Origin of the sequence: Clostridium muellerianum, assembly GCF_012926525.1 — a bacterium.
Lineage (GTDB): Bacteria > Bacillota > Clostridia > Clostridiales > Clostridiaceae > Clostridium_AM > Clostridium_AM muellerianum.
Map to the genome: position 1 here is coordinate 1 of NZ_JABBNI010000004.1, position 115,343 is coordinate 115,343.

Genomic DNA, 115,343 nt, shown 5'->3' on the forward strand with positions numbered 1-115,343 from the left:
TACATATAGTTTACTATAATTACTATAAAACATACAACAATATATTTAGTAATCACTGTTTTATTCTTATATAAAAGCAATACATAAAATACTATAAATACTATTTAGTTATCTACACTATATTTCTTTTCAAATAGCATTTATTATATATTTTGTCCTACAAAATAAAAAAAATCCTCAGAATAAAATTTAGTCTTACTGAGAATTTGTGTTACTTTTCACAAGTAAAGTTTATGGCAATTTATTAAGCTTTTATTTTTAATATCCATGAAAACTTATATCGTAATTATAAACACTATTATTTCTATAACCATAGGAACAATTGCACATGTAAGAATTAGTTTTATTAATTTTTTATCATCTTCTATTATAGAATAATCCAATATTTTGATAGATTCTTTTTTAGTAAATCCTTCATCACTTTTTGATTGTCTTGTAAAACTTAAATTTGCCATTAATCCCACCTCCACATCATAACTTCATACTTAAATCAAAATCACTACATTAACTTTTGTATAGAAGTATGCTTACAGGATATTTGTTACTTTGATAAGTAACACTTACTGGCAATCTACTATTTACTTTCATTATATGTTTTTTGTAAACGTTTTGATATAGATTATGTATACCTAAAAAAATAAAATTAATACTTTTATTAAAACTACCTTTTAAAGATATAACAAAAGGGAGAGTTTAAATAAAATTCCACAGCAAATGTTATATGTGTTCATTGTTTGCTGTTCTCTTTATTCAAACTCCCTAAAATTTTATTTTAAAATTTTATTCCAATCTTTTTCTCTTATTACCCCATCCGCTCCTTGAGAACTCCATATGCCAGCCTTAACTTGCCATGCCTTAACACTTTCAACAGTATTAGCATCCCATAATTCATTTTTAGGTGTTATACCTATATACCATTTTGTAAACTTAGTAGCTAAAGGATTAGAAGGCCACCCTGCCCCTATAGTTGGCTTCTTTATTATTGTATTTAATGCATTAACAAGAGCATCATCTATATTATTACCACCTGGTAAATCAACTACATATTTAAATTGACTTATAGCTTGTTTAGTTTTATCATCTAGCTTTCCTGTAGCATTATTCTCTCCTGATTCAAGACAGCTGACTCTCTGCAGGTCATGCTGAACAGATTTAATAAAATCAGAACTCATGTTGTTATTTGGATCTTCTCGGCCTGTAAGTCCTTGAACTATTGCACCTGCTATAGTGTCTGATCCTAACTGATTATATAAATTTGCATCACTTTGTGTATCTACAAAACATACTTCTATCAATATAGCAACTGGCTTACTGTGTTTTATTACATATAATCCACTACCATCTTTTACACCTCTGTTTATAAAACCTAAAGATACTAATGAACTTAAAACTTTACTTGCTAAGGTGTTTCCTGCTGAGCTCATAGCAAATACTTCACTGCCTCTACCTCCACCCGCATTTAAATGTATTGAAATTAAATAATCTGCACTAGCAGCACTATCACATCTCCTCTGTAAGCTATCTATAACACTTGCAGCACTAGAAGGTCTTACATTCCACGCTTCATATCCTAATGACTTCAATTTAGATATAACCTTATTCGCTATATCTAAAGCACAATTCTGTTCAACTAAATAATAAGCTGCTCCACCATCTCCACCTAAACTTCCATTTACATCTCCATGACCAGGATCTATTGCAAATTTACTCATAAAAATTCACCCCTACTTAATATATGTTTTGAAATTTAAAGTGTTATTTTTTATCAAAGCACTTAAGCAATTTATTAAGTGATTCTTAGACTTAGGTGAATCTTAAATGCCTAAGTGATACTTAATGTGCATATTTACTGATACCAATCAATAACTTGCCCATTAAGTGTTCTTATATAAACTTCATCTGAATCTTCGAAGAACTTATACAGGGGCGTATTAGCCATTATACATCATTACTATATAATAAACCTCACTAATTTAAATAAAAAAGTTTTAAACATAATTATAAAGAGAGGCACATACCTCTCTTTATAATTATGTTTAACTTAGAAAAAATTCTAATTTTATAATTCCAAAATACCGTTACTTTAATTTTGACACCTATCTCTGAGATAGGTGGGTGCTTTCACAAATGTTTTTTTAAATCTGCCAACTTCTGTTGGACTTATAGCTCAAATACGCATTTAAATATTAAGCTCCCGTTTAAATGCTGTAGGTTCAAAATTAAAGCTTGCAAATATTTCAGAAAATTTTTCTTAGTTAATTTTTATTCTGTAAACCTTTTAATATTTTATTTACTATCATTATATCAAATAATAATAGAAATGCAACACTCCTTTTACATAAAAATAAATAAATATTTCATACCAATTATAGTAAAGCACACTTTACATTTCCAACATTTATGTATATAATAAATGTAAAGTATACTTAACATTTAAACATATTTTTAATAATATGTAGTAAAGCTATGATTTATAGTTTATGTAAAGTCAACTTTACATGGAGGTGATAATTTTTGAAAAACAAAATAAAACAGCTAAGAGAAAACTTTAACCTAACACAACAAGATCTAGCTGAAAAAGTCGATGTATCCAGACAAACAATTATTTCTTTAGAAAACGGTAAGTATAATCCTTCCATTTTACTTGCTCATAAAATAGCTAAGACTTTTAATCTATCAATTGAAGAAATATTTATATTTGAAGAGGAGGAATTTTAAAATGAACATTAATAAACAAATAAAAAAGGGTATATTTTACTATGGCTTTATGGCTACTATTGGCTTTATAGCTCTATTTGTAGGATATGTTTTAAATTTTGAAAAACATGCTATGTCTGGTTTAGCAATTGGCTTTACTCCTGTAGGCATAATTGGCATGTTGATTTACATCTTTGGAAAGGATAAAACTCAATTGATTAAAAGTGTAAAAGCAGAAAATGAAGAAAGAAACATTTTTATACGCAACAAAACTGGCTATAGAGCCTTCTGGATAACCTATTGGTATGTTTTTGCTGCTACAATAGGAACCAATTTTTTAAATATATCAGCAAATAATTTATCTATAACTACCTTAATTTTTATGCCTATTGTATACTTTATTACCATGATTATATATCATTACAAATACTAAATTACTATAATTTCATGTATAAATGCAATTAAAACAAATTGTAATTATATATGAATAAGTTTAAAATTTATACTTCGCAATACACCATGAAAATATCACAAAAATCCTGTACTCCCAAATAGGAATACAGGATTTCTTTTATCTTATACTATAGACTTTTTTCATAAGCTTCCACCATTTTTTTAACCATGTTTCCACCTATTGATCCAGCCTCTCTTGCAGTTATATCTCCATTATATCCATCTTTTAATGTTACACCAACTTCTGCAGCTGACTCCATTTTGAACTTATTTAATGCCTCTTTAGCTTCTGGTACTAACACTTTGTTTCTACTCATAGTATATTCCTCCTCTTTAATAAGATTTGTACTACACTTTATGGCCTTATTTTGTTCTTTTTTAAGTTTATTACTCTATTAAATCAAAGGCAAATTTGAATATATATTTCTTAAATTGAATTTTTGTACAAAATAAAAATAATGCGAAGCTTTGCTTCACATTATGCTCACTTTGTAAAACTTAACTTATCTTCACTTTCTGTTTCTGCAGAATACTCTAAAATATCCCCTGGTTGACAGTTTAATTCCTTACATATTGCCTCCAAAGTAGAAAATCTAATAGCCTTTGCTTTATTATTTTTTAATATAGATAAATTTGCATTTGTAATTCCAACTCTTTCAGCTAGTTCTGACAAAGATATCTTTCTTTTAGCCATCATTACGTCTAAGTTAACTATAATAGGCATATATTTCCTCCTATACTGTTAAGTCATTTTCTTTTTTTATACGTACAGCTTCTTTAAATATTTCTGCAAAAATTAATATTATAACTCCTATAAAAATCCACAAAACTGTATCTATTCTTGTTACAATACCATTATCATCTAAGTTCAAAATTATAAAAGCACTAAGACCATACTTAATAGTTCTATATGAAAACACGAATACACCAACTATAATTGTTGAAAATCCTATTTTTCTAAGACGCATCACATTTTTTAATATAAAAATTTCTTTATTAATAAAAGCTTTAATTACTTCCCTTAAGTGAAAAGTAATACTCATTACACAAATAAATACTACAATAAAAAATCCAATTACTAAATTATTTTTAATATTATATTTCATATAAATAGAACATACTAATCCTATAATCAACATAGGCAACCCCATTATTTCTATAATTAAAAATACACTTAACAATGTTTTTACAAATCTTAAACTTGGATTAAGAAGTCTCATGCTCCATAATCTAGTGTTAAGTGATTCATTTACTGACTTCACTGAATTATTAAACTTCCCCATTAATTGCTTAATTAAAGCTAATTTATTATTTCTAATAATTTTCATTTGTATCTCGCCTCCTCTCAATCTTTATATAGTTAAATCATTATCTTCTTTTATCTTAATAGACTGACTAAATATCTCTGATAAAATAATCATAAAAATTCCCATAATAATAAATATTAAAAAATTCATATCACAATAAGGTCCATATTGATTAAAACGTACGCAGAAAATTCCTTTATACCCAAATACCATTCTGTCTTTTATGAAAATGTATATGCCTATTATAAAAATATTAAAAGCCATACTTCTCATACTTTTTACATTATTAAATGTAAATGGATTTTTTTCAATTAGTGTTTTATTTATTTTTATAAGCTCATTAGTAATTACAATACAACTTATAAATGATATGAAAAACAAAATAGTCATAAATATATTTGGTGGTATAAATTTAAAATGATCTGCTAAAGCGCACAAGCCTATTGGTAATAAAATGCATAGCACAACTTCAATATAAAATAACACTTTTAAAAATGTATTAAAGAACTCAAATTTCTTTACATCTTCCATAGAACTTTTAATCATACTAATCCTCCTAATCTTTTATACAGTAGCTACATCACCGTATAACTCATGTAAACTTAATGAGATAAACAAATCTTTAAATAAAAAGCGATCACTTTAAGTCAAAAATTTAAACTCTTTACTTTTTCCACTAATTAAGATTCATTGATCTTATGAAAATTATACCATTGCATTTATTTAAAATCAATATTATTTTATTGATAAACGATAAATAATTATTGTTTAATGTTATAATTGCTAAAATTTTATCGTCTATATACAATAAAAATTTAAAAACTATCAACTAAATTAAATTTATACTAAATCTATAAAATAAAGTGACCGATTATCATTAATGATACATTGGTCATTTTATTTTTTTATAAATTTTTGAACCTTTTTTATATTTCATGTCTCTTATATAATAGGTGCACCTAAAAAGGAGGAAATGACATGGATGAATTTAATATAATACAGCGCTGTAAGGAAGGCGATATGGATGCCTTTAATAATTTATATAAAAGATATAGCAGTAAGGCTCTTAAGACAGTTTACCTTATATGTGGCCGGAATAATATAGCGGAAGATATAGTTCAGGAGGCTTTTATAAAATGCTATAAAGAAATTAAAAATTTAAAAAATCCTGAAACCTTTCAAGCTTGGTTTTATCGTTTACTTACAAGAATAACATGGCGTTATTGTTCAAAAGAAAAAAATCATTTACACATAGAAAGTATAAATGATAATAAGGATATAATTGCAGATAGCTTAGCAGTATCTGATATTGCTGAAAAAAGCGAAATTAGAGAATTAGTAAATATTGCTGTTAACAAGCTAAGCATACCTTTAAAAACAACTGTTATTCTTTATTATTATAATGAATTATCTATTAAAGAAATATCAAAAGTTTTAGGTTGTTTTCAAGGTACAGTTAAATCAAGGCTTCATAATGCTAGAAAGCTGCTTGAAAAAGAATTAAGCAGTAAAGAATTTGCAGATTATTTTTTAACTGATAAAACTATTAGGAGGGATTCAGATGAAAAGGCAAGACCATCAACAATTTGAAAATGTAATAAAAGCAGCTTTAAAAGATAAGGCTGAAAAAATATCCATACCAGATACTATGTTTCAAAATATAAAGCATGAAATTGAATTGAATAGGAGTGAAAAAAAGTTTATGTTAAAAGAAAAATTATTATCTTTAAATTTCAAAAAATCTATGGTTGCTGCATCTTGTGGTATATTTATAGTTGCAGGATTATTCTTAACATTTTCTCCAGGTATCAGAGTTTCAGCTCTTCAGAGTATAGATAAATATGTTAATGGTTATTCAGAAATGAAAAGGTATGATAGGGCTCCATCTAAAGATGAATTGAAAAAGAACTTAGGATATGAAGTCAAAATACCTGCTTTACTTGAAGGAGGATACAAGTTAGCTAGCAGTCATATATTAGGACATGTTGATGGTTTAATACCAGACAAACAATATGATAAAAAAGGCGCAACTAGTATATATTTAAAGGACAACAATAAAGAAGAATATGTGTCATTAGCTGCTGGTAAAGTTGGGGCAGAAGATAATTTACCAATATTTAAAAATGCTAAAACTGTAACTATTGGAAATACTACTGCACATTGGGTAGAATATAAAATGCACTCAGTACCTAAAGATATAATGGATAAAAAAACTCAAAAACAAAAGAACGAAATTGATGAGGCTTCTAAAAATGGAAAGGAAATTTTAACTATAGTTTCTAATAAGGATGGATCAAAGCTTAATGAAGAATTTAAAACTGCATATTCCTTAAAGTGGGTAGATAATAACGTAGAATATCAACTTACCTCTGAAAATAGTAGCTTAACTTTTGAAGAACTTTCAAAAATAGCTCAAGATATAATTAATTCAAAATAAAACTGAAATTAGAAATTATAAAGTTTCTATCCGAAATATTGTTTTATACGCTGTGATATATCAATAATATTTCGGACAGAAACTTTAAATATTATTAAATAGTCAATTATAATACATATTGACAAATGCTCTAAGTTCAAATTGTATTCTTGAATTAAAAAGTCACTTAATTTATAAATGAAAATGCATATTATAGGTAGATAAGTACAAAGTAACCTTACTTACTCATTTGTAATATGTTTAATCTGATAAAGGCAACTCCAAATCAAAAGTTATGACATTGTTTTTATAATGTGCTGTTAAATTTCCATTATGAAGCTGTACTATAGTTTTGCTAATAGCAAGTCCCAATCCAGAACTATTTTCATTTTCAGAACGAGCTTTATCTACCATATAAAATCTTTCAAATAAACTATTAATATTTTCTCCTTCTAAGCTATCACACTTATTGCTTATAGATATTAAAACTCTTTCGCTATTTTTTAAGAGCTTTAAATTCACATCAGAAGGCTTTACACTATATTTTATGGCATTTGTAAAGAGATTATCAAACAATCTAGCAAGCTTGTCCGGATCTCCATCAATTATAATTTCCTCATTAGCTAAGTTATCTTTAAATTTAAGATTATTATTTTCAAACAAATCTATATATTCATCTATAAGCTGCTTTACCAATTCATTTATGCTAAACTTACTAATATTCAACTTTACACTTCCTGATGACAATTTTGTATACATAAAAAGATCATTAGTTAATCTTCTTAATCCTTCAGCTTTCTTAGATAATATGTCTATATATTTTAAAAGCTGTTCTTCATCTTTATAATTTCCTTCTTTTATAATTTCTATATATCCAATAATATTAGTTAAAGGAGTCCTTAAATCATGTGCTGCATTAGTTATTAAATCTTGTTTAGATTTTTCTATTCTCCTTTCATTTTCTATCTTTTCTTCTAACTCTCCTGCCATACTATTGACATTAGCTGATATTAACTGAAGTTCATCCCTTCCCTTCTCCTTTATCCTATACTTCAGGTTTCCTCCAGCCATTTCATTTAAACCACTGCAAATTTTCTTTATATATTTTAATTTTGGTCTGGTAAGAAAACTTACCATAAATATAAAAATAATAATCATTAATAAAAATCCTATGTCTCCCCTGCTGCCGCGAATATTATCATGTGAATTCATTGGATTTGTATTTCCTTTTACAAGTACATTAAGTATTTCATTATTAACTTTTACTGCTGAAATTTTTGAATAGTCAACTCCCCCTTTATTTCCATCATATCTTATTTCATCCTGCAGCGTAATTTGTTTATCTATAAATGCCTGTAAATCTATAAACTTTTCACTGCTATTTGCTCCATGATATAAAACATTCCCCTTATTATTTATTATATATATTTTAATATTATTTTTCTTATACTTTTCTTCATACTTTTCTATAACTTTATTTATTTCATCACTTTTATTTGTTACCTTTTCTAAGTCTTTAATAAATTTAACATTAGCATAACTAATGTCACGTGTGTAATTTTCAGAGTCTTGTATAAGTAAGTCCATTATAACGTTAGAGGCACACATTGATACAAATGCGCATACCAAAAACATAATTATCATTTTAGATCTTAGTCCAAATCTAACTTTCAATTTTATATCCAACTCCCCATACAGTTTTTATATAATTATTCTCTTTTCCAATCTTTTCTCTTATTCTCCTTATATGAACTGTAACAGTCCTATCTGAAGCAACATACTCTTCTTCCCATACATTTTCATATATGGAGCCTATACTAAAAACCTTTCCTCTATTTTGAGCAAGCAGTACTAATATTTTAAATTCATAAGGTGTTAATTTGATCTGCTTGTCCTTTAAAAATACTTCATGAGTTGATATATTTATAGAAAGTTCATCAACTTGTATTACTTCCTCTTGTACAGCCTTGAAATTATTATTTAATTGTCTATATCTTCTAATTTGAGATTTGATCCTTGCTAAAAGCTCTAATGGATTAAAAGGCTTACCCACATAATCATCTGCCCCAATAGTAAGCCCTAATATTTTATCAGCATCATCAATTTTAGCAGACAAAATTATTATAGGAACATTAAGCTTTTCCCTTATCTTCATACATGCCTTAATTCCATCCATTTTGGGCATCATAACATCTAATATAATTAAATCAACCTTAGTATTTTTCAATATATCTAAAGCTGCTATACCATTAGCTGCTGTATGCACATTCATATCTTGATTAACCAAATATATATTAATCATATCTCTTATATCTTTATCATCATCTACAACTAAAATAGTGCTTTTTTCCACATACATCCCTCCCTATATCCATTAATTATATACTTAACTTTCGTATATATAAAACTTTAGCTTAATAAAATCAGAATGCGACGCAAAGCTTCGCAAGTTAATAATTAAGAATTAATAATTAATAGTGAAGGTTTACTTTTTGTAGTGCATTGAAAAAAAATCCACATTAAAAATTAATTCTTCATCATTAATTTTTAAACTGTAAAAGTTGAATTATCTTTGTATTACATATTTATATTAATATATCTTTTTTATTAAAAACAATTTTACTTATTATAATACTTGCTATAATCCAAATAATTAATATCAATGCTGCCTTATAAATATCCATATAACAAGCACCTGTCTTCATAATAAACTGTCTATCTATAATTTCAGATACATCCCCATAAGAGAAAAATATAGGAATAATAGCACTTCCTGCATTTCTTAGATTAGTAAATATTACAAATGTAATTTGTAATATTGTACATGTACCTACTGCAGCAGAATTACTTTTTAATATGGTTGAAATCATTAAACAAACACATACTGATGCAGCTATAAATATAATTTGAAACATTATTACTTCAAGTATAAATTTGTACTGAGGCATAATATATCCTGTATTTAAAATAGGACTTATATGTTTATCTATGCTGGGCAAAATAACATCGCTGTAATTAAATTTAGGATATATAGGTACGGGTTCCTTATATCCTGAAAAGCCATATACAAATCCTAAAACTGTAAAAATTACAATTTCTATAATACTAATAACTAAAAAGCTAGAAATTGCAGCTGCTAATCCTTTTGACAATATTATATTAAATTTGCTTACAGGTCTACTTAGTATTGATTTAATATAAGCTGGTGAAAATTCACTAGATACTATATCTGCTGTAAATATAGTTGATACTAAAAATATAACAAATATTCCAAACACATCTAAATAAACAGTAAACAATTCTCCTGATCCTGGCTTGATAGCTGATGAAGGTCTAATATTGTTATCAAGTAAATATTGCTTACTTAATATATCTAACTTCATTTTTTCTTTTTCTAAACTTTGTATACTTGTATCATTAGACTTTAAACTTTGTTTATCTTTATAAATGTCTTCTTTTGCTTTTTGTTTCCAATAAGTATTAGGATTTTTTAAATCTTCATTGTAATAATCTATGTGTGACTGTGAATCTTCTATTCTTTTTTGAAGATCTTTTTTTTCATTTGAAGAAGCTGATTTTTCTCGTTTTTGTAACTCCACAATATCCGATCGTATTTTTTTTATCTTCTTATCACCACTATCATTAATAATTAATATGAACATTCCTATAGTTACTATAAGTAATGCCATAATTGCTATTAAAAACTTTTTTCTATACCATACCTTTATTATTTCATTTTTCACTAATCCAACCATAATTTTTTTTCTCCTTTACTATTGATTCTGTAATTCTTCCTATGAATATATCTTACCTTCATTTACCACTTCCATATACATTTCTTCAACTGTTTCATATTTTTTATAAATTTGACTTATCTCTACACTTTCAGCACAAAGCTTACTAATTATCTTTGGTGTTGAATTTTCATCTGTTAACATTACTAACTTTCCATCTTTATAAGAAATGTTATGAATACATTCCATAGTTTTAAGTACTTTTTCACATCTTTCTTTATCATTACTAACAATGATAACTCTATCTTCTTTTTTATCATTATCACTATTTAGTGTGCGCATTAACTTTGTTTGTCCATCTTCCATAAATACAACTCTATGACATATAAGCTGAACTTCGCTTAAAATATGTGAGGATATCAATATAGATATCTTTCTTGCCCTTGCTAACTTTTTAAGTATATTTCTAAGTTCTATAATTCCTGTAGGATCTAATCCATTAGTAGGTTCATCTAATATTATAAGTTTAGGATTTGACATTATAGCTTGTGCTAATCCTAACCTTTGTTTCATGCCTAAGGAATAAGTTTTCACCTTATCATTTATTCTTTTAGTAAGACCAACCATATTTACTGCTTCTTCTATGTCATTCTTCTTTATTCTTTTATCCATCCTAGCTATTTGTTTTAAGTTTTCCATACCACTTAAGTATGGATACATTTCTGGATTTTCCACAATAGCTGTTAAATTTTTAAGTGCTTCTACTCTATCTTTTTCAATATCTTTTCCCATTATCAAAATACTGCCTTCATCAGCATTTAAAAATCCTACTATCATTTTTATAACAGTAGTCTTTCCAATACCATTAGGACCTAAAAGACCAAATATCTCACCTTCTTCTATAAAAAAATCTACTCCTTTTATGATTTCTTTTTTTCCAAATTTCTTATGTAAATTTGACACTTCTAATACCTTCATCATTACATCCTCCATCACTAACTATTTAAGACATATGAAAGAAAATAATAAATCAAGGATGAAACGTATATTTTGTACTAAACGCAATATATACATCATATTGATCAATTGATTTTTTCATATATCTAATGATTACTGCTTCTTTTCCAATACTTTATCTAACCTTTTACCACGTTTCTTATTATAGTAAAAAAATATTACAAACTAGACAGTAATACTGCTAAGTTTTTATTACAAATTATTAAGATTTTATTAAGGCAATTATAGACGAAATATATGTAAAAATAATCGCAAAAACTTATAGACAATTGAGAAAACAAGTGTTAATCATGTTTAATAGAAGTACATGCACAAGATATGAAAGAATAAAAAATACGTTACTTAAGAAAATATACCATTCCTAAATAACGTATTTTTTAATAATCTTAGCTTAATTAACATACCACCTGCCTAATATTACGACAGTTGTTTCAACTTAAATATTTTATAATTATAATGCAGCTTTAAATATGTTTAATACATCTTTTTCATCTAAAGCTTTAATTGCACCAATTTTACCTTCGCTTACAGCTTTTTTTGCCATTTCTTCTAATCTATCCTCTCCTATACCAACTTCTCTTAAAGTGATAGGTAATCCTAAAGAAACAAAATATTCCTTAGTTTTTTCAATAGCTTCATTTGCTATGGTCAGCTTATCTTCATTTTTATCAATTCCCCAAACATTTACTCCATATTCAACAAAGTTATCTACTGTATTTTCATCTAAAACATACTTCATCCAATAAGGCGTTAAAATGGCAAGCCCTACCCCATGAGTAATATCATATAATGCGCTTAATTCGTGTTCCATAGGATGTACCGCCCATTTACGAGGTTTACCATATGATATTAATCCATTTATAGCTAAGCTGGAAGCCCACATTAAATTTGCTCTTGCTTCATAGTTTTCAGGCTCATTAACTGCTTTTATTCCATATTCTATACAAGTTTTGAGAATAGCTTCTGATATTCTATTTTGCAAATATGTTTCTTTTGTATTAGTAAAATAAGATTCAAAAGTATGGCTCATTATATCCGCTGTACCTGCTGCTGTTTGACTTTTAGGAACTGAGAAAGTATACTCAGGATCTAAAATCGAAAACTTAGGTGCCATATTAGGATGAGCTGTACCTATTTTTTGATTAGTCTCTGTATTTGAAATTACAGCAAATTTATCCATTTCTGAACCAGTTGCAGCTAATGTTAATACAGCTCCAATTGGAAGAACTTTTTCTATATTTCTAGGATTAACCACCACATCCCATGGCTTTCCTTCATAATAATAACCTGCCGCTATTACCTTGGCACAATCAATTGAGCTTCCACCACCTACTGCAAGTACAAAATCTATGTTTTTATGTCTGCATAATTTTATACCTTTTTCTACTGTTGTTATTCTTGGATTTGGTTCTACACCTGAAAGTTCCCAAAAATCAATATCTCTATCTTTTAAAATACTAACTATTTTATCATATATACCATTTCTTTTTATACTTCCCCCACCATAAACAATCAAAACCTTTGATCCATATTTTTTTATACTACGGCCAAGTTCTTCTATTTGACCTTTACCAAAAAACACCTTTGTTGGAATTGAATAGTTGAAGTTTTTCATAACTTAATACCTCTTTCCATTTAATCTATATTCTTAATTTATTTACTATTAATTAAACTTTTTTAGGTACTTAACTAATTTAATAAATAGTCTTTCCCTTAAATAAAACAATATCATTCTTCTTTATTTTCTGCTATATTCTACTTTATATTGATCTTACTGGGTTATGGATTTTCATATATGTTACCTACAATTACTACATTTTCATTTAACATTTGAATATATAAGTATTCATTTTCAACATAAAAACCATATATTTCAGTTGAATCACTAAGTTCTCCACATTCTCCTATATATTTTGAAAAACCGTATTTTCCAAATTTAACTGGCAGCTTTAAAGAAACTTTTTCATTATTTATAGCAATTATATCCCCTTCATAAATCTCTCTACCACACTTATCTTTAAGTCCTGTATACTGAAGTATGTTAATATTTTCATTTATATTTTGATTAACCACATCATTTATAAAAAAAGGTTTACTAATTACTAAACCATTCCAAAACTTAAATTTAAATTCTCTCATGCTCCCACCACCTATCTTTACTTCTTTATCTAACGATATTATAGCATTTATTTTTTCTTTGTTAAATGAAAATAACCACTAGTTATTAAACTAATGGTCTTTTCTAACGCTGTACATATAATAAAGGGGGACTTTATTATTTTCACTTTATCTAAGCTTTAGTAACTTAGTACAATTCTTATTATAAATGCCAATTGTTACAATACTGTGTCATAGTAGTTAAACAATTATTTATAATTTAAAAACATTTTGTAAACAAAATCTAATAATTAGTTTTTACTTGAATTAATTACTATTTTAAATATAAAATTATATAGTAAGACTTCTATTTATATCTACTTCACTATTACATTAAAAAGGACAGTGATATTTATGAAAACTTATTTAAGACTTGAGATAACATCCCAGGATAGAATAGGTATGGTTTTAGATATTTTGAAAAAACTCTATGAGAATAATATAAGCATTCATTCTCTTGAAGTTTTTCCAAACAAAGTATCTATAAAAGTTGAAAACTTACAAAAGAATGAAAATAAATTAAATATCATTAATAATCTACTTACTATAAAAGGTGTTTTAAAAGTTAATGAAGTTGATTTACTTTCTTATGAAAAAAATGAAAGAAGACTTCGTGCTATTATAGATGCTGTACAAGATGGCATCTTAGCCATAAATTATAATGAAGAAGTAGAACTCTTTAACAATTACTGTGAAAAAATATTTCATTTAAAAAAGGAAAATATAGTTGGAAAAAACATAAAAGAACTTTTAGGCTTTGATGGTCCCATTATAAATCTTTTAAAAACGGGTAAAAATTATGATAATATTGAAGTACTTACTAAGAACGACAAAAATAATTTTCACTATATTACTTCAGGACGTTCTGTAAAAGATGATAAAGGACAAACTATAGCTGCTGTTGCATCTCTTAAGGATATTAACGAAGCTATAGAGATGTCAAACGTAATTGCTTCAAAAGAAGATTTCGTGTTTAAAGATATTATAGGAAACAGTTCTTCCATTATAAAAACGAAAAAAATATGCTCATCTGTAGCAAAAAGTAATTCGACCATACTTCTTCGTGGTGAAAGTGGTACAGGCAAAGAATTATTTGCAAAAGCCATACATAGGTTAAGTTCAAGATCAGATAAAAATTTTCTAGCTTTAAATTGTGCTGCTCTGCCCGATAATCTTATAGAAAGTGAACTTTTTGGATATGCAAAAGGGAGCTTTACTGGTGCAATAGCAAATGGAAAAGAGGGTTTATTTAAAGCAGCACACAACGGCACTTTATTTTTGGATGAAATAGGTGAATTATCTCTTCCTCTTCAAGCAAAGCTTTTAAGAGTTTTGCAAGAGGGTACTATAAGGAAAATAGGAAGTACTGTAGAAGAAAAAATAGATGTAAGAATAATTGCAGCAACTAATAGAAATTTAGAAAATATGATAGGGAAATGTCTCTTTAGAGAAGATTTATATTATAGGCTAAATGTAATACCTATATATATTCCTAGTCTTAGAGATAGAATTGAAGACATTCCCATGCTAGTTAACTTTTTTATAAAGAAACTAAATAAACAAATGGGCAAAAACATAAAAGGAGCAGAAATAGAATTCATAGAAAGTCTAGTAAAATTCCACTGGCCAGGTAATATACGTGAATTAAAAAACGTTGTAGAAAGATCTATGAATCTATGTCATGGAAACCTTCTCAAAGAAGAAAATTTAATTATGGATTTTGAAAAAATTCCAATCTGTAAAATTGATTCACAAAATTATAATTTTGACTTCAAGTTAAAAGAAATAGTAGAAGCTGCTGAAAAAAAGGCAATTACTTCTGCCATGGAAAATTATAAGAGCTGCAGAAAAGCTGCTAAAGCTCTTGGAGTATCTCATACTACTATAATAAATAAATTAAACAAATATGGACTAAATTTCCACTAATGTATGATAAATTTTTATATAAATTGTAAAAGTGTAAAGATTTATTTACATATGTAAATAAATCTTTACACTTTTTTAGAAAAACGGTTTAAAATATTTACACTTACCCAATAAACTCTCCATTTCATAATTGGTAAGAAATTTGCTTTATAGTTAATTATAACTATAAATATTTGGGGAGGAGAATTTTTATGGAAAATATAAAAAAAATGGGATTTAATACTTTAGCAATACATGGAGGTCATGTTGGAGATACTCAATATGGTTCCTTAGCTACTCCAATATATCAAACATCAACTTTTATATTTGATTCAGCTGAGCAAGGTGGAAAAAGATTTGCTGGTGATGAAGGTGGCTACATATATTCCAGACTTGGAAATCCAACCTGTACAGAAGTTGAAGATAAACTAGCCTTATTAGAAGGCGGGGAAGCTGCTGTATCTACTGCATCTGGCATGGGTGCAATTTCTGCTGCACTTTGGACTGCACTAAAAGCTGGTGATCATGTAGTTGCATCAGATACTTTATATGGATGTACTTTTGCTCTTTTAAATCATGGTCTTACAAGATTTGGTGTTGATGTAACATTTGTTGATGCAACAAATGTTGAAAATATAAAAAATGCTTTAAAGCCAAATACAAAAGTTGTTTATCTTGAAACTCCAGCAAATCCAACTTTAAAAATTAATGATATAAAGAAAATATCTAACATAGCTCATGAAAATAACAAAGACTGTCTTGTATTTGTAGATAACACATTCTGTACTCCTTATATTCAGAGACCTCTAGAATTAGGAGCTGACGTAGTTGTTCATTCTGCAACGAAATACTTAAATGGACACGGAGATGTTATAGCCGGCTTCGCAGTTGGTAAAAGAGATTTTATAGATCAGGTTAAGCTTTTTGGATTAAAAGATATGACTGGTGCAGTGCTTAGTCCTTTTAACGCATACCTTATTATAAGGGGTATGAAAACTTTACCTATAAGAATGGAAAGACATTGTGAAAATGCTATGAAAGTTGCTAACTTTTTAGAATCACATCCTGCTGTTTCTAAAGTATACTATCCTGGACTTGAAAGTTTCGAATATTATGATCTTGCTAAAGCTCAAATGAAACTTCCAGGTGCCATGATTTCTTTCGAACTAAACGGTGGAGTAGAAGAAGGCGCACTAGTTATGAATAATTTAAAATTAGCAGCTCTTGCAGTAAGTTTAGGTGATGCTGAAACTCTTATTGAGCATCCTGCTTCTATGACTCATTCACCATATTCAGCAGAAGAAAGACATGCTGCTGGTATAAGTGATGGTCTTGTTAGGTTATCTGTTGGTCTAGAAGATGTAGAAGATATAATAAATGACTTAAAACAAGCTCTTGATATGATAGTTAAATAAATTTCAAAATAACCATTTAAAAATTTAAACTATGGATTTTTAATATTATAATAAAAGGGTTTATAAATAAAATTTAATTTTATTCATAAACCCTTTATTTTCAAAGCAATTAAAATTAATTTATATAACAAATTAACAATTTCCATATTTTATTGCATGTTAGATATTACCTCATCCATATCATAAACAGCTTTTTCTATTGCTGCTTCTCGACCAATTGATGGTATATCAACACCTTCAACCATAATTTTATCAAACTTACTTATTCCTAAAAACTTAAATATATCGTGAACGTAATTTACTCCATGATTAACTTTTCCAGAAAATATTTTAGGATAAACTCCACCTGAAGATTGTATATATACCATTTCTCTTTCCTTATCTCCCAGTAACCCTTTTACTTCATCAGGAGTTACCTTAATAACTTTATCATTAAGTATTATGCAATCAATATACATTTTAAGTCTAGCTGGAAACATTACACTCCACATAGGCGCTGCAATTACATAAACATCTGCACTTAAAAATTGATCACATAACTCATTTATCCTATCTACAGCTAATTTATCATCCTGAGATAATGCTTCATATTCTTGTCCTGAAACAAGCTCTGCTCTTGATTTAAAATATTTATAATTTAATTCAGGAATATACTCACTTGAAACATCTATTTCCATAAGTTCATAATCAGAATATTGCTCCATAACACGATTAATAAATTCTCTTCCTACAGTCTTGCTAGTAGACATTTCTTCAGGTTTTGTACTTACAGTAATATATAACAACTTTTGCAATTAAATCATCTCCTTAAGTTTATATTTATTTTTTAACTTAAGATAATAATTTATACACATTCTTTATAACTTTACATGAATTCAGAATATATATCTGAAAATTCAATATTAATCCTCTCTATATTAGTCTCATAGGTGGAACTTTCTTCATTATGTTTTTCTTCTGTAATCACATCAGGAAGCTTAATAATAAATTCACTTCCCTCCCCTACTTTACTTTTAACCTGTATACTACCTCCATGCATTTCCACAAAAGATTTAACAAGGCATAAGCCTATACCCGTTCCCTCGCTATTTCTCCTTAAAGTTTTATCAACTTGTCCAAATCTTTCAAATATCATTTGTAATTTATCATCAGGTATACCTACACCTGTATCTTTTATAGAAATGCTAATACTATCATCCATATCCATCATATTTACATATATGCTTCCTTCTGGATTAGTAAATTTAATAGAATTAGATAATAAATTAAGAATAATTCTTTCAATTTTATCTGCATCAAAATTCATTATTTTTTCTTCCACATCAGTATCAAATATAAGGTTTATTCCTTTACTTTCTACATATGATACAACAGACAAAGTAATATCTTCAACAACGCTGACTATGTTGTATCTTTTTGCATGAAGTTTAAGAAAACCTGAATCTGCCCTAGTTATATCTAATAAATTATTAATTAACTTTAAAAGCCTATAACAATTTTGTTTTACTACTTTAAGATATTTATGTTGTTTTCTACATTTTGTTCTTCATTTTTGTTAATATATATATTAAGTACCTGCACTGCAGAAAATATAACATTTAAAGGTGTTTTCAATTCATGAGATATATTTGAAAAAAACTCCGTTATCATTTTATTAAATTCACGAGTTTCATTTAGCAATTTTATGTTTTTCTCTACATCCTTTTCAAGCTTTTCTACTTGTTTTTCTGAAGTTATATCACTTAAAATACTTAATACTGTTTGTTTTCCTTCATATATGAAATATGTGGAAGTATTTTTCACAATAACTATATCTCCATTACTTCTCATTATTTTTTCTTCAAAAACTAATCTTGTTATTTTTTTATCATATATTTGTTTAAACTTTTCCTTCACATTATCTTTTTCATTACTAGTAGTAAAATCTAAAATTGATTTTTCATTTAAATCCTCTGTTTTTGTAAATCCAACTAGCTTTGCAGCGCTTTCATTTGTAAATATCACTTTATCATCACGATGAACAAAAATTGCATCTCTTGAGTTTTCAATAAGTAAATTGTAACAATCTTCATTATTGAAAAGCATTTCTTCTATGTATTTACGATGATTTTCCTGTTTACTTAATTTACTGTTCAATGTTTTAAGTTGCAAATTTTTCTGTTTTAAATTTTCCTTTTCAATTTTAACATAATGTCCCAAAGGCCAAGCTGTTAAAACAAAAACTCCAACTAAAATCAAATCATTTTCAAAATATAAATTAACTCCATTGGAAGAACCATAAACCAAATCTATTATCAATATTATTGCAGACGAAACTAAAGCTATACCCATTCCATATTTCATACCAGATTGTAAAGTTGATGTTATAATTAAAAATAAAAACAAAAATTTATATTGACTTGTATAACTATTAGATAAGAAAATAGAAAATGAGAATATTATGATAAATACCATATTTTCTATAATTTGCATATTTTTTATATTTTTAGATTTAAATATCCTTATAGAAAAAAATGACCAACTCCAATAAATTAAGAACATTAAACAAATTAACACTCCTAATTCAATTATATAAAAATAACTATCATTTTCATTAGCAACATTATTATTATTCAAAAAAAATCCATTATAAATTACGATTCCACAGAAACATAATGAAACTAATTTAACGATAGACACTATATTATATATATTTTCTTTTCTCTTCTTATCAATATTATCCATACTTTTCACACCCATATAATTATTTATTATAACTCTCTAAAAATATAAGGATCAAAAATTTGATCCTTATATTTTAAATGTTATTTTTCCCTAAGGCATTTTGGCTCCTTAGGTTGATAGAACCCTGTGTAACATGCTGATGCTGATGTTGAACGCGCAAGGGATTTAAGTACTTTTGCACTTAAATTTGCAACAACCTTTTCTAAACCTTTTTTCATATGCTCACTTCCTCGCAAAATTTTTTAAAATATTATCTATTTTAGTTAATATTTTATGCCCTTCATTGGTAAGTGTAAATGACTGCCAAACAGCACCTACACATATACACATAATGCTGTTTAATAAAAATACATTACTATATTTAAAATAAAAAATTAATATTACAAATATAATTATAGACAAAATATTAAGTATTAATATAGATTTCCTTTTAAAACGTTTTTTAGTTTCCATTTTAACAATAGGTTTAGCAATACTATCCACAGGAGCAAGTTTATAAACTATATAATATGAAAATATTAAACTTATTACACTAAAAAAAACTATATAATATAAATTGAACATCCAGTATATCTTATGAATAATTAAACTAAATCCTACACACACAGTTATTCCAACAATAGTACATCTACCTGGAGAACTAGCATGAACTCCTCCAGAGTATTTTCTTAATATGCAAATAACAAAGAAGATAATAAACACTTCTATCAACATATTAAATACAATTCCAAATAACATAATCCATAAAATTGACCAGAAAATCTGTAGCAAACAAAATGCTCCATACGCCATAATTTCTTCTGAATCCTTGTCCAATTTTAAAGTTCTAGCAATCTTATATCCTATTTTATTTGATAAACTTTCAGTTAAAAACATTTTTACAATCCTCTTCCTTATTTTTATACACAAATATGTAAAGTAAGTAAATAAAACATATAAACAGTACTAAAGAAGGCATCATATACAAACTTTTCATTAATGGATGATTTATCATAATTTGTATATTTATTTTTAGATAATCATTTAATATAAATAAATTTATCCATTCACAAATTAATAATACTATCGTCCCACTCAATATAGAAGATATAGATTTATCAATAGGTATTTTATTTATTAAAATGTTTATTATAATATAAAATATAATAATTACAATAGTGTGAACTCCAAAATGAATAGGAAGCTTTCTTACTAAATAAACTGTTATTGCAAAAAGAATACTTGATACAAAATACGATTTTTTATTTATTTTTTTCCTGGCAAATAAATAGCTTATAAAAATATATAAAAGAGACTCAGGAATACCTCTTAAAAAAACTTCCAATAGAGATACTTGTATCATAATTTTATTAATCCTTCCTCATATAGAATTTATAATAATTATAACATTATTTGTACATAAAAGGAATAATATAGCGATATTATAATTAAAAAATCACTTCTATATAATTTTTTAAATTAAATTTTAGTAATCAAATATGATAACGCCTATTTTAATTCCATCATTATCATAATTAATGCCATACATTCTGCAAAAAACGGATATTATGTAGGTAATTTTTTCAATTTTACATATTGCTACATAAAGTAATGCTACTAAGCTATTAAATAATATTAAGGAGGGTGCAAGATATAAAACTTTCTTTACTGGATTTCTCAGAACTGCGTATACATCAATACTTAACCAATGTAATACAGAAAAATTTATCACTTTACAAATTGATAGTATTATAAATTCTATTAATATACAAAATATTGATTTATTAATGGATATTTTGTTTATTAAAATAGATACTACAATATAAACTGTAATAAGAATAGTAGTATATACACGGAAATGAATAGGAAGAAATCGCCCCACATAAGTAGCTATTACACAAATCATACTTGATATAAAATATGCTTTTTTATCAATACTTTTTTTGTAAATAACAAGCTTGTAAAAATAATTATAAATGATTCAGGAACAGTTCTAAAAAAAAATTCTAAAACAGATATTTTTAACATACGAACACATTCTCCTTTTTGATACAACTTATTGTAATTAATATATATTTTATACATTAAAGTAATATTTATCCTATTGCATACTACTATTATACATAATAATTTTTTTATATGCAAATAAAGCTATGAAATTAAGATATTAATCTACATTTCATAGCTTTATTCACTTCAAGATACCCTACAAACCTTTCAAATCACTATTTACTTAAATATTCATGAATAGCCTTAGCAGCTTTTTTTCCAGCTCCCATAGCAAGTATAACTGTTGCAGCTCCTGTTACAGCATCTCCACCAGCATATACTGCTTCTCTTGAAGTTAAACCAGTTTCTTCTTGTGCTACTATACATTTTCTCTTATTAATTTCTAATCCTTCAGTAGTTGAAGATATTAATGGATTTGGTGATGTTCCAAGAGACATTATTACAGTATCTACTTCCATTACAAACTCTGAATTTGCAATTTCTACTGGTCTTCTTCTTCCTGATGCATCTGGTTCTCCAAGTTCCATCTTCACACATTTCATTCCTTTAACCCAGCCATTTTCATCTCCTACTATTTCTACTGGATTCGTAAGAAGATCGAAAATTATGCCTTCTTCTTTTGCATGATGTACTTCTTCTACTCTAGCTGGAAGTTCTGATTCTGATCTTCTATAAACTATGTGTACTTCTGCTCCTAATCTTAATGCTGTTCTTGCAGCATCCATAGCAACATTTCCTCCACCTACTACAGCAACTTTTTTACCTGCTTTTATAGGTGTATCATAATCTTCTTTAAATGCTTTCATTAAGTTATTTCTTGTTAAAAATTCATTTGCTGAGAATACTCCATTTAAATTTTCTCCTGGGATTCCCATGAATTTTGGTAGTCCTGCACCTGAACCTATGAATACAGCATCAAATCCTTCTTCATTTACAAGTTCATCTATAGTTACAGTTCTTCCTACAATTACGTTAGTTTCTATTCTAACGCCTAACTTTTTAACATTTTCTACTTCATGTTTAACTACAGTTTCTTTTGGAAGTCTGAATTCTGGAATTCCATAAACTAAAACTCCACCTGCCTCATGTAAAGCTTCAAATATAGTTACATCATGACCTAATTTAGCTAAATCACCTGCACAAGTAAGTCCTGCTGGACCACTTCCTATAACTGCAACTTTTTTACCAGTACTAGATTGCTTTTCTGATAAATCTACATTGTTTTCTCTTGAGAAGTCTGCTACAAATCTTTCAAGTTTTCCTATAGATACAGCTTCTCCCTTTATTCCAAGCACACATTTTCCTTCGCATTGGCTTTCTTGAGGACATACTCTTCCACAGACCGCAGGAAGTGCACTGGATTTAGCTATAACTTTAGCAGCCTCCTCAAGTTCTCCTTTTTTAACATGTTCTATAAAACCAGGTATATCTATTGATACTGGACACTGTGACACACACATAGGTTTTTTACAATTTAAACATCTCTCAGCTTCTTTTACAGCTTCTTCTTTATTATATCCTAAACAAACTTCTTCGAAATTTGCAGCTCTTACTTTTGGTTCTTGTTCTCTTACTGGTACTTTTTTCATTCTATCATTACTCATTATTTGTTGCCTCCTTTACAGCTGCAAGTGTGTCCTTCTTCTTTTTCTTTTGCAATAAGCTTTCTACCTTCTTCACTCTTATAAAGAGTTTGTCTTCTCATAGCTTCATCAAAATTAACTAAATGGCCATCAAATTCTGGACCATCTACACAAGTAAATTTGACTTCATCTCCTACACTAACTCTGCAAGCTCCACACATTCCTGTACCGTCTACCATTAACATATTTAGACTTACTATAGTTTTAATACCATATTCAGCTGTAAGTTTGCATACGAATTTCATCATAATCATTGGTCCTATAGCAACAACCTCATCAAACTTATTTCCACCATCTATAAGTTCTTTTAAAAGATTTGTTACAAGACCCTTATAGCCTGCTGATCCATCATCTGTACAAATATGTACATTAGCTCCAATGGATTCCATTTCTTTTACATATAATAAATGATCCTTTGTTTTTCCACCAATAATTACATCTACTTCTACACCTTTAGCTCTTAACCATTTAACTTGTGGATATACTGGTGCTGAACCTACTCCACCCGCTACAAACATAATTCTTTTTTTCTTTAAAGTTTCTAAATCTTCATGTACGAATTCTGATGGCTGACCTAGTGGGCCTACGAAATCTGCTAAGTATTCTCCAGAACGCATGTCATACAACTTATTAGTTGAACTTCCTACTGCTTGAATTACTATAGTTACTGTCCCTTTCTCTTCATCATAATCCGCAATTGTTAAAGGTATTCTTTCTCCCTTTTCATCAATTCTAATTATAATAAATTGTCCTGGTTTAGCTGATTTTGCAACTCTTGGTGCTTCTATTTCCATTAGAAAAATATTTGGTGCCAGTTCTTTTCTTTCTACGATTTTATACATTTTTTACCCCCATATTTAAATTTTGCATTAGTAAAGCCAAAAATATTGTCCTTAAATAAATTCTATTAAAAAAATCCCAAAAATGCAATGAAATTATTCCACTTTTGAGATTTAATTTATTACTCATTCTAGATATCTTTAATTTTGCTACACTCGTAATTAAAAGTTAACTTTATCTCCAGTAAATGTGCACTGGAATAACTTCTTCATTTCTTCTTCAGTTATAGATCTTGGATTTGATCCAGTACATGCATCTAATATTGCATTATGCGCTATAAAATCTAAGTTTGCATTAAAGTCTTCTTCTGTTACACCATATTCTTTTAATGTTAGTGGTATATCCATTTTCTTGTTCATTTCTTGTATCATAGAAGTTAATGAATCTACTAATTCATCATCAGTATTTCCTGCTAAACCTAAAGTTTTAGCTATAGTTGCATATCTATCTTTGCATGCTTTCTTATTAAAATCTATTACATAAGGAAGGAATATTGCATTTGCACATCCATGAGGAATATGGAATACTGCACCTGTTTTATGTGCCATACTATGAGTAATTCCAAGTAATGCATTTGAGAATGCCATTCCTGCTAAACATTGAGCTATATGCATTTCGTCTCTTGCTTCTTTATCTCCATCATATGATTTTAATAAACTATCCTTTACCATAACTATAGCTTGCATTGCAAGAGGATCTGAGAAATATGATCTTAATCCTGCTACATAAGCTTCTATTGCATGAGTTAAAGCATCCATACCTGTATGAGCAGTTAATTTTGCAGGCATTGTTTGTGCAAGAGCTGGATCTATTATAGCTACATCTGGTGTTAAATTAAAATCAGCCAAAGGATATTTTATTTTAGCTTTATAATCAGTTATAACTGAGAAAGCAGTAACTTCTGTAGCTGTTCCACTTGTAGATGGTATAGCAACAAATTTAGCTTTTTGTCTTAAATCTGGTATTCCAAAAGGAACAACTGCTTGCTCAAAAGTAAATTCTGGGTATTCATAGAATATCCACATAGCTTTAGCAGCATCTATTGGTGATCCTCCACCTATGGATACTATCCAATCAGGCTCAAAATCTCTCATAATTTCTGCACCCTTCATAACAGTTTCAACTGATGGATCTGGCTCAACACCTTCTATTAATTTTATTTCCATTCCTGCTTCTTTTAAATATTCTTCAACCTTATCTAGGAAACCAAATTTTTTCATTGATCCCCCACCAACAACAATTATAGCTTTCTTACCTTTTAAAGTTTTTAAAGTTTCTAAAGTATTTTCTCCGAAATAAATATCTCTTGGTAATGTAAATCTTGACATTTTTATTCCTCCTAAACTATAGTCTACTTAAAAATTTTAATACCTATGAATTTGTTTACATTAATATTATTAGCAAAACTTATGCCAATTATCAAATCGCCATTTTATAATATTTTAACAAAGTTTAATCTCAAAAGCGAGATTTTTTTATCTCACTTTTGAGATTATGGTTATATTTTTCACAATTTGAGAGGAATAATCTTACATTTTACTTTATAGAATATTTTTTTACCTTTCTATATATGGTAGCTCTACTTATATTAAGCATATGTGCTGCTTTTATTAAATCGCCATTTGCCTGATTTACAGCATTTCTTATATTTTCTGCTTCCATTTTTTCCATAGACATAATTTCTTTTTGACTGTCTGTGATTATAGTTTTTGTTTTAACAATGTGACCATATAAAAATTCCTCAGTTATGTTATCAACTTCACACAAATAATAGGAACGTTCTACAACATTTCTAAGTTCTCTAACATTTCCTGGCCATTCATACCTTTTTATACACTCTAAATATTTTTCACTTAGAGTTTTGTGATCATTTGAACTTTTTAAATTTAATCTATAAACAAAATATTCTGCCAAGGTTTGTATATCTTCAATTCTCTCCTTTAAAGCTATAGTTTTGACATTCATTACATTTAGTCTATAATATAAATCTTCTCTAAAATTCTTATTTTCTATTTCCTGTCGTAAGTTTCTATTAGTAGCTGCTATAACCCTTACATTTAATATTTTCTCATAGGTTCCACCTAATCTTGTAATTTTATTATTATCAAGTACTCTTAAAAGCTTAGATTGCATATCTAAAGGTAATTCCCCAATTTCGTCCAAGAATATAGTTCCTCTATTGGCTAACTCAAATTTTCCTGGATGACCTTCTTTTGTTGCCCCTGTAAACGCACCCTTTTCATATCCAAAAAGTTCACTCTCCATAAGTTCCTTTGGCAGTGAAGCACAATTAACCGCCACAAATGGACCACTGCTTCTGTTACTATAGTTATGCATTGATTGTGCAAAAAGTTCCTTTCCAGTTCCACTAGGGCCTTCAATTAAAACATTACAACTAGTTAAAGCAGCTCTTTTAGCAAATTCTATAGTCTTTTTCATCTCTTCATTTTTAGTTATTATATCCTCAAATTTATAAGATGCATTAAATCCTGCTATAGTATTTGCTACCTTATGCATATAACCTTCACTATTAAATGTTATTACAGTCCCTTTAATTTTTTCACCTATAACAACAGGAAATGCATTTACGCTACACTTTATTCTTCTATTTTTTACATAGAAGTTACAATCTAAATTATGATACTTTTTATCTACTTTTAATGTATTTTTAATAAAATCTATATTTTTTAATAAAGATTTTATATTTGTATTAAGTATTTCATCTGTAGAAACACCTAATATTTTTGAAGCCATTCTATTAGTACTTTTTATTTTTAAATCTTCATCTAAAACTAACATACCTTCAGACATTGACTCAAAAATTACATTTAAAACTTTATTTGATTTTATTAATGTAAGTTGCTTTTCTATGGAGTGAGCTCCTGATACCACAATAGCTGTAGTATGCGAATGTGCTTTCGAATAATTTCCTGACATATTTATACTGCCTATTATATTTCCATCTTCATTATGTATAGGAGCTGCAGAACATGTAAATGAATGATTTTTTTCATAATAATGTTCTGCACCTATTATTTGCACAGGTTTATCGAGATAAATGGCTGTTCCTATAGCATTTGTCCCCATAGCTTCTTCTGACCATGAAGTTCCAATTACAAAATTTGAATTTTCAATTTTAATAAGTTCCTCATCGCCTATTATATCAATAATATATCCTTCTTTATCTGTTAATATTATTACAAACCCAGATCCTTCAACTATATTATATAGGTTTTCCATTATAGGACGAGATACATCTATAAGTTCTTTATTTTCTTTTAATTTTAAATTCAGCTGACTTTTTGAGGCTATTTTAATATTTCCATTTATATAATCTATTCCATTTTTTCTACATCTCATCCAAGACTCTCTAACTATAGAATTTAAATTTTTATTACACTTTTCAACTTTTATAAATTCATTCCAGTACCCTTTTACATATTCTATACTATGTTTCACCAAATCACCCCAAAACACTAATGTTCTTTTACCTCTCTTTTCCTATAAAGCAAAGGGCTAACATTCCTCTTCCGCAGTGAGAAGCCATCCCAAGACCTAACTCACTTAAAATAACATTTTTAGTCTTAAACTGATTCTCTATAACTTTTTTCAAAGCTCGAGCATCTTCTAAACAGTCTCCATGTGCTATACCTATTAATTGTTCAGACGGATTTTCACACTGCTCTTTTAATTTTTCTATTAAATATTTAATAGCTCTTTTTCTTCCCCTTATACTATCAACATTTTTTAAAGTTCCATCTTCTGTTATGCAAATTATCGGTTTTATATCAAGTAAAGTTCCTATTGCAGCCTTTGATACAGATATTCTTCCTCCTCTTTTTAAATGTTTTAGATCTTCTACAACAAACCAATGATTAACTTTTGTTTTAGTATTTTCAATCCAATTTATAATATCTTCTTTCAAAAAATTTTCCTTTATCATCTTATAAGCATTATATACTAAAATCCCCTGACCTATAGAAGAACATCTGGTATCTATTAATGTTATATCAGCATCCTTATATTCTTCCATAATAATTTCTCTTGCTAATTTTGCACTATTAAATGTTCCACTTAATCCAGATGACATACCTATATATATTATAGGCACTTTTTGCTTTAGTAATTCCTTAAACTTCTCCACAAATCTGAATTCATTTATTTGAGATGTGGAAGGCATTTCTCCCTCTTTTAAACCTTTATAAAATTCTTCTCTACCTAACGATTTTCCAAAATCATCTTCATATTCTTTCCCTTTAAAACAACATGTAAGTCCAAGAAAGGGAACTTCATTTTCATCGATAAAATCTGGTGGTAGATCACAGCTAGCATCTGTCATTATTATAAGTTTCATTGTTATCCCCCATCCTAAATTAATAATAAATTTGTTATTAATTTATATGATACTTACAATTATGATATCAATAAATTTTCTAAATATCAATGCAGTAAAAAAGTATGAAAAATTAAAATACTCTTCATACTTTTAAAATTATTTTTAAGTTTTAACTATAAGTTTTTAAAACACTATCTAAAATTTCTACAGTCTTATCTATATCTTCATTTTCTACATTAAGGGGGGGAAGTAATCTTATAACATCTTTTCCTGCAGTAACAACTAAAAGCTTATTTTTAAAACAGCTTTTACTAAATTCTTTTACATCTACTTTCAGTTTTATTCCAATTAAAAGACCCATTCCCTTTATTTCTTCTATTATAGAGTATTTCTTCTTAAGGACTTCTAATTTAGATATTATATAACTGCTTTTCTCATCTACTTTATTTACTACCCCCTCATCTACTAATTCCTCTAAAATTTTCAAGCTAACTGCTGAAGCTAAAGGATTTCCACCAAATGTACTACCATGATCTCCCCTTTCAAATACAGATGCTTTTTTATTAACCATTGCAGCTCCTATAGGAAATCCACCGCCAAGAGCTTTTGCCATACATACAACATCAGGTACAACCTCGAATTTTTCATATGCAAACAAAGTCCCAAGTCTTCCTATTCCACATTGCACTTCATCAAATATAAGTAATGCATCATTTTCTTCGCATAGTTTTTTTACACCCTTAAGATATTCTACTGAAGCTACATTTATTCCGCCCTCACCTTGAATTGGCTCAATTATAACAGCACATACATTTTTATCTATTTTGTCTTCTAAATCTTTTATATTATTAAATTTTACACTTTTGGTGCCGCCAATTAGTGGTTTAAAATCCTCCTGATACTTTTTCTGTCCTGTTATGGATAATGCCCCCATAGTTCTTCCATGAAAAGAATCTTCCATATATATAATTACATTTTTACTTTCTCCACCATGAACTTTACCATATTTTCTAGCAATTTTTACTCCTACTTCTATAGCTTCAGTACCACTATTGCAAAAGAAAACTGAATCATGTTCACTTAAAGAGCATAGTTTTTCTGCAAGTTCTATAGACTTTCTATTCCAGTAATAATTAGATATATGCATTACTTTCTTACTTTGTTCCTCAATGGCTTTTATTATACTAGGATGGCTGTGTCCAAGACAATTTACAGCTACTCCTGAAACAAAATCTATATATTCTATTCCATCGTTATCATATAACTTACATCCTATTCCTTTTTCAAAACTTACATCAAACCTACCATAAGTGTTCATTATATTACTTTCTGACATTGATTTATTCCTCCATTTAATGTGATTTTAGTTCCTTTACCTGATATTATATCTAAAATTAGGCCATGATTTTTTCTACCATCCACAAGATGAATGCTTTTCGTACCTTTTTCAATTGCTTCTATGCAGCATTCCATTTTAGGAATCATACCGCCATTTATGACGCCTTCATCTATATACTTTTTTATTTCTCCAGATGATATGTGTTTCAAAATATTATCTTTATCATTTATATCTGTATAAACGCCTTCTACATCTGTAAGTATTATAAGCTTTTCTGCTTTAAGTGCAGAACTTATAAATGAAGCTGCATAATCTGCATTTATATTATATTTATTCCCATAAGAATCACATCCAATAGGAGCTACAACAGCCACTCTTCCCTTTTCGATTATATTGCTTAGAAAGTTTTTATTTATACCTACAACTTTTCCTACAAATCCTATATCTATTTTTTCGCCATTATTATATAGGTACTTTTTCTTTGCTTTTATTAAATTACTATCCCTTCCACTTAATCCTATAGCACTAATTCCATACTTACTTAAATTAGCTGATATATCTTTATTTATATGACCAGATAGTACCATTTCTACTACATCCATAACTTTTTCATCAGTAACTCTAAGACCATTTACAAATTTGGTATCCATTCCTGTCATATGTATCCACTTTGATATCTCTGGTCCACCACCATGAACAATAACTACATTTATACCAAGGAGTTTCATATAAACTATATCTTCTATAAATGCTTTTGCAGCATTTTTATTTTTCATAATACTTCCACCATATTTTATTACAAAAGTCTTACCCACAAACTTTTTCATGTATGGTAAAGGATCTATATCTAGTGAAATAATTTCTTCTACATTTATCATGTACTCCACCAACCTTCAAATTTTATATGAATAATTATACTATGATTTTTATTAATATTCAATATTTTATTTTATTTTTATTGAATAAATATTTTATTTTGTGTATAATTACTTTATTCAAAATTTGTTACACAAGGAGTGGTTAAAATGATTAAAGTAGGTATAATAGGATCTACAGGTTATGCTGGGCAACAGCTTGTATGGCTATTACAGAATCATCCTTCCATTGAAATAGTTTTTTTATGTTCTCATAGTTATGAAAATACACTATATAAAGATATTTATAAAAACTTTAATGGTTTTATAGATGATTTATGTATAAATATTCACGAGGCTGAATATAAATTAAATTGTATAAATATGCTATTTTTAGCTCTCCCTCATGGCAAATCCTTTAATATAACAAAAAAAGCTTTAGAAAAAGGTGTAAAAGTAATTGATTTAGGAGCAGATTTTAGAATTAATTCAGAGAATATTTATGAACAGTGGTATAAAGTTAAACATACCTCCCCTGAACTTTTAAAAGAATCCGTTTATGGGCTTACTGAATTAAATAGAAACCATATAAAAAAAGCTTCCTTGATTGCAAACCCTGGATGTTATCCAACAGCTAGCATATTAGCTCTAGCTCCTCTTTTAAAATTAAATTTAGTAGATAAGAGTTCTATAATTATAGATGCTAAATCAGGAATATCTGGAGCTGGTAGAAATGCTTCAATAGGAAATATTTTTGCAGAATGTAATGAATCAATTAAAGCCTATTCTGTAGGTGAACATAGGCACACACCTGAAATAGAACAGGAACTAGGACTCATATGTAATGATAATATAACCCTAACATTTACTCCTCATTTAGTTCCTATGAATAGAGGAATTTTATCAGTATGCTACAGCAAATTAATTTGTAAAAAATCGCAAGAAGAAATATATAAAATATATAAAGATTTTTATAAAAATGAATTCTTTATAAAAATTACAGATACTATGCCAGAAACTAGATGGGTTAAGGGATCTAACTTGTGTCATATAGGTATAAGATTGGACGAACGAACTGGAAGGGTCATTATAGCTTCCTGCATAGATAATCTCATAAAAGGTGCTGCAGGTCAGGCTGTTCAAAATATGAATTTAATGTTTAATTTAGATGAAAAAACAGGCCTTGATTTTCCTGCAATGATGCCATAAAATTTAATCTACAATAATAAGCATATTGTAGCACAATATGCTTATTATTAATCTTTATCCATAAATTATTTTTTTATTTTCATCACAAATAACTTTAACATTTTTTCCATCTAAATTAGTATTTAGCACTACCTTATGTTTCCATAAGTCTACAATATATTTAACTGTTTCTATTGCATACTTAAGCTGCAGTTCTCTTCCATCAAAAACATGTTCAAGGGTTAGTGCCTTATCTAGCTTTGACATATCAGTAACTCTTATATATGGAATTGATCCCATTCCACAAGAATCACTTAATACATTTCTTATATTTTTCCATCCATCTTCATCAGATATTTCATCAATAATATATTTTTTTTCTTTTTTAATGTATTTGAATAAATTTAATTTTGTACAAAGTTCTTTAGTTAAATATCTTCTAATAAAAGATTCATCCCTTTCAATAGATCTTACTTCAAAAATTTTACTAATATCATACTTTTCTACTAAATCATTATAAATTTGAAATCCAAGAAAATAAGGATTTATACTTCCTTCAAGAGGAACTACTACATCATTATGCCTTTTTATAAATTCCATATATAGATTTTGAGGCAAATCAAGTTTCTTCAAAATATTATAGTGCCAAAAACTAGCCCAACCTTCATTCATAATTTTTGTTTCCATTTGAGGTATAAAATATTGGGTTTCATTTCTTACTATTTCTATAATATTTCTTTGCCACTCTACAAGATCTCCATATTTTGATATAAATCCTAGTATATCTTCTGTAGGTTCTTGAGGTATTTTTTCTATATCAGGAGGATCTGGTTTCACCCTAGGTACTATAATACTTTCATTTACCTCCATATTTTTATAGTCTTCTATTTTTCTTCTCCTTATTTCTTCGTCATCTAAACATTTAACTCCTGTAGACCTATTTGTTTGAAATTTTAATGCATGAGCTGCATTAAGCATCTTTTCTACTTCTATATATCCTATACTAGGATCATTTATATATGCCCTAATAATATCCGCATGATTTTTAAACATTTCTACTGTATATTCTGCATTAGTAGCCTCTTTAAATAATCTATTATTCTTAAAAAAATCGTTATGTCCATATACATGAGCTATTGTTAGTATTTGAAGTAGCAGCGTATTATCCTTCATTAAATATGCAATACATGGATTGGAGTTTATAACCATCTCATAAGGCAACCCTGTAAGATTATAATTATATAAAGTCCTTAATCTTTCATAAGCTTTGCCAAAACTCCAGTGAGGATACATAGATGGCATACCAACATACACTTCATATGCAAGCATATCGTTATAATTTATAATTTCAAATTCCTGGGGATAATAATCAAGACCTAATTCTTGAACCTTTTTTTCTATAATATCATCCCATTTTTCTAGATCTGTAACCGTATATTCCAAAGTTTCACCCCCTTATTGATATTCATTTTTAATATCTGCACTAAGCATTTCCCTAAGGGCATCCCACATATCTTCTTTTCTTTTCATGGCTACAGATACAAAATTATTTTTATTAACTTCAACTGTATATCTCTTTTTAATAGCACTTGTATATCCATATGCCATAATTTCTGCATATCCAAACAGATTACATACATCACACAATTCATTTGCAGCTTTTACAGCCCTGTCATTATCTTCACTCCAGTTGTCTCCATCGCTTACATGAAATGAATATATATTCCAAAAATCAGGATTATACTTTTCCTTTATAATTTCCAAAGCTTTATTATAACCGCTAGATATATATGTGCCTCCAGATTCTACCTTATGAAAAAATTCATCTTCTGTAACTACTTTTGCAGATGTAGAATGTGCTATAAAAACCACCTCTACACTGGAATATTTCATTTTAACAAACTGGTACAGCATAAAAAAAAAGGAACGGGCCAAATACTTTTTATTCTGATCCATAGAAGCAGAGGTATCCATTATGCACATAACTACCGCATTATATTCCTTTTTCTTAGTAGGCTTAACCTTATAATATCTTAAATCATCTTCTTTAAATGGAAATCTTCCTTTAATTTCACCATCTTCCAACTTAAACTCATTTTCTGCTTCAACGTTTTTGTATCTTTCTGATAAAGCCTTTTTCATACCTTGTTTTCTTTTTAGCTTTTCAATTACAGTTTTTTTCTTAGCCAGTCTTGGTGGGATTCCACTTTTTTGATATCCACACTTTTTTCTTGATCCTTCTGATATTATTTCAGAAAATCTTCTTTTATTTAAATTAGGTAAGTTTAAATCTTGAAATACATATTCCATTATCTCCTCAATGGTTATCTCTGTTTCATATATATCTTCGCCTTCACTATTACCTGCCCCTTTGTTTCCACCACCTTTGGCATCCTTTTCTTTTCCTATAACATCTCCTCTTTTTTCAGTACCATCACCACTTCCAACTCCTGGCACATTTTTACCGTATATAAACTGATATTCTTTAAGTCCTTTTATAGGTATTTTAATTTTTTTATTCTTAGTCTGACCAATAATACTTTCTTCTGATAATATGTCTACTAAATTTTTCTTTATAGAATCTTCTACAAGTTCTCTATGCCTTCTTTTGTCTTCAGCAACTCTATCATGTCCTATAGGATTAAATTCTCTAAATATGCCCATAGTGCCATCAATCCTTCCATAGATTATTAGCTGCATATTTGAGTATTACGTCACAGCAGTGGTCACAATATCCATTCTTCTTCATTTCTTCTACCATTGAATTATATTTCTTATCTTGTTCCTTATTTCTAACCTTTGACTTAGTAACAATACGAGACATCTCTCTTACAGAAGAAGTTATTTTCTTTTCTACAGCTTCTTTTAAAGGCTCATAAGAAGTATAATCTATTTTTTCTCCTTTTCTTATCATATAGAACATATATGATGTTACATCAGATCTAAATCCTTTAGCAGAACCTTCTGATATTCCTATTTGTTCCTCAATAGACCTCATGAATTTTTCATCAGCTTCTAATTGTTCTCCTGTAGACTTATCTTTAATTTTAGTCTTATTTACATATGCTTCTGCATGATCTAAATAGTTATTAAATAAGCTTTCTGCTTGCTCTCTAAAGCTTTGAATAAATGCCTTAGTTATTTCTTTTTCAAGGATCTTATTATATTCTTTTCTCATAGTATCTTGAACAAATGCTAAATATTTTCTCTTTATATCATCAGCTATATCTAAATCCTTTACTGATTTTATTATATTTTCCATAACACTTAGAGGATTTATGCAGTCATATTCAGAATCAGAAAGAGCATTATCTATAGCTTTAATTATAAATCTTGTAGATATACCCTCCATACCTTCTCCAAGCCCTGCTTCTTCTCTAAGTTCAGTGATATCTATCTTTTTGGTAGTACCTTTTTCAACTATTTCTTCACCATTATATATTTTTAACTTTGTAAGAGTATCTACTTTATTAGATGGCATAAGCCTTGTAAGTATCGCAAACATAGCAGCCATTTCAATAGTATGAGGTGCTATATGAGCTTTAAAATTACTTTTCTTTAATATTTTTTCATATATTTTAGTTTCTTCATTTAACTCTAAGCAATATGGAACTTCCACTTTTACAATTCTATCTAATATAGCTTCATTTGTATGATCTGATTTAAATTTATTCCATTCTGCTTCATTGGAATGGGCAATAATTACTCCATCAAAATAGATCATTGATCCTTTTCCTGGAGATGGTATTGATTTTTCCTGAGTGGCTGTTATTATAGTATGCAAATACTCTACATCATTTTTAAATACCTCTATAAATTCAACCATTCCTCTATTTCCTACGTCAAAAGCTCCATTTAGTGAAAATATACGAGGATCATCTTCTGGATACAAATCCATCTTAGATATATCTACGGACCCCACCAGTACAGATGTATCTTGGTTATTAGGATCAACAGGAGGTACTACCCCCACTCCTTTTCTAGACCTTATAGAAAATTCAGTTTTAACTACTGGGAACTTCTCATATTCGCCTTTAAATTCTTCTTTTAATCTATACCTGCATACAGGACATAAATCTCCTTCTATTTTAACCCCCAACATCTCTTCAAAATCTTTTCTTAAATGCTTAGGAATAAGATGAAGAGGTTCTTCCCTCATAGGACATCCTTTCAATGCATATATAGGTTCACTTGCTTCTATAGCTTTTTTAAATGCATCTACTATAGAAGACTTTCCTGATCCTACTGGACCAACTAAATAAAGTACTTGCCTTGATTCTTCACCTTCCATAGCTGCTGAATAAAAGTAACTAGCTATTTTCATCAAGGTTTTATCTATGCCGAAAAACTCATTTTTAAAAAAGCCGTAGCTTTTAATAGTTTCATTACCATATATTTTTCTTATTCTTAAGTTTTCCTCTGGTTTCAAAACTTCTACACCAAACTTGTTTATAATATCGTATATTCTTTTATGAGCAAGTTTAGCTGCATCAGGATTTTTCTTTAAAATTTCAAGATAATCTAAAAAATTCCCCTGAAACTCTTCTTTTTTTCTTTTTTCTCTATCATTTTCTATTAATTCTTTAAAATTCATTATATAACCTCCATAAAAAGTAATAACAAATACATATTGTATATCTTCTAAGGAAATATCTTTGTAGTATTTATATTAGTTTTTTAAAGATTTTAGAACAAAGCTATACACTCTTACTAGTAACTATAAGCAAAGAACATAAAATACATAGTAGTATTTGAGCTAAAAGTAAAAAAATACGAAAAATCAGAGATGCATGTCCAAAAAAATATAAAAAAAGAACCAGTATTAAGTACAAATACTAGTTCAGTCTATTATATGAGTAAAAAAAGTTTACTTTCATAGTATTAACTAGAAATAAAAAAGTATACATTTTTATTTTACAATTTAAAAATAATGTGACACAAGTAACCGAAGAAACGTTAAGCTGTATTACGGCTGATATATTTTAAGTTATTTAGTTTAATCATAACTTAAGGCGCAGCCTGAAGTAATAGATTCATTTTCAGTTTTGAATCTATGTGTTATATGGTGCCTTATTTTGATTATTTTCAGCACTCGCAATTCTATTATACCAAGAGAAATACTTTTGCTTTATGTGTTTATTCTGAAGGCTTCCGCCTAAGGTTTTAAGAGCTAAATTATAAAGTTATCAATACTAATATATACAACTGAAGTTACTAGTTTTGATTTTAACTTTTACGTAGGGATATAGAATAAGCGTTTACTCACATTAGCTAAATTGTTTTCTATTAGTCTTAGCGAGAAGTTAAAGAAAGCCTTAGAACTTTAGCCTTGTTTGAGGGAACCGAGTTTGGCAAAGTTCTTAGGGTTTCTTTAACTTTGAGCTTAGACTAATTGAAAACATTTAGCAATGAGTAAACGCTTATCCTATATCTCGTAGTAAAAGTTAAAATCAAAACTTTCACTACACTTTACGTCGCATTATGCTTTTATTAACTATCCACTATCAGTTACTTGAAGTACTGTACTCCTGCTTCAAATAATTTTTGATCTTTGCTGCCTGGTATATTTTTAAATACATTGTCACCCTTTCTTTCTGAGTGACCCATTTTGCCAAGTACTCTTCCATCAGGGCTTGTTATACCTTCTATAGCATATACTGAACCATTTTGATTAAATCTTATATCATAAGTAGCATTTCCTTCATAATCTACATATTGAGTTGCTACTTGACCATTTTCTATAAGTCTCTTTAATGTTGTTTCATCAGCAACAAATCTACCTTCACCATGTGAAACTGCAATTGAATGTACATCTCCTACATTAACATTACTAAACCATGGTGATAAATTTGATGTTATTTTAGTATTTACTATATGAGATACGTGACGTCCTATTTTATTATAGGTAAGTGTTGGATAGCTTCTATCTATATCTCTTATTTCACCAAAAGGTACTAAGCCTAATTTTATCAAAGCCTGGAATCCATTGCATATACCTAACATCAATCCATCTCTATTATTTAAAAGTTCCATAACAGCTTCTTTTATTTTAGGATTTCTAAATACTGTTGCTATAAATTTACCAGAACCATCTGGTTCATCACCTGCACTAAATCCTCCTGGAAGCATTACTATTTGAGAAGCTTTTATTGCTTTTTCCATATAATCTATAGATTTTTCTATATCTTTTCCACTTAAATTTTTAAGCACCATAACTTCTACATCAGCACCAGCTTTTTTAAATGCTCTAGCTGAATCATATTCACAGTTTGTTCCTGGAAATACTGGTATAAATACCTTTGGTTTTGCCACCTTTATTGATGGTGTTTTTACATTTTTAGTTTTGAATTCTATATTCTTTATATCAGCATTTATTTCTTTTGTCTTTGTTGGGAATATACTTTCTAAAGAACCTTCCCAAGCTTTATAAATCTCTTCTATGTCTAATTTCAAATCAGCTGCATATATTGAAGGTTCTTCTATTGTTTCTCCAATTACCTTATATTCAATTCCTGCTAATTCTTTATTTAGATCTAAGTCTTTAGAAACTTCTATTACAATAGAACCATACATTGGTGCAAATAATTCTTTTTCTGTAACATTAATTAATTTAACACCTATTCTATTTCCAAAACTCATTTTACTTACAACTTCACATATACCACCATTTTTAACTGTCATAGCCGAGAATACTTCTTGTTTTTCTGTCATAGAAGTTACAGCTTTTAAATTTTTCTTTAATACATCAAAGTTTGGAAGATCATATTCATCTCTAGTCATAGGAACTATAACTATATTGCTTCCTGACTTTTTAAACTCTGATGAGATTACCTTATCCGTATTTACTACATTAACTGCAAATGATACAAGTGTTGGTGGTACATCCATGTCCTTAAAGCTTCCTGACATACTGTCCTTTCCACCTATAGCTGCAATGCCTAATTGTCTTTGTGCATACAAAGCACCCATTAATGCTGCAAATGGCTTACCCCATCTTGAAGCATCTTTTCCTAGTCTTTCAAAATACTCTTGGAAAGTAAGTCTTATCTTAGATGCATCTCCACCACAAGCAACTATCTTTGCTGCAGATTCTACTACTGCATATACTGCACCATGGAACGGACTCCATGTAGAAATTTCAGGATTATATCCAAAGGTCATAATTGTTCCTGTTTTAGTTTCTTTATTTAATACTGGAAGTTTTGCTGCCATACCTTCAGCTGGAGTATCTTGATATTTTCCTCCAAAAGGCATAAGCACTGTACCAGCACCAATAGTACTATCAAATCTTTCTATTAAACCTTTTTGACTACATACATTTAAGTCTTTTAATGTATCAATCCACTGCTCTCTTAAATCAGTTATATTTCTATCTATATTAAAGTAATTCTTATCTTCCTTAGGAGCTTTCACAGAAACTTCTATCTTCTGTCTTACACCATTAGTATCTAAAAATTCCCTACTCATATCTACTATAGGTGTTCCCTTCCAGTACATCTTCAATCTTTTATCTGAAGTTACATCTGCCACTTTTACAGCTTCTAAGTTCTCATCTTCTGCATACTTTATAAATTTCTCTGCATCTTCCTTGGAAACTACCACAGCCATACGTTCTTGAGATTCTGATATAGAAAGTTCTGTTCCATCAAGTCCTTCATATTTTTTAGGAACTAAATCTAGATTTATATTTAATCCATCTGTAAGCTCTCCTATAGCAACAGATACTCCACCTGCACCAAAGTCATTACATCTTTTTATCATAGTGCTTACTTCTTCTTTTCTAAACAATCTTTGAATTTTTCTTTCAGTTGGAGCATTACCTTTTTGAACTTCTGAACCACAAGTTAAAATAGAGCTTTCTGTATGCTTTTTAGAAGAACCTGTAGCACCACCACAGCCATCTCTTCCTGTTCTTCCTCCAACTAGGATAACTACGTCGGAAGGTATTGGAGCTTCTCTCCTAACATTTTTCATTGGAGCTGCACCAATAACTGCTCCTATTTCCATTCTCTTTGCTACATAGCCTTCATTATATATTTCAGCTACTTGACCTGTAGCAAGACCTATTTGATTTCCATAAGAACTATATCCATGCGCTGCTGATCTTGTTATTTTCTTTTGAGGAAGCTTTCCAGCTAAAGTATCTTTTATTGGAGTTCTTGGATCTGCACTTCCTGTAACTCTCATAGCTTGATATACATATGATCTACCTGAAAGTGGATCTCTTATAGCGCCACCAAGACAAGTTGCTGCTCCTCCAAAAGGTTCAATTTCTGTAGGATGGTTATGAGTTTCATTTTTGAACATAACAAGCCATTTTTCTTTTTTTCCATCTATATCAGCATCTACTACTATGCTGCAAGCATTTATTTCTTCTGATTGATCTAAATCATCTAAAAGTCCATTTTTTCTAAGCTCTTTCATACCTATAATAGCTATGTCCATAAGACAAACTGGTTTATCTTTATCACCATATAAATCTTTTCTAACAGATAAATAGTCTTTGTATACATCCTTTATAGGCTTAGTTAAATGAGCTTCTTCTATGTCTACTTTGGTAAGCTCTGTCATAAAAGTAGTATGTCTGCAGTGATCTGACCAATATGTGTCTATAACCTTTATTTCAGTAATAGTTGGATTTCTCTTTTCTGTATCTCTAAAATATTTTTGACAGAATTTTAAATCTTCAACGCTCATTGCAAGACCTTTTTCTTCTACAAAAGTCTTAACTTTTTCATCATCCATTTCTATAAAGCCATCTAGTACCTCAACAGAATCTGGAACTTCAACTTCCATTTCTAAAGTTTCTGGTTTTTCTAAAGAAGCCTCTCTTGAATCCACGTTATTTATGCAATAATTTTTTATTTTTCCAAACTCTTCATCAGATATATTTCCACTTACTATATATACCTTTGCAGATAAAATAGTTGGTTTTTCACTTTGAGTAAGTATTTGAACACATTGAGAAGCTGAATCAGCTCTTTGATCATATTGTCCTGGTAAATATTCAACAGCAAAAACCTTGTCTCTTTCATCAACTTCTATTTTATCTTCATAAACTATATCAACAGTTCTCTCCGAAAAAATAGTATGCTTTGATTTTTCAAATTCTTCTTCAGATATTCCTTCTATATCATAACGATTAATTAATCTAATTCCTTCTAACCCATTAATATTTAAACTTTCTCTTAAATCTTCTAATGTTTTTTGGGCTTCTACATCAAATCCTGCTCTTTTTTCCACAAATATCCTCTTAACACAATTTGCCATCTTTATCCCCCTTGTCTTATATAAAAAAATTTACGAACATTTTATATTAATTTTAATTTATCATTCGCTTAAATTATATCACAAATATATAAAAATACAAATATTAAATAAAAATTTATATTAAAAATCTTCACATATCCGAACTTTGTGTTTGATTTTACAAAGTATAATTCGTATTTTTCTTCTTAAAAGTATAATTCTCATACTAAATATAATTAAATTTCTAATTACTGTACTGGTTAATTTATACTTGTAAGCTATCCTAATGATATTAAATTAAAAAACTTAGTGCCGTTATAATATAAACAGCAAGAAGCTGTATTCCTTCTAACCAATTTGATTCTCCATCACTAGCTACCCTGTTAACTATAAGTACAGAAACTATAATTGACACTAATTCAAACTTATTAAATACTATACTCATAGGTTTAAATAATAAACTTAAAAACACAAGAACTGGAGCTACAAATAATATTATTTGCAAACTGGAACCTACAGCTATTTCAATGGCAACATCCATTTTATTTTTTACTGCCATAATTATAGCAGTACTATGTTCAGCTGCATTTCCTATTATAGGAATTATAATTATACCTACAAATATTTTGCTAAGCGAAAGACTTTCCGTCATTGGTTCTACAGAACCAACTAAAAATTCACTTTCTAATGCAATAATTAGGGTACATATTACCAAAACCAGTATAGATTTTTTTAATCCCCATATTGCCTCTGTACTTTCTTCATGATCTGATCCATACAAATCTTTATGAGTATAAAAGGAAAAATACAATCCCAATAAGTATATTATAAACATGGATAGAGCTATGGAAATACTTAACCACTGATATTTATTAGCAATTAATTCTGTATCCATTGTATATGTAAATATAGCTGGTATACTTAGTCCTATAACTGCAAACAACAACATACTTGAAGAAACTTCTATTACTTTCCTATTAAACTTCTGTATTTTATACTTTAATCCACCAAAAAACATGCTTGCCCCAAGTACTAGCAGAATATTTCCTATAACAGATCCTGCAATAGACGCTTTAACTACATCAAAGAGCCCTTCCTTCAACGCAAAAAATGATATGATAAGCTCTGTGGCATTTCCAAATGTAGCATTTAAAAAACCACCTACCCTTGGTCCTGAATATACAGATATTTCTTCTGTAGCTTTTCCCATAAACCATGCTAATGGTATTATAGAAATAGAAGAAAGTATAAAAATCCATACAGAATCTAATTTCATAAATTCAGCTACTATACTAATAGGAATAAATACTAAAAAAAATCTTAAAAAACCCATTACCATGCTCCTTTAAGTATTCAATATAAACATTCTCAAATTATGTTTTACTATATTATTAAATTTTATGTATTAGTCACATGAAAGAAAATAACCAAACAAAGATGCTAGTCTATTTTGTGTCAGATAAGGAAGCAGGTTCTTCTGACGCAGTATGACGCAAAATAAACCAACATACTGACTAGTTATTTTCTTTCATGCGTCTTACCATAATTCTCTCAAATTAACTTAAATAAAGAGATTTCTTATTTTTACCCTTAGCATTGTAAACGAGTTTATATTATAGTAAAATTTGATAGTAATAACTATAAAAAATAAATTAAAATATATATATTGTAACTTAGGAGGTTTATATGCAAGAAGAACATACAAAAATAAATGAACTTGCCTGGAATCAAATGGCTTATGATGCTTGGGTTTATCGTTTTGGAACTCCTTCAGAAGCTTCGAAAAAAATATTGGCAGACCCCATTTCACGATTAGGTCTACTAAGCGAGTATTTTATAAATGTTAAAGATAAAAAAATAGCAAATTTATTAGGCTCACATGGTACTAAAGCCATATCCTTATCCTTAATGGGGGCAGCTGTTACCGTTGTAGATTTTTCTTATGAAAATTCAAGATATGCTTTAGATTTAGCTAGAGCTTGTAATACAAATATAAAGTATATAGTTTCAGATGTATTAAATATTCCTGATGAGGAGTTTACCGAAGATTATGATATAGTTTTTTGTGAGCTTGGAATACTTCATTATTTCACAGACCTGAACCCATTTTTCCATGTTGCTTCAAAACTTCTAAAAAAAGGTGGGCTTTTTATGATTGAAGATTTTCATCCTATATCTACAAAGCTTATTACAAGCAGAGGAAAAAAGCATAAGGTTACTGGTGACTACTTTAGTACATCTATAGAAGAAACTGATGTAGCTTACATGAAATTTGTACCTGGAACAGAAACCCTTACAGCAGAAGAAAAAAGTGGTTTTCAAAAAGCTCACTTAAGGAAATGGACTATAGGCGAAATTATAACATCTATTGCTAATAATAATTTGTATATAAAAACATTTCAAGAAAGTGAAGGACCTAAACCAGAAGATAAAGGTATTCCAAAATTATTTACCATAGTTGCTGAAAAAATGTAAAAGGAGATAATGTATGAAAAAAGGAGATAAAATAGCTGCTATATTAATAGTAACTTTAATTATAATAAGTGTTATTTCTGTTTTTTTATATAAGCAGCATATAAAAGGCTCTCATCGCATAGCTACCATAAAACAAAACGGTAAAATAATTAAAACTATAGATTTAAATGCTATAAAAGAAAATCAAGAAATAAAGATAACTTATGATGGTAACCACTATAATATTGTAGAAATAGTTTCTGATAAAATACGAATTAAAGATGCAGATTGTCCTGATAAAATTTGTGTTAAAAATGGATGGATATCTGAGCCAGGTCAAAGCTCTGTATGTCTTCCTCATAAATTGATCATTAGCATACAAGGTAAAAACTCTAAATTTGACCAAATAACAAGTTAATGAAGGTGTAATAATGAACAAAACACGGAAAATGGTATTCTTAAGTTTTTTAGCAAGTATTGCCTTGGTAATATATATAGTAGAAGCTCAAATACCAGTTCTTTTTCCTGGAATAAAATTAGGCCTTGCTAACATCGTATCCCTTGCTGCCTTAATACTGATGGGTTGGAAAGAAGCTCTACTTATAATGTTTTTAAGAACTCTTTTAGGTTCAATGTTTGGTGGTTCTATGTCAGCATTTATGTTCAGCATAGCTGGTGGAATATTAAGCAATGTTGTAATGATACTTCTTTATAAATATTTTAAGGATTCTATAAGTTTATGGACTATAAGTATATGTGGTGCTATATTTCATAATATCGGTCAGCTATTTGTAGCTTCCATAGTTGTAAAAGATTTTAGAATATACTTATATCTTCCAATTCTTTTAGTATCTGCAGTAATAACGGGATACTTTATAGGAATTTGCGCGAAACTTTTAACCAAACACATAAACAAAATTCCTATGTTTAAAAACATTTAGATTTAATAAACACTTTAAAAATAATGCTGCACAACTAACCGAAGAAATGTTAATCTCTTCATTAAATTAGAACATATTTTATAAATCATTTATTTTTTAAGTAGCAGATTATTTACTACATCAAAATTTACTATTGTTCATTTGATTATAGTTTTAAATAGTACTTATTATAACATAATCCACAAAATATAACATTCAATATATATTAACTCCCCATTTTTGAAATCTTTTAGAATCAAGAATTTATATATTTTGAAATTAACTTTATTATATTAGAATTACAACAGTTACTACACAACTTTTTAGGTGGAGGTAGCTTTGAATATATGGTGTATAAAAGCTTTTGAGAGAATTTAGGAGCTGTTAAGCAGTGAACCAAAATCTATGATTTTGTGTGAATCGCTTACTCCTCTGACATAAGGAAGAGGCGTTTCCTTTTAAAAAATCTCGTAATTTGAATCAAGACGAGACATTTGAGCGGGTAGGGGTTTTTTGAATTTTAGGCATTAGAGCTCCTTAATAAACGGTCAGCTTTTTTACACCATATATTCAATGCGGACTCCACCTAAAAAGTTGTGTCGCAATATGCTTAAATTGTAACTTTGCACTTTTCTAAATTATTATCTCTGTACCTGTTTTAATATACTGAATTTTATCACCTAAGACTTCCTTTAACTTTTTATATGCTTTTTCCCCTGTACAGTGTCCTGTATATACTTTTTCTACATTTGAAGCAATAATTTCATTTACAAGTGTATCAATTTGACTCCTAGATGCAGTTAATGATTTTATTATAGGAATTTTAACTAAATGAAAACCACCTATAACAGCTTTGATATTTGAATCTTTAAAATTATCTTTGGCAGTTTTTATCATATTAGCAGTACCATTATGAGAACAACCTGTGAATATACATATACCGTCCCGTTCTTTAATAACCATAATTAGCTCATGGTGAAATTCATCTCTGATTAACTTAGTTTCTTTTTTAACAAACAGATATTTATTTCCTTCGGGAATTTCATAATGCTTATGTATATCTGTAATAATGTATATATCCTTCATTACTTCCGTAAAATTTTTCATATACTGAATTCTATAAGAATACTCTTCAAATAGCTTACTACTAACACTAACATTTTTATTAAACAACTTATAATGAAAATAGAACTCCCTAGAAGCTTCTATTTTCATATATACTTTCGCTTTACTATTGATTTTAAAAAACGGTATTAATCCACCTCCATGATCTCCATGGCCATGTGAAAGCACTACAGCATCTATATTCTCTAGATTAATCCCTAACTTTTTTGCATTATAAATAAAATTGCCTGTCCTTCCCGTGTCAAAAAGTATATGCTTATTATCTTTTTCTATATAAAGGCACAGCCCCTTTTCATTAATTAAATTATTTGAATCATCTTTAATATTTTCTATAAGCGTAATTATTCTCATGAAATTACTCCTTCTAAAAATTTATATAGTGTAACCACCCTTAATAGGTTTTAATTTTAACTTTATTGTATATTAATGCTATTAAATTATAACATTTAAGTAATTACAGAAATAGCAACTAAATACAACTTATTACTATTACTCTATCACAATTTATCCTCATATGTTTATAAAAATAGTCATTTTTAATTACCTTTATATTTAAATTAATTTTATGAACACCATAAAAAAAGGTGAAAAACTCAATAAAGAGTTTTCCACCTTAAAAACAAATATTGTCTTGGAATAAAGTTATAAATACATTCTCACTAAATTAATCAATATGCTTATCGAATCTAGTTTGTTTACTTATCCTTATTCTCAACATTTGTTTTATTTTCAGTATTTGCTGCAATCTCCTGCTTAGCTGCCTCAACTACAGGCTTTACATCTCCAACTAGAGATTGAATAGCCTTTGTTGGACACTTAGCTATACAAGTAGGATTATCACATTTTTCAGCACAAATACTATGATTTACTACAGCTAAATTGTTTTCTATTACAATAGCTTCATGTGGACAATTTCTCTTACAAAGTCCACAGCCAAGACATCCTACAGTACATGCCTTACGTACTACTGCACCTTTATCTTTTGAATTACAATTAACAGTTACATGACTATTAATTGGACGCATTTCTATAACATGTTTAGGACAAACTGTTTCGCATTTTCCACAGCCTGTACATTTATTTTCATCTATAATTGGTAATCCATTTTCTCCTAAAATCATAGCATCAAATGGACAGTTTTTAACACATGTTCCGAATCCAAGACATCCATGTGAACAAACTTTAGGTCCTCCTTGTAGCAAGCTAGCTGCTACACAATCCTGTATTCCCTCATAATTATAACTTCTAGTAGCCTTATCAGAGCAACCTTTACATTTTACATGTGATACTCTTGGTTCTGTTTCTTCTGCAGCTTTACCAGTTAATTCTGCTACTTGTTTAGCTACTATATCTTTACCTGGAATACAAAGATTAGGTGGTACATCTGGATTACTAACAACTGCTTCAGCATAAGCCTTACAACCAGCATATCCACAAGAACCACATTGACCTTTTGGTAAAACATCTTCAACTATTTCAATAAGAGGATTTACTTCCATAGCAAACTTTTTATTAGCAAAAGCTAATACAAAACCAAATACTAAACCAACACAAGTCATTACAATTAAAACTATAATTGGAGTTTCCATAATTAATCCTCAGCTCCTTTCTATAAAGCAATCATGCCGGAAAAACCAAGGAACGACAATGCTAACATACCAGCTAAAATAAATGCTATGCCAAGTCCTTCCAAAGGCTTAGGTACATCTGCTAAAGCTAATTTTTCTCTTAAACTAGCCATTAAAATTATTGCTAGTGCAAAACCTACACCTGATCCCAAAGCATTTACTACGCTTTTTAAGAATCCAAAATTTGATTCTACATTTGTAACTGGAACACCAAGTACTATACAGTTCGTAGCAATAAGTAATAAATAAATTCCCCACATATTATATAATGCAGGTGCATGTTTTTTTATAATCATTTCCAAAAGCTGAACAAAACTTGCAATTAAAAGTACAAATACAATTGTTCTTAAGAAAGTTAACCCAAATGGTGCTAATACAAAATGATAAACTATCCATGCAAGTGCCGAACTCAACGTCAAAATAGAAGTAACCGCCATACCCATTCCTATAGAAGCATCAAGACTTTTAGAAACCCCAAAGAAAATACACAATCCTAAAAACCTTGTTAAAACATAGTTATTTACAAGGACAGCACTTACAAAAAGAGTTAAATATTCCATTATGCATTACCTCCTTCAGCTTGACGTTTAGCCATTTTTTCATTATGAATTTTAAATAGTGCAACTAAATATCCGATTAACATAAATGCACCAGGAGGTAAAATCATCATCAATATAGGCTTATACCAAGTACCTAAAATTTGAATTCCCATTATAGAGCCCATTCCAAAGAACTCACGAATTACTCCAATAATAAGCATTGCAATAGTAAAACCTACTCCCATTCCTAATCCATCAAGCATTGATGGAATCACCTTATTTTTAGAAGCAAAAACTTCTGCACGAGCTAAAATGATTGCAAAAACAACTACTAGGTCTAGATAGATACCTAATGCTTTAAACAACATTGGTGCATAAGCTTGTAATAATAATTCTACCACTGTAACAATAGTAGCTATAGAAGTAATATATACTGGTACACGCACCTTAGGGTTAACCCATTTTCTAGTGAAGGATACTGATATATTATTAGCAGTTATAACAAACATAACAGTAAGTCCCATAGTTAAAGCATTTTTTACTGTACTAGTTACTGCTAGTGAAGGACATAAACTAAGTGCAAGAACAAATATAGGGTTTTCCATAACTACGCCCTTTTTAAATATTTTCCACAAATCACCCATTGCTATTTACCTCCTTTCAAGCTTTTAGCATTCTCAACAGCTTCTTTAACACCCTTTGTAACTGCTCTTGAAGAAATTGTTGCACCTGTCATAGCTTGTATATTCTTAGTATTTGAAGGATCTTTTACTACTTCTAGATCCTCTGATTTCTTACCTTTGAATTCTTTTCTAAACGGTTCTTTAGCTGCATTATCTCCAAGTCCTGGTGTTTCATTAGCTGACTGTATATTATAATCAATTACCTTATCATCTTCTGTTACAGCTACAAGCATTTTAATTGCTCCGCCATAACCTTTTGTTTCAACTGGAATAATATAACCTACAGTTTTGCCACCACTCTTCGCAGTATACCATCCTTCTTTTCCTTGAATTTTTTCAAACTTATCTGCATCAGAAATTAACTTCTGCATTGATTTAACTTCAAGTGCCTTACTGTTCTTTACAGCTATAGGATGAGTTACAAAATATACCATAGCTATAATTATTCCTGATATAAAACAGGCTGCTGTTAAATTCATAGCTATTTGAAATGTACTATAATGTTTTTCTACATGCTGTTCTGCCATTTTTAATTACCTCCTTGCTCCGAATTTTTTTGGAGGGCATAGACGATCAATTAAAGGACTTACACAGTTCATAAGTAATAATGAATAACAAACGCCTTCTGGATATCCACCCTTTAATCTAATCAACGTAGTAATTAATCCTGCTCCAAAAGCAAATATGATTTGTCCTTTACGTGTAATTGGAGTAGTAACCATATCTGTAGCCATAAAGAAAGCTCCTATTACTAATCCACCAGCCATCATATGAAATACTGGATCTCCTGTAAACATGCCGGCTGGTCCAAATACCCAAGTTAAAATGCCAACTGTCGCTATCATAACAACAGGTACTTCCCAGTTAACATATTTTTTATAAATTAAGTATAATCCTCCAAGAACTAATAAAACTGTTGAAGTTTCACCAATACAACCATTACGAGTACCTATAAATAATGCCTTATAAAGATTTGCTTGTCCTCCAAAAGTTTCAATAAGTTTTGAATAACCTTGTAATTTTAAAATTCCTAAAGGTGTAGCACTTGTTACAGCATCAACACCAGGAGCATGAAGAACTGTCCAACTTGTCATAAATACTGGCCATGAAGCCATCATAGCTGCTCTACCTATATGTGCTGGGTTAAATATATTGTAACCTAATCCACCCATAGAATGTTTTGCTATAACTATGGCAATAAATGAACCAAATATAACCATATAAAATGGAACCTTTGGTGAAACACACATTGCTATAAGTAATCCTGTCAAAACAGCACTACCATCACTTATGGTTATAGGTTTATTTCTTATTTTTTGTACAGCATATTCAAAAACTACTGCAGATACAATACCTGCTATAATTGAAATTAATGCATTAATTCCAAAATTCCAAACACCAAAAATAGCCGCTGGTACTAAAGTTGCATTAACAGTCCACATAATCTTAGAAACAGATTCTTCTGAACGAATATGTGGTGATGCAGAAACGGTAAATAGCTTGTCTTTTAATTCTACTTCAGCCATTAATATTCTCCCCCTTACTTCTTCTTCGCATTTTCAGCTGCATTTTGTGCCTTACAATATTTTATATATTGAACAATATTACGTTTAGCAGGGCATACATAAACACAGCTTCCACATTCCACACAATCTAAAAGATTTGCTTCTTCTTTGGCTTCCTGATATAAACCTTTTTGACCAAGAATGCTAAGTTTACTTGGAACTAAGTGCATAGGACATACCTCTACACAGCGTCCACAATGAATGCATGCTGATTCTCTTCCCGAATTAACATCTTTTTTGCTTAAAGCTAATATTCCAGATACACCTTTAATTATAGGTAAATCTATATTAGATTGAGCCATTCCCATCATAGGACCGCCTGAAAGTAATTTTTCTGGAGTTTCTGAAAAACCTCCACAGAATTCTATTGCATCTGAAAATAAAGTACCAACTCTCACTAAAAGATTTTTAGGTTCTTTTATAGCTCCACCACTAACAGTTGTAACTCTTTCTATTAATGGAATTCCTTTAAGTACTGCATCACTTATAGCTGCAACAGTACCAACATTTTGAACCACAACACCTACATCTGCTGGTAATCCACCAGATGGCACTTCCTTATCCACTAAAACTCTGATTAACATTTTTTCAGCACCTTGAGGATACTTTGTTGGAAGTCCAACGACTTGTATACTTGTTCCTTCAAATGCTTTCGTCATAACGTTTATAGCATCTGGTTTATTTTGTTCTATACCAACATAACCCTTATCAATACCAAGAACCTTCATTGTTATTTTTACACCATTAACTATACGTTTACTTTGTTCAAGCATCATTCTGTGATCAGCTGTTAAATAAGGTTCGCATTCAGCCGCATTTAAAATAAATGTATCAACTTTTTTATCTGGTGGTGGAGAAAGCTTAACATGTGTAGGGAAAGTCGCTCCTCCCATTCCAACAATACCAGCTTCCTTAATAATATTTAGCAATTGTTTTTTGTCTAATTTTTCCCAATCATTTCTTTCTACAGGTATTCCTTCTACCCATTCATCTTTCCCATCATTTTCAATAACAATTGCCTGGCACTTACCAAATACAGGATGGTTATAATCACCAATATCCACTACTGTACCTGATATTGAAGCATGAATATTAGCAGAAACAAAAGCATCTGTTTTTGCAATAATCTGTCCTTTTTTTACTTCATCACCTTTTTTTACTATTGGTGAACAAGGCGCGCCAATGTGTTGTCTAACAGGAATTGTAACCTTATTGGGTACTGGTAATACTTCTATAGCTTTACCTGAAGTATAACTTTTTCTGTCATTAGGATGTACCCCACCTCGGAAACTTTTAAACATCTTTAAACACCTCTTTTACATAATTTTAATGGTATGATCTTTTATAAAGAAAATTTATATAAATTTAACTTTAAGCAAACTTTAAGAAATGAATTGAAATTTAAGATAAAATACGTGTAATTATAGGTTTCATATTTTCATCTTTATTAGCAGCTTTATCAAAAAACTTTATATATATAATAGATACAATGAAAGCTAATATTCCACCAACTACTTGAAATGGTACACTTCCATGTCCACTCTTCTCAGCTATAAATCCTCCAATTACTGCACCTATAAAAACTGATACAAGAGGTAAAATATAAACAACAAAAGCTGCCTTCAACATATTTACTTCCTTAATTTCAAAGCTAACATGTTGTCCTGGTTTTGCACCAATAGTATTTATTGCATCTACTACCATAGCCTTGTCTCCTGGACAAGCTCCACAATTTTTACAATCTCCATGCCTATTAGCTTTGACTTTAGCTATATTACCTATTGTTTGAATTACAACTCCTTCTGTCTCCTTTTTCATATTTCTCACCCCTATAAAAGCTTATTTATTAATTAAAACTTAAAAGATTACATCATCATTACTATTAATACTTTAATTATTCATGTATATGCATAATTTTAAGCCTAAAATTACTTATTTTATATCTTTATTTAGTACTGTACTAATCATATCTTTAGTTCTGTACTAATATATAAAAATACCTGTTATAGTCATACATACTTTTTTAATTTTTATTTTACATAAATACATTCAAATATGATATTTGCAATTTTAAAGTTATATTTTTATATTTCAATCATATCAAATCAACCTTTTTAATTTTAACATTACAAAATTCAACCTTATATCTTTAATTATACCTGTTAAAAATTTAATTACAATATGCTTTTGCAAACGCTTACCAAAAAAATATAAAGAAATTTAAATTTCTTTATATAATGATGACTCCCTTCCCATTTTACAATATTTTTTTCTATTTTTTTGAAATATATTGTAATTTCTATTAAATTTGAATAATTTTAGCATACTTTTATTCCTATTTTACATTTTTTACAATGTTTAAAATTGCATTTTTGTAAATTTATGATCGTAATTGTATTTTCTAGAACTGTTAATTCTTAGTCAATTTCGTTTTTTTTATCTATAAACTTAAAATTTATTATTTTAATATATGCATATTAATAAAATTCATCAAAATTTGCTATTTTGAAATTTTAGTCGCTCCATCTTTCACTTTTTTGTTATGTGAATTTGTAAACCACATAAATTTATTCGTTACATTTTTATTGTTACACTTTATACACTACCCTCTATATCATTTAAATAAAGTATAAATTTTATCGTATTATACATTATATTCTTTCATTGTTATAGTTTTTTATATAAGTTTATTTATTTTATTATATTGTCATTTTTATTATTAAAAGTTCACTATTAATATTAAACAACTTTCTTACCCTATAACTACCGTAGTATTCCAACTTCTATCAAATTAATAGATATTAAAACTTTTAATTTTTAGCGATTTAGAAGTTCTTATTTTGTACTTAACAATATCTCCCCCCCCTTATATAATTCATATAAATTTAGTGAAAAAAACAAAACTCTAAAAGGAAAGTGATTCATTTTAAATCAAAGGTTTAAAGCTCTCTGTTTTTTCTACTAAATAAGATTCGCTGATAATAACTAATTAATTTGCAACTAAAAAAGCCCTAATATAATATGTTAACATTTCATTAAAGATAATCAAATGATTAATGAGGATAACATATATATTAAAGCTTTGTTAAAATAATATTAATATAAATATTGAAAATTTAAAAGGCTTTATTACTGTAAGTTTTGTCATTATTAATGATGTTTATGAAAAAATTTCTTATTATCATACATCACTATATTTTAAAGTCAATATTTAAACCTAAAAAGTTATCTATTAAATTTATTATACCTTGTAAAAAAACGTAATATTTTATTTTCACTGTAACTATTTGATGCAATAAGATTTGATTTATAAATCATGTTTCCATCTGCATATATACAAACATTTCCTACCTTATCACCTTTTCTTACAGATCCTTGTAATTTTTCAGGTTTCATAACTTTAACACTGTAGTTAATATTATTTCTAACAGGAATAATAGCATCTTCTCCATATTCCAAATTTAAAACATCTTTGTATAAATCTATTTTTCCAGCATTATCTCCTTTTAATAATATCTTTTTATATTGATAATTTTTATTGACATAATCATAAATTTTTTTTGTTTCCTTCCACCTTTCCCTACAATTTAATACTACAACAATAACATCATTTCCTTGTACTTTATTTGAGGTTACCAAACATTTTCCAGCCTTTCCTGTATATCCCGTTTTTACACCATTAGCCTCAGGTAATTGCCATAATATTTTATTTATGTTGTGATAACTTCTTGTGAAATTATATGTTTTTCCATCTATATCTTTAGAACTTACAATATCATTGAATAACTTAATTTCTTTAGCCTTAGCAGTAATAAGTGCTAAGTCATAAGCTGTTGTATAATGATCATCATAATCTAATCCATGTGGAGTATGAAAGTGGGTATTCAAAACCCCTATTTCACTAGCATATTCATTCATAAGTTCTACAAATTCCTCTACACTTCCACTTACACCTTCTGCAATAGCTATAGCTGCATCATTACCTGATCTAAGCATTAATCCATATAAAAGTTCTTTTAATGATACTTTTTCTCCTTTTTTAAAACCTACAGTAGATCCTCTTATACCGGCTGCTCTTCCGGATATCTCCACATTTCTTTCTAAGTTACCATATTTTATAGCTACTAATGTAGTCATTATTTTAGTTGTACTTGCCATAGGCACTAAATCATATGCTTTTTTTTCATAGAGAACTATTTTTGATTTACTATCCAATGCTATTGCATACCTAGCATCCACAAATATGTCCTTAGTAATGTTCTCTTTACTTACTTTATTATCATTTTCCAAAGCTCGTGCCTCTATTGGTATAAATAAAACTAATATGAATATTATTAAAATCACAGTATTAATGCATTTAAATTTATTTCTCACAACTACATTTACCTCCTTTTAAAGGTATTTCATTTTTTATTAGGTATATAATTATTTTCTCATTTAACTTTTAAATTAACCCATAAACTTTTTCTATATTGTTATATAAAATCCTTTAATGGATATAATTATTAATGAACAAGTTTACTGGACAGCTGTGAAAATATTTATAAGCTTATTATTATCTAAATTAATAGTTATAACATAGAGTTGGAGGAAAATTTAGTGATTCTCACTTTTATCATTATTATCTTAATATTATTAGTACCAATTCCAATTAAATTTAAAGTTAGATATATAGATAATAAATTAGATATTCACATATATAACATAGATTTAACATCAAAAATCAAGTACTCTTCTAAAAAGGTTAGTATTAAAAATAAAGATAAGCAACCTTTTACTCTAAGAAGTTTGAAATTACTTTTATCATTGTTAAATAGAAATAGTTTTAAACCTACACTTAGATTTAAATTAAATTTTGAATATGGACTAGATGACGCTGCTTATACAGCTGTATTCTATGGTTTAATTTCATCATTATATCCTTTAATTATAATGATGTTAAAATATCCTTTTAATATAAAAAAACATTCCATCTGTATAACACCTAACTTAAATAAATTAATTTTAAAATTGGAACTAAACAGTATAATTTTTGTTAATTTTGCTAAAGTTATTTATATACTCTATATAATATATAGAGTTTGGAGAACGAATCAAAAATTAACTCTTACTAAAACTTAAATAAAATGGAGGAATTTATTATGGATAATCATCCTATAGAAAATTTAATGAAAAGTACTATGGAAAATATCAAAGACATGATAGATGTTAATACCATAGTTGGTGATGCTGTAGAAGCTAAAGATGGTACTTTAATCATTCCAATATCTAAAGTTTCCTTTGGTTTTGCATCTGGTGGAAGCGAATTTGATAATAAAAATTCAGGAGGTTCAGGATCTTCTTATCCTTTTGGTGGTGGATCTGGTGCTGGTGTTACTGTAAAACCAGTAGCTTTTTTAGTTACAAAACAAGATTCTGTAAGGCTTTTATCATTAAATCAACAAAATACATATGATAAAATAATAGACTCTGTTCCGCAGGTGATGGACTTTATTAAGAACTTGGTTAAAGAAAAAAATACAACACCACATGAAAAACACGCACACAAAACAGTTGAAAAAAACGAAACTTCCAAAAGTAATGTTGAAGAAAATGAGACTTCCAAAAGTAATAATGAATAATATTAAAGATTAACTGGCTTAACCAATAAACCAGTTAATCTTTAAATAATTTAATCTTCAATTTCTTCTGTCTCTATATTATTACCAATTAGATCATCTAAATATGGTATATCATCAAGATTTTCTAATCCAAAATATTTTAAGAACTCTTCAGTAGTGCCATATAATATGGGTCTTCCTGGTACATCTAACCTTCCTGAATCTTTAATTAATCCTTTTTCTACAAGAGTAGTTAATGCTCGGTCACTTTTTACTCCTCTGATTTCATCTATATCTATTCTCGTTATTGGTTGTTTATACGCAATAATTGCTAAAGTTTCTAATGCTGCTTGAGATAATGATTGTCTAGAATTTGTTCCTAAAAGTTTTTCTATATATTCACTGTTTTTAGACTTAGTAACTAATCCATAACTTTCATTTGCTTTTATCATTGTTATTCCACGATTTTCTTCTTCATAATGCTTGGTCATTTCTAAAAGTAAATCCTTAGTAAACTTTATACTACACTCTATTATTGAAGCTATTTGCTTTATATCTAAAGGTTCTCCTGATACAAATAATAAAGATTCAATTATAGAAAAGTATACGTTTTTAGATGATACTTCTTCAATTTCTACCTGATTAATATTAACATCCTTCATTATCATTTATCCTTTCTATATAAATCTCTTTAAAATTATTTTCTTGAATTACTTTTACAACTCTTAGTTTCATAAGTTCTAGTAATGCAAGAAATGTAACTACCACTTCCATTTTAAAATGACTGTGTTTTACTATGTTAGAAAAAACAATTTTTTTATTATCTACTATAATTCCCTTCAAGTAATCAATTTTATCCTCTATTTTAAATCTATCTAAAGGAATTTCTTTATTAATTGCATTACCTGTATTTATTTTATTTTTATAAATGTTCATAAGCTTATTATAAATATCAAATAAATGCAGCATAGTTATTCCTTTAAGAAAACTTTGAGGTTCAAAAGATTTATTTTTTTCTTCTATTATTTCCGGCTTCTTGCTAAACATTCTTCCTACGCCTTGTTCTCTCTGTTTGAAAAATTTAGCACTTTCTTTAAACTTTTTATATTCAATAAGTTTATTTATTAATTCCTTTCTAGGATCTTTTTCATCACTATCCGCTGCATTTTCATCAACCTTAGTTTTTGGTAAAAGCATTTTTGATTTTATTTCAATTAATGTAGCTGAAATAACTATAAACTCAGAAGTTATTTCAAGATCCATTTCTTCCATAGCTTTTATATATTCCAAATACTGATTAGTGATATCATGTATCTTTATATCATATATGTCCATTTTATTTTTTTTTATTAAATGGAGCAGTAAGTCAAAAGGTCCTTCAAAATTTTCTATTTTAATGTTTAAAGACATCCTATAATCTCTCCTAATTTCAAATATCAACAAACTAATCACATTGCGACGTATTATTTCAAAACACGAAAGTTCATCATTTAAGTATCTCTAATTAATTATCTACAGTATTTAATTATAAGTCAACATCTTTATTTTTGCACATTCCTACCTATAAGCAAAAAATAAATTTTCAATGGTTATAAAACCATTGAAAATTTACTTTTTATACTCCACTATCTAATATTTTTACAAAGTTATCCTTCAAGTTTCCGATAACACCTGGTTTTTTTACATCTCTATCACAATAAATCTTAACTTTTCCTACCAATTTTTCATTTACATATACTTCGCAATATCCTATGATTTCATTAGCTTTGTATTCCTTTTTGTTTTTATCTATTGAGAGTTTTTTAGTTATATTAGAATCTTTTCCTCTTTCCACAACTACAGTTAAATCTTCTTGAGCTTTTGCTATGAAAAATCTATCTCCCTTTTTGTTTAAATTTACTCTTTCAATATCCTTTTCTTTAGTTATGATCTTTCTGCTTTCATACTGTGAAAATCCATAATTCATAAGCATACTTGCATCTTTATTTCTCACCTTATATGTAGGGGAGCCCATTATTACAGCTAACATTCTAACTCCATCCCTTGTGGCAGTTGCAGATATACAATATTTTGCTTCGTCTGTGAATCCTGTTTTTAGTCCATCACATCCCTTGAAAAACCTTACAAGTTTATTATGATTCACTAGTCCTATAGGACTTTTTCTTCCTTCAGATATAGTTTCCATATATGTGCCCGTATATTTTAATATCTTTGGATGTTTTAACAATTCTCTAGACATAATAGATATATCATAAGCTGTAGTCACATGTCCAGGTAAACTTAATCCAGTACAATTCTTAAAACTAGTATCTTTCATTCCAAGCTTATGTGCTCTCTCATTCATAAGCTTAACAAATCCTTCCTCACTACCACCTAAATATTCCGCCATAGCAACAGCTGCATCATTACCTGATGCTATTCCTATTCCTTTTATTAATTCTTCTACAGTTCTTACTTCTCCTGTATCAAGAAGCATAGAACTTCCTCCCATTTTCTTTGCATTTTCACTTATAGTAACTTTATCAGATAATTTTATTTTACCTGAATCTACACCTTCCATAGTTAAAAGCATAGTCATAATCTTTGTAACTGATGCAGGTGCTAGCTTTTCATGAGAATTTTTTTCATAAATTACTTTACCGCTTGTAGGTTCCATTAGTAATGCAGAACTTGCATCTACATTTAATGACTTATCTTCTACCTTAGCATTTGCCGCTGGTTCAGCATTAACTATTGTTGTAAAATTTCCTAAAATCAAAGATAAAATTAATACTATGCTTATTAAAGTTTTTCTTTTCATTTTTACTTCCTCCTCTCTTTAAAATGTATTTTTTCCCGAAACTAATAATATTATGAGGAAATAAAAAATATTACTTAACAAACTTATAGATTCAAAAAACAAAATCTCTGACAATACAATGTTACTTATGCTCTTGGATGTGCTTTTTTATATACTTCTGCAATTTTACTCTTTCTAGAAATAGCCGAATATATTTGGGTTGCTGCTAAATCTTTATGACCTAAAAGCTCCTGTACAGATTTTATATCCGCTCCATTTTCAAGTAAATGAACTGCAAAAGAGTGTCTTAGCGTAAATGCATTTATATGTTTATCTATTCCTGCTATCCTTGTGTAATATTTCACTATCTTCCAAAATCCCTGCCTAGTCATTTGAATTCCTCTTAAGTTTAGAAAAAGTAAATCTAAATTATATATATTAATTTCCGATCTTATTTTTAAATAACTTTCTAAATACTTTACTGCTACAGAACCTATAGGTATAATTCTTTCTTTATTTTTTGACCCTTTACATTTTAAATAAAAAAGCTTTAGATTTATATCATATATAGTAATGTTTAAAAGTTCTGTAACTTTCATGCCAGTAGCATAAAGTATTTCTAGCATAGCCCTATCTCTTATACCCTTATTTGTACTTAAATCTGGTGCTGAAAGCAACTTGTCTACTTCCTCTACAGTTAAAATCTTAGGAATATTATGCTTAATCTTTGGCATTTCATAATTAACTACGGGGTTTTCATTTATAAACCCTTTAATGATAAGATATTTATAAAAGTTTCTAAGAGAAACTATATTTCTTACAATAGACGAAACAGCTCTCCCTTCTTTTTGAAGATGCTGAATATATGCCATTACAGAAACTTTTTCTATTTCTAATACATTTTCATTTCTTTCCTTTATAAAATTATAAAATCTACTTATATCTCTAACATAAGCATCCATTGTATTCTTACTTACTTTTTTCTTTTCCAAATTTTCAATGTATTTCAACAAAACTTTATCCATATATTTTACCTACCCTTTGGACTAATTTACCAAAGCCCTAAAAATTTATTAAATACTATAATATAGTTATGAAGAATATAAATATTTCCATGAACTAAATTGTTTACAAGGATACTATTATCATATACATTAGGCTTATTTATGAAATTATAAAAAATATAATCTAATAACCTGGGCAAAAATAATCCTAAGAACATTAATATAAAAAAGCATTTTAATAATGTCACTATAAAGTCATACACTTCTTTATTTGCATTCATATTATAATGCTCCCGATACTTGCTGCAATAAGTTTAACCATATTCGGACTTAAATATGTTTCAGTAAAGAAACCTATAAACATAACTACAGATACTAATAAAAAAGACAAGGAATATGAAGTAACCCTAATCCAAATATTAGATGTCCACTGTCTATTAGTTTTATCTTTTAGTATTGCCATAGAAAAATCCATAGCAATTACCGATGCTAATATAAAACATGGAATATAAATTATATTTTGTGGTAATACTCCTAAAAGAGAAAATAATATTCCCTTCGTTCCCATTCCATTTACCATAAAACTTATAGTAAATCCTATGGTAAATCCCTTTATAATATCTATTATTAATATAATAGGAATTCCTATCATAGTAAGACCAAGGAACCACATTGCGAGTAAAATAGGAATATTGCTTTTCAAAGTTTCTAAAAATATAGATTTATAGCTTATATTTCCTGAATTAATAGCAGTATTGAAATTCTTAATATAACTTAATAGATCCGTTTTTTCAAAACTCCCCATATACCTTACACTGTACATTCCTAATACTATTCCTGTGCAAATACATAAAAGGCTTACAATGTACAACCAAAAATTGTTTTGTACATGCTTGTTTAGAACTACTAATATCTTGTTTTCTGACATAATTTCATCCCCCTTTTGTTAATCACCTTTTTTAATATTTATGAAAAACAAAAGAGTTATATGCATATATTACTCCATCATAAATGCACTTATAGTTTTTGCATCTATTATTTCACCCTTTTTAATCATCTCTTTAACCTTATCTATTTTAAATTCCTTTACATTTATAAATTCATCTTCATCTTCTAATCCCATATTACCCTTATATAAATCTTCTGCTTTATATATGTATATATATTCGTCACAAAATCCAGGACTTGTAACTATTTTGCCTAAATAATTAAATTTCTTTGCCTTATATCCTGTTTCCTCTTCAAGTTCTCTTATACCACACACCTTTGGATCTTCACCTTTTTCAATCTTTCCTGCTGGAAATTCTAACAAATTCTGTTCTAAAGGTTTTCTAAACTGCTCTACTATAAGTATAGTATCTTTGTCTTTATATGCAATTACGGCAACACCACCTGGATGATTTACAATCTCTCTCTTTGCCTTTTTTCCATTAGGGAGTTCAACAGTTTTTAAATTTAGTTCAATAATTTTACCTTTATATATGTTTTTATTTTCTATTGTTTTCTCTGATAAATCCATTTTTTTATTACCTCCAACAATAATATATAAACTTTTCTTTTATTTTCTTTAATTAAGTTAATTTTATACTTACCATTTGTAATTGTCAATTAAAGGAATATCATTGTTTTTTATTGTTAATGCACGCAACCCCCTAGATATTATTAAAACATTATTATCTAGGGGGTTGTGTTTAATTCAATTTTCATATTTGACTTTCAATTTTCTTTACAAGCCTTTTATAATTTCTTATAACTTCTTTTAATTCTTCTTCTTTATCCTCTTCATCTACTATTTTATCCCTAAGATCATTAATTCGGCTTATAAGTAATGCTTGTATGCTTTTAATTTCTTCCATATTTAAATCCAGTTTCATACTATCACCTTCCTCTTGTTAAAATATTATGTCTTTAATTTATTTTTTAGAAGCTTATACCTTTTTAATTTTTAATACAAATTTATATTGTTTATTACAAAAAGATCTTTTTACTCTACTTTCGAATAAAGAGATCTTTTTTATATACATATCATTAAACTTAAATATAATTTTAATTTATATAGTTACATGTTACACCTATTTATCAACTTATTCAATATAGAAATCGTATAATTTTATGAATCTCTACTTATTACAATCAAATTTTATATATTTACTTTCAATTTTGTCAATTATACCTTCTCTAGCTAACTCTTTAAATCCCTCATTAAATATTTGAGTTAACTTTTCTGTATTTTTCTTCTTTGATAATCCTAATCTTGCATCAAAATTTTCATTAGCTTTTAAAATATAATCAGAAACACAAACCTTATCTTGAAGGTTATTGGAATTTATATAATATTTTCCTATGTAATCATTTAATAGAACCACATCAATTTGATTCTTTAAAAGTTTATAAAATAAAGTATCAAGTTTATAATTTTCATCTTTAATAATATTTCTATCATTTAAGAAATTAGATGGATAAGTATACATACTAATAATACCTATTTTGCATTCTTTCATATCATCATAACAATTAAATGCTTTTTTATTATTCTTATTTGTAATAAGTATAAATTTACTTTCATCCCTATATGGATTTGTAAAGTTTATAATTTTATTTCGATCTTCAGTGTAAGATAGTGTTGGAATCATGTGAACTGCACCATCTTTAACTAACTCAAGAGACAAATCAAAAGGTGCAAAGAACATCTTAAAATTAATATTATTTCTATTACAAATTTCTCTTATTATATCGATATCTATACCTTGATTATTAATATCCTTATTCTCTATGACAAATGGAGGATATTCTTCAGTCACTGCTACCAATGTATTTTCATCCTTTTCTAAAAGCTTAAATAAATTTTTACTTAAATATTTAAAATCACTAGTGCTGCTAACTAATTCTTCAACACATTTATTTTCATTTTTAAGAGAATCATCTATTTGCTTAATTGTAGTCATATCATTTCCAACAGATTCCAAAACTACAGATGCTGTAGAATTAACATTTGTACACGTATCATTTGACTGAATATTTTTATTTGTTAAGGTTTCAACATTAGATAAGGTTTTCACAACCATTTGAACTATTTCATCTATTGAATTTACTGTTTCCTGTAACATAGTAGATTGTGAATCTAATATATTTATGGTTTTTGTAACGTCGCTTTGGGTTGTTAATGCACTTTGATTAATATTTCTTAAAACTTTAAATATGTCATTAGTCGCTTCATCAGTTTCATTAGAAAGTTTCTTAACTTCATCTGCTACAACTGAAAAACCTTTTCCATATTCTCCTGCTCTAGAAGCTTCAATAGATGCATTAAGTGCTAGCATGCTTATTTGTTTAGAAATTTCACTTATATTATTTATAGTTCCTTGAACCTTCATAGTATAATTAACTAAATCATCTATCGATTTTTTAGACACTTTCATGTTCTCTTGAACAACTTTATACTCATTTATCCCCTTTATAATGCGCTGCTGTCTTTCTTTTATACTACTATTCACTACTTCAAATGTATCTTTAATTTCTTCAGATATTTTTAAATTGTTACTCAATTTATCATGCATATCCTCAAGCTGATTTTTAGTTTTCTCTAAATCAATAATATGCAACTGAGAATTATCGGTTAATATAGTACTTTGTCCACTTATATCTTTCATACTTAATGATAAATATTCACTGTATTTTATTATATCGTTTATTAGTTTGAGAAATAATATAATAAAATCATCAATTTCCTGTACAGATGTATCCGAATTGTTTTTTTCAATAATATTTGAAGTTTCTAATTTATTATTCTTTGAAGCTCCATAAACCTTATATGCTAATACTATATTGCTTATAAGTAATATCAATGTAAATATACATATTACTTTTAACATAATTATATCCCCTCTCCTATAAAAACTTAGTAAAATTTTATAAAATTTTTTAAAACTACCAATGTTGTCCACAAAACAATTTGATTATATCTACAAAGTTATCCTTTGTCAAACGATTAATTACCTAAATTTCTCAATTTTTACTCCAAATTCATTTAATCAATTAAAATACTACAAAAAACATAAAAATTCTATATCATTAAACAAAACTTATTTTCATAGACTAAATTAAAATTTTTTTCTGTATATTTTTTGTATATTTATAGAGATGTAATTGCGCTCTAAAAATCGCCAATATAGCAATTTTGAAAATTCTAAAATTGTTAAAATTTATATTATATCAATGGGTTGAATATTTATTCTATTTACGCAAAAATGTTCAAAAATAAGTAATTGACAAAGTATATTTATCTAGCTATAATCAAAATATCGGTAGTAACCACCTAGGTGGTTATTAATTATAAAAGTGTAAGGGAGAAATGAATAAATGGCATTTAATCTAAGAAACAGAAACTTTTTAACATTAATGGATTTTACACCAAAAGAAATTCAATACATGATAGATTTAGCAAAAGACTTAAAAAGAGCTAAATATACAGGAACAGAAGAACAAACACTTAAAGGAAAAAATATAGTTCTATTATTTGAAAAGGATTCTACTAGAACAAGATGTTCATTTGAAGTAGGAGCACTTGATCAAGGAGCTCATGTTACATACCTAGGACCAACAGGAAGTCAGATGGGTAAAAAAGAATCTATAGCTGATACAGCAAGAGTACTTGGAAGAATGTATGATGGTATCGAATACAGAGGATTTGATCAATCAGTAGTAGAAACATTAGCAGAGTATACTGGAGTACCAGTATGGAATGGTTTAACAACACAGGACCATCCAACACAAATACTAGCAGATTTCTTAACAATAGAAGAACATATCGATAAGCCATTAAACAAAATAGTATTTGCATATGCAGGCGATGGAAGAAACAACATGGCAAATGCTTTAATGATAGGTGCAGCAAAAATGGGAATGGACTTTAGAATAGTAGCACCAAAGGAATTATTTCCAGAAGAAGATCTAGTTAAGAAATGCCAGGAAGTTGCAAAAGAAACTGGAGCAAAAATAACTCTTACAGATAATGTAGCAGAAGGAGTTAAGAATGCAGATGTTCTTTATACTGATGTTTGGGTATCCATGGGAGAAGCAGCAGAAGTATGGGAAAAGAGAATTAACTTATTAAAACCATATCAAGTAAACATGGAAATGGTTAAATTAACAGGAAATGATAAAGTAATATTTGAACATTGTCTTCCTGCATTCCATGATTTAAATACTAAAGTTGGAAGAGAAGTTTATGAAAAATTCGGATTAAAAGAATTAGAAGTTTCCAATGAAGTATTCGAAGGAAAACATTCAGTAGTATTTGATGAAGCTGAAAACAGAATGCACACTATAAAAGCTGTTATGGTTGCAACACTAGGAAAATAATACAAATTATTCAATATTTTGGGGGTAAAAATAATGAGAATAGTAGTAGCATTAGGCGGAAATGCCTTACAAGCTGAAGGAAAACCAGCAACTGCAGAATCACAATTAGAAGTTGTTAAGGAAACTGTTATATATTTAGCAGATATGATAGAAAAAGGTCATGAACTTATTATAGCTCACGGTAATGGTCCTCAAGTTGGTAGACTTGTTATCCAAAATGAATATGCTAGCAAAGTAACACCAGCTATGCCTTTTGATGTTTGTGGTGCTATGAGCCAAGGAATGATCGGATACCACATTCAACAAGCTTTAAAAGATGAACTAAAGAGAAGAGACATAAACAAAGAAGTATCTTCAATAGTTACACAAGTTGTTGTTGATAAAAATGATAAAGGTTTCCAAAACCCAACTAAACCAATCGGACCTTTCTATACTGAAGAAGAATCTAAAGCTTTAGAAAAAGAAAAAGGTTATATAATGGTAGAAGATGCAGGTAGAGGATATAGAAGAGTTGTTGCATCTCCTGCACCTGAAAGAATAGTTGAACTTAATACTGTTAAAGCATTAGTAAATGAAGGACAAGTAGTTATAACTGTTGGTGGCGGTGGTATTCCTGTAGTAGAAGACCAACAAGGTTTCCTACATGGAGTAGCAGCTGTTATAGATAAAGATTTTGCTTCTGAAAAGCTTGCTGAAGATTTAGATGCTGATATGTTATTAATTTTAACAGCAGTAGACAGAGTAGCTATAAACTTTGGTAAACCAAATCAAGAAAATCTTCCAGTTATGAACATAAAAGATGCTGAAAAGTATATAAGTGAAGGACAATTTGCTCCAGGAAGTATGCTTCCAAAAGTAAGAGCTGCCGTAAAATTTGCTTCATCTAAAAAAGGAAGAAAAACTTTAATTGCATCCCTTGATAAAGCAAAAGATGCATTAGTAGGAAAGAGCGGAACAATAGTAGAACAATAATAGAAATTCATAGTCTCTTAATATAATACAAATAAAAAATTTCTAAAATGGGTACTTATTATATTTACAGCTAAATATAATAAGTGCTCATTTTTTTATACAAATTTTCTAAGTTAGGCATCTAAAAGAAAATAACAAGGCCAGTATGCAACGGATATTTTTTGTAAGACAAGGATACAGGTTCCGCAGAAGCTTAAGCTATCTAAGGGTTCTGTGGACGCAGTATTACAAAAAACAGACTAACATTTGGCCTTGTTATTTTTTTTAAGATGCCTTATATAAAGTTTTAGAGTACTTTAATAAATTTGTATAAAGCAAGAGCATATGTAAGCTCTATAATATTACTTATAGCATCTATACTCATTCTCTTATACACTCTATTAGACGATTTTCAATACATGTATGTTTACTATTAAAATACCAATTCTTTTATATTATCCTATTTTGTTTTTCTTTTAGCTTTAATATAAATATTAATAAAATATAAAAATCTGTGCAACTCTTCAGAGTTTACACAGAGATACCTTTTTTAATATTTACAGTTAAAATTAACTTTATCCTATAGGCAATTTTTTTCTAATTTTTTCTAAGTTATATCCAAATTCATCATCCAACAGATTCCTATACTTTGAATATATTTCAGATATAAATATATCATGGGTTATAAAACACTCAGTAGAAAGCATAAATGACTTATTCTGTGTCCATACAGCACTACTGTCTTCATCTTTAAATATTGAAAATAAACTTTCAGAATAATCCGTTACTAAGCATAACCATCTTCCATTTATATCAGCATCTTCTTCCATACCATACATTTCATGATAGTATACTTTTCCTATTTCATTTTCTATATTCCCGTAAACAACACAAACTATTTCTACTCCCCTATCATGTGCTTTTAGCAGGTCATCATATAATAATTTATAATTTCCTGCCCAAACATCTAAATAAATGCTCTTTTTAGCATTTTTAATCATATACCTTATCTTATCATTACATTGATTTTCCCCTTGAAAATGCCACATATAATCAACATGTTTAGTATTACTTATGTTATTTATATTTTCCTTTAAATATTTTATAGTGTACTCAGTTTCTTTTTTATATCTATTTAAAAATTCATCCAATGGAACTGCCACATATCTAACTGGATCAGATCCATTTAGTATTAGCATGCACTTGTTGGCAAGTTCCTTAACTGTATCATATATTTTTGATTGTGGAACTCCTGATCTTTTTCCTATTTCGTAAGCAGTAATTTCAGGGTTTTCTAACAACGCTACATAAACTTTAGCTTCATATTTATTTAATCCTAATTTAGTAAGTTCATTAATTACATTAGACCCTTTATCTTTCATTAACAATTGTCCTCCAATTTATAAGTAAAAATATTTTGTAAGTTAATTAATCGAAATAGCAATATACATACATTACCCTGAATATATATTCATGTTATCATAAAAATAAAAACTGTGCAAAACTTAATTATGGATTATTCACCATATATTAAAATTTACACAGTTCATGTTATTAAAAGTAAAATATGTACTACTTTAGCCCAATCTTCCAGTTAGTACCATATATAAAGCAATGATACCTGCAACTAAGATTATTGCTGCTATTACTTTTTCATATGATAAGAATACATTTTCTCCCTTTTCTTTCTTAGCCTTAATAAAGAATGGTATTCCTACTGCATATACTATTATAATCATTATACTTTGTGTTCCTGCAGCGTATACAAGCCAAGCAGCATAAATACTTGATACTACAGCTATTGCAATATCCTTAGTTCTTCCATCTGGATTTTCATCATAAGTTTCACCTGAAGCTGATAATTTCCATCCGTATAATCCACTAAATAAATATGGAATTAATATGGCTGCACTTGCAATAGAATATAACATTTGATATGTACCATTAGAGAATAAAGTAAGTATCAATGAAAATTGAACTACTACATTAGTAAGAGTTAAAGAATTCATTGGTGCAGCATTTTTATTTTGTTTAGAAAATATCTTTGGGAAAACACCATCTTTAGCAGCTACAAATGGAATTTCTGCTGCTAAAAGAGACCATCCTAATATAGCTCCAAGTAATGAAATTACTAGTCCTAAGTTTATTATAATTGCTCCCCATTTTCCAACAATGCTTTCAAGAAGATATGCCATTGAAGGAGTATCTAATTTAGATAATCCTGCTTGATTCATTACTCCTAAAGATAACACTGAAATTAAAATGTATATCATAAGAGTTCCAACCAATGCCATTACTGTAGCTTTTCCTACATCGCTTTTCTTTTTAGCTCTTCCTGAAACAACAACTGCTCCTTCTATACCAATAAATACCCACAAAGTTACAAGCATTGTGCTTTTCACTTGTTGTACGACACTACCTAAACTTGGGTTTGCTTTGCCCCAAAAATCTAGAGTAAATATATTAACTTTAAAAGATATGATAATTACGATTAAGAATAAGAATATAGGTATCAACTTACCTATAGTAGTTACTACATTTATAAGAGCTGCTCCTTGCACGCCTTTTGATATTAATCCTTGAACAGCCCATACAAGAATTGATGCGCAAACTATAGAAAGTATATTATTTCCTTGTCCAAAAGCAGGTATAAAATATCCTAAAGCTCCAAATAACATTACTAAATAGGATACGTTTCCAATTAAAGCACTTAGCCAATAACCCCATGCAGAGTTAAATCCCATGTACTCTCCAAATCCAGCTTTAGCATAACTATAAACTCCACCATTTAAGTCAGGTTTTCTAGTAGCAAGGTTTTGGTACACAAATGCAAGAGCTATCATTCCAACTCCAGTAATAACCCAACCTATAATAATAGCTCCAGCACTAGCTCCTTTTGACATATCAGCTGGTAAACTAAAAGCTCCTCCACCGATCATTGAGCCAATAACTAAAGCAATAAGTGAAAATAATCCTAGTTTGTTTTCCTTTTCCAAATTTAAACTCCCCTTTTTGTTATTAAACTATGTTACCAGTTTTACCTGATAACATAGTTTAAAATTCATATTATTTTCCTAATGTTGCAACCATAACAGCTTTTATAGTGTGCATTCTGTTTTCAGCTTCATCAAATACTACTGAATGTTTTCCTTCGAATACTTCATTGGAAACTTCTAATTCTTTTAATCCGAATTTTTCATAAACTTCTCTTCCAACTTTAGTATTTAAATCATGGAATGCAGGAAGACAATGTTCAAATATTACTTTATCATTTCCTGTTAATTTAACCATTTCCATGTTTACTTGATATGGTTTTAATAAGTTAATTCTCTTTTCCCATACTTCTGCTGCTTCTCCCATGGATACCCAAACATCAGTATAAAGAACATCTGCATTCTTAACTCCTTCTGCTACATTATCTGTAAGAGTTATTTTTGCTCCAGTTTCTTTTGCAACTTCCTGGCATTTCTTAACTAGATCTTCTTCTGGGAATAATTCCTTTGGTGCTACTATTCTGAAGTCCATTCCCATTTTTGCTGCACCTATCATTAAAGCATTTGCCATGTTGTTTCTTCCATCACCTGCGTATGCAAATACTATTTTGTTTAATGGCTTATCAATATGTTCTTCTATTGTTAAGAAATCTGCTAGTATTTGTGTTGGATGGTCCTGTGTTGTTAAACCATTCCATACTGGTACTCCAGCATACTCTGCTAATGTTTCTACTACTGATTGATCAAATCCTCTGTATTCAATACCATCATACATTCTTCCAAGTACTCTTGCTGTATCAGCTATAGATTCTTTTTTACCCATCTGACTTCCTGTTGGTCCTAGGTATGTAACATGAGCTCCTTGATCAAGTGCTCCTACTTCAAATGAACATCTTGTTCTAGTAGAATCTTTTTCAAATAATAGAACTATATTTTTTCCTTTAAGTGTTTGTTCTTCTGTTCCTGTATATTTAGCTCTTTTTAAGTCTTTTGCTAAATCTATCATGTATTGAATTTCTTTTGGTGTGAAATCCATTAATGTTAAAAAGTTTCTATTTCTTAGATTAAATGCCATTTATTCATTTCTCCCTTACATTACATATTTATTAAAGGTTTTCTCTGTAAAGAGGCATGCTCATACATCTTGGGCCTCCTCTTCCTCTTGATAATTCTGAGGAAGGAATAACGTGAAGCTTAATTCCATAGCTTTCTAAGATTTTGTTTGTTACATGGTTTCTTGAGTATACAACAACTTCGCCTGGAGCGATAGCTAAAGTATTTGAACCATCATTCCATTGTTCTCTTGCAGCATGGATTTTGTCTCCACCACCACATCTTATAAGTGTAACTTTTCTTCCTAAATGTTTTCCTAATATAGCTTCTAATTCCATAGTCTGTTTTTCAACTTTTAAACCACTTGCTGATTTTGCATCTTTAGTTATTTCATATACTGTTAATGGTCCTTCTATTTCAGGATGTATAGTAAATTTGTCATAATCAACCATTGTAAATACAGTATCTAAATGCATGAATGCTCTAGAAGCTGGAATATGGAAAGCTAATACTGTTTCAAATTTTGTATTCATTTTGAATAATCTTTTGCAAACTTTTTCTATTGAAGCTGAATCAGTTCTTTGTGAAATACCTATAGCTAAAACTTTTTCACTTAAGATTAATTCGTCTCCACCTTCGATTGATGTTGTTTCATCCCTATTAAACCATAGTGGAAGATTTGCACCCTTAAATCTTGGATGATTTTCAAATATATATTTTGCAAATATAGTTTCTCTATTTCTTGTTTCAGTTCTCATATGATTTAAAGTAATTCCATTAGCAATTGTTGCAAATGGATCTCTTGTGAAGTATAAGTTTGGCATTGGATCACATATGAAAGGATAAAAATCGTTTACCTGATCATAAAGTGAATTTCTAGTATAAGAATCTAATTCTTCTTTTCTTATTCCTGCCATCATCTTGTCCACCATTTCTTTATTAGAAAAAGTATTCAAGTAATCTGTTAATGCAGCTTTTAATCCTTCACTTTCAACTCCAGCTTCATCTATGAACTGGCTTATGAATTTAGCTTTAACTGCTTTATCTTCAACAGCTTCTGCAGCAAGTTCTTCAAGATAAAGAACTTCTACTCCACAATCTCTTAAAGTTTTAGCAAAAGCATCATGCTCTTCCTGTGCAACTTTTAAATATGGGATATCATCAAATAATAATCTTTCAAGAAGCTCAAGAGTTAAATTTTCTACTTCTTGTCCTGGTCTATGTAGTAGAACTGTTTTTAATCTACCTATTTCTGATGTAACATTTAAAACGTTATTTTTAGTAATAGTTTCCAAAACTATCCCTCCTCATTTAATATAAAATGTAAATTTAATATTTAACAATTAATAATTGAAATTAATATTAATATTTAATTATTAGTAACCACTTAGGTGTTTATTAATCTTTATGAGCTTATTATAAATAAAAAAAAAAACGTTGTCAATGGCTGATTTTAGGATAATTTTCGGAAAAAAGAATAAATATTCAACATGTTATGTTATTATGCTAAGGAAAAAAATCATGTTCCCTAATTTACATAATCAATCCAATATTAATGATACATATTCTTATAAATATACAAAAAAAAAAATTAATTTTTGTCAAAAAAATAACTTTTAAATTAAATTTTATTTCTAAAGCATCAATAATTATTAACATTTTTTCCAAATAATTCACAAAAATAAAGCACCTTCCTATTACTTTTTATACCCATTAAGAAAGTGCTTCTTGATTCCAATATGAAAGTCTTAATCATTTAATATTTTTCTAAGTTCTGCTTCTGATAATCCAACAGTACATTTCCCAACCATTACTTTATTCTTCTTTATGCTGTTTTTACTGTTTCTTATGTTTCTTTTATTTTTGTGGACCATATCACTATTTTCCAACATTTCATATCTTTTTATTTCTTCTTTTAATTTTTCTATATATGCAGTTAGTTCTTCTATTTTCTTTTTTGTATTTATATTGCTATTCATGATAATTTCACCTTTCTTATTATTTAAACTATAATATATTATAAAAAACGTTTGTTACATATCTATTACATATTTGTAACAGTAAAATCACAAAAGTATATATTATAGAATGCCTTCCAAATAGTCATTATAAACAAATTTACTTAAATTAAATCTCTATGTTTATCTTATGTTTTTAAATATTTTCATGTTACTATATTTTTATAAAATCAAAGACCTTCAATATCCATTCTTTAATGAATACTGAAGGTCTTTGATTATTACATAAAAACACTCATAAGTGTAATTCAATAGCTATTGTTTTAATTAATCTTTGTTACTAGCTTATTATCAACTCATTTCGCTTGTTAACTAACTTTATTTTTTAATCTTAACTTATCAGCCACCATAGCAATAAACTCTGAATTTGTTGGCTTACCTTTATCATTATGTATTGTATAGCCAAATATCTTATTTATAGTTTCTACTTGTCCTCTAGACCATGCAACTTCTATAGCATGCCTTATAGCTCTTTCTACTCTACTTGCAGTAGTATTATATTTTTTTGCTATAGAAGGATATAGTTCTTTTGTTACTGCAGATAAAAGTTCCATATTATTCACAACCATAGTTATAGCTTCTCTTAAATACATATATCCTTTAATATGTGCTGGTACACCTATTTCATGTATTATGTTTGTTATTTCCTGTTCAAGATTAGTTGGTTCACTTTTAGCAAACTTAATTCCTGTAGTATCAATTAAAGAAATTGTTTTTTTAGGTTCATCGCCATTACTTATTGTATTATTGAACATTTGTCTTATTCTCTTAGTAAAAACATCCATATCAAACGGTTTTACTACATAATAATCTGCACCTAATGTTATAGCTCTTTGTGTTATCTTATCTTGCCCTACTGCTGAAAGAACAATTATTCTTGGCATAGGATCTATATCCATACTATTTAGTCTTTCTAACACTCCAAGGCCATCAAGATGAGGCATAATTATATCTAGTACCACCAAATCTGGATGCTTTTCTTCTATAAGAGCTAATGCTTCTAATCCATCCTTTGCAATACCAGTTACCACAATGTCTCTTTGATTTAAAAGATAATCATTGAGAATATTACAAAACTCTTTATTATCATCTGCTATAATCACGCTTATTTTTGATTCTTCCATATTCGTTACTCCCCTTTTTTTATTTAATTCCCATATCTTAACAAATTAATTAATTCGACAAAACTATTTTAAATCCTTCTTAGAAATAAAAGTTTTTATTGAAATTTAAAAGATAGCATAATTTATGCTATCTAATATTATTTTATCACACTTTTTACCATTATTTTAATTTTATTGATATTTTTATTTTTTATTTTAATAAAATATTTGCATCTTTAAGCATCCACTCTATATATATACCATATCCAGTATCAGGTTTATTTATAAGCACATGAGTTACTGCACCTATTATTTTATTATCCTGGATAATGGGACTTCCACTCATTCCCTGTACAATACCACCTGTTTTTTCTAAAAGAATAGGGTCTGTTATCTTTATTACCATACTTTTAGGCCCTGGAGAATCTTGAGACAATAACTTTTCTATCTGTATATCATAAAATTTTGGTTTTTCTCCATCTATAGTTGTTAAAATCTTAGCTGGACCTTCTTTTATTTCGTTTCTTAATGCAATTTTCATTGGTTTAATTTCCTTGTTAATTAGTTTACTACTGGCTTTACCAAAAATACCACACCTTGTATTTTTATATATTTTGCCTAATATTGTTTCTTCATTTACAAATATCCCTTTTAGTTCTCCAGGATTGCCTTTTAATCCTCTTTTAACTGACACAATAGAAGATGGAACTATTTCTCCTGAACCTATATTCAAAATAGTACCAGTATCTATGTCTGTAATAGGATGCCCTAATGCTGCAAACATTCCTGTTTTCTCATCATAAAAAGTTAGTGTTCCCACACCAGCAGTACAATCTCTTACCCACAGTCCTATTTTAAAATTATTATCTTCTGGATTTTTAACAGGTTTTACTGTTTTTTCAAGTTCCTCACCTTTTCTTTCTATTACTATTTTTAACTCATTACCGTTTGAATTATATATTTGTTTTTGAACATCTTCTGAATCTTTAATAACAACGTTATTTATTTTTGTAATATTATCTCCTATTTGTATGCCAGCTAAAGCTGCAGGACTAGTTATCTTGTCTCTTCCTGTTTTTATATCAGATAAAGCTACTACTAAAACTCCTTTTGTATTTAGCTTTACACCTATTGGCTGCCCTCCTGGATACAAAACTATTGAATTACTTACCGATTTTAATGAAACTAACTTTACAGGCAATATTCCTAATAAATTTACACTCATTTTCTTATCTTCTATATCAACATTCTTTATTTTATTTTGCTCTCTCAGTTTTACAAAGCTGTCGGTTTTTAAAGTTTCACCTTCTCTTATAAATATAGTAGTCGGTATATTTTGTGCCTTATAATAAGAAACTATCATTAATAACAGGATAGGAATTAAAATACAGCATAACATCTTTTTAATTTTTTTATCCATGCTTTTGCCTCCTGTCTTTAATTTATCTAATTTTAAGTTTCCCTTTAAGATATTTTATTATGCTATTATATACTTTCATTTAAAGTTAGCTTTTTATTTTTGAACTAAATTTTTCACTAATAATTTATAATTCACATGTATAGAATTTAAATCACAAAATAAAAAAGACTGCAAATACTTGCAGTCTTTGATCAGCTAATTTCCGTTTTTCTAAAATTAGCCATTTTTATAAGTTCTTTAGCATGTTCTACAGTTAGCTTTGTAACTTCAGAACCACCTATCATTCTAGCTATTTCATATTCTTTTTCTTCATTATCCATTTTTTTAATTTTAGTATATGTTTTTTCATCCTTAACTTCTTTAGATACCCAATAATGTATATCAGATATGCATGCAATCTGTGGAAGATGTGTTACACAAAAAACTTGATGATTTTTAGATATAGCATACATTTTTTCTGCTACGCACTGAGCTATCCTTCCACTTATTCCAGTATCTATTTCATCAAATATTACAGAAGGTATATGATCTTTATCTACAAATACAGTTTTTAACGCCAGCATTATTCTAGAAAGTTCTCCTCCTGATACTATTTTTTCTAAAGGTTTTAAAGGTTCACCAGGATTTGTAGAAATATAAAATTGAACTCTATCCATACCATTTGATTGAAACTTTTCATTAAGCTCTACATTTACCTTAAATGTACTCTTCTCAAGTCCAACAAAATTCAATTCGTTCTTTATCTTTAATTGTAAATCCTGAGCTATTTTACATCTTTCTAAATGAAGTTTTTCTCCATATATTTTTAACTCTTTTGCTAAGTTATTTTTTTCATTTTTTAATTTTTGTATTATTTCGTTACTATTTATCATTTCATTATATTGAAGCTTTATTTTGTCTCTATAATTTAAAATCTCCTGTATACTACTGCCATATTTCTTTTTTAATCCAGTTATTTGATATATTCTGCTATTTATATATTCCAATTCTCTTTCGTCATAGGAAACACTATCCTTTATGCTTCTTATTTGTTCTATACTTCCCTCTATATTATAATAAGCATCTTTTAAAACATCACTTATTTCTTTTATCTTAGGCAAATTTTGCTGCACTGAACAAAGCTCTTTTATAATCATTCCCAGATTATCATAAATGGATCCAGTCTCTTCACTTCCAGTATAAAGATAATTATAAGAGTTATTTAATACATTATTTATTTTTTCTGAATTTGAAAGTATTTTAAACTTTTCTTCAAGCTCTACATCCTCATTTTCTTTTAAGCTAGAATCATTTATTTCATTTATTTGATATTTTAAAAAATCTATAAGTTTATCTTTTTCTCCATCCTTGCCTATAAGTTCATTAATTTTATTCTCTATTTCACAAAGCTTATTGTACTTTTGTTTATAATTTAACAAAAGCTCTTTTAAGTTTTCTTCTCCATAAGAATCTACATATTCAATATGATTTTCCCACAATAGCAAATTTTGATTCTCATGCTGTCCATGAATATCTAGTAATGTACTGCTTATTAATTTCAAAGTAGTAACTAAGATTGATTTACCATTAACTTTTGTAATACTTTTTCCTGATTGAAATGTTTCTCTACTTATTATAACTAAATCATTAATATCTATGTCTATATCATTTTGTTTTAATATTTCTAATGTTTTAGGATTTGTTGAAGTAAAGATCGCTTCTACAAAAGTCTTATTTTCTCCAGTCCTTATTAGATCCTTATTAAACTTACTGCCTAATACATAGTTTATTGCATCTATAAGTATTGATTTACCTGCTCCAGTTTCACCTGAAAGTACATTAAATCCATTATCAAAAGATATACTTAAGTTTTCTATTAATGCGAAATTTTTTATATTTAATTGAAGGAGCATAGCTCTCAATGCCTCCTACTTTAAGAAATCATTTTTTTCATTTTTTGCGCTATAATTTCTGCTTTTTCCTTATCTCTAGCCAATACAAAAATTGTGTTATCTCCTGCAATATTGCCTGCTATACCATCAAAATTTAATGTATCAATAGCTTCTGCTGCTGCTGCTGCTGATCCTGTCATAGTTTTTACTATGACGAATTTATCTATATTCTCAACACTTATCACAGTTTGTGAAAATATATTTATTAGCTTGTTTGATAAACAACTTTCTGTATGAACTATAGTTGCATACTTATAATTACCATCATCAGCTAAAACTTTAATTAACTTTAATTCTTTTATATCCCTTGAAACAGTAGCTTGTGTAACATCCATTCCATTTTTCTTAAGTTCTTCAGCTAACTCTTCTTGTGTTTCAATATTTCTTGAATTTATAATCTCTAATATTTTAGCATGTCTCGTTATCTTCATAACTTCACCTTCATATTCCTTTACCAAAATGTAATTTTATTATGTTTATCCGATGTCTACCATCCATAACACTTTCTTCTATCCCCTTTAAGTGAAAGCTAATGGCTGATATTCTCCCTTGACAAGTTCTTCTAAGCCTCAAATAAGTTAAATACCTAAATGGTATTTAACAAGCTTTTGCTCCAAGAAAAAGTAATTCTCATAAGAAAGCTTCACCAAATCCTAAGTCTGAGCATTACCTTTAACCATCTTTTTCATGTCTGCTACTATTATTTTTGCCTTATCAGTATCTCTAGCTAAAACAAAAATAGTATTATTGCCTGCAACAGTTCCTGCTATACCGTAAAAATTTAGTGAATCTAATGATTCAGCTGCAGCATTAGCAGAACCTGCTATAGTTTTTATTATTATAAAATTGTCCACATTTTCAACACTTACTACAGTTTCTGAAAAAATCTTTATAAGCTTGTTAGATAAAAAACTTTCTGTATGAACTATAGTTGCATATTTATAATTACCATCATCAGCTAAAACTTTAATTAACTTTAATTCTTTTATATCCCTTGAAACAGTAGCTTGCGTAACATCCATTCCGCTTTTTCTTAGCTCTTCCGCTAATTCTTCCTGCGTTTCAATATCTTTTGAATTTATAATCTCTAATATTTTAGCATGTCTCGTTATCTTCATATTGTTCACCATAATATTCCTTTGCTCTAAATGTAACCTTTTTTCTTAAAGTATCAAAATAATCATTACTATTTAATTTAACTAACTTACATTTATTTTCTGCAGCACAAATATCTATTGTTTCAGTTTTATCTAATTTTATAAATTCTTGACCATCTATAGATAAAAATATGTCTTCATCATTTTTAGAAAAGTTTATTGATATATTACTTTTTCCATCTAAAACTATAGTTCTTGTTCCAAGAGTTTGTGAATACATTGGTGTTAAAATAAAATTATTTAATGTAGGATAAATTATAGGTCCCCCTGCTGACAATGAATATGCTGTAGATCCCGTAGGTGTACTCATTATTATTCCATCTGCTGCAAAAGTATTATAATATCTGCCATCAATATGGATTTTATACTTTACTATTCTAGCTATAACTCCCTTTGATAATACCACATCATTAAGGCCAATGCTAGTTTTTATCATTCCATCTTGTCTATAACTACACTTAAGCATTAATCTCTCTTCAATAGTATATTCACCTTCTAAAATACTCTTAATAGCAGATTCTATATCTGAACTTTCAACTTGAGCCAAAAATCCTAAATGTCCTATGTTAATTCCAAAAATAGGCACATTATATTTGGCTACCTGCCTCGCAGTATTTAGTATTGTTCCATCCCCTCCTAAAACTATAATCATATCCAGCTCATGACTTTTTTCCGTATTTAATCCTATACAATCATTATATACACTTACATTAATGTCTTTACATTCATTATAAATAGTTTTTATTATAAAATCCAACACTTCTCTTTTATCATCTTTTGTTGTATTTACATTAATACCTATGTTTTTCATATTGCCTCCCCATTAAGATTTTCATGAGCTGAATTTACTATATTAATCGTATCTTGTTCATTATAAGTTTCAATATAACTTTTTTCCTTAGTAAAATAAATTAGGTATTCTATATTTCCTTCTGGTCCCTTAATGGGCGAGTAATCTAGTGCAATTATTTTTGCATCTTGCTGCTTAACAAATTCTACAATTTCCTTAACAACCTCTTCATGGGTTGATCTTTCTCTTACTACTCCCTTTTTTCCAACCTTTTCTCTTCCTGCTTCAAATTGCGGCTTTATTAGAGCCATTATTTTACCATCGTCATTAAGTAGATTTAAAACTGCTGGTATTACCTTTTTTAAAGATATAAAGGACACGTCTATACTAGCAAAATCAGATGATTCACCTATATCTTCTGGTTTTAAATATCTTACATTAGTTCTTTCCATACATACAACTCTTGGATCTATTCTAAGTTTCCAAGCAAACTGTCCATACCCTACATCCACAGAAAAAACCTTTTTAGCCCCACTTTGAAGCATACAATCTGTAAAACCTCCAGTAGAAGCACCTATATCTAAACATGTCTTATCTTTTAATTCTATATTAAAATTCTTTACAGCTTTTTGAAGTTTTAATCCTCCTCTACTCACAAAAGGAAGTTTTTCACCTTTAAATTCAATATTTGAAGACTCTTTTACCTTTTCTCCACACTTATCTACCCTTTTATCATCTACAAATATTTCTCCAGCCATTATACTAGCTCTAGCCCTTTCTCTAGAAGAGAAAATTCCCTTTTTTACTAATAATATATCAAGTCTTTCTTTTGCTTCTGCCATAATAAACTCCTTTACTTCTATACTATTTTCAGCACGCTTTTTACAATTCCCTCAACATCTAATCCATACAATTTATATAACAAATCTGGTTTTCCATGAGGTATAAATTCATCTCTAAATCCAAGGTTTATAACTTTCACGTTTTTATTAAGGGTGTTTATATATTCAAGTATATAAGATCCTAGACCTCCTCTTACCACATTATCTTCTATAGTTACAATATTAAATCCTTCCTGTACCAAAACTTTAATAAGCTCTTCATCTATTGGCTTTATAAAGCAAGCATTTATTACAGTTACATTAATACCTAATTCTTTTAATTTCTGGCCTGCTAAAAGAGCATGCTGAACCATTTTCCCTTGAGCTATTAATGCTATATTTCCTTCTTTATGTAGTATTTCCCATTTTCCTAAAGTAAAGTCATTAAGAGCTTCCATGGTAACTTTCATATTATCGCCGCCTCTAGGATATCTTATTGCTATAGGATATTTTTGTTCTACAGACCACCTGAGCATATTTTTAAGCTCTGCAGTGGATTTTGGTGATACCACTACTATATTTGGCATATGAGTTAAAAATGATAAATCGAATACCCCCTGATGTGTTTCACCATCCTGTCCTACAATTCCTGCTCTATCAACAGCCAATATAACAGGTAACTTTTGCAAACAAACATCATGTAATATCTGATCATATGCTCTTTGAAGAAATGTAGAATATACGGCAAAAACAGGTTTAAGTCCAGACTTAGCCATTCCTGCTGCCATAGTTACAGCATGCTGCTCCGCAATACCTACATCAAAAAATCTATTTGGAAAAACTTTTGAGAATTCATTAAGTCCAGTTCCATCTCTCATAGCTGCAGTTATAGCTACTAAGTTATTGTAATGCTTTCCAAGCTGGACCATTTCATCACCAAAAGCTTTTGAATATGTAACACATGAATTGGAATATACTTCTCCACTACCACAATCGAAGGGTCCTACTCCATGAAATTTTCCAGGATTTTTTTCTGCAAATTCATATCCTTTTCCTTTTTTTGTTATGACATGAATAATAACAGGTCCTTCAATATTTTTAGCTTTTGATAATACCTCTGTAAGTTCTTTTAAATTATGACCATCAATAAGTCCTAGATATTTAATCCCAATATCTTCAAAAAACATGCCTGGAACTACCATTTGTTTTATTCCATTTTTTACTTTTTCAAGATATTTAGCCATTCCTTTGCCTATGTTAGGTATTCTTTTTAATGTGTTCTCTACTTCTAACTTAAACTTATTATACTTAGGATCAATTCTTATTTTATTAAGATATTTTGATACTCCACCTACATTTTTTCCTATAGACATTTGATTATCATTCAATACTATTATTAACTTTGTCTTTCTATATCCTGCATCATTTAATGCTTCTAATGCCATACCACCTGTAAGGGCTCCATCACCTATTACAGCTGCTACTTCATACTTTTCTTTTTTCAAATCTCTTGCTATTGCCATTCCAAGAGCTGCTGATAAAGAAGTACTGCTATGTCCCGTTTCAAAGAAGTCATAAATGCTTTCTGAACTTTTAGGGAAGCCACTCATCCCGCCAAATTGTCTGAGAGTATCAAATTTTTCTTTTCTCCCTGTAAGCAATTTGTGTACATAAGCTTGATGACCTACATCCCATATGAGTTTATCCTTATCTAAATCTAATACATTAAATAAACTCAATGTTAACTCTACTACACCTAAACTAGAAGCAAGATGTCCTCCTGTTTTTGAAACCTTTTCTATTAAAAATTCTCTTATTTCCCCTGCTAATTGCTTTTGTTGTTTTAATGACATGTGCTTTATTTCATGTATACCTTTGTAATTTTCTAGTATGTTTAACATTTTTACCTATCCTTTTTTAAAAAATATATTATTTTAGAAACTTTAAATAATATTTCATTACTTCTATTAATGGCCAAGTTTTTCCCTAGGGATTTTCCCCCTATAGTAAAAGCTCCTATAATCACTCCTATAAGCGTATTTATAATATATGTACTTAAGTTTGGAAAAAGTAAATGTACTTTGCTACTTATATATACTCCTATAGAACCACTCACTATTCCACATACATCACCTACTACATCATTACATATACTAGAAGTTTTATCTGCATTTTTTATAAGTTTTACAGCTATTTTCGCTCCTTTAACCTTTTTAGATGCCATAGCATGAAATGGTGTTTCACTAGCTGCAGTAACAGCCACACCTATAATATCAAAAGCTATTCCCGTTAATATAATAAAAATTAATATAATAAAAGCTACTAATATATTTACTTGTTTTAGTAGCACATCAGATAAAAGAGAAATACTTCCGCAAATTACCATGGACCAACAAATAATTTTAAAAATCCATTTTGTATTGCTCTTTTTATTATTAGGTTTAGATTTACTTTTCAAAAACTTACTCCTCCAAAAAAGTCATATATAATTATGTTTTAAAATTTAAAACTTTTATTTACTCTAAAATACATAATGGTGGTAGTATACTAAGTAAACTTTGCGGCTTAGGTCCAGTAGGATTTCCCATAGGATAATCAAAATGTCGCCATTTTGACGGTTTCCCTTTAATATCCTATCTATATTGTCACCATAAATAGAACTAGATCGCCACTTAGTCCGCACTGCAATCCCTAATATACTTTTATAAAAAACAGTCTAGGAGATTTCCTCAGCAGAGCTAGATACTTTTCTAGCCTCTTTTGCAGAATAGGTTTCTTTAAGCAATAGCCTGAAGTTTTTGGCCAAAACCTCAGATTTAAACTTACCTCCACCTAAATCCACTCAAGGCAGGCTACACTGCACATAGCTTTTACACCACATTACAGGTTTAATCCATTGACGTACACTAGGCATCTCACCTTGTACACAAACAATGGTCTCCACGGTGGTAGGGTCAGTTGCGCATGCCGTTGCGGCCGCCCCATCCTCCTTACTCCCAGCACAAGCCCATGACTGGGCGTCATAAGCCAGCACAAGGAACTTCATCGATGTGCCCTTTGACGGATTTTTAGCCCCGTCCTCAAAAAGTACTTCCCTGACTAGAATACTGCACCACCCTTTTTATACTTCACAATAAGACATTATATCATAGCTTTTTTTATATTCAAAGTATGTTTAAATCCAAATTTTCCACGATGCTGCAATTATAATATTATTTTTCTCTATTTAATAAAAATAATGTTAAATCCTTTAATTTAGATGTATCTCCAGAAACATTGTCTAATACTTCTATACATTCTCCTGTAATAGAATTACACATTTCAATGCATTTGTTCAATCCATAAGTTGTAATAAAGTTAGTTTTATTGTTATCTAAATCACTTTTAGCCTTTTTACCTAAAGTTTCAGTATCTCCTACAATATCTAAAATATCATCCTTTATTTGAAAAGCAAGACCTAACTTCATTCCATAATAATCTAAATTTTCTATATCTGATTTTGAAGCCCCACCTAATACAGCTCCTGCTATTATAGATGATTTTATAAGAGCTCCTGTTTTCTTACTATGCATATAATATAATTGATCGATTGGTATCTTGGTATTTTCGCTTAATATATCCACAATTTGACCACCTACCATGCCTTCAGCCCCTGCACTCTCAGCTATAATATTGCATGCCTTTATAAAATTTGGTTCCCTATTTATACAACTTTTAAGCATTAGATTCATACCTTCATTTAAAAGTCCATCTCCAGCAAGAACTGCTACTGCTTCTCCAAATACTTTATGATTTGTAGGCCTTCCTCTTCTTAAATCATCATTATCCATACATGGCAAATCATCATGAATTAGTGAATATGTATGAATCATTTCTACGGCTGAGGCTATAGGCAAAATTTCCTGAAAATCATCTTTATACAACATATAAGTAAGCAATAGTAATAAAGGTCTTATTCTTTTTCCTCCAGCACTTAAACTATAATCCATAGCTTCATAAACTTTTTTGTTATAGCTTCCTTTGTTTTTGAAATAATTTCCAAGCCAACTTTCAACAGTATCCTTTAAATGTTCTATTGATGTTTCTTTATCCATATCACATTCCCCATTCTTATTAAACTTTAATTTTCTACTTTAAATTCCTTTTCTCCTGATTCTGTAAAAAGCTTTATTTTTCCTTCCGCTTCATTTAAAATTTTATAAAGTTTATTAGTAAGCTTTATGCCTTCTTCATATTTTTTCATACTTTCTTCTAAAGGCAAATCCCCTGTATCCATCCCTCTAACTATTTCTTCTAACTTCTCCATCATAGTTTCATAAGATTCACTTTTTCTAGGCATAAGATCACCTTCACTCTCAAATTTCCATAATCAATTTTTAATATTTAAATTAAATTCTTCGCTTCCATCTTTTAACGTTATTTTAACTTTACCTAAGCTTTTAAGGTCTTGCATTGTATTTATAATATTTTTATCTTTATCTTGGATAATGGCATAGCCTTTACTTAATATATTCATTGGATTATGTGCTGTAAGTAAAGAATTAGCCTTAATTAATTTTTCTTTTTCTCTTTCTATCTTTGCTTTTATTCTTATGTGCATTAATTCCATTAATCTATCAATATTATTATATTCATTTACTATATATGAATAAGGACTATTAACATTTAGTTTTCCTTTAAGTAATTCTAAATAATTTTTTCTTTCTGCTAGCTCAAAATTCATTAAATTATTTAACGTATTTTTGTATGAAATAATTTTATCCTGTAAACCTTGTAAATCAAATACCGCTAATTCAGCAGCTGCCGAAGGGGTTGGTGCTCTCCTATCACTAACAAAGTCTGCTATAGTATAATCAATTTCATGACCCACTCCCGTTATTATAGGCTTCTTTGAATTATAAATAGAGTATGCTAAATTTTCATCATTAAAGCACCATAATTCCTCTATAGAACCACCGCCTCTTGCTAGTATAATAACATCTATATCATTAATTGTATTTAAATATTCTATAGCTTTTATCATACTTTCACTAGCATTTATTCCTTGAACTAAGGCAGGATATATTAAAAGTTCTATTGTACTATTTCTTCTTTTTGAAACATTTATTATATCTCTTACAGCTGCACCTGTAGGTGAAGTTATTACTCCAATTTTCCTAGCATAAGAAGGTATATCCTTTTTATGTTCAACTTTAAATAGTCCTTGACTTTCAAGCTTACTTTTCATTTTTTCAAAGGCTATGTAAAGTTCTCCCATACCAGCTGGTTCTATGTCATCACAATATATTTGATATGCTCCATCCTTTTCATAAACAGAAACTCTTCCTTTAACTACAACCTTCATTCCATTTTCAGGCATCAACTTTAAGTTTCTTGCCGAACTTCTAAACATAACACAATTTATTTTACTATACTCATCCTTTATAGAAAAATATATGTGCCCACTGCTGTGAAATTTTAAATTAGATATTTCTCCCTTTACATGTGAATTTCCTAATATAAAATCACTATCCACCAACCTTTTTATATAGCCATTCAATTCAGATACAGTTAAAGTTTTAATATACATTTTTTCACCTTTGCAATTTTAGACACTTAAAACCATTGCCATGTCTAAATATAATTATTTTTTCTTGATCATACTGCCTAAAACTCCATTTATAAAAGATGCAGACTTATCTGCTGAGTATCTTTTTGCTAATTCAATAGCTTCATTTATAGATACATTATTAGGAATTTCCTCTTCATATAAAAATTCATAAGTACATACCCTTAATATAGCTATATCTATTTTAGATAATCTGCTAAATTTCCAATTTATAAGGTGATTTTTTATTTCATTATCTATAGCTTCCTTATTTTGTTGTACTCCTTTAAGAACTCTTATTACATATTCCATATCTATATCTTTTAAGTCAATACTTTCAGAATCTAATTGATTATTATCATCAGCATCTGCAATTTGCAATTGATCCTTGTCTAACTCTATATTTTCCTTTAAATTTGCTATAACATCCTTAAAATCTTCCTTATTTATAGTCATTTGAAACAATAGTTTCATAACTAACTCTCTCGATTTTCTTCTGTTCATATTTTCCTCCTAATTTGGCCAAATATTCTTCTACAATTAATTATTCTCAGTTTAGATATAATTATACTTAAAGTATTTATGTAGTTCAAGTATACTACAAAAAATACTTACTAAGACATGGAAACACCCTCTGAACTCAGAGGGTGAAAATACTATTCTTCCATATCTTCCACAGAATCTTCTATCTTTGGTATCATAACATTTTGAACATGTATATTCACCGCTGAAACATTAAGTCCCGTCATAGATTCAACAGCTTTTTTTACATTGTCCTGTACTTCTAATGCAACATCAGGAATTCTCACGCCATATTCTACTACTACATATAAATCAATAGCCGCACTGCTTTCTCCAACACTTACTTTAACACCCTTTGAAAGGTTTTTCTTTCCACTTAAGATTTGAGTAATTCCACCTACAAGGCTAGCACTCATTCCTACTATTCCCTTTGCTTCTGTAGCTGCTAAGCCTGCAATTACTCCTACTACTTCATCAGATATTTTTACAATACCTAAATCAATTTCATTTTTAATATTTTCTTCCATTGGCAATACCCCCTGGTTTTTCACATAAATCAAATACTTTATTTACATTATATCAAATAGATTTACCTTTTACAAACACAGAAATTTTACATAATAAAAAAATAGAGAATTAAGAAATTTTCATTCTATATTCTCTACAATTTTTTTTATTTTATTTAGTTTCAATTTCTACTTCCTTTATTTGAGCTATTTCCATAACTACATTTTTCATATCTCTTGTGTCTTTATCTGTTAGCTTGTCTTTAGCTTTTACTACTAATCTAGCTTTACCACCTTCTATAGAACAAATTACATCTTCATATCCTTTACTCTTAAGAGTAGTTTCTATTTTAGATTCATAGTTAGTGCTCATAGCTAAATCTGTATATTTTTTAGAAGCCTCATCTTTTTTGTCTTTGCTTACATTTTTATCGTCAATAAAAGTTTTTAAAGTTTGTAGTGTTTGAGCATTTTTATTGTCACGAGTTAATTTTGCTTCTTCAAAGAATTGATTTTTATTATCCTTGCTGTCATCCTTATTTAGTGCTATTGTACTTTTTCCATTACTACTATCTCCTCCATTTACATACAGTGGATTATTAAGTTTTGTAGCAAGAACTCCCGCACATACAATAAGAGCTAAAAGAGCAACAATAATTACAGCTTGTTTCTTATTCATCATTAATTCCCCCCATCAACCTTTCTAAAAAATTATATGCTTAAAAAAAATTATATATACTACTTTTTCATAGGATAAACGTTAACTTTATTTTCAGATATATTAAATAAGTTAATTACAGCTTTTGTTATTCGAAGTTCAGTAACTTTGTTTTCAGCTCCTTCTGCCACAACACAAACTCCCGAAACCTTTGGCTTATACTTTTTAACTATAAGAGGTTTAGATTTACTACCATCATTAGTAATAACTACAGTGCTTCCATTATTTTTTTGTGTTGAATTTCTTACTCCACCTTCAGTATCCTTTTCCTCTGTATTATTTGTAGAATCACTTACATTGACTGCTGGAACTTGTTCCTCACCACTCTCAAAGTTAACCATGACATCTACTTTACCCACACCTTCAATTTTTTCTAAAGTACTTTTAAGTTTATCCTGAACTGTACTTTCATACTTTTCCGAATCACCATCTTGATCCTCTGATTTTTGCTGTTCTTTATCCTCATTTTTAACGTTTGTGCCTTGTGCACTTATTTGTGTATTTGAAGTCTTAAAAAAACTAATGGTTATAAGAATTAATACCCCTACTAAAAAAACTATAAATAAATTAACTCTATTCTTCTTGTCATTAAGAAAACTATTGTTTTCTTCACCTATATGTTTTTTAAATAGTTTTTTAAATAGTTTTTTTAAATCTTTTAAGTTCATAGTTTACCTCCTTATTTTATAGTTTATATACTTTAATTACATCTTTAGAAACACTTAGTTCACTGCTCAAGTATGTTGTAATATTCACAGTTTTTTCATCATTTATGCTGTCTTGATTATTAACAACCTTACTATTTGAATCTATCTTAACTTTTTTAACCTTTTCTACATTTCCTTCTTTTATACCTACATTAACATTCTTTATTTCTATTTTTCCATTATCTTTATCATAGCTTGCATCCACTTTAACCTTATAATTATTATTGGGATACTTTTCTTTTAATTTTTTTTCGCAGCTTTGTTGTAAATTTAATTTAAAAGCTTCCAAAGTACTATTAATACTTTTTTCCTTGTACTTATCAAAATCACTATTAAATTTTTGATTATCAAGACATTGAACTGCATTATTTGTATACGTAGTTATATCAAAATTTTTATCAAATAATTTTACTATTGGGTTAATAAAAACTGTAATTAAAATTAATCCCAACACAAATTTTGCATACTTTTTTAAACTATTGTCTGGTAAAATCATCTCTACTGCTGTAATAAAAAACACTGCTGTACAAATGGTTATAATCCATGTTTTTAACTGTTCGAGCAACTTTTATCACCTTCTTCTAAAGTTTTTAAATATGTCTTATGTTCCTATCATTGCTTTACCTGCCGATGCAACAATAGCTACCATAATAAAAAACATAACCGAAACACTTATAAGACAAGAAGCTATAAGTATTAAAGAATCTCCTGCTGAAGTTATACAATTTACAAGCCTGCTGTCACTAATAGGCTCTATCAAAGCCCCTGTAAGCTTATACATAAGTGCCATAATTAAAAGTTTTACCACTGGAAAAAGCATTATTATAATAATTATAATTAACCCTAAACTACTTAATGCATTTTTTAAAAGTATAGAATATCCAGCTACCGTTGATATAGCATCAGATAAGCTTTTCCCAACAATGGGTACAAAGTTATCTACTGCAAACTTTGCTGTTCTAGCTGTAACTTCATCAATAGTTTTAGATGTAATTCCCCTTATAGTAATTATTCCTATAAAAACGGTCATTATAATTCCTTGAGACCATAATGATATTTGATTTAATAATTTAGTAAGTTTATCTATTTTATATTCATCAGACATATTGTTAACAAATTGAAGTACAAATGTCATGCATATTATAGGAATTATTATATCCATAAATAACTTTGCACTTATTGTTATTGTACCTATAATTATTGGATCCATTACTGCTGCTTCTACAAAACCTCCAACACTTGCTATTAGCATTATTAATATTGGAACAAGTGCTGTCATAAAATCTGTCATTTCTTTTATAGTTCCTCTTGCAATATCTACTCCCATATAAAAGCTTTTTGCCATTATTATTATTAGAAGAGAATAGCATGCAAAATAAGCTATATTAGATAAATCTTCACTACTAAATGCCTTTTGAAGATTTGTAAGTAATGAACAAATCAACGCTATTGCTATAAGCATAGCAAGTAATTTTAATGAAGCTATTACTTCTCTAAACAAGTAACTAGTGAGTGCATTTACAATCTTTGGAGTAGATATTTTTCCATCTCCTGTCTTTATGAAGTTTTTTATATATTCCTTTACGTCTACATCTTTTAATACTTCGTATTTAGTTTTCATATTAGATATATAATTGTATAATTGTTCTACTTCTTCACTTTGACTTTGATTTTTTAAATTTTCTGCATAACCACCTTTTTCAGCTGCTTGTACATTAAAACACACAGTAAAAATTATAAATAAAATACATATGATTTTTTTCATACTAACACCTACATAATCTTTAATATTGACTGTAATACAGCCATAAGTATAGGGATTGCTAACACTAAAATCAAAATTTTACCGGCAAATTCAACCTTTGTACCTATATTGCCTTGACCTGCATCTTTACATATTTCACTACAAAAAGAAGCAATATACGCAATTCCCAGTATTTTAAATACAGTAATTAAATATACAAAATCTATATTAGCCTTGGCTGATAACTCCTGAATAAACTGAAGTATAGACGTAATTTTAGTTATCATAAATAGGAAAATCAGCACGCCTACAGCCATACTTACATACATGGCTAAATCGTTTCTTCTATTTTCAAAAATCATTACTATAAAAAGAGATATAAAGGCAAAGGTAACTACTTTTATTATTTCCATAGCTTCCTCCTTTCAGTCTGAACACTGGGTGATTTTGCTCATTCCTACTTGCAAAATTACCCGTTAAAGTCCATTAGGACTTTAACATCCTAAAGTTGAAACATTGTTCTCACTGTAGTAAATAATTTATTAACTAAATTTATTACCATCATAAGCACTATTAAAATACCTGCTAAATTTGCTACTACAGCGTAATCACCCTTACCACTTGATTCTAGAACTTTATCTATGATTATTACAACTATGCCTACCCCTGCAATTTTAAATATTAAGCTTATATCTAGCATTTTAATAACCTCCCTCTTTAAGCAAAGAATATTATCTAACCTAAATTAACATTATAACCACCATAGCACCTAATGAAAATCCAAGATATCTACACATCTTCACATTGTTATTCATTGAAATTTCCGAATGCTTAATTTGTTTTTTTAAACCATCTAATGTTAATGAAAACATTCTTTTTTCACCATCTATGTCACATTCTCCAAGAGTTTTAGCTAAATCAAGTAATACATCTAAATCTTCATTTTTTAAATTTAAAACTTCTTCTTTATTATTTAAAACCTTGTAAAATGCCTCATATGCACTATCAACAGCATTAGAAAATAACAAATTTGAAATTTCCTTAAATATAGTTTTCATAGGTTCCATGCTTTTCTGCGATACATTGAAGATAGCCTCTGGTAGCGGTGTAAATGTATATATCATATCATTTTGAAGTTGATTTACACATCTTACAATCTCATTAAGTTGTCTTGTCCTTTTTTTAAATCCTTCTCCATAATTAAATCCTATAGCTGTAGATGTGATTATTATCATAGTACATGCTAAAATCTTTAACATTTTAACTCTCCCATATTATAGATTTACTTTTAAAATCATATACATATTCAACAGTACCTGCTCCATTATTACTGCTTAATACTATTGCTCTTTCAAATACTTTATTTTCTACAATTTCTTTAAAAACTGGCCTATTATATAAATCCTCCACTCCAAATCCGTGTATTGTAGTGATCAGATTTACCCCTGAATTTAATGCAAACAATATGCTATCCATGTCTTTATAGGTTCCAATTTCATCACATACAATAACATCAGGAGACATACTTCTAATTGACATCATTATTCCTTCACTTTTGGGACAACTATCCAAAATATCAGTTCTTATTCCTATCCTTAACTGAGGCACGCCATTGTAACAAGCTGCTATCTCACTTCTTTCATCAATTACACAAACCTTTTTACCTATAAAACTTTTTTTTTGCATTCCATCAGAAATATTTCTTATCATGTCTCTAATTAAAGTGGTTTTTCCACACTTAGGCGGAGAAATTATTATTGTGTTTATTACGCTATTATTTTTAACAACAAAATCCATTAATGAATCTGAGCACCCTATAACTTCCCTGCATATTCTTATGTTAAGAGATGCTATATTTTTTATTGTCTTTACCTCATCTTTTTCTATAATGCACCTTCCACATATTCCTATTCTGTGACCTCCTCTAATAGTTATATACCCCTTCTTTATTTCTTCTTCAAAGGCATATATAGAATAATTACTTATCCTTTGTACAATAGCCCTTAAATCTTCCCTACTTGGTACATATTTATATATCATCTCTTCTTTTCCTATTTCTGCTATTAAGGGCTTGTCTGCTCTTATTCGTATCTCTTGAAGATCTTTTCTTAAAAAAACATCTTCTAAAAACTTTTTTATATCTTCTGGTAAAATGTTTAAAATTTCTTTCGTATCTATTTTTCTCATCTCCTTTCTTTATACTTATTTCTATTTTCATTTGTTTAAATTTATTCCTCATTAATATAAAATAATAAAAAAACCATATGAATGTTTAATACATTCATATGGTTTCTTTTCTCATTTTATTCATTGAATTGTGAAAGAATTTTATATTGACATTAAGTTATGGCAATTAGGACATGTTATTTTTTCTTTTTGTTTTATTATATCTTTATCAACATACACATCGTCACCGCAGTTAGAACATTTTAGTTGAATGAAATTGTCACCTTCATCTTCACATAATTCATAATCATTATCATATACATCATCCTGCAAACTAGATAAATCTTCATCCATAGCATCTATATAATCTTCCATATCTCTTTGTGCCCTAGACAATTCATCCACTTCTTCAGCCATAACTTTTAGCACATTGATTACTTCAGTTAGCACTTTTCCTTCTTTAGTAGCAGTATTGATTTCTAATCCATCTACTAACCCACTTAGATACGCTACCTTTGATATAATATCGCTCACTGTACCACATCCTTAAATTTATTTTGCCATTAGTATTCCTTAAACTCTTTCCATATATTCTCCAGTTCTAGTATCTACTCTTATCATTTCGCCTTCATTTACGAATATAGGTACATGAACTACTGCTCCTGTTTCAAGAGTAGCAGGTTTTAATACGTTAGTAGCAGTGTTACCTTTAACTCCTGGGTCTGTTTGTGTTATTTGTAATTCAACAAAGTTTGGAGCTTCTACTGAAAAAGCTTCTCCCTTATAGAATTTTATTATAGCAAACATATTTTCTTTTAAAAACTTAATAGCATCCTCAACTTTTTCAAAGTTTAAAGGAATTTGTTCAAAGGTTTCCTGATCCATGAAGTAATACAATTCTCCATCAGAATACAAATACTGCATTTCTTTTCTTTCTATTACAGCTTCTTGAAGTTTTGCTGTTGGGTTAAAAGTTGTATCAGTAACTCCTCCTGTTATAACATTTCTAAGTTTTGTTCTAACAAAAGCAGCTCCTTTTCCTGGTTTTACATGAAGGAAGTCTATTACAGTATACACTTGTCCATCTTGTTCAAAAGTAGTTCCTTTTCTTAAATCTCCTGCTGATATCATTTTATGTATCCCTCCAAAATTTATTAATCATTTTATATTATAACCCTTTCAGGTAATTATATACATTTAATCTATACATATAAGCTGTTTTGGTGATTTTGATAATGTTTCTGATCCATTCTCTGTAATTACAAGTAAATCTTCTATTCTTACGCCGCCAAATCCTGGTATATATATTCCTGGCTCATCTGTAACTATCATTCCCGGTTTTAATATTTCAGTGCTTCTATATCCAACAGAAGGTGCTTCATGAATTTGTCTTCCTACTCCGTGACCAAGTCCATGTCCAAAATAATCTCCATAACCTTTTTCTCTTATATAACCTCTTGCAGTTTCATCTACATCAATAGCAGATACTCCCGGTTTATAAGCCTTTAAAGCTCTTTCTTGTGCTTCTAACACTGTATTATATACTTTTATCATTTTTTCTGAAGGTTCTCCAATAACTATGGTCCTTGTCATATCAGAACAATATTCTCTATAAATACAGCCATAATCAAGAGTTAAAAATTCACCTTTATTAACAACTTTCTCTGTAGCTTGACCATGAGGTAAACTTGATCTAACACCGGATGCCACAATTGAAGGAAATGATAAATCTGTAGCACCTAATTTTTTCATATAAAATTCAAGTTCAAGACCTATTTCTCTCTCTGTCATTCCAACCTTTATAAACTTAAGCATATGATCAAAAGCCTTATCTGCAATTTCAGCTGCCTTTTTTATTAACTTCAATTCAGATTCATCCTTTATAACCCTAATCTGCTCAACCATTCCTTTCATTGGAACCAATTCACACTGAACTTTAGATTTGTAAAGATTATAAGTAGCAAATGAAAGTACATCTTCTTCAAATCCAAGAGTTTTAATATTATTATTTTTAACTAACTCTCCTAAAAAATCCTGAAAAGAAGTGCCTTTGTTATATTCTATAACTTCATAATCTTTAACTTGCTGTTTTGCTTGCTCTGTAAATCTTGAATCTGTAATAAAAAATGTTTTATCCTTAGTTATAACTGAAAAACTTTCATCTCCAGTAAAACCACTTAAATAATTTCTGTTGTAATCTCCTACAAGTAAAACAGCATCCATGCTTTTTGCATTCATTAATTTTCTAAGTTCCCCTATTCTTTTTTTAAACATATTTAACTCCCCTTTAAAATTAAAATAAAATAAAAAAAAATATAATATATTACTAATTTACCTAAAATTTTTAATAATTATTCATTTGTTTTTTTCTATATAAAATTGAAACTTTTTATAATACAATGAGCCTTAGTGGACAATGTTATTTTATCAAAACTTGTGATTATTTGCAAATACTATTAGCTTCTTTTGTACTTACATTTTGGGTACTATTTAAAAATAATACGGCGCAAGGGTGCAGTGAAAGTTTGTATTTATCGCTACTTTATAATGAACAGTTGATTTTTATACACCATGCATTCAATGCGGACTCCGCCTAAAAAGTTGTGTCACATTATACTTAATATATTGAAATTTCATTTTTATTTCTGAACTTTCATATTTATTTGGGTCATTATCCCGTCTCCAATGCCTTTTTCTATATACAATTTTTTAATATCCGTAGACATATTTTTATTTTGTATTTTTTTGAACACATCTGTTGTTTTTAGAACATCCCAATTGTTCTTAACTTCAATTTCTGTCACTTCGGAACTTTTCTTATTATTAAATTTTATTTCTTCTATTCCTTGTTCATCCTGCAAAAATCTTACAATATCACTGCATTCAATACTTCTAGAATCTGCCTCTTTACTTTTTTCTATCTGTTCTAAATTACTTAATTTTGTGTTATATTTAAACTTCTGCCTAATAAAAAAATAATTATAAAATAAAAATACTATAAAAAAAGTAATACAAATAACTAATATAACTTTATATTTTTCTTCTTTATTCATACTAATCTATGTCCCCCTTCTGTCATTTTTGTTGTAGTGTTATTTGACTCAAATTATCTTTATTATTACAGGAAACATGAACATATTTTATATTAAATTTATTACTATTTTCAACTTTCTTTATAAGTGCTATAAAATCTACTTGTTCCAAATTAAATTTAATATCTACACTTTTATTTTCTACACATACACTTTTGAATTTACCTGTTTCATAAATACTTTCTTCAAATTTAAAAAACGAATCTAATGTTTGATTATTCTTATTATATAATTTTCTTTTTTCATCATGCTCTGCTTTTAATGAAATAGTTTTTTCATTAATTTTTTCATTTATATCCCTTATACTATTTTTGTTTAACATAATCATATCGACAAGCATTAAATCCATAGTAAAAAATATAATTATAAATATCTTTAAAAATTTTATTTTTTTTACTTTTATTTTTTTTAAATACCAATCAGGCAAAAAAAATAAGCATTTCAATTATATTACCTCCAACTTATCTTTACATATAGTTCCAAGATCACTACAGTTGTATTTCAATGAAAGCTTTTGTATTAAATCCTCATAAGGCAAATTCAGTAAAAAAATGTTATTTAAATTTTTAAATATACCATTCACCTCACAATTTTCCTTAAATTTATCTATGTTTTCTTGAATACTATCTTTATCAAAACTCTTTATCACACTATTTGCTAATATTTTTCCATTTACGCAAGCTAAAAGATAAAGTTTATATTCATATAAAAAAGTAAAAATATACTCATGTTCCCTTATTAATTTTTTATAATTGTTTAAAATACAAAATTGTATAGGATATATACCCTTTATGCTGCCTCCCTTTTTCACACATTTTTCTATAGCATTATCTTTATCCCAATTTAAACAAAATACAATTACATCTAAGCTTTTGCCATTATCCTTAAACACATCATATGTAAACATTATTTTATCCATATCCATATTTTTAAAACGATATTCAAGTTCGCTCTTAATAACAGAATAAAGTTTTTTCCTCCCTACCTTAGGAACTTCTATAAGCTTTACATATACTTGTTCTCCTTGTACAATAACAAAAATATTTTTATTTCTAAGTTCAACTTTAATATCATCTATATTTTTGACTTTAATCCCTAAGCTCTCTTTCCACTTATTTCCCCTTATTTTATTTATAAAACTTTTTTTCACAATATCTCTATATATAAAACCTTCATCATAAACCTGCAATATACCATTTTTTATCATTTTCATTTACCTCCTTCTTCGAAAATGCAATCTATACAATTATAAAAAATAGAATTATTTTTTACCTTATATTCATATAATTCTTCTCTACAAAATCTACTATTTACATAATACACAACTTCAAAACAGTTTTCTTCCTTATTATATTTAACATATGAATTTTCATATGTTACTACAGGACCTGATAAAGAATTTAAATATTCTTTTAGTCCATCATCTGTTAAATTCGTAACGGTTTTGTATAATAGTTCATCTAATTCAGTAAATATATATTCTTTAACTTTTTGAGTACATTCAGCTTTTAATACACCCTTTTCCATATTTAAATTATTTTCTCTTTTCAAAACTTCTAACTTAAAGCAATTTAAAGCTATAAAAATACATAAAGTAACTATAAATGTTACATATATTAAGATAAACCCTCTTGTTCTTTTTCTCTCTCTATTGGAAAACATCTTTTATACACATTACCTTTCTTGGTTTCTATAGATATATACATTACATGCTTATCCTTTTTTACATTGAAATTTTTAATATTCTTAAGTATATTATTGGGTGTTGAAAAATACTCTGAACCATAACTTATTATTATATCTGAATCTTTATCCTTTCTTATGTAATCAAACCTTCCTTTATTAGATCTTATTACAATTACATTATCACCTTTTATTTTTATATACCTTCCATCATCTATTTCATGCTGAATTATCATAAAAGCTTCATTTATATAAAAGGATTCTCTACTAGAATTTATTTCCTGTCTATGAATCTTCATATATCTCCCCATAACAACTGCTTGAACAGATGTTATAATACCTATTAATGAAATTACTAGCATAAGTTCTATTAACATAAATCCTTTTTTTATATAAACTTTATTCCTTATATGAATTTTATTTTTTATAACTTCCCTTATAAAATCCACACTCCATGATCCTTTCCTTTTTAATTATCTGAGTATAAAGTTTTAAATTAACTTTATATACTTTATCTCCTTCTACCTGCATAATTAAATATGGTTTATCTTTAGGCTTATTTTGTGTAAATAAATCATTTAAATTTCTACCTGTAAAATCATCTAATTTATACTTTGCTATCGGGCAATAGCACTTACCTTGATTTTTTAAACTTTGTATATCACTATAACTAAAATTGTAAATCATATTGTTTTTTATGTACTCCATACATAGTGAATATCTCATTATACTTTCATTGTACTTTTTTAATTTTGATGTTTTTAATTGTATATTTAAGCACACAGCAAATAAAACTGAAAATAAGGTAATAGTACATAACACTTCAATAAGAGTAAATCCCTCTTTCTTCTTTAAAATCAACATAAGCAGTCCCAACACATACTGTTACATAGTGTCTTTTTCCTTTCCTATCCTTAAAAATTATAGTACAAGCATCTCCAGTCATGCCTTTGTTATCTATTTTAATTTCTTTACCTGTTCTTCCTATGCTTAAGGTAAATTTAGCAGGCAACGGCAGTCTATTAACCTCTTCTAAACCACAATTTAAAGTTAAGCACTCTCTATCCACGTTTAAGTATATGTGTCCCCCCTTTCTCTTACTTCTACAATATTCTCTTGAGGTATTAATAAAGTTCACCATTACATTACCAAAAGTTTCAGCCTCTATATCATTCTTCAATGTATTCAAACCTGATAAGCTTAAGAAACTATAACTTAATAATATTGAAATTATAGTAATCACCAACATTAATTCTATTAACATAAATCCCTTTAATTTGTTCTTTCTCATAATTTTACAAACCTTTATTTATATCTATTTTTCTATGTTCTAAGCTTTAGTTTTACAATTTTAAATTATTTTCTAGGAAATATTTGCTGTCCTTCACAATTGACTATACATGTATTGTTACCTGTATTTATTTCTACAGAACAATCCCTACCATCACTCTTATAACCGATATTAATACTTTCACCATCTACAGTAACATTATTAATGGCTTCTACTGAAGTAAGTTCATTTATAGTACTAGTTACATCAGATTCATTAAAATTGCCATCATTATTGCCATAACTAGACATAGCTGCAGTTTGTATTTGTTTTGCAGCACTTACAGCTTTAGCATTTCTAGCTTTTTGTTGATATGCTGAAACTTTAGGTATTAAAACTCCCATTAATATTAAAATTATTGTTATAACCAGCATAAGTTCTATTAGTGTAAAACCCTTATGCTTATAAAAATTTTTCATTATTTTATTTCTCCAACACCTTTCTCACTTTAATCTATTGAATCCGTAATATTAAATATAGGAAGAAGAGCCCCTACCACAACTACTCCTATAAAAACAGCTAAAATTAGTATTGTTACTGGTTCTATAAAATTCACCATTTTCTTTAACCTATCTTCAACTTCATATTCAAAAATACTTGATATTTTAAACAACATAGATTCTAAGGTTCCGCAAATTTCTCCAATCCTTATTAAATTTAAAAAAGTAGGATTTCCTATACCTTGCTTTTTAAAAGAAACATATATACTCTCTCCTTTTCTTATATTTCTAATAGAATTTTGAACCTTCTGCTCTAAAACTTTATTTTGTATTGTACTTACACATATATCTAACGCTTTAATTATAGGAATACCTGCAGAAATAAGTAATGCTAAAGATTTGCTAAATTCACTAACCAAAAACTTACTATAGATATTACCTATAATAGGAAAACTTAATTTTAACCTATCAAAATATATTTTTCCTTTAAAAGTTTTACTGAACTTATATAAAATAAACATAGCTATAATTAACACTAAATTTGTAATAAAAAATTTGTCTTTAAAAAATGTAAAAAACCACAAAATTGTAGATGTTAAAATTGGAATATTGCCTCCTGTGCTGGAAAGAATACCTGTAAATTCTGGTACTATTTTCATCATTAAAAAAGTAAGCATTAATATAGATGTAATTAAAACCATGATTGGATATGATAATGCAGCTTTTATTTTATTGAATGTTTTATGTCTTTTTGCGTAATATTCTGATAATTCTTTAAGCACTATTTCTAACTTTCCTGACTCTTCTCCTATTTTAATCATTTGTATCATAAATAAAGGATATATATTAGAAAACTTTTTTATACTTTCATATATTGTTTCCCCTCTTTCTATGTTTCTTTGTACATTATGCATACTTTCCTTTATTACTTCTTTTCTACTTTCGGTACAAACCATATTAAAAACTTCTGATATTTGAAGCCCTGAAGCTATCATTTCACTTAAATTATTACACAATAAACTTATATCTTGAAAGTTAGCTTTTCTAAAAAATATTGTTTTTAATATGTTTTTATCAATCCTATAGTTTAATAAAAAATAATCTTTTTCTCTAAGAACATTATTTAAATCTTTTACACTTTCAGCTCTATATTTTCCACTAACTTTATTTCCCTGCATATTTACAGCTTTATAATTGATAAATATGGTACTTCTCCTTTCTTCTTTTAAAAATTTAATCTCATAAGCTCATCATAAGTTGTTACACCCTTTTTTATAAGCTCTATGCAATTATCTCTCATTGATGTTATGTATTTATTTAAATTAGAATTATCTGCAACTTGGGTATACTTTTTACTTATAATATTGAAGTCTTTTATATCTCTTATATCTATTATTTCATAAACTACTGTTCTGCCTTTATAACCAGTACCTCTGCATTTATAACATCCTGTTCCCTTGTACAATTTTACACTTGAATCTAAATTTAAATATTTTCTTTCACAATCTGATGGGTAATAAGCTTTCCTGCAATAAGGACATATTTTTCTCACTAATCTTTGTGCTATTACTCCAACTAAAGCATCCTCTATAAAATACGAAGGAATTCCCATATCTAATAATCTAAGTGCTGATTCTATTGCACTATTAGTATGCAATGTACTTAAAACTAAGTGTCCAGTTATTGCCGCTCTTATTGCTATATGTGCAGTTTCTTCATCTCTTATTTCTCCTATCATTATTACATCTGGATCTTGTCTCAATATACTTTTAAGTCCTTGTGCAAAAGTAAAACCAATCTTATTATTAACCTTAACTTGATTTATGTTGTCTACAATACATTCTACAGGATCTTCTATACTTGTAATATTGTTTTCCATTTTATTTAAAGTGTTGAGTATAGAATATAAAGTTGTAGTTTTCCCACTTCCAGTAGGTCCTGTTACTAAAATAATTCCATGTGAATTTCTAATCATATTTCTTATAGCTGCAACATCCTTTTCAAAAAAACCTAGAGAATCTAGAACTTTTATATCTTTAGACTTGTATAATATTCTTATGACTATTTTTTCACCTAATATGGTAGGAAGTATAGAAATTCTGAAATCATAATTTTCATTTTCATAAGTATACTTAATTTTACCATCCTGAGGTATTCTTTTTTCTGAAATGTCTATAGAAGCCATTATTTTAAGTCTTGTACAAACAAGAGAATATATATCTTTAGGTATTTTAGTAAAATAGTTTATTATGCCATCTATTCTAAACCTAACTAAAATATCATTCTGAAATGGCTCTAAATGAATATCACTGGCTCTTTCTGATATAGCTGCATTTATTATAGAATTAATAATTTTAACTGCTGGTGCTTCCTGTAAACTTTCATCATTTTTAAATTGGTAATGATTTTTGGTGTTATAAAATTCTTTTTCAGTCTTAATAGTCTTTATAGCTTTTTCCATACTGCATTTGCAATAATAAGTATTTATTGCATTTATTATTATATTTTTGTCTTCATAAAAAAATTTCAATTCTTTATTGCTTATAAATTTCAATTCGTCTTTTAAGAAAATATCTGGTTCTTTATTAATAGCAATATTCAAGCATCCATTGTTTTCTTTAAAAGCTATTAAGCAATTTTCTCTAGCAATGTTTTCTGGTACCCTTTTTACTACTTCATCTTCTATACTAACAGTTTCCAAATGAATATTTTCTAATCGTTCATTTTCCATAGTTAAATTTTCTAAAACCTCCCTTCATAATGTTAACATTTAAAATTATAACCAAGTTATTTGTTTCTAAACAAATTAGTTATATTGAAATTTACAAAAAAATAGACTAACATTTAGCCTTGTTATTTTTAAAGATGCCTAACATTCATCTTTTCCTTTTAATCAAATAAGGTTTAGTACTAAATTAATAGTACTAAACCCTATACTAAAGAAATATTTTAAAGCAAACTTATTTTTAAACCTTACTTAGTTTCACTATAAACACTATAATTTCCTTCTTCAGTAGATATTAAATTTAGTGAACCTTCTTTTCTATCATACATAAATACATCCTTTTTGTTATTTTCTTCAGCATTTTCCATACCACAAAAATATACATTTTCTTGACTATCTACTGCTAAACCTGAGGATATATCTATATTCTTAGGAAAGTCATAAGTAACCCTTTTTAAAGTAAAATCTGCATTTGAAAACATATATAATGCATTTGTCTGACCTTCTTCGCTACCTAAAAAGAAAACTTCTCCATCTTTATATTTTGTAATAGATTTATATATTTCACTTATATTATTACTTATATTTTTACTGATCTTATCTTCTATATTATAATAATATAACTGCTGAGTGTCCCTCTGTCTGCTTAAAATCAAAATGCCATTTTTCATAGCAATAAAATATATACATGTTCCATTTATATCATTTAAATAAACTTCTTCTTTATCCTTATTAAAATCATACACATATATTTTCTGTGAATTCTTTTGCCCCTCTATACTTCCATAATAGATTATTCTATTTTCATCTATCCACTGATAGAGATTTCCAGAAATCAAAACTTCTGATTTTAACTTTAAATATTTATTGTTTTTTATGTCATATACCTTCATTCCTTCTGCACTTTCCAGCGAATTACTTTTAAATGTTCTAAAAGCTAACTTGCTTCCACTGTCACTTAATTTCAAATCTATTGCAGAATAAAAATCTTTTAACTGAGTTCTTTTTCCTGATGCATTTATATCTATAACGTTTTTATTAGAATTCTCACCATTTAATACATTTATAGACTGTGCATAAACTGAACTTTTAATATTATATGACATTTCTCTAATATTATCAGCAGTACCAATAGAATTTAGAGTTTTATCTTGTACTCTAAAAGCATTAAAGCTTCCATTACTGTTTTCAAGCACAGTAACCTCTGAATACTTAGGTATATTATCCACTTCTACTTTTGTATCCTTTTTGGCACTGCATGAAGTAAAAGTTAAACCTATTAAAAATGTAGTGATTAAAATTACAGTTTTAAACCAAAATTTCATTTACAATTCATATTCCCCTTTAAAAGAAACTACTGCAGGACCAGTCATAAAAACTCCATTATCTTTTATTTCTATAAAAAGTTTTCCTCCTGGTACTTGAACTTCTACACTTTCGCCTGTAAATGCCAATCTATTAGAAGCTACCACAGACGCAGAACATCCTGTTCCACAAGCTAAAGTAGGACCTGCTCCTCTCTCCCAAGTCTTTACTTTAATTTTGTTTCTATCTAATACTTCACAAAAATTAACATTTGTTCCTTCTGGAAAAAATTCGAATTTTTCTACAGATCTTCCTTCTTCTATATCGTAATCTTCCAATTTTCCGAATATAACTGTATGAGGAACTCCCATAAACATACTTGTTATATTATACTCTTTATTATTTATTTTTATTCTTTTATTTATAACTTCCTCATCAAACTTTGCAGGTATTTGTTCCACTTTAAAAGAAGGAGCACCCATACTAATAGTTACTTCTTTTATACTGTTGTTTTCTAAGTGCAAAATAGCCTTCTTTACACCATCACCTGTTTCTATTGTTATAGATTCCCCATTAACTATATTTTCATCCCATACATATTTTGCAAAACATCTTATACCGTTTCCACACATAGAAGCATACGAACCGTCTGCGTTCATTATAATCATTTTTATTTGTGCAATTTCACTATCTCTTACTAATAATATTCCATCTGCACCTATTGCAAATTTTCTATCACAAAGCCTTTTAGCTAATTCTCCCTCTTTACCTACAAAACTATTTTTTCTATCATCTATAATTATGAAGTCATTTCCTGTTCCCTGCATTTTAGTAAACTTCACTATAATTACCCACCCTTCTTGTTATAAAATCATTTATAATTTTAATATATTTCTAGTAAATTATCAAAACTTTAAAATAAGTTTACTACTACAAGTTAAATTTATCAATAATTTATTAAAAAGTTGTTTTATTAACATTTTGTATCATTTGCAAGACATTAAATTCTTGCAATTTATTTACTATGTACAAATTATGCACAACCTTTATTTTAAAATTTCAAAATGATATAATACTATAGATATACGAATATGTACAAATTAGCTGATTTAGCTTACAGAAAGGATGATGATGTATGGCCTTAGATGGCATTTTTATACACAGCATAATAGATGAACTAAAAAAATATTTATTAAACGGAAGAGTAGAAAAGATAAATCAACCTGAAAAGGACGAGATAATTCTATCCATAAAGAATGAAAGAAAAACTTATAAACTTTTAATAAGCGCTAGCCCTGTTTATCCTAAAATTCACCTTACTAAATTATCTAAAACGAACCCTATGCAACCTCCTCTGTTCTGCATGGTTTTGAGAAAACATATAACCACTGGAAAATTAATAAATATAAGACAACTAGATGCTGATAGAGTAGTTTTTTTAGATTTTGAAAGCACAGATGAATTAGGTTTTAATAGCATTTATACTCTAGTTATAGAAATTATGGGAAGGCACAGTAATATAACATTGGTTCGCCATAGAGATGAATTTATTATGGATAGTATAAAGCATATTACACCAGAAATAAATACCGTGAGATTTTTATATCCTGGTATCAAATATGTATTTCCACCTAATTCTCCTAAAATAAATCCTTTTAATTATGATATAGAAGAATTTAAAACCTTCATACAAAAAAATAATGTAAAATACGAGAAAAGCTTTTTTTCTAAAGTTTTTACAGGTGTAAGTTCTCAGTTTTCAAATGAACTATTTTATGAATTTACTTCTGAAGAAAGAGAGTTTTCTGAAATTAATTTAGATTATATATATGACTTAACCAAAAAAAACTTTAATAGCATAACCAATGAAAATTACTACTTTGCATCCTATTCACTAAATGGTGCAATGAAAGACTTTTACTGTAAAAAGCTAAGTAGGCTTAAAGATTACAGTGAAAAAACTTACTCATCACCATCAGAACTTTTAGAAGAATTTTACTTTGCTAAAGATAAACATGACAGATTAAATAACAAAAGTTCTGACTTGCAAAAACTTATAAATGTAAATTTAGAAAGATGCTATAAAAAAATAGATATATTAGAAAATAGTCTTAATGAATGCAAAAGTAGAGATACCTATAAAATATATGGTGAAATTTTAACTGCTAATATTTATTCTATAAAAAAAGGTGACCGCATTGCTAAACTTCAAAATTATTACGATGAAAATATGGATTATATAGACATTAAACTAGATGAAAATAAAACTCCGTCTCAAAACATTCAACATTATTTTAAAAAATATAATAAACTTAAGAAAACTGAAGAAGCTGCTAAAATACAGATAGATCTTACAAAAAAAGACGTAGATTATCTACAATCCGTACTGACTAACATAAAGAATTCAGAAGACTATGAAAGCATAGAAGAAATTAAAAGAGAACTAATGGAAACTGGATACCTAAAATTTAAAAAAGCTTCTAACAATAAAAAAGTAAAAGCTTTAAAACCTATGAAATTTATATCTAGTGATGGCATTGAAATATATGTAGGAAAAAATAATTTTCAAAATGATTATTTAACTTTAAAATTTGCAGAGAAAAGGGATATATGGATGCATACTAAAAACATCCCTGGTTCCCATGTAATAGTAAAAAACTTTGGAAATGTACCAGATAAAACTTTAGAAGAAGCTGCTAAGTTAGCTGCCTTCTATAGCAAATCTAAAGATTCTACAAAAGTAGCTGTAGATTACACTGAAGTTAAAAATGTGCATAAACCCAATGGCTCTAAACCTGGAATGGTAATCTATTATACAAACAAAACCATTTTTATAGATCCCGAAAAACCATCTATAGAGCAACTACAATAAGTTTTTAAGATAAAAATAATGCGAAGCAAAGCTTCGCATTATTCTTATTTTGTTGTCTCAAATTCTTTTTGCTTTTCTGGTTTTGGTCCAAAATATTGATAATAGTAGCATTTTATTCTTCCATTATAAAGCTTTCTATTTTTATCAGATTTTAATCCAAAATACTTTTCAAACTCTGAATGAGAAGTTATAGTAAAACATGACCAATCATTTAAACTTTTGAAAACATTACCTAGTTCTCTATAAACCTGCTCTACTTCTCTAGTTTCACCTAATCTTTCACCATAAGGTGGATTGCATATTATAAATCCATATCTTTTCTTTGAACTAAATTCTTTTACGGGAATCTTTTGGAAAGCTATACAATCTGCTACTCCTGCTTTTTCAGCATTTTGTCTAGCAATTCTGATTACACTTCCATCTATATCTGAAGCTAATATTTTGACTTCCTTGTTATTTATAGCATTTCTAGCAAACTTCCTACTTTCTTCCCATATCTTTTCGGGTATTATATTCCATTTTTCACAAACAAAATTTCTATTTAGTCCAGGTGCTATATTTTTACCTATAAGAGCAGCTTCAATAGCTATTGTACCTGATCCACACATAGGATCTGCAAGAATCCTAGAGGGCTCCCACTTACTTAAAAGCACCAAAGCTGCAGCTAATGTTTCTTTCATAGGAGCTCCGCCTGCAAGCGCTCTATATCCCCTTTTGTGTAGTCCTGAACCTGATGTATCCACTGTCAATGTAACTATGTCTTTAAGAATTGCAACTTCTATTTTATACTCTGCTCCATCTTCACTAAATTGTTCTATATTGTATTCTCTTTTCATAGCCTCTACCACTGCTTTTTTTACTATAGACTGACAATCAGGCACACTAAATAATGTAGATTTTACAGATTTACCAACTACATGCATAAAAGCATCTATAGGCATAAACTTTCCCCAATCTACTGCTAAAGTACCCTGGAATAATTCTTCAAAACTTTCCGCTTTAAATTCTGACATTTGTATCAATACTCTATCTGCAGTTCTAAGCCACATATTACAAGTTACTATATCTCTTTCATCACCCTCAAAGGTTACTTTTCCATTTTCTACTTTTAAATCATAGTATCCAAGTTCCTTTAATTCCTTTGCCACTACAGCTTCTAATCCAAAAGTGGCTGTAGCAATTAATGTATAATTCATTTTATTCCTCCAAGTACATTTATTTTATCCGATGGCTACCCCCTTAATTCACTTACTTCTATCAAAGTAGGAGCTAACAGTAGCTACACCTTTAGATAATTCATCAAACCTCACTAAGTAAGATTTATTGATAGTTTACTATTTACACTAATAGACTTATGTCAACATAATTATACTCATATTTAGTAAATTTTAAAAGTACTATTTAGGTATCCGAAAGAAAATAACAAAGCTAATATGCGACAGATACTTTTTGTAATACAAAAATACCGAACCCTCAGATAGTTTATTCTATCTAAGGGTTCGGACCATGCAGTAGTACAAAAAACAAACTATCATTTGACCTTGTTATTTTTTTGAAGATGCCTTAACTGCTGCGTCAATTCCATGAGCTAATCCTTGCGCTAATTTGTTTTCATAATCATCAGAGCATAACAATTGGTCTTCCTGGGGATTAGATAAAAAACCCATTTCTATTAAAATTACAGGTACCTTAGACCAATTAAAACCTGTCATGTCATTTCTTTGTACAACACCTCTATTATTCATACCTACTTCAGATACTAAAGTATTTAAAACTGTTTTCCCATAATACATACTTTTCTCATTTATGCTTTTAGTATTTTCATTTATAGGTTCGGGTACAAGCATTGATGCTCCATTAGCACTACTACTATCACTTGAATCAGCATGTATTCTTATAACTAAATCTGCATTTTCCTTATTTCCTATTTCTGCTCTCTCTACATTACCTAAACTTTGAGAGTCCTCAGTTTTAGTCATTTTCACTATGTATCCTTCTTTTTCTAATAAAGCTTTTAATTTCATTGATACTTTCATGTTTACACTATATTCTGGGGTCTTAGTAACTACACCTTCAGCTCCTCCACCATCCTTTATTTTCATTTCCGCTGAACCAGGGGATATGGGTTCTTTTTCCAAATTAGACTTATTAGCATGTCCAGGATCTACTACTATTACCTTTTGCTTTACACTTGGAGTGTTATTTACATCTGAAGTAGCGTTTTTAGCTTTTTCATCATTCTTATTTACATTAGTTTTATTATTGGTACTTACTTTAGTTTGCTTAGTATCTACCTTTTTTTCCACCGCTGCTGCCTCTTTTTTACTTTTTATTGCTGAACTATGTAATTGAAACGCAAATATTGAAATTAGAATAACTACTATTAATCCAGCTGCAAAACCTAATTTTTTTTTCATTATCTTATTTCCCCCTAAAAAAATTTGTGCCAGATAACTGTAAAATTCACAGTTATCTGGCTTCTATTATACTACAGCCTTATCCGGCTGAGATTGTAAATCAATTTTTAGATCATCTTTTTCAGTTGCGCTTACATCAGGTAATATTAAGTTTAATATTACTCCTACTAAAGTAGCTAATGCTACCCCTGCTATTTCCACATCTGATCCATTAAATTTAAATTTAACTGCTGCTCCACCTATTCCTATTACTATAATAACTGAAGACAATATTAAATTTTTCTTTTTACTAAAATCTATTTTATCTTCTACAAATACTCTAAATCCCGATGAAGCTATTATACCAAAGAGTAATATACTTACACCACCCATAACAGGAAGTGGCATATTTTCAATTACAGCTGCTACAGGTCCTATAAATGAAAGTATTATTGCTATTATTGCAGCTCCACCTATTACCCAAACACTATATACCTTTGTTATAGCCATAACTCCTATATTTTCTCCATATGTTGTATTAGGAGGACCTCCAACAAATCCAGCAAACATAGTAGCCACACCATCACCTAGAATTGATCTATGAAGACCCGGCTCTTTAGTAAAGTCTCTTCCTACTACATTATTTGTAACATATACATGTCCTATGTGCTCTGCTAATGTTACAAAAGACACTGGAGCCATAAGCATCATAGCATTTAAATTAAATTTAGGCGTCATAAATGGAGGAAGTCTAAATAATTTTGCAGTTACTATTGCTTCCATTGCCTTATGAGGAATAATTCCTAAACACAATGCTGATATATATCCTACTATAATTGCTATAAGTATTGGTATTACTCCTAAAAAACCCTTAAAATACATACTTCCAATTATACCCACACCTAATGTAATCATGGATACTGTAATCCATGCCCATCTTGGCACACTTTGAAGTGATGCATCTGTATAAGTTGAATTTAAACCTGCCCAATTTATAGCAGTTGCTGCTAGTCCCAAACCTATAACAATAACTATAGATCCTACTACTACTGGTGGTAATGCTTTGTTAAGCCACTCTATTCCACAAAACTTGATTATAATGGCTACAATAATATAAACCATACCTGCTGCTAAAACTCCTGAAAGCATAGCTTCTGGTCCATAATTCTTTGAAGCTACCATCATAGGTGCTATAAATGCAAAGGATGAACCAATATACGCTGGAAGCTTAGCTTTAGTACAAATTATATATAAAAGTGTACCTATTCCACTACAGAAAAGAGCAATAGATGGACTCATTCCTGTAATAATAGGAACAAGTATTGTAGCACCAACCATAGCAAAAAGATGTTGAAAACTCAAAGGAATAGTAACTCCTATAGGCAATCTTTCCTCAACATCTACAAAATTTTTCATTTAATTTCCTCCTTTTTTAGCCTCACTGGACTAATTTAAAATTATAATTAACTTAAATGATTACTTACATTCTTATTATTCTTTAATTTTTACAATGTCAACTCCATCCATTTCAGAAATTTCCACTGACACTACCTCATCTCTAGAAGTCGGTATATTTTTTCCAACATAGTCAGACCTTATTGGAAGTTCTCTATGCCCCCTATCTATTAATACTGCAAGTTGTATTACCTTAGGTCTTCCTGCATGTATAACAGCATCAATAGCAGCTCTAACTGTTCTTCCTGTATATATTACATCATCTACTAATATTACTTTTTTACCTTCTACATCAATTAAATCTATATCCTTTATTTTAGGTTGATCATATAAATCAGTTAAATCATCTCTATAAAGAGTAATATCAACGCTTTCTACAGGAACTTTTATGCCTTCAATCTGTTCTATTATTTTTGAAATTCTTTGAGCTATAGGATATCCTCTTCTTTTTATGCCTACAAGAATAATATCCTCTACTCCCTTATTTTTTTCTATTATTTCATGAGATATTCTAGTTAAAGTTCTTTTTATACCTTTATCATCTAAAACAACTGCTTTAATATTCATAAAAATTCCCTCCTCATTACATAAAAAAGCTCATGATTGTGATCATGAGCGCACTTATATACATACAGATTTGCCTTATGACCTCACAGGATCACATTAAAGGTACATTATTAAATTATATCTTTAACTATGATACCACAGTATTTTTTTTATTTCAATTCATTTTTTAAAATATTTAATATTTTTTTAAAGTATTCTGGTAAATCTGATGTAAATTCAATATATTCATTAGTACTAGGATGTATAAAACCTAATTTTTTAGCATGAAGCATTTGCCCATTCAAATTAAATCTCTGTTTTTTATATCCGTAAACTGGATCACCAATTAAAGGATGTCCTATATGAGCCATATGTACTCTTATTTGATGAGTCCTACCAGTTTCCAACACACATTCCACAAGAGTAGCATTTTTAAATCTTTCTAATACTTTATAGTGAGTTACTGCATCTTTACCATTTTTAACTACTGCTATTTTTATTCTTTCTACTGGATGTCTTCCTAAAGGTGCATCTATAGTACCTTCATCTTTTTTTAAAATTCCTTCTACCAAAGCTATATAAGATCTTGTCATAGAATGATCTTTAAGCTGCTCTGCTAACTTATTATGTGCTCTGTCATTTTTAGCTACTACTAATACACCAGAAGTATCTTTATCTATCCTATGTACTATACCTGGTCTTGTTACTCCATTTATACCTGATAAATCTTTACAATGATTTAAAAGAGCATTGACTAACGTTCCCGTATAAACACCTGAAGCTGGATGTACTACCATACCCTGAGGCTTATTTACTACAATTACATCACTATCTTCATAAACTATATCAAGAGGTATGTCCTCAGGTTCTATATCTAATCCTACAGGATCAGGTATACTGATATGTACTATATCCTTTAGCTTTAATTTGTAATTGCTCTTTTTTAAAATTCCATTTACTTTTATCTGAGATTTTTCTATAAGACCTTGTATGTATGATCTGGATTTATCCTCCATCTCTCCTGATAAAAATACGTCCAATCTAATATTTTCTGAACTTTCATCTATAATAAATTCTCTAGTTTCCATATTTATCTTCCTTTATTAAATAAATTGCTAATAGTATAGTTCCCAGTACTACTAAAGTATCAGCTATATTAAAAGTAGGAAAATAATATATATCCTTATAGTGTACTGTTATAAAATCTACTACATATTTATAAAAGATTCTGTCTATTAAATTTCCTACAGCCCCACTTATTATTAATGCTAAACTTATCCTTAATATTTTAGAGGTTGGCTTATATTTTACAATGTAATAAATTATACTTAACATAACAATAGACGTAACTATACTTAAAAGCATTACCTTATTTTGCAGAATACCAAATGCAGCTCCTCTATTCTCTAAATAAAAAAAGCCGAAAAAATCTTTTATTATAACCACTCCAGATGTTTGTGATAGTTCCTTAAGAGCCCATAGTTTAGTGATTCTATCTAATATTAATCCCAGGATTATTATTAAAAATTCCATTTGCATCCCCCCTTTAAAATTTAGCAAAAGTTAACAGGAGCCTTTAATGCCTCCTGCTAACTTTCCCCAACTTAACTATTATGGTAGTTGATTTTTATACTGTTCATTGCTTATTTTTTCTATTGGCTCTACATATTCCACATCTTCATCAGTATATACATCTAGTACATTTTTTATCCTATTAATTCTTCCTACATCTTGATAACTATCTTCTGCATCATAACCTACTTGATCTATCCTATTACCATAATCATTGTATCCATAACCAAAAGGATAACCAGGTTCTTGTTTTTCTATAGGTGTATTCCTTTTTTCATCTGAATAAGAATTACTAATCCATTTTTGACATTTCACACAATGATCTGTATAAGGAATAAATTCTAATCTTTCTTCTTTTATATCCTTGCCACATATACTGCACTTTCCATAAGTTCCCTTATCTATATTTGCAAGTGAATTATCTATTTTTTTTATAATAGCTACTTCGTTGCCCTTAAATGCCAATCCTCTTTCTTTATCAAAAATTTCAGTAGCAATATCTGAAGGATGATTATCATAGAAAGATAACTCTGACGATAATTCAGCGTTGGAATTAATAGTTTCATTTTCCTCCATCTGCTTTAGTAATTTATATACTCTCTTTTTCTCCAATTCTAACTTTCTTCTGAAATATTCCAATCTTTCATTATTCATAACCCCAGAACTCCTTTCTCATTATAGAGTAAAAATAACCTATTTTTATTTTTACTAAAAATATTTTATTTATTCTAAGGTTATGGAAATAATTATACAATGAAATTAATTTTGTAAAATTGTTTCCAACTTTTTTATCTTACAAATTATATCTTTAACACTATCTATAGATACCGTTTGTGTAGCATCTGATATAGAATTATCAGGATTTACATGGCTTTCTATTATAAGTCCATCTGCTCCTGCAGCTACTGCTGCAAAACTCATGGCAGCAACAAGTTCTCTCCGCCCTGTGCCGTGACTTGGATCTACAATAACTGGAATTCTATATTTTTGTTTTACTACTGCTACACTATTTAAATCTAAAGTATTTCTTGTATAATTCTCAAATGTCCTTATGCCTCTTTCACATAATACCACATTAAAGTTGCCTTCCATCATAATATATTCAGCCGCATTCACCCATTCATTTATAGTGGCACTAAGTCCTCTTTTCAGAAGCACTGGCATTCCCGATTTTCCTACTTCCCTAAGCAAGGTGTAGTTATACATATTTCTGGAACCTATTTGCAACATATCCGCATATTTAATAACTTCGTCTAAATCTCTTGCATCCATAACTTCTGTAACTACAGGTAGATTAACTTCCATTCCAACCTCTTTTAATATTTTCAATCCTTCATATTGAAGTCCCTGAAAGTCATAAGGAGATGTTCTCGGTTTAAAAGCACCTCCTCTTAAAATATGTACCCCTAAAAGTTTTAGATTCCTTGCTATATCAATCATTATATCTGGGCTTTCTACAGAACATGGTCCAGATATAATAACTTTTTCTTTTCCGCCAAAAAACACATCTTTAACTTTAACTTTTATATTATCATTATTATTTTTATCAACCAATAACTTTTTCATGCAAAATTCACCTTACATATTCATAAGCATATTCTTTAAAATACTTGTTGAATTTTTTATGGCTATTCGTGAAAATTTCTCATAGTCCATATGAGCCCCATTATTAGCATTATCAGATATAGATCTTAAAACTACAAAAGGTACTTTATTTAGGTGGCACACCTGTGCAATACTTCCACCTTCCATTTCACAAGCTAATGCTTCAAATTTTTCATTTAACCATCTTATTTTTTCTGTATCAGCGATAAATTGATCTCCTGTTACTATTCTTCCAACAAAACTTTTACCATTTTCTATTTTACCGCAAGCTGCTTTAGCTCTTTCTATAAGGTCAATATCACATTTAAAATCAAAAGTATCTAACCTTGGAATTTGTCCTATAGGATCTCCAAACGCTGAAGCATCCATATCATGTTGAACAAGATTATTAGCTATAACTATATCTCCTGGATATACAGCTTTGCCAATACCTCCTGCTATACCAACATTTATAACTTTATCTACTTGAAAATCATCTATCAGAATTTGGGTACATATGGCTGCATTTACTTTACCAATACCACTTCTAACAACAACTACTTCTTGATTATAAATTTTTCCTGAATTGAAAAGCATATTAGCTTTCATTTCTTTTCTATCTAACTTCATCTCTCTTAATAAAATTTCTAGCTCTTCATCCATAGCTCCGATTATACCTATTACCATCTTTTTACCCCCTACTTACACTTTCTTTTAAGGCTGTGATAATTTCTTTCTCACTAACCTCTACCTTTACTTCGCACTTTCCTATATCTTTTAAAAGTACAAATCTTATTTTTTCATTATTTTTCTTATCATGATTAATAGCATACATAAATGAAGAATAATTGTCAACTTTATACTTTACAGGCAAACCAAACTTTGACATTATGCTTTCTACTTTATTATATATGTCAGAAGATATAGAAAATTTATTTTCAGATAATTTTAAAGAAGTTAGAATTCCAAGCCCAACTGCCTCTCCATGAGATATATTAAAATTAGATGTGGTTTCTATTCCATACCCTATATTATGACCAAAATTTAATATATCCATTAATCCTTTATCTTCAGATACCACTTCTAACTTTATTCTTAAACACTCTTTTACTATATGAGTTAACTTATCGTTTTCTCTCTCTAATATATGCTTATAATTTGAACTTAAAAAACTTAATAATTCTTTATCTTTAATTATCCCATATTTAATTGCTTCGCCAAGTCCATCTTTAAACTGTCTGTTATTTAAAGTTTTTAAAAACCCAGTACATATGTATACATATATAGGATTATAAAAATTTCCTATTAGATTTTTAATTCCTTTATAATTAAATGTTACTTTTCCAGCAATACAGCTGTCCACCTGTGCTAAAAGAGTTGTTGGTACATTTATAAGCTTTATTCCTTCCATATATGTAGATGCAGCAAAGCCTGCTAAATCACCAATAAGCCCTCCTCCAAAAGCTATAATAATACTATTTTTATTAGCACCATTTTCTAAAAGAAAGTCATATAACACTTCTATTGTATTTATATTTTTTTTCGGTTCACCTTGAGGAATACACAAAATCCTGCAATTAGTTTCCATTTTAATACATTCTATAATATCTCTATGTAATTTATAAACTAAATCATCTGTAAAAATAAAAATTTTTTCACTTATTTTTATTTTATTTTCTTCAAATAGTGTATGAAACTTGTTCATGTTGTTATCTATATATACTCTATACTTACTACTGCCTGTCATGGCAATCATTTCCTTCATCTATTTCACCACCTTTACTGCAAAACACATATATATTATACCATATATTAGTTATTTCTATTTAAGACACATAAAAGAAAACAATACTAAAATATGTATTAATGTATCATACGTAAAATAAAAAATCTCACTCTAACGAGTGGGATTTTTTATTTTACAAAAAAGTTTTTAATTTCTTCTAATTCATTTTCATTATTATAAAGCTCTGATCTTAAATTTTCATCTCTTGTAAGTAAAGAACTATTTGAATTTTCTTCTGGAATAATTTCTATTCCTTTTTCTCTAATTTCATTACTTTTCACAGCTTCACTCACATTCTCGCTGCTCTCATAACCTATATTATAATTTTTAACAAATTCTTTTTCCATATCGTCAAACATCTCTAACTGAGATTCCATAAAACTTCTAAATTTAGTTCTAAACTTAGAAAATTCCTGTTTCATTCTTTCAAATTCATCAGTAATTTGAATAACATCACTATGAGCCTTATCAATTATTCTTTGAGCTGCTTCATTAGCGTTTTTTAATATTAACTCACTTTCTTTTTTTGCGTTTTCTCTAGCTTGTTCGGAAGCATTTTGTGCTAAAATCAAAGTATTTTGTATAGTATTTTCCATCTTATTATAATGTTCTATCTTATCTTGTATACTTGAAAGTTTTTCTTTATTGGTTAAATTTTCTTTATAAAGTACTTCATACTGTTCAGCTATCTTATCTAAAAATTCATCTACTTCTTCTATACTATACCCTCTTAAAACTTTTTTAAATTCCTTTTCTGTTATATCCATTGATGTTATATTCATTGTGAGCTCCTCACCTCAAATCAAATAAATTTTTTTACTAGGATTTTTACTTTTCCACTATTAGTCCATCCAATTTCTTCTACAATTTTAAACTTTCCATAACCTCTTATAGTTATTATTGAGCTAAATTTCAAAATTTTATTCTTCCTAAAATCATCAGAATAATCTACTAACACCTTACCTTGTCTTATTAGTTCTTCAGCTTTACCTCTTGCGATATTACATAGAGTACTTACTACACAATCAATTCTAAGGGAAGAAACATTCACAACACTTTCTTGAAAATCATATTTAGGAATTCTGCAATCACATATGTTTAAAACATCAACAGTACACTTAGATTTACCTATACTTGTTAAATTCATTTTTATGTATTGAACTATTTCTTCATGTACAGCTGCATAGCATTCATCATTACTAAGTATTAAATCGCCAAATTTTTCTCTTTTAATACCTAATGCCATTATTGCTCCTAAATAATCCTTATGTTTAAGATTGTTAAATTTTGATTTTCCTTTAACTTTAATAAGGTTTACAGGATAATATAATACATTATCATTGGAAAAAGCTATAATTCTTCTTTCCGCATCTTCAAACACTCCGTAAGAATAAACATTTATACCAATATCTTCGCTTAAAGATTCTATTGTTTTCCAAACTTGTGGAG

Annotated in this window: 113 protein-coding genes, 1 other RNA gene and 1 pseudogene (1 of these 115 running past the window's edge); 15 read left to right on the forward strand and 100 right to left on the reverse strand. The window is 28.5% G+C overall.

What is annotated here, in order from left to right; genetic code table 11:
• Nucleotides 1-275 precede the first annotated feature (275 nt).
• From HBE96_RS01000 to ssrS, 3 genes are all read right to left on the reverse strand, one after another.
• Nucleotides 276-455: a hypothetical protein gene (locus HBE96_RS01000; protein ID WP_169295909.1), complete on the reverse strand. Its 180-nt coding sequence runs from the start codon at nucleotides 453-455 to the stop codon at nucleotides 276-278.
• Nucleotides 456-767: 312 nt separating this feature from the next.
• The gene (locus HBE96_RS01005) at nucleotides 768-1,712 is read right to left on the reverse strand and encodes an N-acetylmuramoyl-L-alanine amidase (RefSeq protein WP_169295910.1); all 945 of its coding nucleotides are present in this window, start codon (nucleotides 1,710-1,712) and stop codon (nucleotides 768-770) included.
• A 348-nt stretch (nucleotides 1,713-2,060) separates the two neighbouring features.
• A non-coding RNA gene (ssrS, locus tag HBE96_RS01010) (6S RNA) lies at nucleotides 2,061-2,247 on the reverse strand.
• Between the two features lie 267 nt (nucleotides 2,248-2,514).
• On the opposite strand from ssrS, the gene HBE96_RS01015 reads away from it, so the two are divergent.
• Both HBE96_RS01015 and HBE96_RS01020 read left to right on the forward strand, forming a co-directional pair.
• Nucleotides 2,515-2,718 carry a helix-turn-helix transcriptional regulator gene (locus HBE96_RS01015; RefSeq protein ID WP_169295911.1) on the forward strand — a complete coding sequence of 68 codons (204 nt, stop codon included), beginning with the start codon at nucleotides 2,515-2,517 and terminating at the stop codon, nucleotides 2,716-2,718.
• Nucleotide 2,719: 1 nt separating this feature from the next.
• Nucleotides 2,720-3,130 (forward strand): hypothetical protein, encoded by a 411-nt coding sequence (locus HBE96_RS01020; RefSeq protein ID WP_169295912.1) that lies wholly within the window; start codon nucleotides 2,720-2,722, stop codon nucleotides 3,128-3,130.
• Between the two features lie 148 nt (nucleotides 3,131-3,278).
• Here HBE96_RS01020 and HBE96_RS01025 read toward each other — a convergent pair whose 3' ends face one another.
• The 4 genes from HBE96_RS01025 to HBE96_RS01040 form a co-directional block, all read right to left on the reverse strand.
• Nucleotides 3,279-3,467 carry an alpha/beta-type small acid-soluble spore protein gene (locus HBE96_RS01025; protein WP_169295913.1) on the reverse strand — a complete coding sequence of 63 codons (189 nt, stop codon included), beginning with the start codon at nucleotides 3,465-3,467 and terminating at the stop codon, nucleotides 3,279-3,281.
• A gap of 167 nt (nucleotides 3,468-3,634) precedes the next feature.
• A complete protein-coding gene (locus HBE96_RS01030) occupies nucleotides 3,635-3,874 on the reverse strand; it encodes a helix-turn-helix domain-containing protein (protein WP_169295914.1) in 240 nt (79 codons plus the stop codon).
• Between the two features lie 10 nt (nucleotides 3,875-3,884).
• The gene (locus HBE96_RS01035; RefSeq protein ID WP_243186793.1) at nucleotides 3,885-4,478 is read right to left on the reverse strand and encodes a DUF2975 domain-containing protein; all 594 of its coding nucleotides are present in this window, start codon (nucleotides 4,476-4,478) and stop codon (nucleotides 3,885-3,887) included.
• 24 nt (nucleotides 4,479-4,502) lie between these two features.
• Nucleotides 4,503-5,003 (reverse strand): DUF2975 domain-containing protein, encoded by a 501-nt coding sequence (locus HBE96_RS01040; RefSeq protein WP_169295915.1) that lies wholly within the window; start codon nucleotides 5,001-5,003, stop codon nucleotides 4,503-4,505.
• A 432-nt stretch (nucleotides 5,004-5,435) separates the two neighbouring features.
• On the opposite strand from HBE96_RS01040, the gene HBE96_RS01045 reads away from it, so the two are divergent.
• Entirely contained in the window at nucleotides 5,436-6,047 is a 612-nt protein-coding gene (locus HBE96_RS01045; RefSeq protein ID WP_169295916.1) for an RNA polymerase sigma factor, read from the forward strand.
• Nucleotides 6,019-6,894: a hypothetical protein gene (locus tag HBE96_RS01050; protein ID WP_169295917.1), complete on the forward strand. Its 876-nt coding sequence runs from the start codon at nucleotides 6,019-6,021 to the stop codon at nucleotides 6,892-6,894. The genes HBE96_RS01045 and HBE96_RS01050 overlap by 29 nt, the downstream gene beginning before the upstream one ends.
• A gap of 240 nt (nucleotides 6,895-7,134) precedes the next feature.
• On the opposite strand, the gene HBE96_RS01055 is transcribed toward HBE96_RS01050, so the two are convergent.
• From HBE96_RS01055 to HBE96_RS01080, 6 genes are all read right to left on the reverse strand, one after another.
• Nucleotides 7,135-8,547, reverse strand: a complete 1,413-nt coding sequence (locus tag HBE96_RS01055) for a HAMP domain-containing sensor histidine kinase (protein WP_169295918.1) — start codon at nucleotides 8,545-8,547, stop codon at nucleotides 7,135-7,137.
• Nucleotides 8,537-9,226, reverse strand: coding sequence for a response regulator transcription factor (locus tag HBE96_RS01060; protein ID WP_169295919.1), 690 nt, complete (start codon nucleotides 9,224-9,226; stop codon nucleotides 8,537-8,539). Before HBE96_RS01060 ends, HBE96_RS01055 begins: the two co-directional genes overlap by 11 nt.
• 232 nt (nucleotides 9,227-9,458) lie before the next feature.
• Nucleotides 9,459-10,628, reverse strand: a complete 1,170-nt coding sequence (locus HBE96_RS01065; RefSeq protein WP_169295920.1) for an ABC transporter permease — start codon at nucleotides 10,626-10,628, stop codon at nucleotides 9,459-9,461.
• A 39-nt stretch (nucleotides 10,629-10,667) separates the two neighbouring features.
• Nucleotides 10,668-11,588, reverse strand: coding sequence for an ATP-binding cassette domain-containing protein (locus HBE96_RS01070; RefSeq protein ID WP_169295921.1), 921 nt, complete (start codon nucleotides 11,586-11,588; stop codon nucleotides 10,668-10,670).
• 487 nt (nucleotides 11,589-12,075) lie between these two features.
• On the reverse strand, nucleotides 12,076-13,239 hold the full coding sequence (locus HBE96_RS01075; RefSeq protein ID WP_169295922.1) for an iron-containing alcohol dehydrogenase: 1,164 nt from the start codon (nucleotides 13,237-13,239) through the stop codon (nucleotides 12,076-12,078).
• 164 nt (nucleotides 13,240-13,403) lie between these two features.
• On the reverse strand, nucleotides 13,404-13,763 hold the full coding sequence (locus HBE96_RS01080; protein ID WP_169295923.1) for a YopX family protein: 360 nt from the start codon (nucleotides 13,761-13,763) through the stop codon (nucleotides 13,404-13,406).
• Between the two features lie 372 nt (nucleotides 13,764-14,135).
• Here HBE96_RS01080 and HBE96_RS01085 point away from each other — a divergent pair, with 372 nt between their 5' ends.
• Both HBE96_RS01085 and megL read left to right on the forward strand, forming a co-directional pair.
• Nucleotides 14,136-15,707 carry a sigma 54-interacting transcriptional regulator gene (locus tag HBE96_RS01085; RefSeq protein ID WP_169295924.1) on the forward strand — a complete coding sequence of 524 codons (1,572 nt, stop codon included), beginning with the start codon at nucleotides 14,136-14,138 and terminating at the stop codon, nucleotides 15,705-15,707.
• 191 nt (nucleotides 15,708-15,898) lie between these two features.
• The gene (megL, locus tag HBE96_RS01090; RefSeq protein ID WP_169295925.1) at nucleotides 15,899-17,101 is read left to right on the forward strand and encodes a methionine gamma-lyase; all 1,203 of its coding nucleotides are present in this window, start codon (nucleotides 15,899-15,901) and stop codon (nucleotides 17,099-17,101) included.
• 149 nt (nucleotides 17,102-17,250) lie between these two features.
• Here the strand turns inward: megL and HBE96_RS01095 are convergent, their stop codons facing one another.
• From HBE96_RS01095 to argB, 11 genes and pseudogenes are all read right to left on the reverse strand, one after another.
• Complete coding sequence (locus HBE96_RS01095) at nucleotides 17,251-17,895, reverse strand: FMN-dependent NADH-azoreductase (protein ID WP_169295926.1); 645 nt, start codon at nucleotides 17,893-17,895, stop codon at nucleotides 17,251-17,253.
• A 71-nt stretch (nucleotides 17,896-17,966) separates the two neighbouring features.
• Nucleotides 17,967-19,825 (reverse strand): annotated as a pseudogene (locus HBE96_RS01100) (PAS domain-containing sensor histidine kinase).
• A gap of 80 nt (nucleotides 19,826-19,905) precedes the next feature.
• A complete protein-coding gene (locus HBE96_RS01105) occupies nucleotides 19,906-20,043 on the reverse strand; it encodes a cyclic lactone autoinducer peptide (protein ID WP_169295927.1) in 138 nt (45 codons plus the stop codon).
• A 4-nt stretch (nucleotides 20,044-20,047) separates the two neighbouring features.
• Nucleotides 20,048-20,701 carry an accessory gene regulator ArgB-like protein gene (locus HBE96_RS01110; RefSeq protein WP_169295928.1) on the reverse strand — a complete coding sequence of 218 codons (654 nt, stop codon included), beginning with the start codon at nucleotides 20,699-20,701 and terminating at the stop codon, nucleotides 20,048-20,050.
• 1,328 nt (nucleotides 20,702-22,029) lie between these two features.
• The gene (gene gltA / locus HBE96_RS01120) at nucleotides 22,030-23,418 is read right to left on the reverse strand and encodes an NADPH-dependent glutamate synthase (protein ID WP_169295929.1); all 1,389 of its coding nucleotides are present in this window, start codon (nucleotides 23,416-23,418) and stop codon (nucleotides 22,030-22,032) included.
• Nucleotides 23,418-24,299 carry a sulfide/dihydroorotate dehydrogenase-like FAD/NAD-binding protein gene (locus HBE96_RS01125; protein WP_169295930.1) on the reverse strand — a complete coding sequence of 294 codons (882 nt, stop codon included), beginning with the start codon at nucleotides 24,297-24,299 and terminating at the stop codon, nucleotides 23,418-23,420. Before HBE96_RS01125 ends, gltA begins: the two co-directional genes overlap by 1 nt.
• Nucleotides 24,300-24,458: 159 nt before the next feature.
• Entirely contained in the window at nucleotides 24,459-25,625 is a 1,167-nt protein-coding gene (locus tag HBE96_RS01130; RefSeq protein ID WP_169295931.1) for an iron-containing alcohol dehydrogenase, read from the reverse strand.
• A 208-nt stretch (nucleotides 25,626-25,833) separates the two neighbouring features.
• On the reverse strand, nucleotides 25,834-27,756 hold the full coding sequence (locus tag HBE96_RS01135) for a sigma 54-interacting transcriptional regulator (RefSeq protein ID WP_169295932.1): 1,923 nt from the start codon (nucleotides 27,754-27,756) through the stop codon (nucleotides 25,834-25,836).
• Between the two features lie 28 nt (nucleotides 27,757-27,784).
• Nucleotides 27,785-28,651, reverse strand: coding sequence for a DegV family protein (locus HBE96_RS01140; RefSeq protein ID WP_169295933.1), 867 nt, complete (start codon nucleotides 28,649-28,651; stop codon nucleotides 27,785-27,787).
• A gap of 151 nt (nucleotides 28,652-28,802) precedes the next feature.
• Nucleotides 28,803-29,969, reverse strand: a complete 1,167-nt coding sequence (locus tag HBE96_RS01145; RefSeq protein WP_169295934.1) for an aspartate aminotransferase family protein — start codon at nucleotides 29,967-29,969, stop codon at nucleotides 28,803-28,805.
• Nucleotides 29,951-30,850, reverse strand: coding sequence for an acetylglutamate kinase (gene argB, locus HBE96_RS01150; protein WP_169295935.1), 900 nt, complete (start codon nucleotides 30,848-30,850; stop codon nucleotides 29,951-29,953). Before argB ends, HBE96_RS01145 begins: the two co-directional genes overlap by 19 nt.
• 147 nt (nucleotides 30,851-30,997) lie before the next feature.
• Between argB and argC the strand changes: the two genes are divergently transcribed.
• Nucleotides 30,998-32,035 carry an N-acetyl-gamma-glutamyl-phosphate reductase gene (gene argC, locus HBE96_RS01155; RefSeq protein WP_169295936.1) on the forward strand — a complete coding sequence of 346 codons (1,038 nt, stop codon included), beginning with the start codon at nucleotides 30,998-31,000 and terminating at the stop codon, nucleotides 32,033-32,035.
• Nucleotides 32,036-32,089: 54 nt separating this feature from the next.
• Here argC and HBE96_RS01160 read toward each other — a convergent pair whose 3' ends face one another.
• The 5 genes from HBE96_RS01160 to cax all read right to left on the reverse strand — a co-directional run bounded on the left by HBE96_RS01160 (nucleotide 32,090) and on the right by cax (nucleotide 42,596).
• Nucleotides 32,090-33,457 carry a SpoVR family protein gene (locus HBE96_RS01160; protein ID WP_169295937.1) on the reverse strand — a complete coding sequence of 456 codons (1,368 nt, stop codon included), beginning with the start codon at nucleotides 33,455-33,457 and terminating at the stop codon, nucleotides 32,090-32,092.
• Between the two features lie 12 nt (nucleotides 33,458-33,469).
• The gene (gene yhbH, locus HBE96_RS01165) at nucleotides 33,470-34,678 is read right to left on the reverse strand and encodes a sporulation protein YhbH (RefSeq protein ID WP_169296096.1); all 1,209 of its coding nucleotides are present in this window, start codon (nucleotides 34,676-34,678) and stop codon (nucleotides 33,470-33,472) included.
• Between the two features lie 7 nt (nucleotides 34,679-34,685).
• Nucleotides 34,686-36,608: a PrkA family serine protein kinase gene (locus HBE96_RS01170; protein ID WP_169295938.1), complete on the reverse strand. Its 1,923-nt coding sequence runs from the start codon at nucleotides 36,606-36,608 to the stop codon at nucleotides 34,686-34,688.
• A 914-nt stretch (nucleotides 36,609-37,522) separates the two neighbouring features.
• Nucleotides 37,523-41,284 carry a phosphoribosylformylglycinamidine synthase gene (locus tag HBE96_RS01175; RefSeq protein WP_169295939.1) on the reverse strand — a complete coding sequence of 1,254 codons (3,762 nt, stop codon included), beginning with the start codon at nucleotides 41,282-41,284 and terminating at the stop codon, nucleotides 37,523-37,525.
• A 271-nt stretch (nucleotides 41,285-41,555) separates the two neighbouring features.
• Nucleotides 41,556-42,596, reverse strand: a complete 1,041-nt coding sequence (gene cax / locus HBE96_RS01180) for a calcium/proton exchanger (RefSeq protein ID WP_169295940.1) — start codon at nucleotides 42,594-42,596, stop codon at nucleotides 41,556-41,558.
• Between the two features lie 353 nt (nucleotides 42,597-42,949).
• Here cax and HBE96_RS01185 point away from each other — a divergent pair, with 353 nt between their 5' ends.
• The 3 genes from HBE96_RS01185 to HBE96_RS01195 are packed head-to-tail and all read left to right on the forward strand — an operon-like array spanning nucleotide 42,950 to nucleotide 44,658.
• Nucleotides 42,950-43,738, forward strand: coding sequence for a class I SAM-dependent methyltransferase (locus HBE96_RS01185; protein WP_169295941.1), 789 nt, complete (start codon nucleotides 42,950-42,952; stop codon nucleotides 43,736-43,738).
• 13 nt (nucleotides 43,739-43,751) lie between these two features.
• Complete coding sequence (locus HBE96_RS01190) at nucleotides 43,752-44,135, forward strand: NusG domain II-containing protein (protein WP_169295942.1); 384 nt, start codon at nucleotides 43,752-43,754, stop codon at nucleotides 44,133-44,135.
• 10 nt (nucleotides 44,136-44,145) lie between these two features.
• On the forward strand, nucleotides 44,146-44,658 hold the full coding sequence (locus HBE96_RS01195; protein ID WP_425350696.1) for a Gx transporter family protein: 513 nt from the start codon (nucleotides 44,146-44,148) through the stop codon (nucleotides 44,656-44,658).
• 612 nt (nucleotides 44,659-45,270) lie between these two features.
• Here HBE96_RS01195 and HBE96_RS01200 read toward each other — a convergent pair.
• From HBE96_RS01200 to HBE96_RS01240, 9 genes are all read right to left on the reverse strand, one after another.
• Nucleotides 45,271-46,113: an MBL fold metallo-hydrolase gene (locus HBE96_RS01200; RefSeq protein WP_169295944.1), complete on the reverse strand. Its 843-nt coding sequence runs from the start codon at nucleotides 46,111-46,113 to the stop codon at nucleotides 45,271-45,273.
• Nucleotides 46,114-46,457: 344 nt separating this feature from the next.
• Nucleotides 46,458-47,351: an RnfABCDGE type electron transport complex subunit B gene (rnfB, locus tag HBE96_RS01205; RefSeq protein ID WP_169295945.1), complete on the reverse strand. Its 894-nt coding sequence runs from the start codon at nucleotides 47,349-47,351 to the stop codon at nucleotides 46,458-46,460.
• Between the two features lie 20 nt (nucleotides 47,352-47,371).
• Complete coding sequence (locus HBE96_RS01210; RefSeq protein ID WP_206154784.1) at nucleotides 47,372-47,950, reverse strand: electron transport complex protein RnfA; 579 nt, start codon at nucleotides 47,948-47,950, stop codon at nucleotides 47,372-47,374.
• A complete protein-coding gene (gene rsxE, locus HBE96_RS01215; protein ID WP_169295946.1) occupies nucleotides 47,950-48,573 on the reverse strand; it encodes an electron transport complex subunit RsxE in 624 nt (207 codons plus the stop codon). Before rsxE ends, HBE96_RS01210 begins: the two co-directional genes overlap by 1 nt.
• Nucleotides 48,574-48,575: 2 nt before the next feature.
• Nucleotides 48,576-49,139, reverse strand: coding sequence for an RnfABCDGE type electron transport complex subunit G (locus HBE96_RS01220; RefSeq protein WP_169295947.1), 564 nt, complete (start codon nucleotides 49,137-49,139; stop codon nucleotides 48,576-48,578).
• Between the two features lie 6 nt (nucleotides 49,140-49,145).
• Nucleotides 49,146-50,138: an RnfABCDGE type electron transport complex subunit D gene (locus tag HBE96_RS01225; RefSeq protein ID WP_169295948.1), complete on the reverse strand. Its 993-nt coding sequence runs from the start codon at nucleotides 50,136-50,138 to the stop codon at nucleotides 49,146-49,148.
• Between the two features lie 14 nt (nucleotides 50,139-50,152).
• Nucleotides 50,153-51,478 carry an electron transport complex subunit RsxC gene (gene rsxC / locus HBE96_RS01230; RefSeq protein ID WP_169295949.1) on the reverse strand — a complete coding sequence of 442 codons (1,326 nt, stop codon included), beginning with the start codon at nucleotides 51,476-51,478 and terminating at the stop codon, nucleotides 50,153-50,155.
• Between the two features lie 100 nt (nucleotides 51,479-51,578).
• Nucleotides 51,579-51,995 carry a SoxR reducing system RseC family protein gene (locus HBE96_RS01235; RefSeq protein WP_169295950.1) on the reverse strand — a complete coding sequence of 139 codons (417 nt, stop codon included), beginning with the start codon at nucleotides 51,993-51,995 and terminating at the stop codon, nucleotides 51,579-51,581.
• Nucleotides 51,996-53,402: 1,407 nt separating this feature from the next.
• The gene (locus HBE96_RS01240; protein WP_342590143.1) at nucleotides 53,403-54,551 is read right to left on the reverse strand and encodes a D-alanyl-D-alanine carboxypeptidase family protein; all 1,149 of its coding nucleotides are present in this window, start codon (nucleotides 54,549-54,551) and stop codon (nucleotides 53,403-53,405) included.
• Between the two features lie 225 nt (nucleotides 54,552-54,776).
• Here HBE96_RS01240 and HBE96_RS01245 point away from each other — a divergent pair, with 225 nt between their 5' ends.
• Both HBE96_RS01245 and ytfJ read left to right on the forward strand, forming a co-directional pair.
• The gene (locus tag HBE96_RS01245) at nucleotides 54,777-55,298 is read left to right on the forward strand and encodes a DUF2953 domain-containing protein (RefSeq protein WP_169295951.1); all 522 of its coding nucleotides are present in this window, start codon (nucleotides 54,777-54,779) and stop codon (nucleotides 55,296-55,298) included.
• Nucleotides 55,299-55,318: 20 nt separating this feature from the next.
• Nucleotides 55,319-55,798, forward strand: coding sequence for a GerW family sporulation protein (ytfJ, locus tag HBE96_RS01250; RefSeq protein WP_169295952.1), 480 nt, complete (start codon nucleotides 55,319-55,321; stop codon nucleotides 55,796-55,798).
• 50 nt (nucleotides 55,799-55,848) lie between these two features.
• Here the strand turns inward: ytfJ and scpB are convergent, their stop codons facing one another.
• The 8 genes from scpB to HBE96_RS01295 all read right to left on the reverse strand — a co-directional run bounded on the left by scpB (nucleotide 55,849) and on the right by HBE96_RS01295 (nucleotide 63,432).
• Entirely contained in the window at nucleotides 55,849-56,439 is a 591-nt protein-coding gene (scpB, locus tag HBE96_RS01255; RefSeq protein ID WP_169295953.1) for an SMC-Scp complex subunit ScpB, read from the reverse strand.
• A complete protein-coding gene (locus HBE96_RS01260; protein WP_169295954.1) occupies nucleotides 56,426-57,187 on the reverse strand; it encodes a segregation/condensation protein A in 762 nt (253 codons plus the stop codon). The genes scpB and HBE96_RS01260 overlap by 14 nt, the downstream gene beginning before the upstream one ends.
• Before the next feature lie 205 nt (nucleotides 57,188-57,392).
• Nucleotides 57,393-58,577 carry a D-alanyl-D-alanine carboxypeptidase family protein gene (locus HBE96_RS01265; protein WP_169295955.1) on the reverse strand — a complete coding sequence of 395 codons (1,185 nt, stop codon included), beginning with the start codon at nucleotides 58,575-58,577 and terminating at the stop codon, nucleotides 57,393-57,395.
• A 125-nt stretch (nucleotides 58,578-58,702) separates the two neighbouring features.
• Nucleotides 58,703-59,581: a site-specific tyrosine recombinase XerD gene (xerD, locus tag HBE96_RS01270; RefSeq protein ID WP_169295956.1), complete on the reverse strand. Its 879-nt coding sequence runs from the start codon at nucleotides 59,579-59,581 to the stop codon at nucleotides 58,703-58,705.
• Nucleotides 59,582-59,837: 256 nt separating this feature from the next.
• Nucleotides 59,838-60,488 (reverse strand): stage II sporulation protein M, encoded by a 651-nt coding sequence (spoIIM, locus tag HBE96_RS01280; RefSeq protein ID WP_169295958.1) that lies wholly within the window; start codon nucleotides 60,486-60,488, stop codon nucleotides 59,838-59,840.
• 69 nt (nucleotides 60,489-60,557) lie between these two features.
• Nucleotides 60,558-61,079: an NUDIX hydrolase gene (locus tag HBE96_RS01285; RefSeq protein ID WP_169295959.1), complete on the reverse strand. Its 522-nt coding sequence runs from the start codon at nucleotides 61,077-61,079 to the stop codon at nucleotides 60,558-60,560.
• Nucleotides 61,080-61,263: 184 nt separating this feature from the next.
• On the reverse strand, nucleotides 61,264-61,434 hold the full coding sequence (locus tag HBE96_RS01290; protein WP_169295960.1) for a hypothetical protein: 171 nt from the start codon (nucleotides 61,432-61,434) through the stop codon (nucleotides 61,264-61,266).
• 246 nt (nucleotides 61,435-61,680) lie between these two features.
• Complete coding sequence (locus tag HBE96_RS01295; RefSeq protein WP_169295961.1) at nucleotides 61,681-63,432, reverse strand: methyl-accepting chemotaxis protein; 1,752 nt, start codon at nucleotides 63,430-63,432, stop codon at nucleotides 61,681-61,683.
• 487 nt (nucleotides 63,433-63,919) lie between these two features.
• Between HBE96_RS01295 and argF (HBE96_RS01300) the strand changes: the two genes are divergently transcribed.
• Together argF (HBE96_RS01300) and arcC are read left to right on the forward strand one after the other, a co-directional pair.
• The gene (argF, locus tag HBE96_RS01300) at nucleotides 63,920-64,921 is read left to right on the forward strand and encodes an ornithine carbamoyltransferase (RefSeq protein ID WP_169295962.1); all 1,002 of its coding nucleotides are present in this window, start codon (nucleotides 63,920-63,922) and stop codon (nucleotides 64,919-64,921) included.
• A 33-nt stretch (nucleotides 64,922-64,954) separates the two neighbouring features.
• Nucleotides 64,955-65,893, forward strand: a complete 939-nt coding sequence (arcC, locus tag HBE96_RS01305) for a carbamate kinase (RefSeq protein ID WP_169295963.1) — start codon at nucleotides 64,955-64,957, stop codon at nucleotides 65,891-65,893.
• Between the two features lie 554 nt (nucleotides 65,894-66,447).
• Here arcC and HBE96_RS01310 read toward each other — a convergent pair.
• The 42 genes from HBE96_RS01310 to dapF all read right to left on the reverse strand — a co-directional run bounded on the left by HBE96_RS01310 (nucleotide 66,448) and on the right by dapF (nucleotide 102,525).
• Nucleotides 66,448-67,254: a TrmB family transcriptional regulator gene (locus HBE96_RS01310; protein ID WP_169295964.1), complete on the reverse strand. Its 807-nt coding sequence runs from the start codon at nucleotides 67,252-67,254 to the stop codon at nucleotides 66,448-66,450.
• A gap of 195 nt (nucleotides 67,255-67,449) precedes the next feature.
• The gene (gene arcD / locus HBE96_RS01315) at nucleotides 67,450-68,868 is read right to left on the reverse strand and encodes an arginine-ornithine antiporter (protein ID WP_169295965.1); all 1,419 of its coding nucleotides are present in this window, start codon (nucleotides 68,866-68,868) and stop codon (nucleotides 67,450-67,452) included.
• A 70-nt stretch (nucleotides 68,869-68,938) separates the two neighbouring features.
• Entirely contained in the window at nucleotides 68,939-69,940 is a 1,002-nt protein-coding gene (gene argF / locus HBE96_RS01320; protein WP_169295966.1) for an ornithine carbamoyltransferase, read from the reverse strand.
• Nucleotides 69,941-69,971: 31 nt separating this feature from the next.
• Nucleotides 69,972-71,204, reverse strand: a complete 1,233-nt coding sequence (arcA, locus tag HBE96_RS01325; RefSeq protein WP_169296099.1) for an arginine deiminase — start codon at nucleotides 71,202-71,204, stop codon at nucleotides 69,972-69,974.
• A gap of 462 nt (nucleotides 71,205-71,666) precedes the next feature.
• Nucleotides 71,667-71,897: a hypothetical protein gene (locus HBE96_RS01330; RefSeq protein ID WP_169295967.1), complete on the reverse strand. Its 231-nt coding sequence runs from the start codon at nucleotides 71,895-71,897 to the stop codon at nucleotides 71,667-71,669.
• Nucleotides 71,898-72,244: 347 nt separating this feature from the next.
• Nucleotides 72,245-73,060, reverse strand: coding sequence for a sporulation transcription factor Spo0A (gene spo0A / locus HBE96_RS01335; RefSeq protein WP_169295968.1), 816 nt, complete (start codon nucleotides 73,058-73,060; stop codon nucleotides 72,245-72,247).
• A gap of 190 nt (nucleotides 73,061-73,250) precedes the next feature.
• Nucleotides 73,251-74,459 (reverse strand): SpoIVB peptidase, encoded by a 1,209-nt coding sequence (spoIVB, locus tag HBE96_RS01340; protein ID WP_169295969.1) that lies wholly within the window; start codon nucleotides 74,457-74,459, stop codon nucleotides 73,251-73,253.
• 191 nt (nucleotides 74,460-74,650) lie between these two features.
• On the reverse strand, nucleotides 74,651-76,351 hold the full coding sequence (recN, locus tag HBE96_RS01345; protein WP_169295970.1) for a DNA repair protein RecN: 1,701 nt from the start codon (nucleotides 76,349-76,351) through the stop codon (nucleotides 74,651-74,653).
• A 20-nt stretch (nucleotides 76,352-76,371) separates the two neighbouring features.
• Nucleotides 76,372-76,821, reverse strand: a complete 450-nt coding sequence (locus HBE96_RS01350; protein WP_169295971.1) for an arginine repressor — start codon at nucleotides 76,819-76,821, stop codon at nucleotides 76,372-76,374.
• Between the two features lie 222 nt (nucleotides 76,822-77,043).
• Complete coding sequence (locus HBE96_RS01355; protein WP_169295972.1) at nucleotides 77,044-77,508, reverse strand: arginine repressor; 465 nt, start codon at nucleotides 77,506-77,508, stop codon at nucleotides 77,044-77,046.
• Nucleotides 77,486-78,358: an NAD(+)/NADH kinase gene (locus HBE96_RS01360; RefSeq protein ID WP_169295973.1), complete on the reverse strand. Its 873-nt coding sequence runs from the start codon at nucleotides 78,356-78,358 to the stop codon at nucleotides 77,486-77,488. Before HBE96_RS01360 ends, HBE96_RS01355 begins: the two co-directional genes overlap by 23 nt.
• Nucleotides 78,355-79,179: a TlyA family RNA methyltransferase gene (locus HBE96_RS01365; RefSeq protein ID WP_169295974.1), complete on the reverse strand. Its 825-nt coding sequence runs from the start codon at nucleotides 79,177-79,179 to the stop codon at nucleotides 78,355-78,357. The genes HBE96_RS01360 and HBE96_RS01365 overlap by 4 nt, the downstream gene beginning before the upstream one ends.
• A 17-nt stretch (nucleotides 79,180-79,196) precedes the next feature.
• Nucleotides 79,197-81,059, reverse strand: coding sequence for a 1-deoxy-D-xylulose-5-phosphate synthase (gene dxs, locus HBE96_RS01370; RefSeq protein WP_169295975.1), 1,863 nt, complete (start codon nucleotides 81,057-81,059; stop codon nucleotides 79,197-79,199).
• A 2-nt stretch (nucleotides 81,060-81,061) separates the two neighbouring features.
• The gene (locus HBE96_RS01375) at nucleotides 81,062-81,616 is read right to left on the reverse strand and encodes a hypothetical protein (RefSeq protein ID WP_169295976.1); all 555 of its coding nucleotides are present in this window, start codon (nucleotides 81,614-81,616) and stop codon (nucleotides 81,062-81,064) included.
• A gap of 754 nt (nucleotides 81,617-82,370) precedes the next feature.
• Complete coding sequence (locus tag HBE96_RS01385; protein ID WP_169295977.1) at nucleotides 82,371-83,252, reverse strand: polyprenyl synthetase family protein; 882 nt, start codon at nucleotides 83,250-83,252, stop codon at nucleotides 82,371-82,373.
• 26 nt (nucleotides 83,253-83,278) lie between these two features.
• Entirely contained in the window at nucleotides 83,279-83,497 is a 219-nt protein-coding gene (locus HBE96_RS01390; protein ID WP_169295978.1) for an exodeoxyribonuclease VII small subunit, read from the reverse strand.
• 30 nt (nucleotides 83,498-83,527) lie between these two features.
• Nucleotides 83,528-84,727 (reverse strand): exodeoxyribonuclease VII large subunit, encoded by a 1,200-nt coding sequence (gene xseA, locus HBE96_RS01395; RefSeq protein WP_169295979.1) that lies wholly within the window; start codon nucleotides 84,725-84,727, stop codon nucleotides 83,528-83,530.
• Between the two features lie 54 nt (nucleotides 84,728-84,781).
• Nucleotides 84,782-85,249: a transcription antitermination factor NusB gene (gene nusB, locus HBE96_RS01400; protein WP_169295980.1), complete on the reverse strand. Its 468-nt coding sequence runs from the start codon at nucleotides 85,247-85,249 to the stop codon at nucleotides 84,782-84,784.
• A gap of 152 nt (nucleotides 85,250-85,401) precedes the next feature.
• Nucleotides 85,402-85,794 (reverse strand): Asp23/Gls24 family envelope stress response protein, encoded by a 393-nt coding sequence (locus HBE96_RS01405; RefSeq protein ID WP_169295982.1) that lies wholly within the window; start codon nucleotides 85,792-85,794, stop codon nucleotides 85,402-85,404.
• 151 nt (nucleotides 85,795-85,945) lie between these two features.
• On the reverse strand, nucleotides 85,946-86,452 hold the full coding sequence (locus HBE96_RS01410; RefSeq protein ID WP_169295983.1) for a SpoIIIAH-like family protein: 507 nt from the start codon (nucleotides 86,450-86,452) through the stop codon (nucleotides 85,946-85,948).
• 59 nt (nucleotides 86,453-86,511) lie between these two features.
• Nucleotides 86,512-87,159 (reverse strand): stage III sporulation protein AG, encoded by a 648-nt coding sequence (gene spoIIIAG, locus HBE96_RS01415; RefSeq protein ID WP_169295985.1) that lies wholly within the window; start codon nucleotides 87,157-87,159, stop codon nucleotides 86,512-86,514.
• A gap of 16 nt (nucleotides 87,160-87,175) precedes the next feature.
• The gene (spoIIIAF, locus tag HBE96_RS01420; RefSeq protein ID WP_169295986.1) at nucleotides 87,176-87,763 is read right to left on the reverse strand and encodes a stage III sporulation protein AF; all 588 of its coding nucleotides are present in this window, start codon (nucleotides 87,761-87,763) and stop codon (nucleotides 87,176-87,178) included.
• A gap of 36 nt (nucleotides 87,764-87,799) precedes the next feature.
• Nucleotides 87,800-88,963, reverse strand: a complete 1,164-nt coding sequence (spoIIIAE, locus tag HBE96_RS01425) for a stage III sporulation protein AE (RefSeq protein ID WP_169295987.1) — start codon at nucleotides 88,961-88,963, stop codon at nucleotides 87,800-87,802.
• Between the two features lie 8 nt (nucleotides 88,964-88,971).
• Nucleotides 88,972-89,355: a stage III sporulation protein AD gene (gene spoIIIAD, locus HBE96_RS01430; RefSeq protein WP_169295989.1), complete on the reverse strand. Its 384-nt coding sequence runs from the start codon at nucleotides 89,353-89,355 to the stop codon at nucleotides 88,972-88,974.
• Between the two features lie 89 nt (nucleotides 89,356-89,444).
• Complete coding sequence (gene spoIIIAC, locus HBE96_RS01435; protein ID WP_169295991.1) at nucleotides 89,445-89,642, reverse strand: stage III sporulation protein AC; 198 nt, start codon at nucleotides 89,640-89,642, stop codon at nucleotides 89,445-89,447.
• A 40-nt stretch (nucleotides 89,643-89,682) separates the two neighbouring features.
• Nucleotides 89,683-90,201, reverse strand: a complete 519-nt coding sequence (spoIIIAB, locus tag HBE96_RS01440; protein WP_169295993.1) for a stage III sporulation protein SpoIIIAB — start codon at nucleotides 90,199-90,201, stop codon at nucleotides 89,683-89,685.
• Between the two features lies 1 nt (nucleotide 90,202).
• A complete protein-coding gene (gene spoIIIAA / locus HBE96_RS01445; RefSeq protein WP_169295994.1) occupies nucleotides 90,203-91,129 on the reverse strand; it encodes a stage III sporulation protein AA in 927 nt (308 codons plus the stop codon).
• 141 nt (nucleotides 91,130-91,270) lie between these two features.
• Nucleotides 91,271-91,642, reverse strand: a complete 372-nt coding sequence (locus tag HBE96_RS01450; RefSeq protein ID WP_169295995.1) for a CD1247 N-terminal domain-containing protein — start codon at nucleotides 91,640-91,642, stop codon at nucleotides 91,271-91,273.
• A 39-nt stretch (nucleotides 91,643-91,681) separates the two neighbouring features.
• Complete coding sequence (gene efp, locus HBE96_RS01455; RefSeq protein WP_169295996.1) at nucleotides 91,682-92,239, reverse strand: elongation factor P; 558 nt, start codon at nucleotides 92,237-92,239, stop codon at nucleotides 91,682-91,684.
• A gap of 66 nt (nucleotides 92,240-92,305) precedes the next feature.
• A complete protein-coding gene (locus tag HBE96_RS01460) occupies nucleotides 92,306-93,382 on the reverse strand; it encodes a M24 family metallopeptidase (RefSeq protein ID WP_169295997.1) in 1,077 nt (358 codons plus the stop codon).
• A gap of 365 nt (nucleotides 93,383-93,747) precedes the next feature.
• Nucleotides 93,748-94,161 (reverse strand): hypothetical protein, encoded by a 414-nt coding sequence (locus HBE96_RS01465; RefSeq protein ID WP_169295998.1) that lies wholly within the window; start codon nucleotides 94,159-94,161, stop codon nucleotides 93,748-93,750.
• Nucleotides 94,162-94,183: 22 nt separating this feature from the next.
• A complete protein-coding gene (locus HBE96_RS01470) occupies nucleotides 94,184-94,645 on the reverse strand; it encodes a hypothetical protein (RefSeq protein WP_169295999.1) in 462 nt (153 codons plus the stop codon).
• On the reverse strand, nucleotides 94,646-95,407 hold the full coding sequence (locus HBE96_RS01475; RefSeq protein ID WP_206154787.1) for a hypothetical protein: 762 nt from the start codon (nucleotides 95,405-95,407) through the stop codon (nucleotides 94,646-94,648).
• A gap of 2 nt (nucleotides 95,408-95,409) precedes the next feature.
• Nucleotides 95,410-95,751 carry a hypothetical protein gene (locus HBE96_RS01480; protein ID WP_169296000.1) on the reverse strand — a complete coding sequence of 114 codons (342 nt, stop codon included), beginning with the start codon at nucleotides 95,749-95,751 and terminating at the stop codon, nucleotides 95,410-95,412.
• A gap of 65 nt (nucleotides 95,752-95,816) precedes the next feature.
• Nucleotides 95,817-96,332: a competence type IV pilus minor pilin ComGF gene (locus tag HBE96_RS01485; protein ID WP_342590144.1), complete on the reverse strand. Its 516-nt coding sequence runs from the start codon at nucleotides 96,330-96,332 to the stop codon at nucleotides 95,817-95,819.
• Complete coding sequence (locus HBE96_RS01490) at nucleotides 96,301-96,747, reverse strand: prepilin-type N-terminal cleavage/methylation domain-containing protein (protein WP_243186794.1); 447 nt, start codon at nucleotides 96,745-96,747, stop codon at nucleotides 96,301-96,303. The genes HBE96_RS01485 and HBE96_RS01490 overlap by 32 nt, the downstream gene beginning before the upstream one ends.
• On the reverse strand, nucleotides 96,707-97,174 hold the full coding sequence (locus HBE96_RS01495) for a prepilin-type N-terminal cleavage/methylation domain-containing protein (RefSeq protein ID WP_169296002.1): 468 nt from the start codon (nucleotides 97,172-97,174) through the stop codon (nucleotides 96,707-96,709). The genes HBE96_RS01490 and HBE96_RS01495 overlap by 41 nt, the downstream gene beginning before the upstream one ends.
• A gap of 65 nt (nucleotides 97,175-97,239) precedes the next feature.
• Entirely contained in the window at nucleotides 97,240-97,632 is a 393-nt protein-coding gene (locus HBE96_RS01500; protein ID WP_169296003.1) for a type II secretion system protein, read from the reverse strand.
• 29 nt (nucleotides 97,633-97,661) lie between these two features.
• A complete protein-coding gene (locus HBE96_RS01505) occupies nucleotides 97,662-98,831 on the reverse strand; it encodes a type II secretion system F family protein (protein ID WP_243186795.1) in 1,170 nt (389 codons plus the stop codon).
• 47 nt (nucleotides 98,832-98,878) lie between these two features.
• Nucleotides 98,879-100,384: a GspE/PulE family protein gene (locus tag HBE96_RS01510; protein WP_169296004.1), complete on the reverse strand. Its 1,506-nt coding sequence runs from the start codon at nucleotides 100,382-100,384 to the stop codon at nucleotides 98,879-98,881.
• A gap of 242 nt (nucleotides 100,385-100,626) precedes the next feature.
• Nucleotides 100,627-101,703 (reverse strand): hypothetical protein, encoded by a 1,077-nt coding sequence (locus tag HBE96_RS01515; protein WP_169296005.1) that lies wholly within the window; start codon nucleotides 101,701-101,703, stop codon nucleotides 100,627-100,629.
• Nucleotides 101,704-102,525, reverse strand: a complete 822-nt coding sequence (dapF, locus tag HBE96_RS01520) for a diaminopimelate epimerase (protein WP_169296006.1) — start codon at nucleotides 102,523-102,525, stop codon at nucleotides 101,704-101,706.
• Nucleotides 102,526-102,818: 293 nt separating this feature from the next.
• Between dapF and HBE96_RS01525 the strand changes: the two genes are divergently transcribed.
• The gene (locus tag HBE96_RS01525) at nucleotides 102,819-104,555 is read left to right on the forward strand and encodes an Rqc2 family fibronectin-binding protein (RefSeq protein WP_169296007.1); all 1,737 of its coding nucleotides are present in this window, start codon (nucleotides 102,819-102,821) and stop codon (nucleotides 104,553-104,555) included.
• Nucleotides 104,556-104,599: 44 nt separating this feature from the next.
• Here the strand turns inward: HBE96_RS01525 and HBE96_RS01530 are convergent, their stop codons facing one another.
• The 12 genes from HBE96_RS01530 to HBE96_RS26095 all read right to left on the reverse strand — a co-directional run.
• The gene (locus HBE96_RS01530; RefSeq protein ID WP_169296008.1) at nucleotides 104,600-105,751 is read right to left on the reverse strand and encodes a THUMP domain-containing class I SAM-dependent RNA methyltransferase; all 1,152 of its coding nucleotides are present in this window, start codon (nucleotides 105,749-105,751) and stop codon (nucleotides 104,600-104,602) included.
• A gap of 348 nt (nucleotides 105,752-106,099) precedes the next feature.
• A complete protein-coding gene (locus tag HBE96_RS01535) occupies nucleotides 106,100-106,972 on the reverse strand; it encodes an N-acetylmuramoyl-L-alanine amidase family protein (RefSeq protein ID WP_169296009.1) in 873 nt (290 codons plus the stop codon).
• 66 nt (nucleotides 106,973-107,038) lie between these two features.
• The gene (gene uraA, locus HBE96_RS01540) at nucleotides 107,039-108,367 is read right to left on the reverse strand and encodes a uracil permease (protein ID WP_169296010.1); all 1,329 of its coding nucleotides are present in this window, start codon (nucleotides 108,365-108,367) and stop codon (nucleotides 107,039-107,041) included.
• Nucleotides 108,368-108,442: 75 nt separating this feature from the next.
• On the reverse strand, nucleotides 108,443-108,973 hold the full coding sequence (gene pyrR, locus HBE96_RS01545) for a bifunctional pyr operon transcriptional regulator/uracil phosphoribosyltransferase PyrR (RefSeq protein ID WP_169296011.1): 531 nt from the start codon (nucleotides 108,971-108,973) through the stop codon (nucleotides 108,443-108,445).
• Nucleotides 108,974-109,122: 149 nt separating this feature from the next.
• Complete coding sequence (locus HBE96_RS01550) at nucleotides 109,123-110,040, reverse strand: RluA family pseudouridine synthase (RefSeq protein WP_169296012.1); 918 nt, start codon at nucleotides 110,038-110,040, stop codon at nucleotides 109,123-109,125.
• Nucleotides 110,030-110,485, reverse strand: coding sequence for a signal peptidase II (lspA, locus tag HBE96_RS01555; RefSeq protein ID WP_169296013.1), 456 nt, complete (start codon nucleotides 110,483-110,485; stop codon nucleotides 110,030-110,032). The genes HBE96_RS01550 and lspA overlap by 11 nt, the downstream gene beginning before the upstream one ends.
• 78 nt (nucleotides 110,486-110,563) lie before the next feature.
• On the reverse strand, nucleotides 110,564-111,178 hold the full coding sequence (locus HBE96_RS01560) for a TraR/DksA C4-type zinc finger protein (protein ID WP_169296014.1): 615 nt from the start codon (nucleotides 111,176-111,178) through the stop codon (nucleotides 110,564-110,566).
• A 105-nt stretch (nucleotides 111,179-111,283) separates the two neighbouring features.
• On the reverse strand, nucleotides 111,284-112,090 hold the full coding sequence (gene aroF, locus HBE96_RS01565) for a 3-deoxy-7-phosphoheptulonate synthase (protein ID WP_169296015.1): 807 nt from the start codon (nucleotides 112,088-112,090) through the stop codon (nucleotides 111,284-111,286).
• Nucleotides 112,091-112,102: 12 nt separating this feature from the next.
• Nucleotides 112,103-112,795, reverse strand: coding sequence for a 5'-methylthioadenosine/adenosylhomocysteine nucleosidase (locus HBE96_RS01570; RefSeq protein ID WP_169296016.1), 693 nt, complete (start codon nucleotides 112,793-112,795; stop codon nucleotides 112,103-112,105).
• A 4-nt stretch (nucleotides 112,796-112,799) separates the two neighbouring features.
• Nucleotides 112,800-113,873 (reverse strand): 3-dehydroquinate synthase, encoded by a 1,074-nt coding sequence (aroB, locus tag HBE96_RS01575; protein WP_169296017.1) that lies wholly within the window; start codon nucleotides 113,871-113,873, stop codon nucleotides 112,800-112,802.
• A 149-nt stretch (nucleotides 113,874-114,022) separates the two neighbouring features.
• Complete coding sequence (locus HBE96_RS01580; protein ID WP_169296018.1) at nucleotides 114,023-114,676, reverse strand: DivIVA domain-containing protein; 654 nt, start codon at nucleotides 114,674-114,676, stop codon at nucleotides 114,023-114,025.
• A gap of 20 nt (nucleotides 114,677-114,696) precedes the next feature.
• Nucleotides 114,697-115,343 carry the 3' portion of a YlmH/Sll1252 family protein gene (locus HBE96_RS26095; RefSeq protein ID WP_169296019.1) on the reverse strand. It continues 124 nt past the right edge of the window, so only the last 647 of its 771 coding nucleotides appear in the window; the start codon falls outside the window, past its right edge; its stop codon occupies nucleotides 114,697-114,699.

What these genes read in the sequence shown, in the direction of transcription:
- HBE96_RS01000 (WP_169295909.1), bottom strand. Translation starts at nt 455, where the DNA reads ATGGCAAATTTAAGTTTTACAAGACAATCAAAAAGTGATGAAGGATTT.
- HBE96_RS01005 (WP_169295910.1), bottom strand. Translation starts at nt 1,712, where the DNA reads ATGAGTAAATTTGCAATAGATCCTGGTCATGGAGATGTAAATGGAAGT.
- HBE96_RS01020 (WP_169295912.1), top strand. Translation starts at nt 2,720, where the DNA reads ATGAACATTAATAAACAAATAAAAAAGGGTATATTTTACTATGGCTTT.
- HBE96_RS01025 (WP_169295913.1), bottom strand. Translation starts at nt 3,467, where the DNA reads ATGAGTAGAAACAAAGTGTTAGTACCAGAAGCTAAAGAGGCATTAAAT.
- HBE96_RS01030 (WP_169295914.1), bottom strand. Translation starts at nt 3,874, where the DNA reads ATGCCTATTATAGTTAACTTAGACGTAATGATGGCTAAAAGAAAGATA.
- HBE96_RS01035 (WP_243186793.1), bottom strand. Translation starts at nt 4,478, where the DNA reads ATGAAAATTATTAGAAATAATAAATTAGCTTTAATTAAGCAATTAATG.
- HBE96_RS01040 (WP_169295915.1), bottom strand. Translation starts at nt 5,003, where the DNA reads ATGATTAAAAGTTCTATGGAAGATGTAAAGAAATTTGAGTTCTTTAAT.
- HBE96_RS01045 (WP_169295916.1), top strand. Translation starts at nt 5,436, where the DNA reads ATGGATGAATTTAATATAATACAGCGCTGTAAGGAAGGCGATATGGAT.
- HBE96_RS01050 (WP_169295917.1), top strand. Translation starts at nt 6,019, where the DNA reads ATGAAAAGGCAAGACCATCAACAATTTGAAAATGTAATAAAAGCAGCT.
- HBE96_RS01065 (WP_169295920.1), bottom strand. Translation starts at nt 10,628, where the DNA reads ATGGTTGGATTAGTGAAAAATGAAATAATAAAGGTATGGTATAGAAAA.
- HBE96_RS01070 (WP_169295921.1), bottom strand. Translation starts at nt 11,588, where the DNA reads ATGATGAAGGTATTAGAAGTGTCAAATTTACATAAGAAATTTGGAAAA.
- HBE96_RS01075 (WP_169295922.1), bottom strand. Translation starts at nt 13,239, where the DNA reads ATGAAAAACTTCAACTATTCAATTCCAACAAAGGTGTTTTTTGGTAAA.
- HBE96_RS01080 (WP_169295923.1), bottom strand. Translation starts at nt 13,763, where the DNA reads ATGAGAGAATTTAAATTTAAGTTTTGGAATGGTTTAGTAATTAGTAAA.
- HBE96_RS01085 (WP_169295924.1), top strand. Translation starts at nt 14,136, where the DNA reads ATGAAAACTTATTTAAGACTTGAGATAACATCCCAGGATAGAATAGGT.
- megL (WP_169295925.1), top strand. Translation starts at nt 15,899, where the DNA reads ATGGAAAATATAAAAAAAATGGGATTTAATACTTTAGCAATACATGGA.
- HBE96_RS01105 (WP_169295927.1), bottom strand. Translation starts at nt 20,043, where the DNA reads ATGAAAAAAGGTTTAGAAAAGGTTGTTGCAAATTTAAGTGCAAAAGTA.
- HBE96_RS01110 (WP_169295928.1), bottom strand. Translation starts at nt 20,701, where the DNA reads ATGTTTTTAACTGAAAGTTTATCAAATAAAATAGGATATAAGATTGCT.
- gltA (WP_169295929.1), bottom strand. Translation starts at nt 23,418, where the DNA reads ATGAGTAATGATAGAATGAAAAAAGTACCAGTAAGAGAACAAGAACCA.
- HBE96_RS01125 (WP_169295930.1), bottom strand. Translation starts at nt 24,299, where the DNA reads ATGTATAAAATCGTAGAAAGAAAAGAACTGGCACCAAATATTTTTCTA.
- HBE96_RS01130 (WP_169295931.1), bottom strand. Translation starts at nt 25,625, where the DNA reads ATGTCAAGATTTACATTACCAAGAGATATTTATTTCGGAGAAAATACT.
- HBE96_RS01140 (WP_169295933.1), bottom strand. Translation starts at nt 28,651, where the DNA reads ATGAAACTTATAATAATGACAGATGCTAGCTGTGATCTACCACCAGAT.
- HBE96_RS01145 (WP_169295934.1), bottom strand. Translation starts at nt 29,969, where the DNA reads ATGTCAGAAAGTAATATAATGAACACTTATGGTAGGTTTGATGTAAGT.
- argB (WP_169295935.1), bottom strand. Translation starts at nt 30,850, where the DNA reads ATGATAAATGTAGAAGAAATTATTTCACTAGATATAGATCCTTTACCA.
- argC (WP_169295936.1), top strand. Translation starts at nt 30,998, where the DNA reads ATGATTAAAGTAGGTATAATAGGATCTACAGGTTATGCTGGGCAACAG.
- yhbH (WP_169296096.1), bottom strand. Translation starts at nt 34,678, where the DNA reads ATGGGCATATTTAGAGAATTTAATCCTATAGGACATGATAGAGTTGCT.
- HBE96_RS01170 (WP_169295938.1), bottom strand. Translation starts at nt 36,608, where the DNA reads ATGAATTTTAAAGAATTAATAGAAAATGATAGAGAAAAAAGAAAAAAA.
- HBE96_RS01175 (WP_169295939.1), bottom strand. Translation starts at nt 41,284, where the DNA reads ATGGCAAATTGTGTTAAGAGGATATTTGTGGAAAAAAGAGCAGGATTT.
- cax (WP_169295940.1), bottom strand. Translation starts at nt 42,596, where the DNA reads ATGGGTTTTTTAAGATTTTTTTTAGTATTTATTCCTATTAGTATAGTA.
- HBE96_RS01185 (WP_169295941.1), top strand. Translation starts at nt 42,950, where the DNA reads ATGCAAGAAGAACATACAAAAATAAATGAACTTGCCTGGAATCAAATG.
- HBE96_RS01190 (WP_169295942.1), top strand. Translation starts at nt 43,752, where the DNA reads ATGAAAAAAGGAGATAAAATAGCTGCTATATTAATAGTAACTTTAATT.
- HBE96_RS01200 (WP_169295944.1), bottom strand. Translation starts at nt 46,113, where the DNA reads ATGAGAATAATTACGCTTATAGAAAATATTAAAGATGATTCAAATAAT.
- rnfB (WP_169295945.1), bottom strand. Translation starts at nt 47,351, where the DNA reads ATGGAAACTCCAATTATAGTTTTAATTGTAATGACTTGTGTTGGTTTA.
- HBE96_RS01210 (WP_206154784.1), bottom strand. Translation starts at nt 47,950, where the DNA reads ATGGAATATTTAACTCTTTTTGTAAGTGCTGTCCTTGTAAATAACTAT.
- rsxE (WP_169295946.1), bottom strand. Translation starts at nt 48,573, where the DNA reads ATGGGTGATTTGTGGAAAATATTTAAAAAGGGCGTAGTTATGGAAAAC.
- HBE96_RS01220 (WP_169295947.1), bottom strand. Translation starts at nt 49,139, where the DNA reads ATGGCAGAACAGCATGTAGAAAAACATTATAGTACATTTCAAATAGCT.
- HBE96_RS01225 (WP_169295948.1), bottom strand. Translation starts at nt 50,138, where the DNA reads ATGGCTGAAGTAGAATTAAAAGACAAGCTATTTACCGTTTCTGCATCA.
- rsxC (WP_169295949.1), bottom strand. Translation starts at nt 51,478, where the DNA reads ATGTTTAAAAGTTTCCGAGGTGGGGTACATCCTAATGACAGAAAAAGT.
- HBE96_RS01235 (WP_169295950.1), bottom strand. Translation starts at nt 51,995, where the DNA reads ATGAAAAAGGAGACAGAAGGAGTTGTAATTCAAACAATAGGTAATATA.
- ytfJ (WP_169295952.1), top strand. Translation starts at nt 55,319, where the DNA reads ATGGATAATCATCCTATAGAAAATTTAATGAAAAGTACTATGGAAAAT.
- scpB (WP_169295953.1), bottom strand. Translation starts at nt 56,439, where the DNA reads ATGAAGGATGTTAATATTAATCAGGTAGAAATTGAAGAAGTATCATCT.
- HBE96_RS01260 (WP_169295954.1), bottom strand. Translation starts at nt 57,187, where the DNA reads ATGTCTTTAAACATTAAAATAGAAAATTTTGAAGGACCTTTTGACTTA.
- HBE96_RS01265 (WP_169295955.1), bottom strand. Translation starts at nt 58,577, where the DNA reads ATGAAAAGAAAAACTTTAATAAGCATAGTATTAATTTTATCTTTGATT.
- xerD (WP_169295956.1), bottom strand. Translation starts at nt 59,581, where the DNA reads ATGGATAAAGTTTTGTTGAAATACATTGAAAATTTGGAAAAGAAAAAA.
- spoIIM (WP_169295958.1), bottom strand. Translation starts at nt 60,488, where the DNA reads ATGTCAGAAAACAAGATATTAGTAGTTCTAAACAAGCATGTACAAAAC.
- HBE96_RS01285 (WP_169295959.1), bottom strand. Translation starts at nt 61,079, where the DNA reads ATGGATTTATCAGAGAAAACAATAGAAAATAAAAACATATATAAAGGT.
- HBE96_RS01290 (WP_169295960.1), bottom strand. Translation starts at nt 61,434, where the DNA reads ATGAAACTGGATTTAAATATGGAAGAAATTAAAAGCATACAAGCATTA.
- HBE96_RS01295 (WP_169295961.1), bottom strand. Translation starts at nt 63,432, where the DNA reads ATGTTAAAAGTAATATGTATATTTACATTGATATTACTTATAAGCAAT.
- argF (WP_169295962.1), top strand. Translation starts at nt 63,920, where the DNA reads ATGGCATTTAATCTAAGAAACAGAAACTTTTTAACATTAATGGATTTT.
- arcC (WP_169295963.1), top strand. Translation starts at nt 64,955, where the DNA reads ATGAGAATAGTAGTAGCATTAGGCGGAAATGCCTTACAAGCTGAAGGA.
- HBE96_RS01310 (WP_169295964.1), bottom strand. Translation starts at nt 67,254, where the DNA reads ATGAAAGATAAAGGGTCTAATGTAATTAATGAACTTACTAAATTAGGA.
- argF (WP_169295966.1), bottom strand. Translation starts at nt 69,940, where the DNA reads ATGGCATTTAATCTAAGAAATAGAAACTTTTTAACATTAATGGATTTC.
- HBE96_RS01330 (WP_169295967.1), bottom strand. Translation starts at nt 71,897, where the DNA reads ATGAATAGCAATATAAATACAAAAAAGAAAATAGAAGAACTAACTGCA.
- spo0A (WP_169295968.1), bottom strand. Translation starts at nt 73,060, where the DNA reads ATGGAAGAATCAAAAATAAGCGTGATTATAGCAGATGATAATAAAGAG.
- spoIVB (WP_169295969.1), bottom strand. Translation starts at nt 74,459, where the DNA reads ATGGATAAAAAAATTAAAAAGATGTTATGCTGTATTTTAATTCCTATC.
- recN (WP_169295970.1), bottom strand. Translation starts at nt 76,351, where the DNA reads ATGCTCCTTCAATTAAATATAAAAAATTTCGCATTAATAGAAAACTTA.
- HBE96_RS01350 (WP_169295971.1), bottom strand. Translation starts at nt 76,821, where the DNA reads ATGAAGATAACGAGACATGCTAAAATATTAGAGATTATAAATTCAAGA.
- HBE96_RS01355 (WP_169295972.1), bottom strand. Translation starts at nt 77,508, where the DNA reads ATGAAGATAACGAGACATGCTAAAATATTAGAGATTATAAATTCAAAA.
- HBE96_RS01360 (WP_169295973.1), bottom strand. Translation starts at nt 78,358, where the DNA reads ATGAAAAACATAGGTATTAATGTAAATACAACAAAAGATGATAAAAGA.
- HBE96_RS01365 (WP_169295974.1), bottom strand. Translation starts at nt 79,179, where the DNA reads ATGGCAGAAGCAAAAGAAAGACTTGATATATTATTAGTAAAAAAGGGA.
- dxs (WP_169295975.1), bottom strand. Translation starts at nt 81,059, where the DNA reads ATGTTAAACATACTAGAAAATTACAAAGGTATACATGAAATAAAGCAC.
- HBE96_RS01385 (WP_169295977.1), bottom strand. Translation starts at nt 83,252, where the DNA reads ATGGATAAAGAAACATCAATAGAACATTTAAAGGATACTGTTGAAAGT.
- HBE96_RS01390 (WP_169295978.1), bottom strand. Translation starts at nt 83,497, where the DNA reads ATGCCTAGAAAAAGTGAATCTTATGAAACTATGATGGAGAAGTTAGAA.
- xseA (WP_169295979.1), bottom strand. Translation starts at nt 84,727, where the DNA reads ATGTATATTAAAACTTTAACTGTATCTGAATTGAATGGCTATATAAAA.
- nusB (WP_169295980.1), bottom strand. Translation starts at nt 85,249, where the DNA reads ATGAACAGAAGAAAATCGAGAGAGTTAGTTATGAAACTATTGTTTCAA.
- HBE96_RS01405 (WP_169295982.1), bottom strand. Translation starts at nt 85,794, where the DNA reads ATGGAAGAAAATATTAAAAATGAAATTGATTTAGGTATTGTAAAAATA.
- HBE96_RS01410 (WP_169295983.1), bottom strand. Translation starts at nt 86,452, where the DNA reads ATGAATAAGAAACAAGCTGTAATTATTGTTGCTCTTTTAGCTCTTATT.
- spoIIIAG (WP_169295985.1), bottom strand. Translation starts at nt 87,159, where the DNA reads ATGAACTTAAAAGATTTAAAAAAACTATTTAAAAAACTATTTAAAAAA.
- spoIIIAE (WP_169295987.1), bottom strand. Translation starts at nt 88,963, where the DNA reads ATGAAAAAAATCATATGTATTTTATTTATAATTTTTACTGTGTGTTTT.
- spoIIIAD (WP_169295989.1), bottom strand. Translation starts at nt 89,355, where the DNA reads ATGGAAATAATAAAAGTAGTTACCTTTGCCTTTATATCTCTTTTTATA.
- spoIIIAC (WP_169295991.1), bottom strand. Translation starts at nt 89,642, where the DNA reads ATGCTAGATATAAGCTTAATATTTAAAATTGCAGGGGTAGGCATAGTT.
- spoIIIAB (WP_169295993.1), bottom strand. Translation starts at nt 90,201, where the DNA reads ATGTTAAAGATTTTAGCATGTACTATGATAATAATCACATCTACAGCT.
- spoIIIAA (WP_169295994.1), bottom strand. Translation starts at nt 91,129, where the DNA reads ATGAGAAAAATAGATACGAAAGAAATTTTAAACATTTTACCAGAAGAT.
- efp (WP_169295996.1), bottom strand. Translation starts at nt 92,239, where the DNA reads ATGATATCAGCAGGAGATTTAAGAAAAGGAACTACTTTTGAACAAGAT.
- HBE96_RS01460 (WP_169295997.1), bottom strand. Translation starts at nt 93,382, where the DNA reads ATGTTTAAAAAAAGAATAGGGGAACTTAGAAAATTAATGAATGCAAAA.
- HBE96_RS01465 (WP_169295998.1), bottom strand. Translation starts at nt 94,161, where the DNA reads ATGAATAAAGAAGAAAAATATAAAGTTATATTAGTTATTTGTATTACT.
- HBE96_RS01475 (WP_206154787.1), bottom strand. Translation starts at nt 95,407, where the DNA reads ATGATAAAAAATGGTATATTGCAGGTTTATGATGAAGGTTTTATATAT.
- HBE96_RS01490 (WP_243186794.1), bottom strand. Translation starts at nt 96,747, where the DNA reads ATGTTGATTTTAAAGAAGAAAGAGGGATTTACTCTTATTGAAGTGTTA.
- HBE96_RS01495 (WP_169296002.1), bottom strand. Translation starts at nt 97,174, where the DNA reads ATGAGAAAGAACAAATTAAAGGGATTTATGTTAATAGAATTAATGTTG.
- HBE96_RS01500 (WP_169296003.1), bottom strand. Translation starts at nt 97,632, where the DNA reads ATGAAAAATTTTTATAAGCATAAGGGTTTTACACTAATAGAACTTATG.
- HBE96_RS01505 (WP_243186795.1), bottom strand. Translation starts at nt 98,831, where the DNA reads ATGCAGGGAAATAAAGTTAGTGGAAAATATAGAGCTGAAAGTGTAAAA.
- HBE96_RS01510 (WP_169296004.1), bottom strand. Translation starts at nt 100,384, where the DNA reads ATGGAAAATGAACGATTAGAAAATATTCATTTGGAAACTGTTAGTATA.
- HBE96_RS01515 (WP_169296005.1), bottom strand. Translation starts at nt 101,703, where the DNA reads ATGAAATTTTGGTTTAAAACTGTAATTTTAATCACTACATTTTTAATA.
- HBE96_RS01525 (WP_169296007.1), top strand. Translation starts at nt 102,819, where the DNA reads ATGGCCTTAGATGGCATTTTTATACACAGCATAATAGATGAACTAAAA.
- HBE96_RS01530 (WP_169296008.1), bottom strand. Translation starts at nt 105,751, where the DNA reads ATGAATTATACATTAATTGCTACAGCCACTTTTGGATTAGAAGCTGTA.
- HBE96_RS01535 (WP_169296009.1), bottom strand. Translation starts at nt 106,972, where the DNA reads ATGAAAAAAAAATTAGGTTTTGCAGCTGGATTAATAGTAGTTATTCTA.
- uraA (WP_169296010.1), bottom strand. Translation starts at nt 108,367, where the DNA reads ATGAAAAATTTTGTAGATGTTGAGGAAAGATTGCCTATAGGAGTTACT.
- pyrR (WP_169296011.1), bottom strand. Translation starts at nt 108,973, where the DNA reads ATGAATATTAAAGCAGTTGTTTTAGATGATAAAGGTATAAAAAGAACT.
- HBE96_RS01550 (WP_169296012.1), bottom strand. Translation starts at nt 110,040, where the DNA reads ATGGAAACTAGAGAATTTATTATAGATGAAAGTTCAGAAAATATTAGA.
- lspA (WP_169296013.1), bottom strand. Translation starts at nt 110,485, where the DNA reads ATGGAATTTTTAATAATAATCCTGGGATTAATATTAGATAGAATCACT.
- HBE96_RS01560 (WP_169296014.1), bottom strand. Translation starts at nt 111,178, where the DNA reads ATGAATAATGAAAGATTGGAATATTTCAGAAGAAAGTTAGAATTGGAG.
- aroF (WP_169296015.1), bottom strand. Translation starts at nt 112,090, where the DNA reads ATGAAAAAGTTATTGGTTGATAAAAATAATAATGATAATATAAAAGTT.
- HBE96_RS01570 (WP_169296016.1), bottom strand. Translation starts at nt 112,795, where the DNA reads ATGGTAATAGGTATAATCGGAGCTATGGATGAAGAGCTAGAAATTTTA.
- aroB (WP_169296017.1), bottom strand. Translation starts at nt 113,873, where the DNA reads ATGAAGGAAATGATTGCCATGACAGGCAGTAGTAAGTATAGAGTATAT.
- HBE96_RS01580 (WP_169296018.1), bottom strand. Translation starts at nt 114,676, where the DNA reads ATGAATATAACATCAATGGATATAACAGAAAAGGAATTTAAAAAAGTT.